This is a genomic window from Extibacter sp. GGCC_0201 (genome assembly GCF_017566055.1).
GTDB lineage: Bacteria > Bacillota > Clostridia > Lachnospirales > Lachnospiraceae > Extibacter.
This window is the reverse complement of record NZ_JABFCH010000002.1, coordinates 115,344-228,567: the sequence shown is the minus strand read 5'-3', so window position 1 is coordinate 228,567 and position 113,224 is coordinate 115,344. Positions and strand designations below refer to the sequence as shown.

Here is a 113,224-nt window from a genome sequence, read left to right as displayed (position 1 = left end):
GGCCTGATAGACTCCGGTCAGATGCTTCGCCTCACCTTTACGGTATTTGCCCTTCTTCGTCTGGTGGATCTTGCCTTCTTCCTCCAGCGACTTCAGCACCTCTTTTAATTCTTTCCTCTGTTCTTTCGGAACCTGCAGCAGCATGGCAAGCTCCTTGAACTTCATCGGGACATATAATTCATCACATAATAAATCATATACCACCTTTTTCCTCTTTTCAAACGCTTTATCCATCGTGCACGCTCCTTTCGGCAAATGACTGTAACAGGAATAAAAAGACACTCTTTTACAAGAGTGTCCCATCAATTCCATAAAAAATACTTCTCTTAAGCAAATACTTTTAAATTCAACACTGCCGCCAATACAATGAACAGAATCGCAAGAAACTTGGTCGACTTGACGAGCGCCCCTTCCATAGAACGTCCCTTGTTCTGGCCCCAGTACGTATCGGCCATGCCGCCAATCGTTCCAAGCCCGGCAGACTTTCCTTCCTGCAGCAGCACGATAGCTGCCAGTGCGATACAGTCTATTGCAAATATAATCAATAATATCGTCTTTAAAATCTCCACTTCAAACACCTCCTGCGGATAAACCATGTTTATTCTAGCACAACGGGATGAATATGGCAAGTTAAATTTCGATTGTTACTGTATACAAGCGTTTAAAAAATATCGTCCGGCAGATTAATTATCAGATTTAAAGGGATTCTCATATTTGGCCGTATCCCCAAGCCTCTCCTCGATACGGAGGAGCTGGTTATACTTCGCAACACGTTCCGACCTGCACGGCGCACCCGTCTTAATCTGTCCTGCATTGAACGCGACAGCGATGTCCGCAATGATTGCGTCCTCTGTCTCTCCTGACCGATGCGATATGATTGTCCTGTATCCGGCACTCTTCGCCATCTCTATCGCGTCAAACGCTTCTGTCAGCGTCCCAATCTGGTTGACTTTGATCAGAATGGCATTGGCGACTTCTGTTTCGATGCCTTTGCCAAGACGCTTCGTGTTCGTCACAAAGAGGTCGTCCCCTACGAGCTGCATGTTGAGGCCGAGCCTAGTCGTGAGCAGTTCCCAACCTTCCCAGTCTTCCTCATCCAGCGGGTCTTCGATGGACACGATAGGAAATTCTTCTGCAAGGTCTTCATAGTAGTCGATCAGCTCCTCCACAGAGCGGATAACCTTGTAACCGTGCATCCTGCCTTCCCCTTCAAAGACGTATTTCTTGAAATTGCGGTCATAGAGCTCCGTTGCCGCGACATCAAGCGCAATCACGACCTCTTCTCCGGGACTGTAGCCTGCCATACGGATAGCGTCCGTGATAAAGCGTAGCGCTTCCCGCGCATCCGGAAGATCGGGGGCGAAGCCTCCTTCATCTCCTACTGCCGTGCTGTACCCTTCTTTCTTCAAGTTCTTCTTAAGCGTGTGGTATATCTCAGAACATATCCGTAAGCCTTCCCGGAAGCAGCATGCACCGGACGGCATAATCATGAACTCTTGTATATCGATTGTGTTGTCCGCATGCTTTCCGCCGTTCATGATATTCATCATCGGAACCGGCATCTCTTTGGCATTGGCACCGCCAAGGTAAGCATACAGCGGCAGTCCAAGCGCTTCGGCGGCAGCCCTGGCAGCCGCCATCGACACGCCCAGCAGGGCATTCGCACCCAGATTCTTCTTGTTCTCTGTACCGTCAAGATGAATGAGCGCGTCGTCAATCTCTGCCTGCCCAAAGACATTCATCCCGATAATCACCGGAGCGATGATCGTATTGACATGATTCACCGCCCGTTCCGTACCGAGGCCGCCGTAACGGTCGCCTCCGTCTCTTAATTCTACTGCTTCGTACTGTCCGGTCGACGCGCCGGAAGGCACGCTGGCGCGCCCGATATGCCCTTCACCTGCCAGTACCTCTACTTCTATCGTAGGATTCCCGCGGGAATCTAATATTTCTCTTGCGTATACATCTGTAATCGGTAGACAATTATACATATTTCAATCCTCCTTATGGAGCATATTATGTGCCGATTCAAATGTTATGATTCCAGTTTGCCTAATATAGCTGGCTGTAGATTTCTGCCATCTGTTCCCAGGAAAATTTTACATAGCTCTGGTTCAGCAGACGCTGCTGGCTCTCCTCCACATTTTTTGCAAAGCTTTCTATCTCTTCTGTCTTCATCCCATATTCCCGCAGCGGCTTTCTCTTTATAATCTTATCCAGCAGATTTTTAAGTGCGGTGTATACTTCTTCCTGCCCGCAGTCCAGCAAGTCTGACAGGAATGCATTCAGTTCCTTCAGCCTGCCCTCTGGCCTGAATCTCTGATATGCGCTGAAAACAGCCGTGAGGAACTGGTAGTTTGCTTCGCCGTGCGTCACATGGTACACGCCGCTTAAAGGATAGGACATCGCATGCACTGCACCCGTGCCTGCATTGCCAAAAGCGATTCCGGCCAGGTTGCTTGCCGTCAGGAATTCCTCCATAAGCCTTTCCCGTGCATCCGGTCCGTCCGCCGCCACTTGCCGGAAACCGGCGATAATCATTTCCATCGCCTTCTTGCTGAACATCTCGGTATACAAGTTTGCCTTTGGTGACACGAAGGACTCTATGGCATGGATGAATGCATCTATCGCGCTTGTGGCCCAGAAAGAATACGGAAGCTCGCTCAGAAGCTGAGGGATAAGCACCGCGTCATCCGGAAACAGTTCATCCGCAGCCAGCCCAAGCTTGCTGTGCAGATCCGTCATCTCGGTGATAGTTACATTCGATACTTCTGACCCCGCACCGCACGTCGTTGGTACTGCGATAAGCGGATATTTCTTATTGAGGGCCGCCTTTTTCTGGAAGATATCCTTTATCGAAGCTTCCCCGTCCAGGACGAGCAGCTTCGCCATATCTATGACAGCTCCTCCGCCGATTGCCGTAATCCTCGTACATCCGGAAGAACGGAAGTCGGCAGCCAGGGCAGCCATCATACTATCTGTCGGTTCGCCCTTTCCGTAGCTGTCCTTATACCTCACGTACGCTTCCAGTCCAAGCGGTTTGAAATACTTGTCGTAGATGGTCCTGCTTGCAAGTATAAAATCACTATTTCCAATGCCGTATTCTCTTACAAAGGCTTCTGCGGAATCAAGCTTTTCGATTCTGGATTTCTGCTGGAACATTTTCATTGTCAAAGACCTCTTTTCTAACGTAATTTATATCACATTTAGCCGCATATCCCTGCCGGCCGCACATAATGTAAATATATCATTATTCCGTTGACTTTTCCATATGCCGGCGTTACAATCTTCATGAATTCAAAACAAATATGCATTGGGGAATGTACAGATGAAATCAAAAGCAAAAAGCTTTGCCCTGCTTACGGGCAGCACTCTCATCATGGCCGTAGGCATCTACTTTTTTAAGTTTGCCAACAACTTTACTTTCGGAGGTATTACCGGACTGGCTGTGCTCGTCGCCAAATCAGGCATAATTTCCGCCAGCGACTTTACCTTTATCGCCAATATGATACTACTCGTCATCGGATTTGTCATTCTTGGGAAGAAATTTGCGGCAAAGACGGCATACTGCAGCATACTGCTCTCTGTCTGCCTCTCCTTGCTGGAGCGTATCTATCCTTTGACCCATCCGCTGACAGACCAGCCTGTACTGGAACTGGCATTCGCAATCGCGCTGCCTTCCCTTGGTTCTGCAGTTCTGTTTAATATCGGCTCCTCCAGCGGAGGTACTGATATCATTGCCATGATCATGAAAAAATACACAAGCGCGGATATAGGCAAGGCGCTTCTGGCAACCGATTTTGTGATTACGCTAGCAGGCTGCTTCGTGTTCGATATAGAGACAGGACTCTATTCCTTCCTCGGGCTTGCCGTGCGTTCCTTTATGATAGACGGTTTTATGGAAAGCCTGAACCTGTCCAAATACTTTAACGTCGTATGCAATAATCCAGAGCCAATCTGCGACTTTATCAATGACACTCTAAAGAGGAGCGCCACTATCGTGCTTGCTCAAGGTGCGTTTTCGGGCGAGGACAAGTATATCATCTTCACTGCCCTGAACAGGATGGAGGCTGTCAAGCTGAGGAACTTCATCAAAGAACATGACCCGGAGGCATTCATGCTCATTTCGAATACGAGCGAGATCATCGGCAAGGGGTTCCATTCCATATAGCCTCCATTGCAAAAGACATGGGCTGCATTATCCAGGCTATATAGCGTCAGTTATAAAAATTTGACGCCGACCATGGCCAGGCCGAGTACAGTGAGCACGGCTCCGGTCGCCCGGTTCAGCGTCTTGGCCGGTGCCTTGTTGGCAAAGCGCGCCGCCAGCTGTGCCCCGGCAAAGGTGAACAGGACGCATAGCACAAGCGCGGGGATATCGGGCAGGTTTCCACTGATAGAAAAATGAGAAGCAGCGCCTGTGAATGCGGTAAAAGCCATGACAAATACACTTGTTCCCACAGCGGTCTTCAGCTCATATCCTAGAATGCCGGTGAGCATAAGAAGCATCATCATACCGCCTCCGGCGCCGATAAAGCCGCATATGAAACCTATCACCATGCCACACAGGACGGACTGGATGATTCTCGTCCTTCTGCTTTTTTCTTCCTGCTTATTTGTGGTCGTCATTACGGGCCTGACAATAAATTTTATCCCGAGCAGCAATGTCATGAATACGGAAAAGCTGCCCATAGTCGTATTCGGAAGCAGGGAGGCGATATAGCTTCCCACCATCGTAAATGCAAGAACAGCACACAGCATTACGATACCATTTCTTATATCCAGATTCTTATGTTTCCCGTATGTATATGCCGACACTGCCGATGCCAGCACATCCGATGCCAGCGCGATTCCCACGGCCTCATACGCGCCAAAGCCGAGAAAGGTGATGAGCATCGGCGATATCACCGCAGCGGCTGACAGTCCCGCCAGCCCTGTGCCGATTCCTGCCCCCATCCCCGCTGCCAGGCAGACTACGATCTTCGCTATCATAATGCATCCCCCAATTCTTCTTTTATATTACTGCACATCTGTCTGAGAACCTTTTCAAATACCTTCAGATCCGATTCTTCAATCCCTCTGCGCACTGCATCGGTTACGGCTTTCTGTGCTGCTTTTCCTTCCCCTATTACGCCGGATGCCCCAGGCAGAAGCCTCAGACGAATCACCCTCCGGTCTTTGCCGTCCTCTTCGGCAGCGAGACATTCCTTCTGTATGAGCAGCTCGACAGCCTTTGATACGTATGACTTGGCAATATGGCGGATCTCCACGATATCCCGGGCGGTATCATATCCGGGATTGTTATAGAGAAAGAGAAGCACATCTGCTTCTGCTTTGGTCATCCCGTATCTCTGAGCCACTTCCGTAATCTTCCGGCTGTAGAAGATATCAAACCGGTGCGTTACAGCCAATAGTTCCCCTGTGTCCATAATTTTTCCTTCTCCTTTCGGCTTATTCCGGTGCTGTTTATAGTTCTTTTTAGAACCGTTCTCTAATGAACTATTTTAATCTTCTTTTTTATTTCTGTCAAGCATCTGTTCAGCTGCCTTACCGCAAAAGGCAGACAGCCCGGGCGGCGGTGCCGGCCATGATGCCGGCTCTCTGCCATCCCGGGCTGTCTGCCCTGTGTCCGTATTCCTTTGTATTAACCTGTTACGAGCCCTTGCTGCTCCATCACATCGATGACCGCATTGACATGTTTTTCGCACAGCTCATCCGTTGAAGCTTCCACCATAACGCGAATGACCGGCTCTGTGCCGCTTTCTCTGACAAGGATACGCCCATCATCGCCAAGCGCCTCTGCAACTGCCTCGACCGCTTTGACGACCTCAGGATTCTCTCTTGCGGTCTTCTTATCTGACACGCGCACGTTCTTAAGTAGCTGCGGATATATCTTCACTTCCTCTGCCAGCTTGGACAGGCTCATCTTCTTTTCCAGTATGACTTCCATGACCATGAGGGAGGTCAGGATGCCGTCTCCCGTTGTCGCGTGCTTGCTGAAGATGATATGCCCGGACTGCTCTCCTCCGAGGGAGAAGTTGTTCTGTACCATATTTTCATACACATACTTGTCGCCGACTGCTGTCTTCTCGTATCTGAGCCCTGCCTTGTCACATGCTTTGTAGAGTCCCAGGTTAGACATGATGGTCGTAACAATCGTATCGCCGTTGAGCCGACCATTTTCCTTGAGATACTTCCCGCATATGTAGAGGATAAGGTCTCCATCCACTACGCTGCCGTTCTCGTCAACAGCGATACACCGGTCTGCATCACCGTCATAGGCGAACGCCACATCCAGCTTCTTTTCTTTCACATACTCCTGCAGCACTTCGATATGGGTAGATCCGCAGTTCGTGTTGATATTGGTCCCGTCCGGTTCGTTATTGATGACGTAAGTCTTCGCCCCAAGCGCGTCATACACGCTTTTTGCTATGGCAAATGCACTTCCGTTAGAACAGTCAAGCCCGACGCGCATGTCTTCGAAGGAACGGGTGGCCAGAGAGATGAGATATCCGATATAGCGGTTCCTTCCTGCAGCGTAATCTACCGTACGGCCAATCTTCTCCTGCTTGGCAAGTGGAATCTCTCCCGTCTCGCCGTCAATATATTTCTCTATCTTTTCTTCTACTTCTGCCTCCAGCTTATGGCCTTTTCCGTTGATGACCTTGATACCGTTGTCATAGAACGGATTATGGCTTGCGGATATCATGATCCCGCAGTCAAAATTATCTGTCCTCGTCACATAAGATACACTTGGAGTCGTTGTTACATGCAGAAGATATGCGTCAGCCCCTGACGCTGTCAGGCCTGCTACAAGAGCATATTCAAACATGTAGCTGCTTCTTCTTGTATCTTTTCCGATGACAACCTTTGCCTTATGGTCCTGTCCGTAATACCATCCGAGAAATCTGCCCACCTTAAAAGCATGCTCCACCGTCAATACTTCATTGGCTTCTCCGCGGAATCCGTCTGTTCCAAAATATTTACCCATAATAAAAGTCTCCTTCATGTCATTTGACATATTTACCGTTTTTTTTGCACAATCAGCAATTGCGCCTTTACTATTATATAAGTTTTTTTCTCAATATACAACCCATTCAGACAAAAAAGCAGGAGGTGCCTCGCGCAGCACCTCCCTTTGAAAATCTTATCCTTCCGTATCCAATATGCTTCTTGCCACGTGCAGCCCGTTCGCCGACGCCTGCTGCAGCCCTCTCGTAATCGAGGCCCCGTCGCCCATGGCGCGCAGCCCGCGTATGCTCGTCTCGAATGCATCATTTACGACGACTTTGTTGGAGTAGAACTTAACTTCTACTCCATATAAAAGCGTCTCGTCCGAAGCGATGCCCGGCGTAACCTTGTCAAGCGCCTGTATCATCTCATCTATGGCTACCATAATCCTGTGCGGGAATACGAGAGACAGATCTCCCGGTACCGCGTCTTTGAGTGTCGGCACGATGTTGTTCCGGTTCAGCCTCTCTTCCGTCGTCCTTCTTCCCCTTCGGAAGTCTCCGTACCTCTGCAGCAGTATCTTCCCGTCACACAGCATATTCCCGAGCTGTGCGATATGCTTGCCATATTCGATTGGGGATTTGAACGGCTCTGTAAAGTTCTTCGACACGAGCAGTGCAAAGTTCGTATTGTTTGTCTTCCTGTCCTTAGACTTGTATGCATGGCCGTTGACGACTGCCAGGCCCTCATCGTAATATTCTGTCGCCACTTCCCCGGACGGATTGGTGCAGAATACACGTACCTTATCATCAAACGTCGGCGTATAATAGACGAGCTTGGCTTCGTACAGCTTCTCGTTCAGCTCTTTCATAATCTCGTCGCGCACCTCTACCCTGACACCTACATCGACGGTGCCGTTCCTCGTCTCGATTCCATGCTCTCTGCAGATATGGGAGAACCATTCGGAGCCCTCCCTGCCGATTCCTGCTACAATCTCCGGCGCATAGAATTCTTCTCCGTCCTCTGTCACGACCCCTCTGGCGGCGCCGTCCCTGACGATAATGTTCTTTACCATCGTCTTGAACCGTATCTCCACGCCCTGCTTTATCAAGTGGTCCTGGAGCCGTGTGTATATCTTATATCCTTCTTCCGTCCCAAGATGACGGATCGGGCATTCGATGAGCTTCAGATTCGCTCGTATCGCTTTTGCCCTGATATTTTCAATGGCCTCATGGTCCTCGATGCCATACACCTTCTCGTCCGCCCCGAACTTCAGATATATGCCGTCCGCCTCGTGTATCAGCTCCTCCGCCTTCTCATACCCGAGTATATCCGGTAGCGTCCCACCTACATCCGGCGAGAGGGACAGCTTTCCGTCGGAAAAGGCTCCCGCACCTGCAAATCCTGTCGTTATAGAACATGGCTGGCACCCGACACACACTTTCGTCTTCCGCTTCGGACATTGCCTCTGTTCGATAGATCTGCCTTTTTCAACAACGAGCACCTTCATGCCAGGCCTCTTTTCCATAAGCTCATATGCGCAGAATATCCCGGATGGACCTGCCCCTATTATAATCACATCATACTCGTTCATGCTGTCACACCACTTTCTATCCAAATATTGTCTTCTCCTGTATGCATGGGCTTTCCGCCCTGATAATCATAACATTTTCAATGTAAAATATCAATTACCTGCCGTCTGCTTTTGCCCTGACAAAATCTAATGCCGCCTCCATGCTGCGGCAAAAAAATATCCGGCCGCTGCAGCTTTGTACTGCAACGGCCGGACTACCTGCCTCCGTCACCTGCTCTAGTGGTGGAACAGCCTGATCCCTGTAAAGGCCATGACCATATCATATTTGTTGCATGTATCGATAACATTGTCATCTCTTACGGAGCCTCCCGGCTGAGCAATGTATGTTACGCCGCTTCTGTGAGCTCTCTCGATGTTGTCTCCGAACGGAAAGAACGCATCGGAGCCGAGGGACACGCCCGTCATCTTGTCCAGCCATGCCCGTTTTGCTTCGGCCGTGAACACGTCCGGCTTTACTTTAAAGATGTTCGGCCATGCATCATCAGAGAGGACATCCATGTAGTCTTCGCCGATGTATAGATCGATAGCATTATCTCTGTCTGCACGCCTGATTGTATCAACGAATGGCAGATCCAGCACCTGAGGCGACTGCCGCAGCCACCAGTTGTCCGCCTTCGTGCCGGCAAGCCTCGTGCAGTGTATCCTGGACTGCTGCCCTGCGCCGATGCCAATCGCCTGGCCGTCTTTTACATAACATACGGAATTAGACTGGGTATACTTCAGCGTAATCATAGAGATTGCCAGATCCATCTTAGCCTGATCCGTAAGCTCTTTGTTATCTGTCACGATATTGGAAAAGAAACCATCCTCGATCTTCAGTTCATTTCTCCCCTGTTCAAACGTGATACCGAATACTTCCTTGTGTTCCAGCTGTGCCGGTACATAATCCGGATCAATCTGTATGACATTATAACTGCCGTTTTTCTTCTGCTTCAATATGTCCAGCGCCTCGGCATCATATCCAGGCGCGATGACGCCGTCAGATACTTCCCTCTTGATGAGCCGAGCAGTGTCCGCGTCACAGACATCGGACAGAGATATAAAGTCACCGAAGGATGACATACGGTCGGCACCCCTCGCCCTTGCGTACGCGCAGGCAAGCGGAGACAGTTCACCCAGATTATCTACCCAGTATATCTTAGCAAGCGTATCGCTCAGAGGAAGCCCTACCGCAGCTCCTGCCGGGGATACGTGCTTGAACGATGTGGCTGCGGGAAGGCCCGTCGCCTTCTTAAGCTCGCTGACGAGCTGCCATCCATTGAACGCGTCCATAAAATTAATGTATCCAGGTCTTCCGTTCAATACCTGTATCGGCAGTTCGCTGCCGTCCGCCACATAGATTCTGGATGGTTTCTGGTTCGGGTTACATCCGTATTTCAACTCTAACTCTTTCATTCGTCTCCTGCTCCTTACTGATTCTTATTTCTGATATTCGTTTCATACGTGCCTGCCGCTATGTCAATATAACGGACAAACAACGATACTTTGTTGTCCTCATTCAAGCTGTCCCATAACATATCTGTAAATGCATTCATATCGTCGGGGATGGCGATGAGCTTCGGCTCACCTTCAAAACTTGGCAACGGATTACCGTCATGCATATACGTATGGATAAAATGGCCTTCTCCGGGAGCTGCATTCTCATATGCAAAGGTGAACCTGTTGCATGATTCAGGGCTTCCATTGTTGCTTTTCAATATGGACATCGCATAGCTATAGCCGCCATTTTCCACATGCATGATACCTGAGATACGAGGTGTATAGTTCGGACCGTCCGGCTCAAACTCACGGCTTCTCAGTGACTGCTCAAATGTCATCTGCCTGTCCATCCCCTCATAAATCGTATCTGTCTGATCGCCATTCGTCACTATCGTTTTATTGCCAAGCACCCGGACCGGCGCGTAGATGATCAGGCTTGGATCCGTCAGCTTTGAATCATCAAATGCCTGTGTACGTATCCCCTCGCCGTCCTCTACAAAGACACGGTTCCTGCTGTTAACGCTTCTGCCCATGATAAAATAAGCGGCCACTGCCTTCGTACCGTCTGCGCTTCTCCCAATAATGATGCCGCGTCCCGGATAAGAATTTTCCTGCAGTTCCTTTTCAATTGATAGCATCTCCATGAATACATCTCCTTTTTCATTGGTTTTATCGTGTTTCTTCATTATACCTATTAAATACCGTCAGTTCAACAAGTATATAAAAATATCAATGTATTTCCAATATATTTTCAGCTTTTCACTCTGCTTCTTCTGATGCCTGAGGTATTGAAGACAGCACACGGCAATGTTACAATAGAACTATTATAATGAGGAGGGCTGTTAATATGAAGAAAAAACTACTTTCGGTGCTGCTGGTCATAAGCATGGCGGCATCTGTACTGCTTGCAGGCTGTGGAGGACAATCTGCCGACGAATACCTGGGCGAGCAGATAACCGCCATGAAAAAAGACAAAACGGACCGGTTTTCAACCCTTTTGGATGACCAGCTGGCAGAACTATTGGACGTAAATATGTATGCGCTCACTTTTCCAGATGAGCTGAAAGAACCTTATCTAAAGTTTCTCCAGACAGCATTTAATACGGTAGAATTTGAAGTGGCATCTGCGGATAAGAAAGATAATGGCAATTACAAAGTCCAGGTAACTTTCACGCCGATAGATATCGCCAAGACAACCAAAGAGACGAATGACGCTTATACCGAAGCCATGCAGGGGACCAATCTCGCAGAGGAGTGTAGCGCTCTGCTTGAAAAAGCATCCGACGCTGTCAAAAAGAATCCAGAATATGACGTGAAGACAACAACTGAATTGGAAGTCAAAAAGAAAGGAGACTCCTACTCTGCCTCCGATAATGAGTATGAAAAACTAATCTCCGCTTCCCTGATAAACTGCATGGCTCCTTATGACGCCGTATGCAATATCCTGAATGCCCGCGATCTGCTGCAAGCCTATCTCGATGCATCTTTCAAGGGCGAGTTTACGCAGTATATGAAACATACCGGGAAGACAGAAGAAGAGGCACAGGCCTGGTATGAGGCCGACGGGGCTTTCGATCCGCCGTCAGACCTTTCAGCCCAGTATCAGGAACGCTGTTCCGCCGCTTACAAAAACATATTGAAGCAATGCAACTATTCTGTCGGAATCCCGCATAAGATTGACAATCTGTTCAATTATACGGTAGACGTAACCGTCACGCCGAATAACAGCATCAAACAGGCATATGAAGAATTCTCTGCCCGTTCGTTTTACAGTATAGAGGAAGCAAGTGCCGCATACGTGGAGATATTTGAAAAATACGCCGCATCGCCTGCCTACGGCGAAGAGACTACTATGACAGTAGAACTCAGCCTCTCCTCCATACTGGCCTCACAGGAAACAGGGAGCGATCTCTATAAGCTGGGCGAGGCAATCTGCCCGGTACCGCAGTAATTGGGGGGGGCGTAAAGTGGACGCCGTCAGGGAGGAATGGAGCAGATGCTCCGATGCGTCCGGGCGCTGCGACTATCACACAAATCCCTAAGCCTGAGGAATGTGCGCCGATAGCGGCTTTCATTCCGCAGGCCAAAGGCTCTGGTGAGGATTCTCCGCCCCTCCCGCTTACACCTTCGCCTCTGCTCCATTCCTCCCAGACGGCTATCTACTTTACTGGCAAGTGCGAAAGCGGCTGTGTAAGGTTACTGGCCAGCGGATTGCCGTCTGCTGCGCAGGGCAACTCCGGCCGCTATCATGACTGCTCCGGCTATGAGCAGATATATCTTTTCTTCGTAGCTTCCTTTTGCCATAGAGAAGGGATAGAGCATCTTCAGATATCTGTCTCCGCTGCCCATAGCCACGATGTAGTAAAATATGGGTACCATATACCCGATGATAAGGTTGTCAAACAGACCGTAGCACAAGATACCGAGACCACCAAGGAAGAGCATCTCCGCCATGGTTCCGCCGTAATATTTAAGCAGGTCCATCTGGCAGTTGTTGTTATCAAGCATCCACACGTAAATCGCGAGGAATACTCCCATAGCCAGGACAGCCTCCAGGATGCGCACGAGGTATATCGATGATGCCTTCACGTATTTGGAGTACACCAGATCCCGCAGGTCCTTATTCTGCTCCGGGAGAAATACCGGAGTCAGAAGTATGATGCCTGTCAGCGCCACATACATCTCCAGCACCTTGGCCGTATCCGGCGCCTCAAGGTTAGAGACGCCGAGCACGAGCGGGGACAGGCAGAGGATGGCAGCGGTCACAAGCAGATGCGGCAGTATGTTATGCTTTAGATTTACTTTTCCGATTTGCAGATATCTTTCCATGTATATCCATCTTCCCCCTTCTTTTCTTTGCATAGATCCATATGGTGACAGCGACAAGTGTTATGGATATCACCGCATACAGAGTACGGTTTGCCGCAAACTGCCCGAAGTTGTCATGAAAGCCGCTGTAGTTGCCCACCGTATTATGCCTCGGGACCAGGTTCCATCCATACATTCCGCCGCCCATGCCTGACATGCTGCTGAAGATGGATATGAACCACCAGATTCCCTGCACGAGCACCCCGAGCGCCGTATCTGTCAGTACGGTCAGGACGAGCCCGACTGCCGACGCTGTCATGATGGAAGGAAGCAGCCACCCAAAGCTATATTTGGCAAACGCAAGATAGTCGATGGATATCCCCGCCTCTGAAGCATATCGGATGCCTTCAGCCAGCGGGAAGCATGACAGTACAAGCACTGGAACCATAATCATAACCACCATCGCCAGATAGCGGCTTACGATAATGGCTGCCGAAGAAGCTTTCCTCACGGCTATCAGTTCCTGCATCTTGGCCCGTCGGTCCCTCAAGCCTCGTGTCACCGCCAGGAAGACCGGAAGTATGGACAGCATGATGCCCATATAATCACAGAAGAGCCGGGCATAGCCACCTGTCAGCCGGTCCTTTTCAACCAGCGTATCATATTCCTCCATGGCGTCCTCATACGTCATCGCGACCATGGCATTGGATTTCAGCATATCTTTGGCGTAGCTGGAGCCTCCGCCCAGTATGTCATCCACTTCCTGCATCAGCTTCTGAAAATGCTCATAAGACAGCCCCTTGGCGGGTTGGACAGGCATGCCGGTCATGATGACGCCGCCTGTATTATAGTGCTCTGCCATCAAGTCCTCGATTACCTTCATATCCTTGATTCCTGTTGTCTCTTCTAATATTTCCCCGATTCTTCTGTTGTCTTCCTCATTGGGCTTTACAGACTTGTGGAATCCGATTGGATACGTACTGTATGTTTCTCTGTAATACTCTTCTGCCAGCCTGCCTAGCGTATTTTCCATAATTATCTGTTCGTCATCGCTGTATTTGACCCCATAATCCTCCTGCCCCTTTACAGGCTTGCCCGTAATCTGGATATCTCCAAGCTGGGAGAAAAAGAATAATGACAGAATGATGACCGTAAGCCAGTAGATCAGGCTTCTTACCGTCTGGCGGCACTCTTTGGCAAATAATGTCCAGAACATCATTCCTCCCCCCTCTCGCCGCGCATCAGATACATATATGCATCTTCCACTCCTGCCTCGACACGGTGGGCGGATGTAAACGGAGTCCTGTCCGCCAGAAAACGGACCATAACGTTATTGCCACGTGTCAGCATGCTTGTAACGATATACTTTTTCTTAAGTTCAGACAGTTCTTTTCTGCTGATTTCGGCAGAATATACCTTCCCTTCCGCCATGGCCGTCAGTTCAGCCACAGACCCATGGTATAGAATCTCTCCTTCATTCAGCACCGCGATCTGCTCGCACGTGGCCTCGATATCACCTACGATATGTGTTGACAGAATGACGATCCTCTCCTCCGCAATCTCACAGAGCAGATTTCGGAAGCGTACCCTTTCTTCCGGATCCAGCCCTGCTGTCGGCTCATCTACGATCAGGACTTGCGGATTGTGGAGAATCGCCTGGGCGATTCCAAGACGCCGCTTCATTCCGCCCGACAGTGCCTTCACCTTTTTCTTCCGGTCGTCCAGCAGGTTCACCTTGTCAAGCAGCCCTGGTATCCTGTTTTTGCGTTCCCCCTTGCTCAATCCTGAGAGGACCCCGAGGTAATCCATCGCTTCATATACTGTCATATTCGGATACATGGAGAATTCCTGGGGGAGATACCCTGTCATGCTGCGGATTCTGGCCGCGCTCTCTACCGGCACCCCGCAGATGCTTATCTTTCCCTCCGACTTTGGAAGCAGCGTTGCCAGCACCTTCATGAGCGTAGTCTTCCCGGCGCCGTTTCTGCCAAGGAGCCCGAACATCCCCCTTCCAATCGTCAGATTGACGTCTTTTAACGCCTGCTTCTGACCGTAAAACTGGTTCAGATGGCGTATCTTAATCTCTGTATTCATATAGCGCACCCTTTCTCTGTCTTTGATGCTCTTATCATAAACAGGAAATCTCTACATTTTCCCTATAAAGAATTAAGATTCTCTATATACATTATAAAGACAATTAAAAGAAGCCGTGACTACGGCCCCGCCGGAGATGCTGTTTGCGATGCTCAAGGTTCCGCTGTGCTTCTCACACAGCAGCGTGCAGATATGAAGCCCTATTCCAAAATGCTCCTCGTCCTTACCGTGTGCTCTGTAGTAAGGCAGCAGCGCCTTCTTAAGGTCCTCCTCCGAGAAACCAGGCCCGTCATCCGACACGGTCAGCAGAAGCTCCCCATCCGCGCCGGTATATTCCATTGACACGTTAATCTTATGTAACGCATACCGTATCGCGTTGGACAGCAGATTTTCAAATACTTCTGCCACTATATTCTTATCTGCATATATCTTTCTTACGGCTTGTGCCCCTTCCTCACACTCGAAGCTGATCTCAATATCTTTTATCTGATTCAATGCAAAAATAATCTCGCCAATCTCTGCACATATATACGCGACACTTGTCTCCTCGATGTTTACGGGCCGTTCTTCCATGCTTCGTATACCCTTCATCGTCCTGCTGAACTGCTCCAGCCTGTCCAGATGGGAAGTCATGAGTTCCAGCGTATCCAGCATCTTCTGTTCGCTCACTTTCCCTTCCGGTATATATCTTGCAAGGAAACCCGAATATCCCTTCAGCACCGTAAGCGGCGTCCTCAGATCATGGGCAAACGCAGCATTGAGCTTCTTCTGGCTCTCAATCATCTGCCAGAGCTCTTCTTTGTTATGGACAAGCACCTCCCGCATGCCGTCAAAAGAACGGCAGAGCTGCCCCATCTCATCCTCGCTGTCATAGTGTATATGGATGTCCAGATTATTCTGACGTATGGCCTCGGCCCCATCGTTTAATATGGCGAATGGCCGCCTCAGACGGTTCCGGTAGAAGAGGAATACGGCCGCCACCGTACCTGCGAATCCATATATAAGCGGACACCAGACACGCAGGGTGTCCAGCAGCTGCATGAGCAGCCTGTCATGATCTTGGAAACCGTCGAAGCTGTCCGCCCATGCGTGCCATCCGGCCGCTATGGACCAGTCCGGCCACAGTGGTCCGTCATTCATGCTCTCTTCCTGCATCATCTGTGCATACTCGTTCCATATCATGCTTTCAAAACGGTAGCAGACCGTCATCGTGGCAAAAGACAGTACGGCCGCAGCAAGCGCCGCCGCCGTAATATAGGCAAGCATCGCTTTTCTGAACGAAAGATTGCGTATCCATGTCTTGAGCTTGTCTGCCTTTTCCTCTATCCAATCCATTTATATCCCACTCCCCACACGGTCTCAATATATGGCTGCTCCGTATACTCCGCCAGTTTTGAGCGGATACGCCGGATATGTTCCGTGACTATGCTGCTGTCGCCGGTTCCGTCATAGCCCCTCGTCTTCTCATACAGCTGGTCCTTGCTGAATACCTGTCCCGGATTCATAGACATAATCTCTACGATATCAAACTCCATCTTCGTAAAGCTGATTGGAATGCTGTCATAATAGACGCTGCGTTCGCTATAATGTACTGCCAGCCTGTCGGCCAGCAGAACGGATCCATTGACACGCTTGCGCTCTTCTCTTCTAAGATGTGCCTCCACCCTGGCACCGAGCTCCTCGATGGCGAAAGGCTTCATAATATAGTCGTCTCCGCCAAGCCTTAAGCCATTGATTCTGTCTTGCTCCTCCACTTTTGCGGTCAAAAAAAGAATAGGGCATGATACATGTGCACGTATCCTTCTGCACACTTCAAAGCCGTCGATTCCCGGCATGCTGACATCCAGCAGTATGATATCCGGCCTGCGTGACAGCTTTTCCATAACCTCTACTCCGTTCCTTGCTTCTATTACTTCATAGCCCTGTATTTCAAAATAATCTTTCAACAGCTGTATGATGCCTGGCTCATCATCAGCAATCAGTATCTTGTATCCCATAATCCCTGCCGCCTTTTCCATAGTCAAATACCCGGAACCATTTTTTAAAACATCCGGCTCCGGGTAATTATAACACAGAAATCACTATAAATTCTCTACACGTTTCTCAGAATACGCATTTCTTCCACTGGTATCTCTCCATGTCCACCCTGCCTCCGGCAATCCCAACGCCTTCCTTTTCAAGCAGTTCGACCTGCCGGTTGACGCCGCCTGACAAGAATGCGTCCGATACACGGCCATCCTTCGTCACGACCCGGTGGCACGGCAGGCCTGCCGAGTCCGGGACGATATGCAGTGCGTATCCGACCACCCTTGCCCACCGACGGTTCCCTGCAAGCTCTGCTATCTGTCCGTAAGAAGCTACGGTCCCTTCCGGTATCTGGGCGACCACATCGTAGATCTTCTCAAAAATGTTCTTTTCTTTCAATTTATCTCACTTCCGTATGCTATAGATATTTTTTCAGCTCTTCCAGATTATGCTCTTCCATCTTCTGAAGCTCTTTCATAAGAGATATGATATCCTTCTCCGCTTCCCCTTCATATTGATGAAGCTGTTTCGTCGCCTCCACGATGCCCATGTTGCTTCCCTTGATGAGCATATCTGCAATATGAGATGACGATTTGTCTATCAGCGTCTTCATGTTGATCATCAGGTAGGAAGTAAATTTCTCCATGCCCGGAATGCCTTTCTCGTCATAACCGTTCTCATTCAGCATCTTCTTAGCCTTTGTGTTGATGTCCTGATAGCCGCTAAGCTGCTTCTCCAGGCATTTTCTGAAGCCTTCATTCTCCACGATCTCAAGCAGCTGCTTTAAAGATTCGATCCCCATCTGCGTATTCTGGTAAACATAATTTAACATTTCTGCATTTCCATTCATCTGCGTACATCCGCCTTTCCACTTTTTAACAGTAGTATGGGCAGACGGCGTGACTCTTATACGCTTTGCGGAGGCTGCCGCTAATAAAATACTATACCACTTTTCTCTTTCTGCCAAGCCTTTTACGACAATATTCCTATCATCAGAATGTACAGATCTTCGTGGCAATCTTTTCCCTGAATGCCTCATCGTGCTCTACAAATACCATCGCCGGTCCGGCTTCCAGGATAAGCTCTTCCACCTGTATACGGGACAGCACATCGATATAATTAAGCGGTTCATCCCATATATACAGGTGCGCCTGTTCGCAGAGGCTCTTCGCGAGCAGCACCTTCTTCTTCTGTCCGGCGCTGTAGTCGGATACATCCTTTTCAAACTGGATTCTCTCAAGATCCAGCTTACGCAGCATCGCTTTAAACAGGCTCTCGTCTATTCCATACTCACAGGCCAGCTCATCAAGGCTTCCTGTGAGGAAAGAAGCATCCTGGGGTACATAGGATATCTTAAGGCTGCTGCCCACCTGTACATCCCCATCATAAGCGATATCTTCACCGAGCAGAAGCTTTAAGATGCTGGACTTGCCGCAGCCGTTCCTCCCGGACAGGCAGATCCTGTCCCCACGGCGTATTTCAAAGGAAACGCCGCCGCACACTTCTTTCTCCCCATAGCGGACTGATACCTCTCTAAGTTCCGCCAGCCGGTCTGTATGGTACCGGAGCGGATATAGCTTCAGCCTCTCCGCCGAATCGATGTTCTTCAGGAGCTTCGACTTCTCTTCCAGCGCCGAATGCTGTCTCTTCTCCAGCACCTTGGACCGCTTCATCATCTTTGCCGCTTTATGGCCGATGGCGCCGCGGTCGGGGCGAAGTCCGGCCACACGCTGCCCCCTTTTGGACTTCTCTACCTTGCCGGACCAGCTCTCGGTCTGCTTTGCGGCTTTTGAAAGCCGCTTTATCTCTGCCTTCAGCTTCTCGTTCTGCTCTGCCTCCATCCGGTCTCTCGCTTCTTTGCCTGCATACCATGTGCTGAAATTGCCTTTCTGCACCTCGATATTCATCTTGTTAATCGATAATATATGGTCGGTACAGGCATCGAGAAAGTGCCGGTCGTGGGACACGAGTATATAGCCTCTTTTGCGGTTCAGGTATCTGGCCACCGCTTCTCTCGCTCTGTTGTCAAGATGATTGGTCGGCTCGTCTATGAGCAGAAACCGATTGTCCCCGAGAAACAGTGCGGCCAGCAGCACCTTCGTCCGTTCACCATGGCTGAGCGTTTTAAACTCCCGATACAGCACATCGTCCGCCACCTCCATCAGATTCAGCTCCCTCATAATCTCCCAGAGCTGTATGTGGGGATTCCTCTCCTGTACGATATCAATCGTCAGGCGCTCCGGGTCCTCTACTTCGTAAGGAAAATATTCAAATTCCACGCTGGCTGATATCGTTCCTTCATATTCATATTTTCCAAGCAGAAGATGCAAAAACGTCGTCTTGCCGCGGCCGTTCCGCCCGACAAATCCAAGTTTCCAGTCCGTGTCTATCTGGAAAGACACATGTTCAAATATACTGTCATAGCTGCTTTCATAAGCAAAGCTTAAGTCTGTCACGTTAATCATCGACATATACATACCTCCTCTTAAAAGGCCTGATCAATCCAATTGCGTCTAATAGAAAAAGCTGCAGGAAAGTACATTCCCACAGCCTTCTATACGCAGCTCAATCCCCCGGCCATCAAGCCGGAAGATACCAGTATATTATATAGACGGATGGATGCTTCCACTTTCCTGCTCTGCGCATAACAAAGAGAAACGATATACGTATATCGTCTGACAGCCTTTCCTATGCAAATACATCATTAGCAGTAAGTTGAATGCATCCTTTCATCTCCCATCTGTCACAATCTTTTATGATTATAGCAGATACATCGTGCCAAGTCAATCCGTCGTGGACAGTGACTGTGCATTCGTATCCCTCTTTGCTATCTTCTCTGCCACGATTGACAGTATCATCGTTATCGCCATACAAGGCAGCGTATTTCCTACCGGCATGTCGATGTTCATAAGTATGCGGTAAGCGATAAATCCGGCCAGCCAGACGACCAGGCTGACAATATCTGCCTGTCTCTTGCTGCTGTCCCTCTTCAGCAGGAAGAAATCTGCTATCTGAATCGCTATCATCGGTGCAAATACAGACCCTATGAGGTAAAGGAAGTCCGTAATATTATCCATGGGAAACAGGATGGCCGCCGCGGTTCCGATGACCGTTACAACAGCGGCTATATGCTTTCCGTTCAGCTTGGGCATGATAGACTCGCTGGATACTCCTGCAGAGTAGGCATCCAGGAACGTCGTCGTTACCGTGGAGAAGATGACAATCAGAAGCGCGGCGATGCCAAGGCCTGCCTTCAGCATGATCTGGGCGATGTCATACTCGCCTGTGTACAAGGCCGCGCCCATGCCAATCACGTACATCCAGCAGCTGATAATACCGTAGACTACAGCACTTACGGCAGTCGCCTTCACCGGCGTTTTGGCCTCTCTCGTATAATCGCTGATCAGCGGCAGCCAGGACAGCGGCATGGCTACGGACAGCTCCACGGCCGCGCCGAACGTCATCCCTTCACCTGAGATGATTCCCGCATGTGCCCCACCGAAGAATATGACCTTGCTCAGGATAAGCGTCAGCACGAACAGCGCCGCCATGGCTACCGTATTGATCTTCCCGAGATTCGTAATGCCGATGGCAATCCACAGCAGAATAAGGGCACCAATGACGAGGCACCATATCCACGCGCCCGTATTCAGCACCCCGTCTGCCGCCAGTGCTCCGTCATATATCATGATAGCGGTCCAGCCGGTAAGCTGCAGTACATTCAATACGGAGAACAGCAGGCTGCCCTTCTGTCCGAAGCTCATCTTAACCGTCTCCATGGCGCTCTTCCTCGTCTTTGCACCGATAAGCCCGGCAAAAAAGAGCATCGTGCATCCGATGATATGGCCAAGGATAATGGCCGCCAGACCTTTCCTGAACCCGAGGGGCGCCAGATAGGTGCCCGTAAGGATCTCCGCAATGGAAACGCCCGCGCCAAACCAGATCAAACCGTTTTCAAAGATAGAAGTACGTCTCTTTTCCATTACAGCCATACCCCCTTGTCCTCATCTGTGCCCCCGATGAACTCGCTCTCCAGGTCAAACGCATGGTTCATCGGCCCGCTTCCTTTCCCAAGGTCCAGCATGGCGGACAACGCTCCTGAGATATACGCCTTCGCCCGCTCCACAGCAGCCTCCATGCCATATCCCTTCGCGAGGTTCGAGGCGATGGCGCTTGAAAGCGTGCAGCCGGTCCCATGGGTGTTCGGATTGTCAATGTGCCTCCCCCGGAACCAGAGGCATTCACCGTCCCGGTACAGCAGGTCGTTGGCATCATTGAGCTGATGCCCTCCTTTACAGAGCACGGCACAGTGGTAGGTTCTGCCGATGTACTCTGCGGCAGACGCCATATCCTCTTCTGTCCTTACACGCATTCCCGACAGGACCTCCACCTCCGGAATATTCGGCGTCAGCACTTCCGCCAGCGGAAGAAGCGATACCTTGAGCACTTCGATGGCATCGTCGCTGATGAGCCTGGAACCGCTCGTCGCCACCATGACCGGATCCACTACCACATGCTTTGCCTCATACTTCTTCAGCACAGAGGCAATCACTTTAATAAGCGGGCCCGCCGATACCATACCTATCTTTACCGCATCTGGACGGATATCGGTAAATATGTCATCGAGCTGTTCTTCTAAAAATTGCGGAGTTACTTCCATAATCCCTGTCACGCCGGTCGTGTTCTGTGCAGTAAGTGCGGTTATCGCGCTCATGGCGTATACGCCATTTGCGGTCATCGTCTTAATGTCTGCCTGGATGCCGGCGCCTCCGCTGGAATCACTTCCAGCGATTGTTAATGCTGTTCTCATTTTTTCTTCCTCTTTTCTTCGTAATATCTCCTCGCGTCAGCTGAGGGTGTGTTACTAGCATTAATTTTATATAGCGGCGGAAGGTGGTGCCCCCAATCAGCCGCTTCAAATCAACATGCTGATGCTGATTTCCAAAATGTATCGAAATCACCGAATGCCTTCAGGTACAGCTGCGCCCTACGGCAGATTTCTTCCTGCTGTCCTTCGCTTGAGGCGTCGTATATCCCAACAGTTATAAAGCCTGATGCCACGGATGTTTCAATCGCATGCAATGCATCTTCAAATACGAGCGTCTCTTCCGGCTTCGTGCCCATGCAGGAAGCCGCCTTTAGGTATATTGTCGGCTTATCTTTTCCTGCCCCTGCTTCGGAGCAGGTGAATACTTCATCAAAGTATCTGTCAATCCCGAGACGGACGAAGGCCGCCTCCACAAGATACCGGTCGCTGGATGTGGCCGCCGTAAGCCGTACGGACTTTTCCGCAAGCCTGTCAAGATACTCTTCCGCCCCGGTCTTAATCTCTGCCTCATACAGGTAGAACTCCTCAATCTGCCGATTGATTCCGTCCACAATACCGGCGGTGCTGTCCGAAATCCGGTATGTCTCCTTCAGGTATCGTGCTCCTTCCTCCATCGTCATGGAGAACATCTTCTCTCCAAGCCCGTACTCTGCGGCAAGGCCTATGGACTTCAGATAACGCTCCCCCGCTTCGTCCCACACAGGCATCGAATCGAGAAGCGTCCCGTCTATATCAAATATGGCTCCCTTGATCATGCTCCCACCATTTTCCCGGCCGCAGCTTTCAGCTCCCTGGCCGCCTCTTCGATATCCCCTGCGCCGAATATCGCGCTGATGACCGCGACGCCGCAGATTCCGCTGCCTGCAAGACTGCCTATATTATCCTGATTGATTCCGCCTATGGCGATGACCGGAATCTTTACCGCTCTGCAGATATCCTTGAGCGTGTCCTGGCTCACCTCCACGGCATCTGCTTTGGAACCGGTAGAAAACACGGCTCCCACGCCAAGGTAATCTGCCCCCCGCGCCTCGGCAAGCAGCGCCTGTTCTACCGTCTGAGCAGATACACCGATAATCTTATCCGGTCCGAGCCTGTCCCGGACATCCCCTGCCTCCATATCGCTCTGCCCCACATGCACACCATCTGCACCTATCGCGGCTGCTATCTCCACATTGTCGTTGATGACGAACGGAACGCCGTATCTCCTGCAAAGCTGCTGCAGTTCCTTTGCCTCCCGGAGGAACCGGCCCTCATCCAGATTCTTTTCCCTCAGCTGGACGAACGTCACGCCGCCTTTGATCGCCTCTTCTACCTGTCCGGACAGCGTGTCCGCTCCGAGCCACCTTCTGTCCGTCACTGCGTATAGCAGCAGGCTCTTTTTATCGCACTTCATACTTCGCTCCTTGCTCCAGCGTCTTTCCGTCCATGTTGTACACCGCGTCGATGATTCGATTCCGGTACGTGGCATTCCCTTCGCCTTCCTGCATATAGTTCCACCCGATCTCTCCGGCGAGGCCCATGGCGCACACGGCAGCTGCGGCAGCCTTAAGCTCCTGCCCTTTATTGGCGGCGACAAATGCAGTCATCATGCCGGACAGCTGGCATCCAGTCCCTGTAATCCTTCCCATCTCGGGACGGCCGTTCCGTATCACGTAGCAGTCTGAGCCGTCGCTCACAAGGTCAATGGCTCCCGTGACGGCTGCAATGCATCCCGCTTTCGCTGCAAATGCCTTTACAAAGGCAACGGCCTCATCAAGGTTCTCCTCTGTCACCGCTTCGGCCACATCTGCATCCACGCCTTTCGTACTGCCGCTTCCGTACGCTAACGTCTTAATCTCCGATATATTGCCCCGGATGACGTCAAAGCTTATCTCTTCCATCAGCTTTAGTGCAGTCTCTGTACGCAGCCGGCTCGCACCGGCGCCTACCGGGTCGAGCAGCACGGCGTGCCCAAGTCCTTTTGCCTTCTTTCCCGCAAGGAGCATCGCTTCTATCGTCCGACGGTTTAGCGTGCCGATATTGATATTCAGCCCATTGCAGATAGAAGTGATATCTTCCACGTCTTTCTCCTCATCCGACATAATCGGGCTCCCCCCGCAGGCAAGGAGCATGTTCGCCACATCGTTGACCGTTACATAGTTCGTGATGTTATGTACAAGCGTGCCTTGCCTTCTCACTTCGTCCAAACAGATTCCCAGCATTTTTATTTCCTCCTTTGATATAAATATTGAAAAAACGGATATGCCAAAGTCTGACATATCCGTTAATATTACTCACGCTATATCCCTACGTTGGCATTATCCAAATCAGGTTACGGGTCAAAGCAATGACAGCTTACTCTCAGCCCGCTTTCCGCGAGCCCCCCTTGTTGCTATGTTGTTTTCACAATCTTCATTATACTACGTTTTCCAGAATTTGCAACGGTAGAATGGGACATGCAGACGAAAAATCAGAACTTGCGTATCTTATCACCACTCTCATCCGTTGATTTATCAATAGACCTGACAACGATGTAGTATCCATCTTCCCCACTTGTCTTCACTCTGATCCGGTCTCCCACTTTGTGTCCCAGTATCGCCTTCCCCAGTGGCGACTCTATGCTGATACGTCCCTCCAGAGAATTGCCGCGTACGCTTGTGACGAGCCGGTACGTCTCCGTCTCATCATCTTCTTCAAAGTACAGCTCCACCGTATTGTTAATTCCGACCTCATCCTCCCCGGACGTATCCGAGACGATCTTCGCTGTCTTCAGCATCCTCTCCAGATACCTGATGCGGCTTTCGTTCCGGTTCTTGTCCTGCTTTGCCGCCTTGTACTCGAAGTTCTCGCTCAGATCCCCCTGGGCTCTGGCTTCTTTCACGGCCTCCAGCTCTTTTTTGCGCACGACAAGCTTGCGGTATTCTATCTCTTCTTTAATTTTGCGCACGTCACCTTCTGTCAACTGTTCTCTCAAAAGAATCTCCTGCCTTTCTCACTGTTCATCTTAACCATTGTATCGCCGAAGATTCAAAGTTGTCCAGTATTTTTGTTCAATCAGGCATACTTATTGAACTGCTAATGTTCAATAAGGTGTCAAATATATGCTATCGCCCGCACAGGCGCACCGTCTGCACATTCATACTTCAGTGGTAGGGCGATGAAGTCTACAAGAGCGTCCCCAAGTTTCCCCAGGTTGCAGAGATTCTCTATGATTACCATCTGGTTCGTCCCAAGAAGCACCTTATGCGCGGGAAGCTCCCTGGCGTCCGCCGTATCGATGCTCATCGTATCTATACCTACTCCTTTTTTACCTGCCCTGGCAATATACTTTGCCGTATCGGCCTCCAGTCCCGGAGAATGTCTCATGTACTTCTCCTGTCCCCAGAACTCTTCCCATCCTGTCCTGAACAGCAGAAAATCAGCTGCATCCGCCAGCTCTCTCACCGGTTCTATGTATTTACATGTGATATACTCGCCCTCTTTGATTCCGGTGCAGTCTATGACCGCTGCTTTGCCAAGGAACTGGGCTGTCGGAAAATGTTCCAGCGTCTTTCCCTTTGCGAACAGATGGGCCGGTGCATCCATATGGGTGCCCGTGTGTGAGGTAAGCGTCAGGGCCGTCTCCCTGAAGCCGTCGCTTCCGTAGCCGCATAAGCTGCCGAGCCTTGGCTTCGGCGTCCCTGGCCACACTGGAGTATCTTTGTCTAACGTATAGGTAAGATCGATAATTTCCACAGATTATCCCTTCCTTTCTGCATGACATATGCCTGTTGGGCAACAACAATCCAACAGGTATATTTTACCAGCTTATTATTAAGATTGCGGGACTTAAATCTTAAAGATTTATTATTTTTCATCCCTTTCATATTCCAATATGTCGCCGGGCTGGCAGTCCAGCACATCACAGATGGCCTCAAGCGTAGAGAACCGTATCGCCTTTACCTTTCCCGTCTTAAGGTTCGACAGGTTCACATTAGATATGCCGACCTTTACTGACAGTTCGTTCAATGACATCTTGCGGTCTGCCATCATCCGGTCAAGCCGTAATATTATCGCCATTCCTCTACCTCCTGCTATATAAGCGTATCGATTTCTTTCTGGTATCTAAGACCATATTTCATAATCTGGCTGACGAGAATCAGCACAATACCACCTATAAACGGCCACCCGTCCACAAATATACCCTTGGTAGAAAACAGAAGAAAATTAGGCATTGCATAGTTTGGAAAAAATGGGAACAAAACTGCACCTGCCACGAATAATATTCCTATCATCATAAAGCATCTGATCATCCTGTCTGAAAATGGCTTCTTGCTTTTTTTTATCTTCATAAGCATAAAGAAGAATAAAGATAACGATAACCAAAATACGAACTGCCAGTAGAATCCATTATAGGCTCCTTCCTCAAGCTTTATTCCTCCTTTACCCATTAAAGCTTCCAAAAACATGGGAATTATCAATATTCCCATTAGTGTCGACATTCCTGTTAAAACAAGAGCCGTATATAGTAAAATACGAAATTTGAGAGAAAAATATTGCTCTTCGTTTTCTACATCATCCATCTTCGTTTTCTTTTCTTCCATCTGATTAACCCCCTTCTTTTTCACTAATAATAACATATGAATTAATATATATCAACCATTATTTAATGATATTCATTAAATTTTTATTTATAATTATTACCTTGCTTTACGGAAATTTAAAACTTTCGGATTTTGTAACAAATGTTACGGAAATCATTTTTGTTTTTATGTATTCTATTACCAGAAAGAACATAAACTAAATGAAATAAAATGAAGGAGGTTTTTTACATGGGAAATTTTTACAAAGACCAGAACTCTCACAATATATTTTTAGAACTTGTCGCGATTGGGGATCAGAATAAAGCGCCGCAAATCGAGGAACTTACTGCGAACACGACGGACGCGGCACAGGAAAAGCACGTACCTGTCGTAAACGTCAACGGAAACAGTGTCGAGGTATCCATAGGCTCTGTCTCACATCCGATGCTGGAGGAGCATTCCATCACCGTCATCTTTATCGAGACGAAGATGGGCGGTCAGTACCGCAGGCTCATGCCAGGTGAAGAGCCAAAAGCAGTCTTCACGCTGGAGGACGGAGACGAATTTGTCGCTGCATATGAATACTGCAATCTGCACGGATTGTGGAAAGCCGGGGCATAAGCCCTCTTTATACAACAATGATAAGAAAGATAATATGGAGGTAATAGAAATGAAAAAGTATTTATGTGAACCATGTGGATATGTATATGATCCGGAGGTTGGTGATCCGGACGGCGGCATCGCGCCGGGAACTGCATTTGAAGATATCCCGGACGACTGGGTATGCCCGGTCTGCGGACTTGGAAAGGATGTATTCATCGTAGAAGAGTAGCTTTACATCCCTTCCAGTTCGTCCTGAAGCAGATTGAAATCTAAGATTTGGACGTGATTTCTTCCAGTAATTTTAAGGATTCCTCTATCCTGCATCCACGATAATTCTCTTGACAGGGAAGGCCTTGTAGTGTTTAGATATGCTGCAAGGTCTTCTCTGTTCATGGGAAGCCTCATCTTCTCCCGCCCTGCACTTAAGTCTGTCATGTAATATGCTATCCGCTGTCTCAGCGTCCCGCACGTAAGCAGATGTATCTTCTTCGTATTCTTCTCTGCCTCCTGGGCAAACAGCCGCATCATGTTGAAGATAATCTTGCTGTGGTGGGCACAGTTCTTCTCACACGTACTGTAGAAGAAGTGTCTCGATACCGCCAGCACTTCCGTCTCTCTTCTAGCCGCCGCAAAATACGCATAGCTCTCATGTTCCAGGAAGAGATCCACTTCGCCGAACCCCTGCCCTTCCCTTACGAAATCCACATAGTTCTGCTTTCCAAGCGCATTTACCTGCCCTAGCTCCACTTCCCCCGACAGGATAAAATACAGGTGTTCCGGCGTATCCTCCTGCCGGAACACATATTCATCTTTTCCATACGTCTTTACATATGCTTTGGAGCAGATGAGACTTCGCTTTATCTCATCCTCCGTCAGATTCTGAAACAGACTGAGCTTTTCTACTTTCATCGTCTAATCCCTCTTTTTTATACATATATGATTTCCACACCGCCAAAGCTCACTTTTCCCGTCAGCTTTACGACCGGTCCGCCTGAGGAATGGTTATTGTTCTTCTCATCGATGCCTCCAAAAGCCGCACTTACTTTGTTGACGACGGTCCAGTTCCTCGGAACATATAGTTCCACACCTGCAAATGATACATCCAGATGAAGCACTGCCTCTTCGTTCTGTATGACAGCATTGTCAAAGTACACCTTAAGCGAGCCAAACGCGCAGTGAAGATCAGCGCTCTGGAAATCATCAGAATTAACATATTTGATGCTCCCGGAAAATGTCGTGGAGAACTCCATCTGTGCACAATCCACTGTCTCTACAGATTCCTCGCCGCTTATGTGGTGATGATAATAGCTCCGCCTCGGATGATATAAGAAGCTGCATCCGATGCTTCCAAGGAGTGCCGCTCCAAGTACCGGCCATGGAGTTATGGACTCTATGCCCAGCGGACCCGCATAAATGATGCAGAGGAACGCAACGGAAAACAATACTCCTGTTATGCTTCTGTGGACTACGCTTTTTATGAGGCAAGCCGCAAAAAATACAGTGAGCAGAAGGCTGAACACTCCGATATCTCCGAGCACGCCCATACGGCTTACAATCAGGAAAATACCACTTACGATAAAAAATAATCCCCAGAATATTCGTTCTTTTTTCATAATATGTCTACCTCTTTTCTTCTAATCGGTCTTTTAGTGGCTTGTAGTAATACCTGGAAACATATGCCTGCTTATGTGTTCCCTGAAATTCTACCGTGCACGAAGCCGGGAGCGACTTAGTCATGGAATAGATCTTCCTCGTGTTCAGGATGGTAGATTTGGACACTCTCATGAAATAACCGGGCAGCATCTCTTCTAGCTCATACAGCCTGTATTTCGTCCGGTATATTTCTTTCCTTGTGTGAGCATGTACTTCGCTCTCCTCTGTCTCAAAGAACAGCACATCTTCAAGCGGCAGATAATAGGAAGTATCCCCTTTATAGAACACAAGCCTCTGCTCCATGGATACGATATCCGCCACTGCCCTCTGAATCTTCTGAACTTCCTCATCCAGCACGCTGCTCCTGATAATGATCTCTGCTTCTTTTAAATTGTCTTCAATCTCAATCCGTATCTTCATCTGTCCCTCTCCCTGGTCCTATATAACCATAATGAGGTCTGAAAGTAAACCTTAATCGGGCAAGTGGTAATAATCTGCAAGTAAGTGGTAGAAAAGTCCATCTGTCATATCACAGCCTGATGGATACGAACGTTCCGTCCTTATAATTATTTTCATCCGGCTGCCCTCTACTTATCCACGTATATTCTTACTCTCGTACCGTCCGTGGCCTCCACACTGATAAAGTCGCCTTCTATCTCGCTGTCCAGGCATTCCGATATGGCATCCATCATCTCTTCCAGATTCACGCCCTGCAGGTCTTTCTCCGGGATAGGAAGCCGCCCTGTAACTTTAAGTATCTTCTTGACAGCTCCTACCGGAAACTGTATGTTCACCTTTTCTCCGCTGCCATCCACGACGATGCGGAACATCTTTTTGTCATAATTCTTTCTGGCCGGAGTCTGTTTCGTATCCTCCACTCCCATTGCATTCATAAGCTCCGCAGCCTCTTCTGCTGTAATCGTACCGTCCGCTACCATCTTTAATATCCTTAATTTTTCATCCATATTGATGCTCCTTTTCTATGATTCCATTCTTATTCTTATTTCAGCTGCCGTATCGCCTCTTCTGCCGTTATCTGCCCTTGTTCCAGTGCTTTCAGCACAGCCTCGCGCTTCTGCATCTCTTCATCCTGCCCCGCGCCCTCTTCATATCCCAGCTTCTTAATGACACCATCGAGCTTAGCCCGGACAGTCGGATAGGAGATGCCCAGTTCCTTTTCCACTTCTTTAATATTACCTCTGCACCGGATAAACGTCTCGGTAAAATATAGCTCCTCACCGGAGAGGTAATCAAATTTGCTTAATGTAAAATCATTTTCTATCACCGTATCACACCCCGCACATTTCAGACGGGCCACTTTCAGCTCTCCGCCGCAGACCGGACACTGACTGATTACTTTTTTCATGCGTCCACTTCCTTTCTCATATTACTAATATAATCTGTATAATTAAAAATGTCAATATTTAAATTAATTATTTTAATTTTAATATTGACATTTTTAATATTATTATTTAATTTTGTTGTATTTTTCTTTGCAGTCCAGCTTGCGCAGGAACGAGATAGCCAGCGGCGCAGATATAAGAAACGCCAGGACATCAGCCACCGTCTGCGCCGTCTGCACGCCTCTCAGGCCAAATGCCGCAGGCAGCACCAGGATGAGCGGGATAAAGCAGATGCCGCTGCGAAGTGCAGACAGGAACGAAGCCTTCCCGCTCTCTCCTACACTCTGAAACATCATATTCGCACATACCGAAGCTGGCTGGAAAAAGCAAGCGATACACTGGCACCGCAAGGCAAATACGCCTATCCGGATAACTTCCGGGTCATCACGGAATACTCCTATCACCTGAGAAGACACAAGCAGACATACAGCCGCGAGACTGCCGATGACAACCTCTCCTGCTGCTGCGGTGAACCAGAATCCCTTCTTGACCCTGTCATATTGTTCCGCTCCATAGTTAAATGCAGCAACCGGCTGGAACCCCTGGCCAAGGCCGAGGCCGACAGAGAAGATAAGCATGCAGATTCGGTTGACTATGCTCATAGCCGCCACCGCCGCATCTCCGTATACTGCGGCCTGGTGATTCAGCAGCAAGGTAGATATGCTCCCCATGCCCTGACGTATAAGGCTTGGAAATCCAGTCGCGACGATACGTGCCACGTCATGGATATCCTTTGTTATGAGCCGCACCGAAAGCTTGCTGTCTGTCTTCCCTGTCAAAAACATAGCCAGAAGAATCAGGAAGCTGATCATCTGCGAGATCGCCGTAGAGAGCCCCGCACCGGCCACCCCCATGTTCAGCCCGAACATAAGGACCGGGTCGCCTGCCATGTTGAGGATGCCTCCGGTGGTAAGGCCGACCATGGCATAGGCCGCCCTCCCCTCATACCTGAGAATATTATTCAGCACACAGCTCCCTGTCATGAACGGCCCTGCCAGCAATATGTAGAACCCGTACTGTCTGGCGTACGGCAGTATCGTCTCTGTACTTCCGAGCAGACGCATGAACGGTGTCAGAAATACGATACCGCAGACCCCGATGACAGCGCCCGCCGCTATGGATAAAAAGAAGCTCGTGGAAGCAAATCTGCTGGCACTCTCTGTATCTTTCTTGCCAAGCTTCCTAGATATGATGCTGCCGGCCCCGTGCCCGAACATAAAGCCAAATGCCTGCAGCACGGCCATCAGGCTGAACACGACACCTACCGCGCCGCTTGCACTCGTGCCAAGCCTGCTGACAAAATACGTATCTGCCGTATTGTAGATGCTCGTAATGAGCATGCTAACCACCGTCGGTATACCAAGCCTTATAATCAGGTTCGGTACCGGAGTCTTTGTCATCTTATCGTACTGGGCGGTCTTTTGACCTTCTCCCATATCAATTCCCCCTTTGTCCGGCACAATCGGATAGAAAAAACTTCTTCCTGCGCAGCAAGGCTGCACAGGAAGAAGCATTATACAATTATCGGCTCCGCCGTCTCCACCAATCTATATTTAGTTATATTATACACCAGTTTCCTCTGGTATGCACTATCAGAATTGCTTCTTTTTCATTATCCTGAGAGATACATTATACGATATCACTGCTATCACACAGCAGGCGATTACTAATGTGCCAATGATTTCTCCGGTACTTGCCGCCCCAATCCTCATCAGTGCGGCATCGATATCAATACCAATCTTGCCAGCAATTTTCGTCCCGGCATATATGGACAGAAATATGATTCCCATCGCCCCCAGCATAGCTATCCTGCCCTTTTCCGCCCCAAATTTAAACTGTATCGGAAGGATGATAAGAAGGAATACCACAAATAGCGCCAGGTATATGCAGGCAGTAACAAGCCATGACTTCCAGTCTATCTCCTGCTTTTTCCACGTCATGTATGCCGATACGACAGCCGTAGTTACTGTCCATGCCGTCCCTCCAAGCAGCAGGCCGAACACATACTTTTCCCTTACGTACTTTTTCCGGCTGATGGGAAGGCTGAACAGAAAAGCAAGTCCATTGTCATATTCATCATAGCTGATGGAACTCAGTGTAAACATGGAGAATACAAAGGTCATGTAGCTGATTACAAAGGATGGTTCTCCACTCGTAAACAGCAGCATAGTACCGACCAGACAGATGATAAGGAAAAATTGCTTCTGGTTCTTTAATAACCTGATATCTTTAATTAATAAACCTTTCATTATGCCTCACCTCGAATCATTATTGTAATTGCTTTATCAATGCTCCCTTTTTCAATCACTATCCCCGGATAGTTCTCCATATAGAACTGCTTCTGGGCCGTCAGGCAGCTCACCCCGAAGCCTTCCCTCTTGCAGGCCAGTATATGTTCCTTATCCAGCTTTTCATACTGTTCATCTGTCAGCTTCAGAACACCGTATTCATCGAGCAGTACATCCGTCTCTTCATGGAGTATGATCTTCCCACCGTCAATCATGTACAGATCATCACACAGCCCTTCCAGGTCGCTGGAAATATGGGAACTGATAAGGATAGCCCTGTCTCCCGGCTCCATATAACCGCGGAGCAGATCCAGGAGTTCGTCTCTTGCAATCACATCCAGCCCTGCCGTCGGCTCATCCATGATGAGGAGGCGTGCACCATGGCACATGGCGCTGATTACCTGCAGCTTCGCTTTCATACCTGTAGAGAATTCCTTTATCTTCTTGTCAAGCGGGATATTGAACTTTTTGCACATGTTCACGAATGCCGTCCTGTCAAATCTGCGGTACAGATTGCTCAATACCGGTATGATATCTTTTACCGACAGGTAGCCGCTGAATCCAGAATCGGAAAGTACCACACCAATCTTCTCCCGGTCATCCTGGGTAAGCCTGTCATTTGACTTACCAAGCACGGCTATGCCACCTGCATCTACATCTATCAGATTCAGTATCGCTTTGAAGGCCGTACTCTTGCCTGCACCGTTGGGGCCTATCAGCCCTGTTACCCTTCCTTCTTCCACCTGCAGTGAACAGTCAAGTTCAAAGTCCTTATAATGTTTCTTCACATGTTCCATCTTCACCAGCATAGCTATTCCTCCAAGATAATTTGAAATAATTCTGTTATTTCTTTGTTATTCATCCCACAGCTCTTTCCCTTTCGGATTGCCGCTTCCAGATCAGCTTCTACCTCTCTGCGCTTTTCTTCCAGCATAAGCTCCTGGTTCGCGCATGTCACGAAACTTCCTTTCCCATGGACCGTAACAACAAATCCTTCCTGTTCAAGGGCATCGTATGCTTTTTTTACCGTAAGCGCGCTTACTCTAAGTTCCTTGGACAGTACGCGGACAGACGGCAGCATCTCATCTTCCTTTAATGTACCTTTCATGATCATTGCTCTGATCTGGGTGACAATCTGTTCATATATGGGCTGCATGGATGAATTATTTATAATCAACTTCATGTCATCCCTCCTTGTATAAACAGTATATAACAGTATGCAACTGTTGTCAACTGTTATATGCTGTTTATTATATATTTACAAGTATAGCAAAAGCCGCCTGTGCAGCGCGAAGCTGTACAGGCGGCTTTGCCATATGAAGAGATAGAGAACGAGGGGGCGGTTCTTATTCGCTGCTGTTCTTAGAGATAACGGAATCAATCAAACCATACTCTAAGGCCTCCGCTGCACTCATAAAATTATCTCTTTCGGTATCCCGCTTGATTTCCTCTATTGTACGTCCGGTATTTTCTGCCAGTATATGATTTAATCTCTGCTTATTCTTCTGTATATGTTCAGACATTATTTTTATATCGCTGGCCTGTCCTTGAATTCCATTGCCATGTACGGCAGGCTGGTGAATCATAATTTCCGAATTGGTTAATGCCATGCGTTTGCCATGTGTACCGCCTGCCAGCAAGAAAGCGCCAAAACTTGCTGCAAGTCCTACACATATTGTTGAAACGTCACATCTGATATACTGCATGGTGTCATAAATTGCAAATCCTGCTGATACAGAGCCGCCCGGACTGTTGATATACAGCTGAATATCCTTATCAGGGTCTTGCGCTTCCAGAAAAAGCATCTGCGCTACAGCCAGGCTGGCGGAAGTGTCGCTGACTTCTTCTCCTAAAAAGATAATCCTATCTGATAATAGCCGGGAAAAGATATCATAGCTCCTTTCTCCACGACTCGTCCGTTCAATTACATAAGGTATTGTACTCATGCCGCAATCTCCCTTATTCTTGTAGTGTTTCTGTAATAGTTGAAGATAAAGGCATAGCTTATGGATATTTGCTTCTGTACTGGCAGGAAAACTCCCATATCCCTGTAAACTTTAGGTGGATATAGGTATACCTGCTTAAAAGCGTACGAGAAGGATTGCTGCGTATCATATCCCGCATCATAGGCAATCTCTATTATTGGCTTATCTGTTTTGACCAATCTTTCCGCAGCTACCGTCAGCCTGCGGTTTTGCAGATACTTATGAATCGTGATACCTGTATATTCTGTAAAAATCCGGTTTAGATAGAATTTCGAATAGCCTGCTTTTTCGGCTATATGGTCTAAGTCAAGTTCTTCCTCCAAATTCGTTTCTATATAATCTATGACTTTTTGTACAACATCTTTATGCTTTTCCATTATATCGCCTCCCTATGCCTTTTCCTATTATAACAAGTTCCGGGAAGCGTGTCTTAATAAAAAATGCCATTCGCGTGACAGAGCCTTTTTACGTTTATTCTGTTTGTTTATATACACTTGTCCCCGATACTACGAAGAGCACAGGAATCAGGAGCGAATAGACCATTGACAGCATCTCTTTCGTGTCTGCACCTCCCGCAATATCTACGATAACACTTACAATACTGAGCACAAGCGATATCCAGCCAAGCACAAGCGCTGCCTTTAATTTGCCTTTAGATCCGTTGGAGCCCTTCAGGCCGAACAGGCCGCAGACAAGGCTGAAGATGCCTCCCAGCAGCACGATGACGCCGAGAATCATGAGCATGCCCGTCGTCAGGACGCCTGCCGACTGGGCAAGGCCGGACGCATTGCTGCTGGCGGCCCCGAGCAGGCCTCCCCCGACGATAGACAGGACGGCAAGGATGATGCTCAGTATACCGCCGATTATCTGTAAGACCGATGTGACTTTTAATATAGTTCTCATTTTTTTCCTCCTTCATAATTTACAATGGTTTCCAATACTTAACCTTTTATATGTACAGCCTGCGGAATGAATATATCAGCTCTGTATAATTATCGTACGTGCCAGGCACCGTCACTTTTCTTTTAAATGTAGATCCATCCTCTTTTGACAGAACACACGTTATCCTGCAGGAAGTCTTCCATTCTCTAAGCCCCTCTATCCGGATAATCCTTCTCCCATATGGATATACATGCCCGGATGCCATGATTCTTTCTATCAACCACTCTTCATCTATAGCTTCTATCATCTTAGCCTCCTGATGCGCGTTATAAAAATACGCGGCTGTTCCTGCTACATTTGATGCCGTTCCCGTGCCTTATACATTTATCTGAAGATGGCGCTGAAATTCAGGCGCTGCATAATCGAACAGATACATATTGTTCTCACTGTCTCTGGCAAAGGTAAGAAACATTCCATAAGTCCGTCTTCCAATCATAAGAGCGCCGGCCATGAGGACACCCGCCAGCATCAGCACACTTATGAGGCTAACCATGCGCCGGGTATCTCCTGGAAGCCGGGTACTAGCCAAGACCAGAACTGACACTGTCACAATTGTGCCTGCCACCAAGCCTGCCAGGCAGAATATCCGGTATCTTCTGAACAATCTGCCCGATGACCCGCCTTTCCTGTATTTCCATATGTACGGGCCTGCTGCCGGAACATAGTTCCTCTCTTCCTCACGCTGCTGCATATCGGTAAAAGATTCCGTGGCCCTCTCACATTCACGTTCGGCAGCCGTAAAGTTCTGCGGCTCCTTTACGTCTGTGCGGGGACTTCGTATCAGCTTGATTCCCCACGCCAGAACACAGGCAGACAATACCCCCGCTGTCAATATAAATGTCAGGGCATTGCCGTTTGAACCAGTTCCCCATTCTATCCGCTCCATTATATCGTTCAGAACCATCAGCAACACGAGAATTACCCCTACTCCGCCGATGCGGCCAGCACTGCGCCGAATATCCTCTTCACTATGTACATGGTCATGACCTCTTTTCTGTCCGTCGCTATCTTCGCAGAATTATCAAGTCCTGCAGCCTTATCTGTTTCATTAATCACTGTAAGTATACCACAGTGATTAATTCAAAAAAACCCACAAACTTGATGTCTGTGGGTTTTCCATCTATTGCAAATATGCAACTGCTTATCGTTTTGAGAACTCCGAACGCTATAAATACGCTATTTTTAAGCTGTTTGTCAGTTACGTGTTCGTTACCCATATACGCTCATATGTGCGCATACTGTCTCCAAACCATATATTATGCTATCTTTTCCACCGCCATCGGTAATTCATACAGTGTATCCGGGTCAATATCCAAACATTTCGTATTATCTCGGTCCCCCCCGATATCCCATGCCAATGTATCATTCATCACTGTACAGGCCTCTTTAAAAACAGTGATATCTTTCAATGGACGAAATACCTCTTTCTCAATCATTTGAGTCATATCATAACATACGATTTTACCATCTTCAAAGTATACATATACCGAATAATTTTCCATTGGTATTACCTGCACAACCTTTGGAAACATAACATTCACCTCACTTTTAAACTAACGGATTGATTCGGTTCATCGGTTTTCCATCCTTTGATAATTCCCAATTCTGCATCAGTTCATCCTGATGTAAAACACACCATGCTAAAATCAATTTGAGTTGCCGGGATGGAAATGCACCTTTTATACACCTTGCTGCATCAATTTCAATAATCGCCTTATTCCCATTATATTCCGCATGGAAATGTGGAGGATTATGGTCATCATAATACATTGTAACTCTGATTCCGTAAAACAACGATATCTCTGGCATTATATTTACCTCCTCATTTCATTCTATAGCATATATAGTTGACTATATATACTTGACAATATAAGTTTACCACAGTTATCACTTAAAAAAAACCCACAAACACGATGTTTGTGGGTTTATCATACAATAAAATATGCAATTTCCTATCGTTTTGAGAACTGTGGCGCTCTACGTGCTGCTTTGAGACCGTATTTCTTACGTTCTTTCATACGCGGATCACGTGTCAGGTATCCGGATTTCTTAAGTACCGGCCTGTAATCTGCATCTGCCTGCAGAAGTGCTCTTGCGATACCGTGGCGGATTGCTCCTGCCTGTCCGGTGTAACCGCCGCCCTTTACATTGACGATGACATCGAACTTGCCGTCTGTCTCTGTTGCAACCAATGGCTGGCGTACGATAACCTTCAAAGTCTCAAGACCGAGGTATTCATCGATATTTCTTTTATTTATAGTAATGTTGCCTGTTCCAGGTACTAAATATACTCTTGCGATTGATTTTTTTCTTCTTCCTGTTCCATAGAATTTTGCGTTAGCCACTTTCTATATCCTCCTTTCAAACCTTCCCTTAAAATTTCAGCTCTTCCGGCTTCTGAGCCTGCTGCTCGTGCTCTGGTCCGGCGTATACATGAAGCTTTTTAATCATTGATCTTCCCAAAGGTCCTTTTGGAAGCATTCCCTTTACAGCAAGTTCAATCACTTTTTCCGGTTTCTTGTCCATCATAACTTCTAATGTAGTCTCCTTGAATCCGCCTACATAGTCAGAATGGTTATAATACATCTTCTGCTCCATCTTCCTGCCTGTCACTTTGATGTCTTTAGCATTTACTACGATTACATAATCACCTGTGTCGATGTGCGGAGTAAATTGCGGCTTGTTCTTTCCTCGTAAAACCTTAGCTACTTCTGATGCTAAACGTCCTAATGTATATCCCGCAGCGTCAACTACATACCATTTTCTTTCAATCTTGTCTGGATTGGCCATATAAGTCTTCATTGGTTAACCTCCTGTGATAATTAACATCCAATTAAAATTATTATATTCAGAAGTCAGTTTGCTCCGGGGCTTTGGTTCAAACTGATTCATCTCATGTCATACTGCTTTATTATATTATACGCACCCACGTGTGTCAACCTCTTTTTAACCTTTTTATGCCATAATCTGCCTGTTTCAGTAACTCTTCAAAGATTCTATCTCCAGATAATGTCAGCCTTTTTCCGGGGCGCGGTTCTTCTGTATGTAACAGCCGGATAGCCGAGCAGCATGCAGCAGGAGATTCGCTTGCCACCTGTCTGCAGCCACTCCTGAAGAACACGGCTGCTGCTGATTACCCGCATCATATACCCGCTGTACAGCGCGCCGAGCCCCTCCGCCACGGCCATGTTTTCAATGTTCGCCGCAGCCAGGCCTCCGTCCAGAGGATTGTCTGAAGCAATCACGAGAAAAGCGGGCGTGTTGAAGAAGAACGTGTCATCTTCCGGATTCCGTTTCCATTTCATATAGAAGAACTCGAATGTCCTTGCATATTCCGGCGCACTTTCCTTCAGGCTCTCCAATATAGACGGCATCTCCTTCCAGACAAGCTCCTTGAACTCATCCAGCCTGTCCTGGATAAATACATATGTACAGGCCTGTCGGTTTCTTGCCGTCGCGGTATAACGGCCTGCACTAAGTACACGTTCTGCCTTGTCCCTCTCTATTTTCTCCGGTCGGAAGCTGCGGATACTTCTGCGGAACTTTACTGCGCGCAGGTAACAGCATGCATCTAGGGTGAACTTTTCTTTCTCGTATTCCTCTACCTCTGCCATGTCATACTCCGGGATAGACACTGCATTTACAGGACAGACGGCGACACAGTGTCCGCAGTGCAGGCAGTCTTTATATACATCTGCCTTCCCTTCCATTATCCGAATTGCGTTTGCCGGGCAGTCTCGTCTGCATGCTCCGCAACCGGTGCATTTATTATTGTCAAACAGAATCATCTTCATCAACCTCCCTTGTGAAATTCAATTATATAATAACATAATTATACCTTATCCTCTATTTCTTAATGAATTTTCTTATATTCTACTTACTTTGTACTCAAATTCTATGTTATAATATCTTACCTTGGGGGTATTTGGAAATGAGAAAAAATGTTGATTTGTTACATGGACCCGTCCTGTCTTCGTTGACACGGCTGGCCCTGCCGATTATGGCAACCTCACTTGTACAGATGGCTTATAATCTTACAGATATGATATGGATCGGGCGTATCGGAAGCAACGCCGTAGCCGCAGTCGGCGCTGCTGGTATGTATATGTGGCTCTCTAACGGCCTGGCAACGCTGGCGAAGATGGGCGGTCAGGTGAATGTCGGACATGCACTTGGAGCCGGACAGAAGGCCGACGCTTCACGCTATGCGGCGAATGCGTTCCAGCTCACGGCATTTTGCGGCATCATATACGGGCTTCTCTGTGTTCTGCTGAACGGTCCTCTTATCGGATTCTTCCGGCTGAACAGCCCCGCCGTCATCGCCGATGCCAAGATATATCTGCAGATTACGTGCGGCTTTGTCATATTTTCCTTTTTAAACCAGACATTTACAGGCATACTTACCGCAGTGGGCAACAGCCGCTCATCTTTTCTGGCAACCTCGGCGGGCCTTGTCATCAATATCGTGCTCGACCCAGTCCTTATCTTCGGCCTCGGCCCTTTCCCTGAGATGGGAGTCATGGGGGCTGCCATCGCTACGGTAATCGCGCAGCTTATCGTTACGCTCATGTTCTTTTACTTTGCGTCAAAGGACACGCAGGTATTTCGCAATATGAAGGTCGCAGAAAAGCCGCGCAGGAAGTATATGATGCCGGTCATCAAGATTGGGCTGCCCACTTCCATACAGAGCATCATCTTCACCGGCATGTCCATGATTATCGCCCGTCTCGTGGCCGGATACGGGGATGCCGCTATCGCCGTCCAGAAGGTGGGTTCACAGATCGAATCCATCTCCTGGATGACCGCGGACGGCTTCGCTGCCGCCGTCAATTCCTTTGTGGCGCAGAACCATGGGGCCGGCAACCGTACCCGTATCAAGAAAGGATATACTTCCGCCATGGGCGTAGTCCTCGTATGGGGCGTCATCTGTACGCTGCTGCTCATCCTCTGCCCGGCGCCCATATTCCGTATCTTCATCTCAGAGCCGGACGTCCTGCCGATGGGCGTGGATTATCTCATGATACTCGGCGTATCACAGCTGTTCATGAGCGTGGAGATTACGACTGCAGGGGCATTCGCAGGCTTTGGACGTACGGTTCCGCCGTCCGTCGTCGGCATCGTGCTGACAGCTGCCCGGATTCCTTTTGCCATGCTACTCACCGAGACGGTGCTCGGACTGAACGGAATCTGGTGGAGCATAACCATCTCCAGCATATGCAAGGGAATCATCCTGCTTATCTGGTTCCTTGTTTTCTTAAAGCAAAAGGAACAAAAGGAGGAACAAAAGGGGCCAGACCCCTCTTAAACAGGGACAGACCTTCTGCGGGGTCTGGCCCCTTTTATTAAACATCATTTTATGGAGGAACGCTTCATGAACTTAGAAATCAGAGAATTAAGAAAAAAAGATTACAGAAAGGCCATTGCATTTGCCATTACGGGCATGCACTTCAACTGGTATATGGACAGCGAAATATTGCTGAAGCTATATGGGAGATATTTCTGGTATCTGGAATTGAACAGGGCTACGCAGGTGATTGCAGCATATGCGGAAGATGAACTTGCCGGAGTCCTGCTTGCGGACATGAAGGGAGAAGATAAAAAATATCGTACTTTTGGAACATCATTCTATGTTAAAGTATTTGATATACTGCAGCATCTCTTCGCCAAAGACGGAGTGAGCGTTTATGATGAGGCAAACAGGGAACTGTTTTTGCAGTATCGCAGTAGCAAAATCCCGGATGGTGAAATCATCTTTCTGGCCGCCGACCCTGAAAGCACCGCCAGAGGAACCGGCAGCCTGCTGCTCAGCGAATTTGAACGCAGGGAAAAGGGGAAAGAAGTTTTTCTATATACCGATAATGCCTGTACGTATCAGTTTTATGAACACAGGGGATTCGTGCGTGCAGGCGAAAGGAATATCATACTAGAAATCGGTTCTAAGAAAGTGGAACTTCAATGTCTTTTATACAGCAAGCTGACAGATTAATGCAATCCATACTCATCTCTTCGCTTTATAATAATATACCATCACTTCGGAGTCGCAGCCATTGTGGTATTGTGGACATGTAATGCACTTTGTCTCGAAAGGTGCATCTTCCATTGGAACTACCGTAAAGCCGAACTTCCTGTAGAACCCCGGCACTTTGGCGGTGAGCCAGATTCTGTCTGCCTGCCGCTTTTCTGCCTCATCCATAACCGCACGGACAAGCCTCTTGCCGTATCCTTTGCCCCTGTATTCTTCCTCGACCGCCACGCATCGGAGAATGTATGCCCCTTTGTCATATACGAGGCCCGCAGCGCCGATTCTTGCGCCCGTCTCCTCCTCCAGCAGTTCAAAGCAAGTAAGCAGCCCTTCCGGCGCAGGATCTTCCGGGCGGATTTCCAGCCCCGCTCTTACAAAGAGTTCTACTAGTGAAGCATAATCCATCGTACAAATCATCTTCTCAGACATTTCTATATTCCTTTCCTTTCATTACTCCCTCATACAACGAAGTATCTACCACCAAATATAGTACAGACTTTGTGCTTTTACAATACTTTTGCCTCCTTTTTCCCAGCCCCTTTCTATGTTATACTTATTATGGCGTCCGTAACATGCTGCATGTATTGTTCAGACTGGCGCCTTGTACATATTTTAAAGAAAGCAGGTATTATTTATGTGGGCTTACAACAGTGTGTTCTATCAAATCTACCCAATCGGCTTCTGCGGGGCTCCGGTATCTAACGACGGAATCTGCGTGCCGCGTATCCTTAAGCTGAAAGAATGGGCCGGTTATCTCGAGGATCTCGGAGTGGACTCAATTATATTGAATCCGATATTCGAGTCTGACAACCACGGATATGACACGAGAGATTATACTAAAATAGACTGCCGTCTCGGTACGAATGACGACTTCAAAGAAGTGTGCGCCTCCCTCCATGCACACGGGATAAAAGTTGTACTGGACGGGGTATTCAACCATGTGGGACGCGGATTCTGGGCATTCAAAGATGTTCAGGATAAGAAGTGGGAGTCACCTTATAAGGACTGGTTCCATATCAGTTTTGATGGAAACAGCGGATATGATGACGGTTTCTGGTACGAGGGATGGGAAGGCCATTTTGAACTCGTCAAGCTGAATCTTCAGAATCCGGCTGTCACGGACTATCTGCTTGGCTGCATACGTGGATGGATAGATGAATTCGGCATCGACGGGCTGCGTCTGGATGTGGCGTACAGCCTGGACCATAATTTTATGAAAAGGCTGCGGACATATACCAGTGAAATCAAACCGGGATTTACCCTTATCGGGGAAGTATTGTTCGGGGATTACAATCTCATCGTCAATGACGAGATGCTTCACAGCTGTACGAATTATGAATGTTATAAAGGTATATTTTCCAGCTTCAATTCCATGAACATGTTTGAGATAGCACATTCTCTCAACAGGCAGTACGGCTCTGAACAGTGGTGCCTATACAGGGGAAAGCATCTCATCACATTTGTAGACAATCACGATGTGGCGAGGATTGCAAGCATCCTCACGAACAAGAGCCATATTCCTCTGGCGTATGGCCTGCTTCTTGGCATGCCGGGGATTCCATGCATCTATTATGGAAGCGAATGGGGGGAGCCGGGTGAAAAACAGCCCGATAATGACTATGCCCTGCGGCCATGTTTCGAACAGCCAAAGCCAAACGAACTGACAGCGTACATCAAAAAGCTGATTCGTATCCGCCAGAAGAGCGGAGCACTGTGCAGCGGAGATTATAAAAATCTTGTTATCCAGAATCATCAGCTCGTCTTCGAACGCTGCTCTGAATCCGAACGGATGATAGTTGCCATAAATGCGGCAGACCAGCCATATATGGCTGCCCACGGCAGTTTTGAAGGCGATGCCGTGGAATTGCTGTCCGGTCAAGAGGTAAAGTTAGAAGGACAGGTAAGTCTGCCGCCCTACAGCGTACAATATATTGAAATGGGGACGTAACCTTTTTAAGTTTTGTTACGTCCCAAATTGGACTTTGTGGTGTACCTGAATAAGATATACCCTGTACCTATTTTGTCGGTATGGTGAATTCTTCACCATACTGGCGGTAGGTGGCCGCTTCTTTTCCTTCGTCTTTCTGCAGGAAGTAGACGGACAATGCCATGTTTTCTGCGCCTTCTGCCCTCACTTCGTTGACCTGGTACAATTTGAATCTTCCGCAGCCGTCTTCAAATGCTCCGTAGTCTCTGAACCAAACGATTTCACCCTGGTCATTTTTGCCGCGCAGTTCCAATGTGAGGCCTTTTGTATCTCCTTTATAGTAGAGATATGTTCCTATTTCGTTATGCTTGTATTCTGTAATAGTTATCTTCTTACCATCCGGCAGGCTTACTTCCTGATCCAGGATAACGCTCGTCGTATCTGCCATGAGTTCTTGCCCGTCCGCTTTGAATTCATAAAACCATTTTCCGTCGGTGATTCCAGCCGCATCCTGAAGTTCTATCCTTGTGTCTATCTCCTTGCTCATGTCAAGCTTTCCACATTCCAGTTCACATTCATAGACCACTCTGACTTTACCGTCTTCTGCCTCAACTGGATGAATCAGCTCTATGCCGCTCACCTTTTCATCATTCAGATAAATCTCTGCCGCAAGCATCGGAAGTTTTATTTTCTTCAGCTCTTCTTTATCCATTGTATTCTTCAGTTCTTTGCGCATATCATCAAAGGTTCGATTCTTATTTATATAGATAGCATACCCGTTATTTACGTTGTTTCTTATGCTTTCCAGCTCTTCTTTTGCCTGTTTAGTAATTTTACCCGGATATTTCTGGGTCAGGGTTATCATAAGCTGACGGTCATCTAAAATTACGGATTCTAACTTCACTTCTATACCGTCACTCACTATCTTCGTATTGACCACAGTCTCATATGGAGATACGTCTTTTTCCCAGTTGCCGGAGGAAAGCCATCTGCTGATACTCTCAGAAGCAGATTTCATGGCAGCATTTACCTGTCCTCTGAACGGGCCTGCGGCTAGCCCCGTAAGGCAGAGGATTACACAGGCCGCACAGGCTGCATAGATCAGCCTTTTCGGACCGCGTATCTGCCTGCGTACCTTTTTCTGCCATCTTTTTGATTCCAATTGTGTAAATGTCTCCGGCGTATATGGGCCGGTATCAGTCTTGATATCATTTATATAATCGTATATATTTCTCATCTGCTACACCTCCCTGCTTTCATACATGGAACGGATACGTTTCTTTCCCCTGGACAACCGGTTATAGATGACCTCTTTTTTAAGTCCGGTCTCCGCACTCACCTCATCCAGATTCTTTTCTTCCATATAGAGCTTGAGGAAAATCGCCCTGTCCGTCTCATTCAGGCAATCGAGCATCTGCTCCAGCTCCTCGGATATCTCCTGCTCGGCAATCCGTTCCAGCTCCTCGTCGACCTTTGGAATCTCTATATCATCGATATTTTCAAACGTAATCTCCCGGTAATATCTTCGAAGGAAATCCAATGCCTTATACCTGGCGATTCCCGCGCACCAGTTTCTGAAGCTGCTTTTATCCATGTCAAAGCTGCCGATATTCTTCCAGATTCCAAGAAATACATCGTTGAGGCACTCCTCCTGATAGTCTTTCAAAAGCCTGAGACGGGTACATACTATAGCATTCAGCATCCCGCCATATTCACTTATCACATACATGAGCGCCTTCTCATCGTGCTTTTTCAGCTGCTCTACATAATTGCTTTCCGTTATCTTCATAGTTTCTACCCCGCGCAGGTGTATCGTTCCTACACTTATTACTTCGTTAAAAATCAGAGAAACCTATCAAAAAAGGATGTTGATTTGAATATTACACTCAAATCAGCATCCTTTTTTCCTACTTTATTAAGACTTTTGTAATTTCCGCAATATACATCGTATGATAGTCCGCCTCAGGATACCATTTTGTATCACATTCCGTCTCGATAAAGCATTCGGGATACATTTCCTGCGCATACAGCTTTTTACATACGAATATCATCTCTGCCTCTTCCACTGCCGCGGAATCTTCTATATAGTATGGATGAAGGCCGGCTTCCTTCCACTTGTCCTCTACATCCCGTCCAGATACGGCGCCGCATACGTTCAATGCCTTGCGCTGTCCGTCTGACAGGAAAGATATGGTAAATGTATCGTTCATATCCACAAATTCCTTCGTATATCTCTGAGGACGGATATACGCAGTCACTACCGGCTTTCCCCACATGATTCCGACACCGCCCCAGCTTGCGGTCATCGTGTTGGATTTCAGTTCATCCCCCGCAGTGATGAGCATCCACTGCTTTGATATCTTCTCGAAAGGGTTGAAGCTCAGTTCGTCGATTGCTATTTCTTTAAAAGCCATCTCACACTCCTCCTTCTATCGGCCATCTGCCGTTAAGACTATTGTAACACAACTTTGCGGAAATTCTTCTTGCCTTTTTTTAATATCATGCCTTCTCCTGTAAATGCATCTGAAGTAAATACTTTCTGTATGTCCGTAACCTTCTCTCCGTCCACGGCGACGCCGCCCTGCTGCACCGCGCGTCTGGCCTCTGACTTGGACGGCACGAGGCCGCTCTTTAACAGAAGCGTAAGGATATCGATGCCTCCGTCTGCCAAATCATCGGCTGTAATCTCTGCCGTAGGCATCTGTGCCGCAGCTCCCTGGCTAAATAGCGCTCTTGCAGACTCCTGTGCTTTTTCGGCCTCTTCTTCCCCGTGCACGAGCTTTGTCAATTCGTAGGCAAGAATCTCTTTGGCAGTGTTCAGCTGTGCACCTTCCCAGGAATCCATCTTGTCTATCTCTTCCAACGGCAGGAAAGTCAGCATGCGGATACATTTCAGCACATCCGTGTCCCCGATATTTCTCCAATACTGGTAGAAATCAAACGGAGATGTCTTCTCCGGGTCAAGCCATACCGCACCGTTCTGCGTCTTGCCCATCTTCTTGCCCTCTGAGTTCAGAAGCAGAGTAATGGTCATTGCACATGCATTCTTGCCAAGTTTCCGGCGGATAAGCTCCGTACCACCAAGCATGTTGGCCCACTGGTCATCACCGCCAAACTGCATGTTGCAACCGTAATTCTGGTACAGCATGTAGAAGTCAAAGCTCTGCATAATCATGTAGTTGAACTCAAGGAACGTAAGCCCCTTCTCCATCCTCTGCTTGTAGCACTCCGCAGCCAGCATCCGGTTGACTGAAAAGTGCGGGCCGATCTCACGGAGCATATCGATATAGTTCAGATCCAGCAGCCAGTCGGCATTGTTTACCATGAGCGCCTTGCCCTCTGAGAAATCAATAAACTTGCTCATCTGCTTTTTGAAACAGTCACAGTTGTGCTGAATCGTCTCCGGCGTCATCATGGAACGCATGTCCGTCCTCCCGGACGGGTCCCCGATATAGCCAGTCCCGCCGCCGAGAAGGGCAATCGGCTTATTGCCGGCATCCTGCAGCCGCTTCATCAGGCAGAGCGCCATAAAGTGCCCCACATGAAGACTGTCCGCCGTCGGGTCGAACCCAATATAAAACGTCGCCTTCCCATTGTTAATCAGCTCCCTGATCTCATCCTCATCCGTAACCTGGGCGATAAGACCTCTCGCCTGCAATTCTTCATAAATTCCCATAACTTATCTCTCCTTATACATTTAAATTGTCAGATAATATCGTGAATTAGCAAAGGGGTCAGACCCCTATGGCCATAGGGGTCTGACCCCTTTGCTAATTCCGACAAAAAACCTCGTCCCTATAGAAAGGACGAGGTCTGATTCCCGTGATACCACCTTGTTTCACCTGCAGCTTACGCTGCCGGTCTCTGAAAGCTGCTAATGTACAGCTTATGCACGTTAACGCATGCCCCGCGGCACAGCCTACTTTCCTTCCGGATAATCAGGTTTCGGTGTGCGGCTCCAAGATGTATTCACTGTCTGCTCTTTCATGCGCCTCTCATCTGCCGGCTGCTTTCTGTATGGGTGTGCGGACCGCTACTTCTTCTTTTCAAAGCCTTTGTTCTTTATCTTGTCTTGCTTGTCTGAAATGGTAACGTATTTCTGTTTTTTTGTCAAGAAGTAATTTCAAATTGTGCTATTTCTAAGCGGATGGGTGATACGGGCAGTGCTGTCTCAGGCACTGTTTATTTTCCATGAAAAATCCGCATTCAATCTTTTCCGGCAGAATCATTTCTATGTCAAATGTCTCTTTTACTTCCGCAGCCGCTTCTTTTACGGCGGTAAAGCAGTCCCGCTTGCAGCAGCGCGGCCCGCCAAGCGCTGCGATTGCCCCCAGCGCCCTTGCCGTCATCCGGTTGGACAGCTGCCAGGATCTGCCCGTCAGAGGTGTCGCCTTTGTGACGATGCTCATGAAGATTCCGGTGCTGACGGCGGCACCGCAGCAACCCCACATGCCGCACGCCCCGCCGGGCACCTCGCTCCCCCTGGCACGCATCTCCTCAAGTGCTTCCGAGAGGTCGATATCTCCGCCACAGTTATGATAAGCCGCCAGAAGTGCCGCACCTGCCAGCACATGATGTTCCGGCCCGTGCATGTATATGAACGGGTCTTCCATCACCTCCTGCATGATGGCAACCGGATTACGTGAACCCGTCCGGCTGCATGTATCCATTATCACTTCCATCCCTTTTTCGGCGTGGCAGCGGTCGCAGACATAGTGACCGTCCGTACAGGCGGCACGGCTTTCAAAGCTCTGCCCGCACAGGGCGCACTGCAGCTTCATTGCTTTGTCATAGTATTCAAGATCCCTGCCGCATACGAGGCAGGCGCCTTCTCTTCTGTGCATTTCTCCTATATCCTTTTCCCGTCTTTGATGACAGCCTTCAGATTCAGCTCCTTGTCAAGCAGCACCACATCCCCCTTCTTGCCAGGTGTAAGGGAGCCGTACTTATCGTACTCGCCAAGGCTTTTAGCGGGGTTCATCGTGGCACACGCAACAGCGGTCTCGAGGGGAATCCCCATCTCTTTTACCACCGTGCGCAGACAGTCCATGAGATTCGTAACCGAACCTGCAAGAGCACCGTCTGACACCAGTGTCGCCCGGTTTCCTGTCACATGGACCGCAAGGCCGCCGAGCGTGTATTCCCCGTCCGGCATGCCCGTTGCACGCATGCTGTCACTGATTAAGATAATACGATCGGCGCCGAGCATCTTGAACGTGGCACGCACGACAGACGGATGAATGTGCACGCCGTCACAGATTAGCTCCGCCATGACATGCCCGCTGTCTGACACGGCACCGATGACACCCGGAGCCCGATGGGTCAATGGCGGCATGGCATTGTAGAGGTGTACCGCATGGCACGCGCCTATATCATAGGCTGCCTTGGCATCGTCATATCCTGCGTTCGTATGTGCCAGAGATACATTCACCTCATCCTTCACCTGCTCTACGAATTCCAGCGCCCCCTCTTCCTCCGGAGCCACGCCGATGTACTTGACAAGCCCCCGCGCTGCAGTCTGAAAACGGTGGAAGATATCCTTGCTGCAAGGAATGATATATGTGGCGTCCTGGGCTCCCTTTTTCGCCTTGCTGATAAACGGCCCTTCCATATTCACGCCGATGAGGTCGGCACCGTCTCCGGCCTCCTTTTTGTATGCGGCGGCAGTAGAGAGGATATCCTCAAGGGTCTCCACCGGAAGTGTCATCGTAGCCGGCGAGATGGCCGTCACACCGATTGAGGCTTCATACTTTGCAATCTCATGAATCGCTTCCTCCGTGCCATCGCAGAAATCATAACCTTTGCAACCGTGAAAATGAATGTCAATCAGACCGGGGATGGCATAGCAGCCTTCTCCGTCTATGACTTCTCCCGCATCCTCTTTCCCTTCGGAAATGAGGCCGTCCCTGATAACAATCTCACCATCTTCAAATGTCTTTTCTTCTGTAAATACTTTTACATTCTTGATTAACATACCGTTTCTCCTCTCAATGTGAATGTTCAAATCATTTATATATATTTCTCAGGCTTCTCCCGCTGCAGCGCCCGCAGCGTATTGTCATGCAGCGTCTCTTTCTCGTACTTGTCCTGCTCCAGATAATAAGAATAGATGATGTCCAGCATCACGAGAATCGGAAACTGAGGCGAGATGGCATTACCGTGGTTCAGGTGCTTGAGGGAAGGAATCAGCAGCACCTCGTCACAGAACTTGTCGAACGCCTCATTGTTCCTGGCCGTCACCAGCACGGTCTTCGCGCCTCTTTCGTGTGCCTCTTTGAGCAGGTACAGCACTTCTTCCTTCTCACCGCTTATGCTGATGCCGAACACGAGACAGGTCTCATTCTGAAATACGGCCTGCATACGCATCAGGTCGCTGTCCTGTATGGAATCGATGTCAACGCCGATACGCATAAACCTGAGCTTCATCTCTCTCGCGGCAAGCCCGGAACTCCCCATGCCACAGACGAACACCCTGGCTGCCCGGTTCAGGTATCGGCTGATTCTGGCTAACTGTACCTCATCCACAAGGCTGTACGTCTTATTCAGCAGCTCCTGGTACACGTTCAGTACCATCCTCGTATTACCGGTAATCGATTCCTTCTTCTCTACAAATGTCTCTTCATACTGATAGACGAATTCTCGATAGCCCCGGTAGCCGCACTTCTTGGCGAACCTGGAAAGGGACGCCTCGGATACGAAGAGCAGCTCGGCGACCGCCCGGGCGGAAAAGTCCATCTTCTTCCTGTTCTGGATAAAGAAGTCTGCAATGTTCTTTTCCACGGTCGTAAAATTATCATAATTAGATTCAATCAACGGTACTACAGACTTCACATAATATTCCATGACCCACCAGCCTTATCTCTAACTTATCTCTACCTTATCTCACCTGATTTCCCACTTCCGGTACCTTTTCGGACTGCTTCTTTCTGAAGTGGTAAAAAGCTCCAAGCATCCCTGCTTCGTTTCTGTGCTTCGCAAAGCATATCGTCGTATGGCCCGCCACACTCGGGATGAGATACCGGTCAGCAGCAGCCTCTATCTTCACTTTCAGATATTCCTCCTGCGCCATGATGCCTCCTCCGAGCACTACGGTCTGGGGATTCAGCACATAACAGATATTGGCGATTCCCATGCCAAGGACATCCGTCATCTCGTCGATGGCCCGGATACAGACTTCGTCCCCCTTATCCGCACACTCGAATATGCGGTAGCCGTTCCAGTGCTCTACAGGTTCCCCTTTTCTGTCCGCCACCTTCTTCGTCAGTATGCTGGCTGCGCCGAGCGTCTGGAAATCGCTGCCGCACATGTGCATGTACCCGACTTCACAGGCGCTGTTGCTAAAGCCGCGATATACTTCGCCGTCCAATATGATACAGCCCCCGATTCCGGTCCCGATTGTAAGCATCAGCGTGCTCTTGCTGCCCATGGCAGCGCCGGACACGGACTCTGCAAGGCCCGCGCAGTTCACATCGTTCTCCACTTCACATGGAATCTTGAACCGTTCTTCCAGAACTGCTTTGAACCGCGTCCCCGCATAATCCGGAATGAGCGGGGCGGCATGGAAGATCTCTCCCTTCTTTGTATCCACCATTCCTGCAGTAGATATGCATATGCCGCTTATTTCCTCCCGATTCACACATTCCCCTACGATATCTGACACTTTGCCCAATATAGAAGGGCCGCCTTTAAAAGCCTCCGTCTTCTTCTCCCGCTTCGTGAGTATATGGCCGCTTTCATCGATGACCCCATACTTGATGGCTGTGCCGCCAATATCTATACTTACATATTTTTTCATATATTCTCCTCAGCCTCTTTGCCACTGTTACCATTATAATATAAGACAATATTTTCTGCAATCTGCTGTCCCCGGCATATCAGGTGCCCTCTTGCTCCCTCGGACTTCTCCTCCATGTCCGAAGGGGCCAGGCCCCTGCTGCCACAGAAGCCTGACCCTCATCCTCTTTAATGGATCCGTACTTTAAATATCGCCTTTTTAATCGCTGCCGGCTCCCCTGCCTTAACCGCCGTACGGTGTGCGTCATGTGGATAGCAGATCAGAAAATCTCCGTCTTCCAGCACTACATGACCGTTCTTGTCCCCATCCATAGGAAGGAAATCATCTGCGGGCACGTATTCTTTCTGCTCCATATTATCGATAAAGTTCACATCTATCTGTTCCGGTCCAGCCAGCATGACGTGTATGTCCAGATACTCCCTGTGCGCTTCCCAGAACCGGTTATCGGCCTCTGTCGTCGTATACTCTGCGATATTGACGAACAGCCTGTCTCCGTCTATCTCGTGGCTCCCCTTTTCATATGCCTTCAAATCATGTTCCCTGGCATAGTCAAAACACTCTTTTACCTGGCTCTCCAGGAACGTATATTCTTCTATATTACGGATATTTCCAAAAACCATGTCTGCGGATCCTCCCTTTCTATCACTAATTTTTAAATACGGTCGTGTCCGGTGCAGGAACGCTGTCATCGCCCTTTACCTTTCTCCAGATAAGGCTTGCCGGGATGCCCACCACGAGGGATACGGCGATGGAGATAAGCGAGTAGGACCAGATCGATACGCTTCCTGCCGGCGCAAAATACTTGATACCGACCATGACGGCTGACGCTGCTATAAACGCTGCAACCGCGCCAAATGTGTTGGCTTTCTTCGTAAATGCACCAAGGATGAATGTCCCCACGAGGATACCGAGCACAAGTCCCATGAACCCGTTGAACCATTCATACGCAGACTTCACGCCTCCGTTTGCCAGCACCATGGCAACTGCGATGGCAAAGATGCCGACGATAAGCGATACGTACTGTCCTATCTTCGTCTGCCGCTCGAAGCTTAATTCCTTCTTCGTGAGTCTTGCCTGGATGTCCAAAGTCCAGCTCGATGCCACGGAGTTGAGTCCCGTAGACAGCGTGGACTGTGACGCCGCATAGATGGCTGCCAGCAGAAGTCCTGTGATACCTACCGGAAGCTCGAACGCGATATAGGACGCAAATATCTGGTCCTGTGCCGCTGCCGGCGGAAGCGCGTTCTGCTGATAGAACACGTACAGTCCTGTACCGATAAGGTAGAATACGGTTGCGATGAAGATGGAAAGCGCTCCGTTCGTAAGCATCATCTTGTTCAGCTTCTTCGTATCCGTCGTTGTCGTAAAGCGCTGCACGATGTCCTGGCTCGATACGTAAGAGCCCATCGTGTTGAGCCCTGCCCCTACAATCATGATGAATACGCTGTCTTTTAATATATTTATGTCAAATATCGGCTGATCCACTGCAAGGAACTTATGCTCTGCCGTGAAGGAATGGAAGATGGCTCCGATTCCGCCGTCTATGTTGGCGAGCAGGAATATCAGGGCAAATGTAACACCTATCAGGAGGACGGACCCCTGGATAAAGTCTGTCCAGAGCACAGATTTAAGCCCTCCTGTATATGAGTAGATGATGGCTATGACCCCCATGATGATGATGAGCACGTTCACACTGATTCCCGTCAGGCTTCCAAGTACCATGCAAGGCAGGTACATGATGATGGACATACGCCCGACCTGATAGATGATGAACATGACGGCTCCGAGCACGCGCAGCCCCTTGCTTCCAAACCGTAGTTCCAGATAATGGTACGCCGTATCGATATCCAGCTTGCTGTATATCGGAAGGAAATACCTGATCGTAAGCGGGATTGCCAGCAGCATGCCGAGCTGCGCAAACCACATAATCCATGTTCCGGCATAAGAATTTCCCGCAAGTGACAGGAAGGATATGGGACTTAACAAAGTAGCAAAGATGGATACGGACGTCACCCACCACGGTACGGTTCCATCTCCTTTAAAATATTCTTTCCCCTTCATCTCTCTTTTGGCAAAATGAAGGCCGGCGAATAGTACCGCTGCCAAATACACAATCAGAATAACCAAATCAATGACTGTAAAACCCTGCATCTTCTCTTCCTCCTAAAGTATCAACCTATAAATATTTCGCTTTCGCATCTGTAATCATCTGAGCCGCCTCTTTTACGACAGCCATGTCCGCCTCCACAAGAGAAGGCAGCGGCTTACGCACTCCGCCGAGCATAAGGCCTTCATTTAACTTAAGGATTTCTTTGATGACGCCGTACATGTTGCCGTGCGCCGCGCACATTTTGTAGATGATGGAATTGATGTCATACTGCAGTTGTCTCGCCTCTTCCATCTTGCCTGCCCGCACCAGTTCATCCAGCTTAAGGAACAGCTCCGGCATCGCACCGTAGGTTCCGCCGATTGCTCCTTCCGCCCCGATGACACGGCCGCTCATGAACTGTTCGTCCGGCCCGTTGAAGATGATATAATCCTCTCCCGCAGCAGCTTTGAACATCTGGATATCCTGTACCGGCATAGATGAATTCTTCACGCCGATGACTCTTGGATTCTTTCTCATCTCAGCAAACAGGTCCATCGTAAGCGCAACGCCTGCGAGCTGAGGTATATTATAGATGACAAAATCCGTATTCGGGGCAGCAGCGCTGATATCATTCCAGTAATTTGCAATGGCATGCTCCGGCAGACGGAAATAAATCGGAGGTATCGCGGCTATGGCATCTACGCCGAGACGTTCCGCATGGGCAGCCAGCACCTTGCTGTCCTCCGTATTGTTACAGGCGACGTGTGCAATAACCGTAAGCTTCCCCTGTGCGGCTTCCATTACATTTTCCAGGACAATCTTCTTGTCTTCTACGCTCTGGTAGATGCATTCTCCTGATGAGCCATTCACGTATACGCCTTTTACGCCCTTCTTCACAAAATAACGCGTCAGTGCCTGTACACCTTCCGGGCTGATATTGCCGACCTCATCATAACAGGCATAAAATGCTGGTATAACTCCTTTGTACTTGTCCAGATTTCTCATGATACACTTCTCCTTTTACTTAAATATCTCAATTATATTGTTACCTGTTTATTCCAATACATCCGCAAATGATTTTGTAATCAGCTGCGGCCTTGTAATGATGGAGCCGACGACTACGGCAAATGCGCCGAGTTCAATTACTCTCTTTGCCTTTTCAGGGGTGTTGATATTGCCTTCCGCGATAACCGGGTGTTTTACTTTTGCCACGATTTCTCTCAGAACCTCAAAATCATTTTCATCTATTTTCAGATGTCTGCTCTGCTTTGTATAGCCGACCATCGTCGTCCCTATGAAATCAAATCCAAGCTCATCCGCGTGGACGGCCTCTTCTACGGTGGAGCAGTCCGCCATGAGCAGCTGGTCCGGATAGCGCTCCTTAACCTGCGCAAAGAATTCATCCAGCGTTACGCCGCCCGGCCTCACGTCCTTTGTCGCATCCATGGCAATAATCTCTGGCTTAACTTCCATCAGCTCTTCGATTTCTTTCATTGTCGGTGTGATATATACTCCGCAGCCCTCGTAATCCCTCTTCACGATTCCGATGACCGGAAGCTCTACCTGCGACTTTATCTCAGCGATATCTTCTTTTGTATTCGCACGAATGCCGGAAGCCCCTCCTTCTCTGGCAGCCAGTGCCATTCTTCCCATGATAAATGATGAATGCAGCGGTTCATGCGGAAGCGCCTGGCAGGATACTATCAATTTCCCCTCTAACTGTTTCACTTGATCGTCCATGTTTCTCTTCCTCCTTGCTCTATCTGATATAAAGTATAGGCCTTCATGTTTTTATTTTCAATACATTGCAAATGTTCTGAAAGTTCTTTCACTCTTTTCCTTTTAACATGTCTCCATGGGTGATATTTTATGCATTCTTTTGTTAAAATTGCACAATGGCACGTACCTTCTTTCGATTCCATATTTATTTGTTGAAATCTGCTGACTTGTTGATATACTAATTAGTAGAGGAATAGCTCCTTGCAGCTGGCCGTTTCAGGCTGTACTTATATCAAAAAAGAAAGGAAATGGAGAAAACTATGAAAATTTACAGAGCAAAAGACTATGAGGACTTAAGCCGCAAAGCCGCCAATATCATCTCTTCCGAGGTTATATTGAAGCCGGACTGCGTGCTTGGTCTTGCAACAGGATCTACGCCAATCGGTACGTACAAGAACCTGATTAAATCTTATGAAAACGGGGATCTGGATTTCTCTGCCGTTACAAGCGTCAACCTGGATGAATACAAGGGGCTCGGTCCTGACCACGACCAAAGCTACCGTTACTTTATGAACCATAACCTGTTTGACCATATCAACATCGACAAAGCACGCACTTTCGTGCCCGACGGGCTGGAAGCAAATTCCGACAGGGCGTGCCAGGCATACAATGATATTATCGCAGGCTGCGGCGGCATCGACCTACAGCTGCTCGGCCTCGGTCATAACGGACATATCGGTTTTAACGAACCGGCCGACGAATTTGAAAAAGAGACGCACTGTGTGGACCTGACAGAAAGCACGATAGAAGCAAACAAACGCTTCTTCGCCACAGAGGCCGATGTGCCAAGGCAGGCATACACGATGGGAATCAAAACAATCATGCAGGCACGGAAGGTCCTCGTAGTCGTAAGCGGCGATGACAAGGCCGATATTCTTGCCAAAGTTGTAAACGGCCCCGTGACACCGGCCGTTCCGGCGTCCATCCTCCAGATGCACAACGATGTAATCATCGTAGCCGACGAAGCAGCACTGAGTAAAATGTAGTCATTAAACATTCATTTGGGACGTAGCCTTTTTGAAAATGGTTACGTCCCAAATTGGATTCTGCATAAAAAAGCAGAATACTGCTTCGATACGACACCTGGAAGAATGATTTACTTTTATTTTAATCCGGAGCGGTTCTGGAAATATATCTGGCCTGTACGGAAATGTTAACTTTGTAATATGGAACTGCATGTGATACAATCAAGCTGTCGACAGGAAACAATATTCTTAATAATCTGGGAGGTGTACGGTTGAAAGATCTCTACGAAAAGTTTGCCTATGACTACGATGAATTTGGAAGCATTGAGAATTACCTTGGGAGTGAAAGGTCATTTTTCCAGCAGTTATTTACCGAATACAATGTTGAAACAGTATTAGACTGCGCCTGCGGTACCGGGCAGCATCTGTATATGTTATCGGAGCTGGGATACCGTGTTCATGGATCCGACTTTTCCGCTTCTATGCTTAGTGTCGCATCGAAAAATCTGGAGAAATGCGGGAAGAATATTCCATTACGGCAATGTGATTTCAGGTATCTGGGACAGGCATTCGCAGAACAGTTTGACGCTGTCATCTGCCTCACGACATCACTGCCCCATCTGCATACCGACGAAGATCTGGTCACGGCACTCCAGTCCATGAAGGACCGGCTAAGGACGAATGGCCTGCTCGTGTTGACCCAGGGTACGACACCTTATACGTTATCACTTCCACCCATAGAAGTCGTTGTGAACAGAGAGGATTTTTCCCGGATATTTGTGAAGGAACATGACAATCAGTTCCAGACGATACACGTTCTCGATCTGTATCATTCAAAAGTACGGCTGGAAAGCAGCCAATATGATATCGTCTATAAGATTATACTGGATGATGATTACAGGCGGCTTCTCTCAGAAGCCGGATTTGGCAATATACAGATATATGGCGACTATGACCGAAGCCCTTATTGTGAAGAAAGCTGTCGGCTCATCGTTGTCGCACAGGGACAAAAGAAGTAATGTGATTTCTATAAGCAAAGATTAGGAGGCAAAAATATGTCATACATTTTTTCAAAACACGCGGACACCCGGCGATTACGTCAAATGCTGAACCATCCGCAGAAATAATCACTGAATTTATAAACAGTTAAGGCTATTACGATTTGTATAAGTAATTACGATTACTAAAAAGGTACAGGGCAGCTTATTCCGCTGCCCTGTACCTTTTATCATCTTATAACAATCCGCCTATTGACAAGAACAGTGGCGCAAATACAAGTGACACGATTGTCATCAGCTTAATCAGTATATTGATGGACGGGCCTGACGTATCCTTAAACGGATCGCCGACCGTATCGCCGACAACTGCCGCTTTATGGGCCTCGCTGCCCTTTCCACCGTGATTGCCGTCTTCGATATATTTCTTTGCATTATCCCATGCACCTCCGGCATTGGACATGAAGATTGCCATAAGCACACCGGTCACAAGAGCGCCGGTAAGCAGACCGCCAAGCGCTGCAGGCCCGAGTACGATTCCGATGATAAGCGGAGCCGCCACTGCCATGATGCCAGGAACGAGCATTTCCTTAAGCGCTGCGGTCGTCGATATGGCAACGCATGATTTGTAGTCTGGCTTTGTCGTCCCTTCCATAATACCGGGCATGGATTTGAACTGGCGTCTTACTTCCTCGATCATCTGATATGCCGCCTTGGAGACAGACTGCATCGTCATAGAAGAGAACAGGAATGGAAGCATACCTCCGATAAACAGTCCGATGATTACCCGGTTGTCGAGTATGTCTATCGTCTTAAGATCCACTGCCTCTGCATAGGACACGAACAATGCCAGCGCCGTAAGAGCCGCTGAACCGATGGCAAAGCCTTTGCCTATCGCTGCCGTCGTATTGCCGACCGCATCCAGCTTATCCGTAATCTTACGCACTTCCGGATCCAGACCGGACATCTCTGCGATGCCGCCTGCATTGTCAGCTATCGGACCGTATGCATCCACGGCAACTGTAATCGCTGTAGTAGAGAGCATCCCAACCGCTGCAAGCGCGATGCCGTAGAGGCCGCACACCTGATAAGCCACAAAGATGCCGACACAGATGAACAGAATCGGGACTGCCGTTGATTTCATACCGACCGCAAGACCGCTTATGATCGTCGTAGCCGCTCCGGTCTCGGACTGCTCGCTTATCTCTTTTACCGATTTGTAATCACCGGAAGTGTATACTTCGGTGATGATGCCGATGAGCAGGCCTACGACAAGTCCTGCCACGATAGCGATGGCAGCTTTAAAATCACCGAAAAAGTAATTGCTGAATATAAACGCGACCACGACGACGATTACACTTGTGGCGTATGTTCCCATCTTCAATGCTTTATGTGGATTCGACTTTTCATCTCCCCTGACAAAAAATGTGCCCAGAATCGATCCCACAAGGCCAAGTCCGGCTATGATGAGCGGGAATATAGCTCCCGGTGCCTTAAAATAGACGATTCCAAGGGTAAGTGCCGATATCAGTGCTCCGACATAGGACTCGAACAGGTCGGCACCCATGCCTGCCACATCACCCACATTATCACCGACATTATCAGCAATAACAGCGGGGTTACGCGGGTCGTCTTCCGGAATTCCGGCTTCCACTTTACCCACGAGATCAGCTCCTACATCAGCCGCCTTCGTATAGATTCCTCCTCCCACACGTGCAAAAAGCGCGATAGAAGAAGCACCCAGGCTGAATCCGGACAGCACTTCCACATTGCCGGTTATCAGGTATATCACGCTGACTCCGAGCACTCCAAGCCCGGCTACGCACATTCCCATGACCGCCCCGCCGGAAAACGCGATGGAAAGCGCTTTGTTCATCCCGCTTGTCTTAGCCGCATTGGCTGTCCTTACATTCGCTTTCGTCGCCACCTGCATTCCGAAATACCCGGCCAGCGTGGAGAATACGGCTCCTACCACGAAACATATTGCCGTTATCCAGTTGCCGATTCCAACACCAATCAGCACAAACAGGATTGCCACGAAGAATACAAGTATCTTGTATTCTGCCGTCAGAAACGCTTTGGCACCGTCACTGATGGCGCCCGCTATCTCTTTCATCTTGTCGGTCCCTTCATCCTGTCTGCCTACTTTTGCTGCGAGATATGCGGCAAAAAGCAGAGCAAGAACCCCAAAAACAGGGACCAGCTTCAACAACATTTCCATAATTTTCAATCCTCCCACAGATTTGATAAGTAATTATATATTATCACAAATACACTTCTTGTATAGCCTTTTTTCGGATTTAAGCGGTTTTCCTCAAAATAATTTTGCCGTTTTGAAGAAATTATTGCATTTTATACAATGAAAAAGAAGTCAATTATCTTGACTTCTCTTCTGCCAAAAATGCTGCTCCGAGCGCTCCGGCATATCTGCCATATTCTGTCGGCTCCACCGTCTGTCCGACCTTATCGGAAAGAATCTTTGTAAAGTAGCTGCTGCCGCTTAATCCCCCTGTCAGTATGACCTTTGGCGGCAGGTCCTTCTTCCTGCACAGCTGGGCCACTTTAGCCGCTACCGAATCCACGACTCCTGCCGCTATGTCTTCCCGTTTCCGGCCTTCACCGATATAGTTGATGACCTCGGACTCTGCAAATACGGTACAGAGGGAGCTTATGGAAAGAACTTCTCCGGTCTTTGCCAGATCAAATAATTCCTGCAAAGTGATGCCGAGCCTGTTGGCCATAATTTCGAGAAACTTCCCCGTCCCGGCCGAACATTTATCGTTCATTAGGAAGTCCTGTACCATTCCGTTCTGGACAATAATCACCTTCGTATCCTGTCCGCCCACGTCGATGACGGCACAGTCATTTCCTGCAATCTCACGGCCGCCCCTTGCATGGCATGTTATCTCCGTGATGACGTAATCTGCAAATTCTACAGCCACGCGCCCGTAACCGGTAGCTACTACCTTCGTCTCCTCCGACAGGACATCGATTCCGTCTTCTTTCAGCTTATCTTTAATTGTCAGCGAGGTCTCCTTGCTGCTCCACCCGGTCGGGAGGACAAAGCTTTTATCCGTGCCGCCTCTCACAACCACCTTGGAGGCAGTTGAACCGATATCAATACCTACATAATCCATAATCCAAACTCCATAATCCGAATTCCATTTAACAATATTTGTCCCTGTTGGGATTTATATCCCTTTCAATCTCCACGATATCCAGTATGTCTATATCGTGTACCGCGATACAGCTTTTCACCGTTTCTATATCGTCCTTTTCAATCAGAAGGGAGATGCCGCAGCATTTGCTCGCGGACCTGGGAGTCGGGGCAATGACTGCCCTGACCCCCTCGGCCTTAAGCTCCTTATGTAACCGCATGCCATTGTCGTGATTCGGAAACAATACGTAATGCTGTGTCTTATCCATCAAACCACTTGCCTCTCTCATCTGCCTAAGCGTTGTTCAGCATTTCAATAAATGCACTCACCCTCGTTCGGAGCTGCTGTGCATCGCTGTCCGTATAATCCGTCTCTATGCCGAGGACAGGGATGCCCGCTTCCTTCATAGCCCGTTCGACGAAATATCCTTCTGTGTCATACAGGTTGCAGAACTTCAGGTTTACATCGATGATACCATCAACGTTGTACTCTTTTGCGAGGCGGAGTATATCTTCTATGCGGCCTTCGTTCGGCGTGAAGCAGGCACAGTTGATGTTCATGTACCGTTCTGCCAATGCCTGGATCTGGCCTTCCACCGTCGTCTGCGACTCGTCCACCAGGTTTTCAAAATAGCGCGTACCCGTGCACATCTCTTCACAGACAACGGCGCCGCCGCTTGTCTCTACGATATTATGCAGCTTCCAGTTTGGTATTGCCAGCGGCGTGCCGGTCAGCATAATCCTCTTTGTCCCGTCTGCCACCACGCTGACTCCGTCCTCCACACGCTTGTCAAGTTCATCGCAGAGCTTGTTCGTCATTTCTGCAAAACGGGTCGGATCATCATAGAATGCTATCTGAGAGATGAGCAGCGCGTCACATCCGCTGACAGGAAGCTTTTCATTCTTCCTCAGGTCATACAGGCGCTGCAGCGCTTTCCTCTTCCCATTGATCAGACGGATGCTGGCGGCAAGCTTGTCTGCTGTCACCTTATTGCCGGTGAACGCTTCCACCTTATCTTTGAACTCCCCAATCTCTTCCGCCCAGGCCTTCACATCCTTGGCACGTTTCATCTGCGGAAGGTTCATGACATGTACCGGGACATCCTCGGACAGAATCTCCCATGCCTTTTTCTTGCCGTCACATGTCGTCTCGCCCACATACATGTCCGCAATCCTGAAAAACGGACAGGTGCGGTCAAGCCTTGCGCCCACGGATGCTTTGATTAACGGACAGGTGTTGGTCGGAAGCACCTTCTCCCCGCCCGGAACCCAGAACTGCGAACCTCCGCACAGCCCCGTCGCGATGGCATCCGCAGCAAACACGATCTCATCCGGAACATACACGCAGAACGTTCCAAAAACTTTTCCGCCCTTTTTCTGGTGCTCAATCAGCTCCGCCGGACGGACGCCGTGAATCTCGGCTACGACAAAATTAAAATAATCCATCCCTTCCGGCCTGTTCTCCTGTGACAGATATACGTCACCAAATGCCTGCGGCAGTACCTCACACAGCTGGTCATGCGTCTCTACATCCATCCCCAGATCTTTCCACATTTCATGATAATCAGCCATAATTTCCTCCTTTTTTGAAAGGGGTCAGACCCCTATGGTGCATAGGGGTCTGACCCCTTTGACAATTTAACATAACCGTAACACTTTCCCTATGTTACGGCAATATAATCTGAAATTATGGCTTATTGCTTTTTTTAATATGACAATTCAGTTATTTGACTTATCTATATTGATATTAATTCTCTAAATGCAGTGATACAGCTTTCTATTTCTTCTATTTTATTGTCTGCGCTGAATGCAAATCTTACGGTTCCCTGTGGATACGTGTGCAGAGACTTGTGTGCCATCGGGGCGCAGTGCAGCCCTACCCTTGTCATTATGCCGTACTCCTGTTCCAGACGAAAGGCAACCACTGCATTATCCTGTCCCGGAAAATCCAGAGAAACTACAGCCACTCGGTTCTCTATGCCCTGCTTCCCTGCAATTTTCACTCCCGGAAGCTGTTTCACCTGTTCCAGAAAACAGGCTGTGAGCTCCATCTTTTTCTTGTGAATCTTTTGAATCCCTTCTTTTTCTATGTAGGCCAGCGCCGCATGCAGACCTATGATTCCGGGAAGGTTCATCGTGCCGCTTTCATATTTATCCGGAAGGCACTTCGGCATTTCAAGCAGATCTGACTGGCTGCCCGTACCGCCCGCTATGAATGGAATCATGTTTTGATCCAATTCTTCCGATATGAGGAACCCTCCGATTCCCTGAGGCCCAAGCAGACCCTTATGTCCTGTAAATGCGAGAAAATCTATGTTCATCTGCTGCATATCTACTTCAATCGTCCCTGCGCTCTGCGCAGTATCCACCGCAAGATAAAGGCGATGCCTCTTGCATACCTCACCGATATCCCGAATTGGAACAATCGTTCCGCACACGTTGGAGGCATGCAGCATGATGACTGCACGTGTGTTATGCTTAACCTCCCGCTCCACATCCTCGGGCTGTACATTTCCTTCTTCATCCGTATGTACCACGGTATAGGCAACGCCCTTCTCTTCCATCTGCCTCAGGGGACGCATGACCGCATTATGCTCCATTCCGCTCACAAGTACATGGTCGCCGGATTTTAAAAATCCTTTTATAAAATAATTCAGAGAATACGTAATCCCCGGTGTGAACACTACCTGTCTGGAATGCTCCGCATGAAAGAGCGCTGCCAGCATCTCTCTCGTATCCAGAACCTTATCCGCAACTTCATATGCCTCTTCGTAGCTGCCTCTGTTGATATTGAATGCACCGTCTTCCAAAAGACCGGCCACCGCCTGTGAAACCCCCGGCGCTTTTGGAAATGATGTGCTTCCATTGTCAAAATAAATCTTATTCTCCATAGTCAATTCCCACCAATACGAGGCCATTCGGCGGCGCTGTCACCCCGGCCTCGGTCCTCTCTCTTGCCTCCAGTATCTCTTTGACCCTTTCAGGTTCGTAAAACCCCCGGCCCACTCGTATCAATGTCCCCGCAATGATACGGACCATATTGTAGAGAAATCCATTTCCCGTAATCCGTATGACAATCTCAGGTCCGTCACTGCTAATCTGCAAGTCCGTAACCGTGCGTACTGTATCCTCTACATTAGTGCGCACGTTGCAGAAGCTGGCAAAATCATGCTCTCCCAAGAGATACTCTGCACCTTCACGCATCTTATCCACATCAAGTGAAAAGGAGATAAAGGTGCTCGTCCTGCGTCTCAGCGGATTCTGCACCGGAGCATTGTATATATGATATTCATAAGTTTTGATTACCACATCCCTATACCGCGGGTGCCAGTCCAAAGGAACCTCCTCCGACCGTATGACAACAATGTCTTCCGGAAGCTTCTGGTTGAGGGCGTACGACATCCGTTCCGGTGGAATGGATGTCGTTGTATCAAAAACAGCTACATTGCCGAGCGCATGCACACCCGAATCTGTCCTGCTGGCACCGATAACATGGATATCCTCCCCTGTCAACCTCTTAAGCGCCTTGTTCAGTACCTCCTCAACCGTAATCCCATTAGGCTGAATCTGCCAGCCGCAATAATCTGTCCCGTCATAAGCGATGACCAGCCTGATACGCTTAATCTTGCAGGCCGGTTCGATGGGGACGGGGGATTTTCGAATTTCCTCCGTCCCCAATTGAATTTGCCCTGTCCCTTTTTCCATTCTTGCCACATCCTTTATCCACATTTTCCACAGTCATTGGCGAGTTATCCACAAAATTCCATTGGGGACACCCTTATTTTAATTGGGGACGGGGTTTTTCTAAAAAACCTCCGTCCCCAATTAAAATATCCACACGTGCAGTGGCACGTATCTTCCTATCACGAACACAGCCACAACGTAGATGACAACCAACGCGTATGCGATATAATCTCTGCTTTTGTAGTGAAGCGGCTTCATCTTCGTCCTGCCTTCGCCCCCGCGATAGCATCTTGCTTCCATGGCCATGGCGAGGTCATTTGCCCGGCGGAATGCTGATACGAACAGGGGGACAAGTATCGGTATCATGTTCTTCGCCCGCTGTATGATGTTACCGTTCTCAAGATCCGCCCCTCTTGCAATCTGAGCTTTCATTATCTTGTCCGTCTCTTCCAGCAGTATCGGTATGAACCGGAGAGCTATCGACATCATCATCGCCACCTCATGCACAGGTACCCGTATTTTGTTCAGCGGGTGAAGCAGGCTTTCGATTCCATCTGTCAGCTCATTCGGCGTCGTGGTAAATGTCATGAGCGAAGATCCGATAATCAGGTAGATAAGCCGGATGGCCATATATACCGCGGTCCGAAGCCCCCCTTCAGTTATGGTAAAAATCCACGCATGAAAGAGTACATCCCCGTCTCTCGTAAGAAACAGGTTGAACAACACTGTTATAAGCAGAAGCATTATAATAGGCTTTAGCCCTTTTACAATGAAGGATATCGGAACCTTGGACATCTGAATCACTGTTATGAGAAATACTGTGGCAACAATATATCCGGGTATGCTCTTAAACAAGAATAATGAAATAAGGTACAGCAAAGTAGACACCAGTTTGACCCGCGGATCCAGCCGGTGCAGTATGCTTTTTGCAGGATAATATTGTCCTATCGTAATGTCTCGAATCATCGTCTGCTCTCCAATGCCTTCATAATTTCATCCGTGGCCTCCGCCACCGTCGTCACATCTGCTCTCACGTCGAACCCTTTCTTCTGAAGGTCATGCATGATATAGGTCACCTGGGGGGCCGCCAGACCTACCTTCTCAAGTTCGAGATAATGTGAAAATACTTTCCTCGGCTCATCATTATACATCACAGCCCCCTTATTCATCACGATGATGCGGTCCGCATATCTCGCGATATCCTCCATGCTGTGGGAGACAAGGATGACGGTCATATCCGTCTGCCTGTGCAGATAAGCAATCTGATCCAGGATATCGTCCCTGCCCTTGGGATCAAGCCCCGCTGTCGGCTCATCCAATACGAGCACCTTCGGTCTCATGGCGAGGACTCCTGCGATTGCAACACGTCTCTTCTGTCCGCCGGACAGCTCAAAAGGAGAAGATTTGTAATACTTTTCTTTCAGCCCTGTAAGTTTTAACGCTTCCAGTGCCCTCTTCTTACATTCCTCCGGCAGAAGCCCCTGGTTCTTAGGACCAAAGCAGACGTCTGTCATAACGTCTACCTCGAAAAGCTGATGTTCTGGATACTGGAACACAAGTCCCACCTGGCTTCGAAGAGCGCGCATATCATACCCTTCTGCATATATATCTTCATCATTATAATATAAAGCCCCGCTTGTCGCTTTAATCAGGCCATTCAAGTGTTGTATAAGTGTGGACTTGCCGGAGCCGGTATGGCCGATGATACCTACAAACTCCCCGTCGGCGATTTCAAGGCAGATATCCTTAAGCGCCTGCTTCTCATAAGCAGTACCCGGACTGTATACATAATTCAAGTGTTCTAACCTAATTGACATAACGCCTCCACCAATTCTTCCTTCCTCAAGATGCCACCGGGAAGCGGAACTCCCCGTTTCTTCAGTTCATCGGCTAATATCGCCGCCTGCGGCACATCAAGACGGTATTGCTTCAGTTCGTCCACCCGGGTAAATATTTTTCTCGGGGTTCCTTCCATCACGACACGGCCGTGGTCCATCACAAATATCTTGTCCGCATCCACAACTTCATCCATATAGTGGGTAATCAGGATAACCGTGACATGCTTCTTCCGCCTCAGCTCCTGCACTGTCCTCAATACTTCTTTTCTTCCAACCGGGTCTAGCATAGCCGTCGGTTCATCCAACACGATACATCTCGGCTCCATGGCGACCACGCCCGCTATGGCAACGCGCTGCTTCTGCCCCCCTGACAGCTTGTTCGGCGAATGGCTACGGTACTCAATCATTCCGACAGCCTTCAGGCTCTCTTCTACCCGTTTCCATATCTCCGGTGTGGGCACACCGAGATTCTCAGGTCCAAAGCCGACATCCTCCTCGACGACAGTCCCGATAATCTGATTGTCCGGATTTTGAAAAACCATACCCGCCGACTGGCGTACGTCCCATAGCTTGCCCGGATCCTTCGTATCCTTTCCATCTACCCACATGGTTCCTTCCGTCGGAACCAGTATGGCATTGATGTGCTTGGCAAATGTAGACTTGCCGGAACCGTTGTGTCCTAAGATCGCAATAAATTGTCCTTCTTCCACATCTATGTCCACTTCATCTATCGCCCGGGATTTTCCGATAACGTTGCCTTCCTCATCCTGTTTTTCATATTCAAATACTAATTTTTCGGTCTGAATCATATCCATAAGGCACAGGCCCTCCATCTTGTATACACAATTACTGTTCTTAATTGTACGTCAAGAGGTGGCTTTTTGCAAGGTACAGTTTCATCCAAATGTATCATGCCACTAGAAAAAATTCAAAAAAACAGGCTCCTTAAGAAACCTGCTTCTTTTCCTTACTATTGGGAAGTGCCATTCCATTTACAATTAATATGCCTATACTGACACATACAAGCGCTGCAAGGTTTTTCAGAGAGGCAATCTTCTCGCCCAGGATAACCGCCGACAGAAATACCCCGAATATCGGAATGCTGAATCCGAATATTGCTACCTTGCCTACGGTATTATATTTCAACAAAATAGTCCAGACGCTGAACGCTACAGCCGAAAGCATAGCCATGTATATAAGAAGGGCAGCCGATTTTAATTCAAATCCCTCGATATGACCGCCCGCCACAAATCCTGCCGCCATGATGATGAAGCCGCCGAACAATAGCTGATAGGCCGTGATAGTCATTGCGCTTTCCATATGCGATATTTTTTTCATGATAACGGTGCTGATTCCATAGATGACCGTACAAATCAATACCATGCCCTCCCCTTTGAACGAAAATCCATTTCCCCAGGCTCCGGGCTCCATATTGATAATTATCACTCCAAGAAAACCGATGATACATCCCATGCCCTGTTTCCACGACAGCTTTTCTCCCTTAATCAGAAGCGGAGCCGCCAAAATGGAGACAAACGCGTTGGCTGCATTTATGACAGAACCTTTCGTCCCTGTCGTATAGGCCATACCAATATAGAAGAACACATATTGTAATGTCGTCTGCGTCAGCCCCTGCCTAAGTATATAAGGCACCGAAGACTTTTTCATGACAAGGAAACGTCTCTCCATGATACAGCCCATGATAAAGGTAAGAACCCCTGCCAGAAAAAAGCGATATCCTGCAAACAGTATCTGGCTCCCCGTCGTCTCAATGTGCAGCCATTCATAGCCTGTCTTAACACAGGGGAATGCGCTTCCCCATAAAGCACAGCAAAGCAGCGCGAGGAACCCCCGCACTGCCGGCTTTTGCAACGTCCGTTCCATCTTATGCCTTTCTATGCCTTCTCCGGTTCCGGATAATCAACACCGTCCGTTTCAACAGTGACTTTTTTCATCTTCTGTTCTTCAAGCGGCCTATCGCTGTAGTCCGTATCCGTGGCTGCAATCTTGTTCACCACATCCATGCCCTCGATAATCTTTCCGAAAGCAGCATAAGCACCATCAAGATGCGGAGAATTCTTGTGCATGATGAAGAACTGGGAACCTGCAGAGTCAGGGTGCATCGCTCTTGCCATAGAGAGGACTCCTTCCCCATGTTTCAAATCGTTCGTAAAGCCATTCTGGCTAAACTCTCCCTTGATGTTGTATCCCGGTCCGCCTGTGCCAGTCCCGTCAGGGCAGCCGCCCTGAATCATAAATCCACTGATAACACGGTGAAAGATAAGACCGTCATAGTATCCCTTTCTTACAAGTGAGATAAAGTTATTTACAGTATTCGGCGCAATATCCGGGTATAATTCCGCTTTCATCACGTCGCCGTTGTCCATTTCAAAAGTAACGATTGGGTTTGCCATATTCATATCTCTCCTTTTCCTAAACTTACCAGCCCATTGTATCACAGGGACAGACCAGATTCAATTGGGGACGGAGGTTTTTTCAATTTCCCCCGTCCCCAATTCGTTTTGCCCTGTCCCCAATTGCATTTGGGGTGTCCCTTTTTATTTGTATATGATTAATCCGCCTTTTTCCTCATGACCGGTGTCCCACAGTTCCCGGAGGGATATCCGCGTCGCCTCTCCGTATGTCGCTGTCACAATCTCAAGGTCATCTTCCTTTTCTTCATAGCCGACTACGAGGAACCAGTGCCAGATAAAGTCTTTGAACTTCTGGTTCTTGTGTTTCAGCATAAGGTATGGCACCGGATACCCGGCATCTATCTGGTGTCTGATTGCGTGCGCCGCCTCTTTGAAAGGGCTGCTTCCGGGAAGAACGTCCATCCCAAGCTTTATATCGCACCCTTTTTCTATATTTACATCGTGTACATAGCGGCTGAGCCCGTCTACATACCACTCCGGTTTTTTCACCCCGCCGGCCCTCGGCCTGATATAGGGCTTCATTATCTGGCTGAACTTCCGGTAGTCTCCAATTGTCAGCCTGTCATGGTCAAATGGATATAATTCTCTCATACCGGGACTGCTGGCAAAATAGATACAGCTGTCACAGGCCGTAGCAGCCCCGCACCCGCCGATATACATCACCACGTTGGTAAACCATTCCTGATTGCCGCCAAAGGCACCTTCTATCGTAAAATAATCCAGTTCTCTTTTCATGTCCTCACCTTTTCTCCCATAATGCCGGTTTCCCGTATATACCTGCGTGGAATAGAATAACATATCCAGTTATAAATCCGCAATGTGCTGTAGTTATTATATGCAATATATTGCAAAATGTCACATCGATAACTCTTTTTCCGGAAAACAGCTGCAGAAGCAATTCTATGATACAAAAGATGTGGTTTCAATAAAAAAGGAGGTGCTCTTTCTGATAAAAGCATCTCCCTCTTCCTATTGCCTGTTCGTTAAAATGCAACCGCTCCAGTATCAACGCCATTAATAACATAATACACAGCGCCTTCTTCCGGCTTTATGTAAAGCTCCATGGTCTTGATGTCCCCGACTTTCCTGCCTGATTTCGTCCATGCTTTCTTAACTGCTGCAACCATATCTTTTTCTTCCACCTGCTTGCCGTAATATTCCACAACAGTGTTAACCTTAATCTCTCTTTTCACTGCAGGCTTCTTTGCCGTGGTCTTCTTAGCTGCGGTCTTCCTGGCTGTCGTTTTCTTTTCCGGCGCTGCCTTTGCTGTCTCGGCCTTTTTTACAGGCTCTGCTTTCACAGGCTCTGCCTTCTTTACTGTCTCCGCTTCAACAGCCTCTGCTTTTGCATTCACAGGTTCTGTCTTGGCCGCGGTTTCCTGTTTCTTAGTTACTGTTTTTGTAGCCATATTTATTCCTCCTATATTTCATTAAGCCTCATCCTCTTCAGTTGTGAATATTATATCACACCTTATGAGAATTGCAATTCTTTATCTTCGACGTATGACGACTAATTATGCGTGTCCTACTCTTCTCCTTCGTATTCCTCTGCCATTGATTTGGAATCTCCACTCTCGATAACTTCCTGCGTATCCTTGTTGATAAACTGTACTGTCGTATTAATCTCCTCCTCCGGGACAAGGTTCATGCCCTGGTACATGTTACCTGCCGCATACATCACAAGCGCGCCAAAAGACTGCAGTCCGCCGTAGGAGGCTGGATCCACCATGATCTTAAACTCCGTCACATCATCATTGTAAGTAATCTCTGTAAAAGAGGAATAATTCTCTTTGTCCTCCAACAGCTCCTCGATAGATTCATCAATCCCCTTCTTCATCTCCTTCAGAAGCTTTTCATGCGTGGACTCGTCCATCTTGTACGTTACAGACCCGTCATCGTTGACAGTCACTTCCTTGACGCCTTCCGCCTTTGCCTCTTCATTGATTTCCGCCATACCCTCTTCATCAAAAAATGATGCCGGCAGCGTAAGTTCGATATCTTTCTCCTCTTTCTTGACCGTCTCCTCTTTTTTGTCTTCCTTCTTTTCTTCCTTCTTGCTGTTTCCGCCGCATGCGGTCAGTGAAAATACCATCAATGCAGCCATACAGATTAATAAGACTTTCCTTTTCATAATCTTCCTCCTCATACTTTACTCTCTTTCACCGCCGGAATTTTGTCCGGCGTACAGATACCAGTTTTGCAGATGACAGCTGAATTGTCAACTCCTAACCTTATAGTCAACTTCTAATCTTGCGGTTGCCTTATTCCCCGATAATCTTTATGAGAACCCGTTTGTCTCGCTTACCGTCAAACTCAAAGTAGAATATCTGCTCCCATGTCCCGAAGTCAAGCCTTCCTTCCGTGACGGCGACAACCGTCTCCCGTCCCATGATGGTACGCTTCAGATGTGCGTCCGCATTGTCCTCATAGCCATTATGCCTGTACTGGCTGTAAGGCTTTTCCGGCGCAAGCCCTTCCAGCCACTTCTCATAGTCCTGATGAAGCCCGCTCTCATCATCATTGATAAACACGCTCGCCGTGATATTCATCGCATTGACGAGCACCATCCCTTCTTTGATTCCGCTCTCATTGACTGCATCCTGTACATCGCGCGTAATATTCACGAGCCCCCTTCTTGACGGAAGGTGAAAATGCAGCTCTTTCCTGTATGATTTCATATGACATCCTCCTGTTATCATTCTACTGTTCCATCATATAAATTCTGCGTTGAATTGTCAAATACGCAAAAAACGTAATAAAAGGAGTAATTTCGACAGAAAGTTTGAATTAGAGAACCAAACCTGTTATGATATACGCATATTCTAATACTTACAGGAGGTACTAAAGATGAGCGAAGAGATAAAATCCGAAGAACTCACCGGGAAAGAGACAGCTGAAAAAATCGAAAGTGCCGTAGATATAGCTGCAGACAATACCGGCAGCAATGAGGAGAGTTTTAAGGAAAGCACGGAAGACAGTACCGGCAGCTCTGAAAAAATGAACACCGCAGACGACACCGGCAGTGCTGAAAAACCGAACATCACAGAGGGCACCGGCAACGCTTCTGAGAAACCGGATACAGAGACCGGCAAACCGACTATGGAATATGAAGAAGCCTATCAGAGCATATACAAAGATATCCTGGAGCATCTGCGCAGCTTCTCCCCTTCTGACGAAATCGCATACCGTATCACAGAAGAACATATCACAGAATATCTGGAGGGCAGCCGTGAAGAGAAGCATCAGGAATATAAAGAACGCCGTGACAAGCGCCTGCTGTCGGCTCTGAAACTGATAGCAATCCTCGTCTGCATCATCATGATCGTATGGTTCCTCAAGGACAGCCAGGCGATACTCGTCAATATCCTCTATATCATCGGCGGACTGATTGCACTGTGGATCTGGAAATACCCGCACAACAAGGATGAATAGGCAGGTTTACCTTAAAAATAACAGGAGAAGCACATGCCGGTGAAGGCATATGCTTCTCCTGTTTTCTCTTGACAGTTAGTACCATCAGCCAGCGCGGGCGCAGTCTTCCGACAGATGCCTGCTGGCTGCAAAAGCCTTTACCGAAAGAAGCCGGCCAATTCAAGCACGATGCCTGAAAGAATGCCTACTACCGTCAGCACGGCCAATATCTTCATATTCTCTCTTCTGTGCCGGTTCACCTTGAACAGGACTACGAGACCTACTCCTGCTCCGGTACACAGTCCCGCGATTACCGAAGCAAATGATATGGCACCGTTCAGATACAGCTGCGTGAGTATGACCGATGCCGCACAGTTTGGAATCAGACCGATGACAGCTGCAATGACCGGCTGGAAAATCGTATTGCCAAGCAGTATCTTTGAAAGTTCATCTATCCCAAACACTTCTATGCAGAAATTCAGAAGTCCGGTAAAGATAAACAGGTATATAAATATCTTCACCGTATGGTTCAGCGCCGGTCTTAGGATACCGCCTTCTTCTTCGCATCCGCAGCGGCCGCACAGCTCCCCGCTTTTTTTCTGCACTGCGATGCGCCGTGATAGAAATGCGTCCGTCACATAGCCTGCAATCACGGCGATTATCACCTTCGTGAGAAGTAGAAACAATACATCTTTCCCCCTCCCGGGATTACCAAGGATAATGAGAACTGCTTCATCTGACGTTGCGATGAAGACAGACAGCAGCGTTCCGACTGAGATTATCCCGCCTGCATAGAGGTTCGATGCGAGGACAGAAAATCCACACTGAGGGACGCAGCCGGCTGCCGCTCCGACTACCGGACCTGCTTTTCCCACCCCAGCAAGGAGCTTGGCTGTAAAATCGCTGGAATAATACTCCAGCGCCTCTATCAGGATAAAGGCGGCGAACAAAAAGGGCAGCATCTTCAGGCAGTCCAAGGCCGTATCTAATAATACATCTTTTAATAACATCATCTTATATTCCACTCCCGCATCCAAGTTAAGTATTCATTTTATATTCTTTCCAACTATTTTGCAAGGGCAGAAATTCGACTTTCTGTCAACAGTTGCCCGTATATACATAATCCAAGTGCTTAGAAGCCGCCTCCGCAAGCCTGTATACCGTATGTACATCGGTGGGACTGTCGTCCGCCATACGGAAGGCAGGAAAGAACCGGGTCACATGCAGAGGTATCTTCCGGTCTATGCCTGCCACCCACCGTGCCAGCCGTCCCATCTCCCCGGCAGAATCATTTTGACCGGGTACGATGAGGGTCGTAAGCTCTACGTGGCATCCCCCCACGGCATGTCGTATGAAACGCTTTACTGTCTCAAGGTCACCCCCGATCATCAGATAATACCCTTCTGTAAATCCCTTCAAGTCTATATTCATCGCATCGACAAAAGGAAGCACTTCCATGAGCACTTCCTCCTTGACAGACCCGTTCGTCACCACCACATTCTTCAAACCGGCTTTTCTCACAAGAGCAGCAGTATCCCGGATGTATTCATAACCTACCAGCGGTTCGTTATACGTATAAGCGATGCCGATATTACCTTCCGTCTCAAGTTCCTGCGCCCTGCCTGCTAATTCTTCCGGCGAAATAAAAACCTTCCGTTTTGTTCCGGCATCCGCCATGGAAATATCATGGTTCTGGCAGAAAGGGCAGTTCAGGTTGCAGCCGAAGCTCCCCACAGACAATATCTTCGTCCCCGGGCAGAACCTCCTGAGCGGCTTCTTCTCTACCGGATCCAGTGCAAGCGCCGTAACCTGTCCATAGTTCGCACATACGATCGTCCCGCCTTTATTGGCTCTGGCCCTGCACCGCCCCGTCTGTCCTTCTTCCAGAGCGCAGTGGTGCATGCATACGCGGCATTCCTTTTTCATAATCATCCTCCGTGTCTGACCACCTCAAACCGTTCCAGCTTCACACGTTCACTGCCGCCTATACCTGCTTTTTGCCTGGCGATATCTATCTGCTCTTCCACCGCGTCAATCCCTTCCAGATTCGGAAGCAGCAGTCCGCGCCTCCAGCCATTGCTCACGATGACGCCATAACGCTTTACATCCAGCATTTCAGGCCCCGCGACCTCTTCTGCCTTCCCCAGTACGTCCACGCTGTATGTAAGGTCCGTCAGCTCTTCCTCTGTTACCGGTTGAAAGCGTGGGTCACGGACACCTGCACTTATAGCATTCTCAATAACCTCTTCCGCCAGGGAAGGCTGCACTCCCTGTATCGTTCCGATGCACCCCCGCAGCACGCCTCTCTTTTTGAGCGATACGAATACACCGGCCTTCTGGTCCGTCATCTCATCCGGGAGTCCGGCGGGCACCTCTATCTTCTCTCCGGTGCGGATATATGTCTCAAGGGCATGCTTCGCAAGAGACACATAGGCATCCTGCCTGCCGGTCACATGATACGTGCACACGCCGTATCCGACACCGAAAGGCCCCTCATAAGACAGCCGGGAGGCTTCCACCGCATCTCCTTCCAGAGCGCCGGCCATCACTGTAAATGAGCGGTGTCCGCATTCCCCTGCCTTCCAAAGCAGCTCTTCCGGCATCTCCAGAAGCCGGCCAAAGTCAGCCCTGCCCATAATATCCATTATCTTCCTGTCATACTCCGGCCCCTCTTTCCGGTAGCCATACGGCCCTTCCTCCCTGAGGTAGTGAGACAAGTCGCCGCTCGCTATGAATACGATCGTTCTGCCAAGCCGTTCTGCCACCTGCCGTATGTATGCACCGAGCCTGTAATGGTCTGCAAGCGGCAGCCCGGACAAGCCGATGCGGACAAGTCGGTAGCCGCCGTATCGTTCATTTACAAAATACAGCGGTACCATCGTCCCATGGTCCAGCTCCCTCTGCCGCTCTCCTTCCGTCCCCGCCGGGAATCCTTCCCTCCCGGCCAGCTCTGCCAGCTCGTCTGTGAACTCCGTGTCATACGGCACCTCAATTTTCACCTGTGCCGCACCAAACTGTCCGAAGTCTCCCGCCGCCTCTGTTCCCGGCGATATGTGGAAATAGTCCTGGTACATTACTGCATGGGGGGACGCCACGACTATCGTATCCGGGCGGATGGATGCAATCTCTTCCGCCACCTTGCGGTAAGCCGCGGCCGTACCGGCTATGCCCTGCTCTTGTCCCCGTCCCACCTCCGGTACGATGAGCGGCGGATGGGGCACCATATACGCTGCTGCTACAGACATATTGCCACCTCCTGTCATTTTCTCCGCAGTTTTCCACTGCGTCGGTACCTCTACTCTTCTACCATTATCTTGATAATCTCTTCGTTCGTCTCCCGCATGCCTTCTTTTCCGAGACGGCCGACATTCTTTATCGTAGCCTCCACGCCTTTGGTCACTATGCCGTCCCCGCCATAGAACTGCTGCCCGTTCGTATACATATAGTATCCGAGTATGCCGGCATCCACAGAAGAGGCAATCTTAGCCGCACACGATGCCTTGGCTCCGTCACAGACGATGCCGGACACGATTGCAAGTGCATTCACCACCGTGTGAATCACTTCCTCATAACCACCGCTGCACAGATAGGCAATCCCGGCCCCCGCGGCGGCTCCGGCGCTGACAGCCCCACAATAGGCGGACAGGCGCCCGATTCCGGTCTTCTGATGGATGGCAACAAGGTTGGAAAGGGCAAGCGCACGGTACATCTTGTCTTCCCCCGCCTCCAGTTCCTTCGCATATTCAACGACAGGGATGGAGCAAGTGATTCCCTGGTTGCCGCTGCCCGAGTTGATTACGACCGGAAGCTCACATCCGTTCATACGGGCATCCGAACCGGCCGCGGCCTTCGCCTTCGCCCTCGTCTTGATGTCGCTGCCGTACGTGCTCAGAAGCACGCTGCCTATGTTGGCACCGTAATCCCCTTTCAGACCTTCTTCCGATATAGCGGTATTATATGTTATCTGCTGGTCCAGCACTTCCCGGACATCTTCTATGTCAAGCGACTGGATAAAGTCCCAGATGTCCTCCATGTTCAGTATGCTCCTGTCCGTCAGCCCTTCCTCTTTTTCACCTTCCACAGGGATATCCAGAAGCTTCTCCCCGTTCTTTTCGATGAGAACTATATTCGTGTGGTAGTTCGCGATACGGACTTTGGCATAGTCATTCCCTCTGTAGACCGTAATGATGATGTCGAAGGTAATTCCATTGTCCACATGGACTACCTTCACCTCCGTACTCTCCAGGAAGGTGCGCATCATGCGAATCTCTTCCTCCGACACTTCAGATATGACTTCCAGCTCCCTTTCCGCCTTGCCGCCTATAATCCCTGCCGCCGCTGCCGCAGGAATCCCTTTCAGGTGGTTCGTATTCGGCACTATCACACTCTTTACATTCTTGATTATGCTCCCGCTCGCCTCGACAAGCACTTTGTCCGGCACTTCCCCAAGTACCTCTCTCGCCCTGGCTGCGGCGTATGCAAGCGCAATCGGTTCCGTGCACCCCATAGCCGGAACAAGCTCCTCCTTCAATATCTGTACATACGATTCGTAGATCTTATCCTCTCTTTTCATACCTCATCCTCCGTTTCTGTATCAGTATCCTGCTGCCACTACATCTCTCCGTTTTTAAACCTCATGATCATCTCGTTCGTCAGACTCAATCCGGTGGCTGTCACGGGGATGTCCTCCCGCTCGAACCACTCTGCCAAAGCCAGCTCATCCTTATCGAGCGTTATGGCCTCATCCCCATCCAGCTCAGCGTAAAAACCCAAAAGAAGCGTGTCCGAAAAAGACCACGGCTGGCTTTTATAATATGTAATGTTCTTCACCTTAAGCCCCACTTCCTCCATGACCTCACGCCGCACCGTGTCTTCTATCGTCTCCCCTATCTCGGCAAAGCCGGCCAGCAGCGCATATTTCTTGAACTCCCGGTTCGCATACTTAGACATCAGCAGCCGGTTCCCGTGCATCAGGCCGATGATAACCGCCGGCATGATCTTCGGATATTCCATATTGCCGCATGACGGGCACTTTAGCATACGCTCCTTTCCATCGTGTTCTGTTCTGCTGCCGCATCTCCCGCAGAACCTGTGATTACTGTACCAACGGTACAACTGGGCTCCGGTAATCCCCGCAAATGCAAAATGCCGCGGTATCGCGGTGCGGAATATCTCCGTATCCTCCATCGTAAGATTCCCTGATTCGTAGAAGCCGATTCCTTCCCCCAGGTAAAAGCGCTGCCCATCTATCGAAAACAGGTACGTATAGTCCTCATACAGCCCTTCCGTATAAGGTTCCATCTCCTGGAAGGTGGGGAAGGCTATCTCGCCTTGACCGTCCTTCCTTACAAGCACTTTCCTTCCACTGTAGCACAATAGATAGCTCGCCCCATCCGGCGCCTCTGGCTTGTACGCATTGGAGAACCGGCACGGCTCAATGTCCTGTATCATAATCCTTGCTCTCCTTCTAAATAATATTTCCTAATCCATTATACCTTAACCTCCATGGAATGTTCAATACGTATCTCCTGTATCACAAAAGGGGCCAGACCCCCATGCACAGGAATCCGGCCCTCCGTGTATTCATTTAAGCTATCCGATGCCTTCAAACAGAGCGACAAGCATATCGACCGCCTTGCCAAGCCCAAGACGGCTCACATTTAGGACAAGCTGATAGGAAGACGCTTTCCCCCAGTCCTCACCCGTGTTCGTCTCGTAATAGTATTTTCTCTCCCGGTCTATCTTCTTAATCTTTTCTGCCGCCTTGCGCTCCGGTATCTCCTGCAGCTGTGACACTCTATTGACCCGGTCTTCCTTATCCGCACAGATAAACACGCTGATACAGTTCGGACAGTCCTGAAGGACATAGTCCGCGCACCGGCCTACGATTACGCAGGGGCTTCTCTTTGCCAGCCTGCGGATGATTTCGGACTGCGCCTTATAAACCCGCTCGCTGAGCGGCCGCATATAGTCTTCAGCGTTCATATAAGCCACATAATCCCCAGGCCCCGTGATATAAGATGCCAGAAAGCTGCTGAGCGCAGTCTCATCTACCTCCCTTGCGGCCTCCTCGCTGATATCCAGTTCCTTAGCCGCCATCTCCACCAGATTATGGTCATAAAGCGGTATATCCAGCCTCTTGGCCAGACGCATGCCTATCTCACGTCCCCCGCTTCCACATTGACGCCCGATTGTAATGATAACATTATCCGTCATACTGCCCACTCCTTCCCTTCCGCCTATAACAATACATATCCGTCCAGTTCTCTTATCTATATTATACCTCTTCGGGGAAAGATTTCCAATAGCGGATTACTGCTCAAGCACCCTTATCCTGTCGATGATAAACTGCTCCACGTCCTCCTTCTTCATCCGGAGGGCGACTGCCAGTTCCCCATACAGGTTGTCTTCCGCCAGGTGCAGGAAGCGCTCGTCACCCGCTGTAACTTTTTTCCCCTGCGCAATCCGGGTCTGCCTGCGGTGATAAATCGTCTTGATAATCTTTACCCATTCGCGGCAATCATACGTATAGAGCGCCTCCTTAAAGGAAAGCTCTCTCTTCTTTTCATCCTGAATCCACAGTGCGTCGATATCCTTTATATCGTCTACCAGTTCCTTGGCATGCTCTCTCGATATGACAGGACGCATGATGATCTTGTCATTATCCACAGGCACATAGGTCCTGCTGTTGCTGTCATATACAGGCACGAGCGTATAATAAAGCCTCTTTTTTACAGCACCGCTGATATCAATCGGCCCTACAGCCTCCACAGTGCACACGCCATATTTTCCACAGATGATGTGGTCTCCTATCTGGAACATCCTATCACTCCAATCACTCAGATAACACCAGGCTTACAAAAATGCCAGAAGAACATGCAGCTTCTTCTGGCATTTCCTTTTCATTGTTCACTTTTATTTTACTACCTTGCGCCCGAATTTTCTAACTATTTTTTCCAGGTATTCTTTTTTTCAGTAAAATACACAATTTGCAGGCCTTCGCCTTTTGTTACATTTCACCAAACTGTCACATCACGAGCAGCGCAGCCCGGGACACGAGAAAGCAGAACAGCATCCCGGTCACCGTCGGGATAAGAAAAGCTGCCGCCATCCATTTGACTCCCCCCGTCTCTTTCCGAATCGTAAGAAGGGTTGTAGAACATGGCCAGTGCATGAGGGAAAAGAGCATCGTGCAGACAGCCGTGACCCACGTCCAGCCATTGTCTACAAAGAGCTGGTGCATCTGCGTCAGGCTATCCAGCTCCAGAATGCTTCCCTGGGCCGTATACGCCATGATGATAATTGGTATTACAATCTCATTAGCCGGAAATCCAAGTATGAATGCCATAAGGATTACCCCATCGAGTCCGAGAAGCCTGGCAAATGGATCGAGAAAGCCACAGCAGTGTGTCAGCAGGCTCACACCGCCTGCATCCACATTAGCCAGCACCCATATGACGAGCCCGGCCGGCGCCGCCACGACAACCGCCCGGCCAAGGACGAACAGCGTCCTGTCGAAGATAGAGCGGACGATTACCTTCCCGATCTGCGGACGTCTGTACGGAGGCAGCTCTAATGTAAAGGAGGACGGGACTCCTTTCAGCATCGTCTTGGATAAAACTCCCGAGACAAGAAAGGTCATCAACACGCCAAGCACGATTACGGCAGTCAGCATAAGCGCCGCCAGAAGCGTTGCCCCCGGCCCTCCTCCTGTCCCGATGAAGAACATCGTTATCAGTGCTATCAATGTCGGAAACCTTCCGTTGCACGGCACGAAATTGTTCGTGAGCATCGCAATCAGCCGTTCCCTTGGCGAGTCGATGATGCGGCAGCCGACGATGCCCGCCGCATTGCATCCGAATCCCATGCACATGGTCAGAGCCTGCTTGCCGCAGGCACGGCATCTTTTAAACGGTTTGTCAAGATTGTATGCCACCCTCGGCAGATATCCTGCATCCTCCAGCAAAGTGAACAGAGGAAAAAAGATGGCCATCGGCGGCAGCATGACTGAAACGACCCACGCCAGAACCCGGTACACGCCTTGTATGAGCATTCCGGTTATCCATCCTGGAACCTGCATATGTACACACAGCTCCATCAGCCTATCCTGTATCCAGAACAGCCCCTGGGAAAGAAGCTGCGAAGGATAATTGGCGCCGGTTATGGTCAGCCAGAGGACGAATGCCAGAAGTGCAATCATGACAGGATATCCTGTTCTCCGGCTGGTCAGGATGGTATCCAGCTTTTTGTCCATGCCACGGTAGCCTCTTCCCCCGCATTGTACCGCCGCCTTGCCGATAGCCTCTGCCTGCCTGACGATAGCCGATACGATCTTATCTTTCAGCACGTTCCTGTCAATCCCCTTCTCGTTCAGCAGGGCATATGCTTCCTTCAGGGCTGCATCTGTAGCGTCATCTTTCATGATATCTGTTCCGAACGCCTCCTCCAGCTCTTTCAGAAGCGATTCGTCACCTTCCAGCAGCTTCAGGGCCAGCCACTTTGCCGATGGGCCTTTCCGCCCGCAGCTTTTTATCATGTCTGCGGCGGCCGGCATGAGGAGAGCCGCCGCCTGCTCTACCTCCTCCGGATAGCTGATTACGACCGGAGTGCGGTTCCCGCCTTTCCCGTCTGCCACATCATCCATCACGGCAAGAAGGGAATCCAGGCTCCTCCTCTCCCGCGCCACCGCTCCCACGACCGGGACGCCCAGCCTGTTTTCCAGTTCCTCAAGATCGACCCGGATGTGCTTTCTTTTTGCTTCATCCAGAAGATTGACACAGACGATGACTTGATCGCATATCTCGATTGTCTGCAGCACAAGGTTCAGGTTCCGCTCCAGACATGTGGCATCACAGACGACGACCACTTCATCGGCGCCCCCGAAGCAGATGAAGTTCCGTGCGACCTCTTCTTCCGCCGAATGGGCCATGAGCGAATATGTGCCGGGAATATCCACCAGTACATAAGAATGCCGGCTCGTACTGCATATGCCCTGGGCATTGGCCACCGTCTTGCCCGGCCAGTTTCCGGTATGCTGGTTCAGGCCCGTAAGACCGTTGAACACCGTACTCTTCCCCACATTCGGATTACCGGCCAGGGCAACCACCTTTGCGTCCTGGGACGGCTTTCTGATAATCAGCTCTTTGTCCGCCGCCCCTTTCCCTGTCGAATTAACCGTAAGTCCCATCTATGTCATCACCTCTGTTCATGGATTCTTATACGAGTGCTGTCTTCCGATCGGATAGCTATCACCGCTCCCCGTATCAGATAAGCGGACGGATCCCCTCCCGGACTGCGTCCGACACATTCTACGAGGGTCCCTTCCACCAGTCCGATGTCCAGAAGGCGCCTCCGGATACTTCCATCTGACAGGAGCTCTTTTACAACTGCGGTCTGACCTGGTTCTATTTCATTCAGACATGCTTCCCTGTTCATAAAATTCACCACCATCTCATACAATTTAGTCTAAGGAAACTTTCTTTCCTACTACCAGAATATCGAAAAACTTATATTTGGTTACAAATTTTATGATTGGGGATGTAAGATGGAAGATAATTTCTATACGCAGAAAGGGTATGAGCTGAACTGCCATGAAGACTTGACGGCATCCATGGAAGATTATCTGGAGATGATATGCCGGATGCTGCTGGAAAAGGATGTCGTCCGGATACAGGAGCTCTCCTCTTGGCTGCACGTAAAGCCGTCCTCCGCCTCCAAGATGGTCGGGACGCTGAAGGAGAAAGGATACATCCAGTTTGAGAAATATGGATATCTGACCGCTACCGCCAAAGGCCGGGAGGCCGGCAATTATCTGCTTTACCGCCACGAAGTGCTGCACCGCTTCCTCTGCCTTTTGAACGGCACGGAAAATGAACTGGAGCAGGTAGAGAAAATTGAGCATTATATCGATAAAAAGACGATAGAAAATCTGGCACAGCTTATCGAACGTCTTACACAATTCTAAAAGTCCCGAAACCAGTTTCACGAATAACCGGTCCCGGGACTTTCTGCACTTTTAACCGTCCGATCTGAGGGACGCTTTTACGTCAGCACTTCCTGCCACTCCTGCTCTTTAAAGCCGGCGGCGACAAAGTCCTCGCCGATGAGCAGCGGACGCTTTACGAGCATCCCGTCTGTAGACAGGATTTCATACTGTTCTTTCTCGCTCATCTCAGGAAGCCTGTCTTTTAATCCGAGCTCTTTATATTTCATCCCGCTCGTGTTGAAAAGACGCTTCAGCGGAAGCTTGCTTCTTTTGTGCCATTCTTCCAGCTCCGCAGCAGTAGGATGTTCCTCGATGATATGCCTCGCTTCAAATGCTATGCCATTGTCCTCCAGCCATTTCCTGGCCCGTTTACACGTCGTTCACTTCGGATATTCTAAAAATAGTACGCTCATAGTCTTATCTCCTTTATCGTCTTGTCTTTTCATTGAAACAGCGGCGTGGAAAAGTAGCGCTCTGCCGTATCGGCCAGCACGGTCACCACGGTCTTCCCTCTCCCAAGCTTCTTTGCCATGCGGACAGCCGCAGCCACGTTCGTCCCACTGCTGATCCCGCACATGAGCCCTTCTTTCCTGGCCAGTTCCTTCGCAGCAGCGAGGGCTTCCTCATCGGTCACTATGACGATGTCATCATAGATTTTCTGATTAAGGATTTTTGGGATAACGCCGTCGCCGATGCCCATCTGAAGATGGGTCCCTACCTCTCTTCCAGACAGTATCGCCGCATGTTCCGGCTCTATGGCCCATATCTCTATGTCAGGATTCACTGCCTTGAGTGCTTCACCGATGCCGGTAATCGTACCACCGGTGCCTATTCCCGAGCAGAAGCCGTGAATCGGCTTTCCGGCCTGCCTCAGGATCTCCTGCCCCGTCTGTTCCCTGTGGGCCGTGCTGTTGGCCTCATTTTCAAACTGCTGCGGGACATACACGTTGGGATCTTCCTCGGCCATCTGCAGCGCCGTCCGCAGACATTCGTCGATGCAGTCTCCTATGTTGCCCGCGTCATGGACCAGCCTGACTTCCGCACCGTAATTGCGCACCAGCTTCCTTCTCTCCTCGCTGACGGAATCAGGCATGATGATAACCGTCCGATATCCCTTGACAGCCCCGATCAGCGCCAGTCCGATTCCCTGGTTCCCGCTTGTAGGCTCGACGATAATCGTATCCTTATGGATCAGTCCCCTTTTTTCCGCTGTCTCAATCATATTAAGCGCAGTCCTCGTCTTGACGGAACCACCTATATTCACTGCCTCAAATTTTACGAGAATCTCCGCATCTTCCGGGCCGGTCATCCGATTCAGCCGGATGAGCGGAGTATTGCCGACTGCCTCTAACACGTTGTCATATATCATCTCTTTTGTCCTCTCTTCGTATACTTCTTATATATACACTATAGACTAAAACAGATTATGTTACAAGAGGAAGCCTTTCCGGCCAGCGCATGCACTCTGACATGACGCAGATTCCGGCGGCACCCGCGGCGCGCATCTTCTCAATACATGCTAAGTTGCCCTGCATCCCTCCGATGGCATATACCGGTATATCCACCGCAGCACATACTTCCCTGAGAAAGCCGATGCCCCGGGGTACGGCTCCCGGCTTGCAGGCCGTGGCAAAGATATGGCCTGCCGTCACATAGGACGCTCCAAGGCGTTCTGCCTCAACCGCCTCCGGGACCGAATGGACAGACACGCCCATATAGCGGAACTGCCCTGCAATATCCCGGCCGCTCCTCAGCACCGGAAGGGGCAGATGGATAGCAGCAGATTTCTGAACGGATGCCACGCCGGCGAATGTATGCGGGATACAGAAGACATGGTGGGCGTCACAGATTTCCCTCACTTGTGAAAGCAGCTGTGCATATTCTTCTTCCGTCAGGTCTTTCTCACGCAGAAGCACGGCCCGTGGACGTCTCGAGCAGATCAGCTCTATCTGCTCGAGGAACGGACGACCGCACAGATGCCGGTCTGTCACGGCTATCACCCGGCTGTAGATATCCTCCGTATTATCAGTCATAGCTTTCGCCTCCTCTACACATAGATATGATCACTCATCACAGGCTGCAGCCCCAGGCCGAGAAGATCCTCATACACTTCTCTCACAGAACGCCCGTCGGATATCTCGAACTGGCCGTCCCCTTTCTCTTCTATATCGTCTACATGCTCCCCGATTGCCGTACTCACTCCTGCAGATATCTTCGTAGCCGCGATATTGACAAGGTTATCTCTTACCCGGGCACATTCCCTCGTAGACACGGTGATACCGGCAAAAGGCAGGAACAGCCGGTAGGCCGCCACGACCTGAAGAAGCTGAGGCTCGTGGACGTCCATCGGATTGATCTTCTCGTTATGGATGATCGGACGAAGGCGGGGGCAGGAGAATGCAATCTCGGCATGCGGATATTTCCTCTGAAGCAGATACGCGTGCATCCCCGTGGCGAACGCATCCCTGCGGAAGTCATCCAGCCCGAGAAGTGCGGCGAACCCTACTCCTCTCATCCCCCCTTTCAGCGCGCGCTCCTGCGCATTCAGCCGGTAGGGGAAGATACGCTTATGTCCGGCCAGATGAAGGCTCTCATACTTATCGGAGTTATACGTCTCCTGAAAGACCGTGACATAATCGGCCCCGCATCTGTGAAGATATGCATATTCATCCGAATTCATCGGATACACTTCCAGTCCTATTACTTTGAAATATTTTCCCGCAATCTCACATGCCCGCCCGATATATTCCACATCCGACCGGCTCCGGCTCTCGCCGGTGAGGATCAGCACTTCCTGGAGCCCTGTCCCGGCAACTGCCCTCATCTCTTTTTCAATCTCTTCCTCGCTTAGCATGGCACGCTTAATCTTATTATGGCAGTTGAAGCCGCAGTAGATACAGAAGTTCTCACAATAATTCGCGATATAGACCGGAGTGAACATCTGGACGCCGTTGCCAAAATATCTTCTCGTCTCTGCCCTCGCACACTGCGCCATCTCTTCCAGATGCGGAAGTGCCGCTGGCGATAAAAGCGCGGCAAAATCTGCAGGCGTACGGCTCTCATGTGCCAGCGCGTAGGATACGTCCTTGCTCGTATATGCAGTGTAGTCGTAAGACTCCATGGACCGTATCACCTGCGCCTGCACTTCAGATTCCAGCGCTTCCATGCCCGGAAGATATGCCATGTGGTCTGTCCTGTTCTTCTTCTGCCATTCCTTGATATCGTCGCTTAAAATACTTTCATTGATACAAGTCTTGTCATCCACCATGTATGCCTCCTTCTAATCCTTCAGGAATCCGGTAAGCGGTGAGGAGGCGCTGGCCCCCTTGTCCATGACCCGGCCCATCCCTGCCACATATGCCGTCCGGCCCGCCTCGATCGCGCTGCGAAATGCTCCCGCCATGGCAGGAATGTCCCCGGCGGTGGCGATGGCCGTATTCGCCATGACAGCCGCCGCTCCCATCTCCATCGCCTCGCACGCCTGGGATGGCTTTCCGATGCCAGCGTCTATGATGATCGGCAGATCCATCTCGTCGATGAGGATGCGGATGAACTCTTTTGTGCAGATCCCCTTGTTGGAGCCGATCGGTGCTCCAAGCGGCATGATGCACGCGGCGCCTGCATTGGCCATATCCCGCGCCGCATTTAAGTCCGGGTACATATATGGCATGACGACAAACCCTTCCCTGGCCAGCATCTCCGTTGCCTTCACCGTCTCATAATTGTCCGGCAGCAGATATTTGGAATCATGGATCACTTCCACCTTCACAAAATCCCCACAACCCAGCTCTCTTGACAGACGAGCGATACGCACGGCCTCTTCTGCGTTCCTGGCACCGGAAGTATTCGGAAGCAATGTGACATGCTCCGGTATGTAATCCAGAATATTAGCCATGCCGCCCTCATTGGCCCGCCGCACCGCCAGCGTTATAATCTGTGCGCCAGCATGTTTCACCGCGGCCTTGATAAGGTCAAGGGAATATTTGCCCGAGCCGAGGATAAATCGGGACGTAAATTCATGTCCACCCAGTGTAAATGTATCTTGCGCTTTCTGTTCCATAATAATTTCCTCCTAATCTGTATGTCCGTCTATGATATATTGCGTGATGAGATTCGCCTGATGGGCCGCACACAAGGCGACCCGCGGCGCCATCAGCCCGCTCCCGTGTTCCGGTTCGCTCACGCTGTCCCCGCACACGTAGAAATGCCCTGCCACCCTGCGCGTACGTATCGTGTCGTTCCTTCCATATCCCGCCATGCCGGAGGCCGCCACGAGCAGCTTATCCGGATAGTGCTCCCGTATGCCGTTGACGAGCATGGCCTTCGCCTCCGGATGGTCGAACGCCTCGCACACGATGTCATCGTGCCCGAACAGTCCGGCCACGTTCCCCTCTGTCACCTTGACGCATTCTGCCGTGATATGCAGATATGGGTTGATCTCCCGCAGCTCTTCCGTAAGGGCGTCGGTCTTGTACATGCCGATATGGCGGATAAAATACTGCTGCCGGTTCAGATTGGTAATGTCCACCTTGTCATAATCCAGAAGATGCAGATGCCCCACCCCTGTCCTGGCCAGGGCAACGGCTACATTAGAACCGAGGCCGCCCAGCCCTGCTATCGCGACACGGGCGCCTGCAAGCTTCTCCTGGACCCCGGCAGTATGGCGCTCGATGAGCGCCCGCTGTATCATTGCTTCCGTAATCATTGCTAACCTCCTCCTACGAAGCTTACGACTTCTATCGTATCCTTGTCTTCAAGTACGGTATCCGTATACTCCCTGCGCGGGACGATATGGCCGTTTTTCTCTACCGCTACCCGGGATTCCTCATATGTAAGCTCCCGAAGCAGAAGCGCCACTGTCATATGGGGAACATATTCCACGTCTTTTCCGTTTACCTTCAGCATCCTGCCACCTCCTTCCTGATATAGCAAAAAAGAGTTCATGAAAGAAATACACCCGCGGTGGTGCACCCCTTCATGAACTCTCGTCCACTCTCGATGGTTTGAAATGGAAAACGGGAAATGCCTGAGCATTTCCCGTAATAATCTTACGATACGTTCCTACGTTGGCATTATCCAAATCAGGTCTATGGGTCGAAGTCCTCAACTTCCTCTCAGCCTATCCAATAAGCTCCCCTATTCAATTCACACTTCATAATATAATGCATAACGGGCCGCCTGTCAATCCCCTGCCGCCTCGCCGATACGCTCTCCCATCTTCACTCGCGTCTCAAATCCCTTTACCGTATTGGAGATAAGCGTTGCATCCGGCTTGACCGCCCCCTTCTGGAACAGCAGTATGACCGTGGAACCTCCGAACTCGAACCGTCCTTTTTCCTGCCCCCTTCTTACCTCGCAGGCATCCTCATAATTCGTGATACGGCCTACCATAAGAGCGCCTACTTCCATCATGAGGACCGTCTTAAAATGGCGGCTTTTCAGAAGGGAGTACTCCCTCGTATTCTCCTTATATATAGGCAGGACATCATTCGCCGCAGGGTTGACCGTGTGAAAGACGCCGGGAATCCTGACGTTTCCCGACTTCGTTCCGTCATCTATGTAACAATATCTGTGATAATCATCCACCGTAAGCCGGAAGATACATGCATATCCTCCCTCGTAACGCTTCGCGAGCTTTTCCGAACGCAGGAGGGATTCCACCGTATACAGCGTATCCTTGATACGGAACCGGGTCCTCCCGTCATCTCCCTCAAGGATTGGATAGATGCTCAGCTTGCCGTCGCAAGGGCTGACAAGGGTCCGCCCATCCCCCTCCATGGGGCGGCATTCCGGCTTGAGCTGTCTTGTGAAAAAATCATTGTAGGAGGAGAACTTCTGCTTCCGGCAGCAAGACATATCGATATCGTTATGCCTGACGAACGGCGGGATCAGGCATCTCGACCAGCTTCTGTCCAGCAGCCAGCCTCCGGCCCTTGAGACATATGGCCGTATGAGCAGCCTTATCAGGCCTCTTCCTATCGGATGCGTGTACATCCACCGCAGCAGCCTGTCCTGGCCGGAATCTTCTGTTGTCGCTTTCCCATCTCTGTCTATGTATTTCATAACCCTGACTCTACCACCTTCTGCAGAACCATGGCCAGCCTGCGTGGAAATTGATACGGTAATTCGTGAAGATAATCATAATCAGCACCGCAGCCCCTACCACAGCCACAAGAACCGCAAGGGTAGCATTACTTGGCTTCTTAAGCTTAAACTTTCCTACAAACAGTATGCCGACGATCAGCAGCGCAAGGTGAAGGCAGACCCGGAATGCCCAGTCGGGTACGAAAAACTGAATCATGAACACGAGCGGCAGCACGATGGCCATGGATGTAATCGGAAGGCCCTGGTAAAACTTTTCCCCGCTCTCTGTCATCTGGGCATTCTTGGCCTCCATGACATTGAAATATGCCAGACGGATAACTGAATTCACACAATACAGGATGATAACAGCAATGCCGAGCGGCCCTCTCACACCGAGCAGATAACAGATCAACGCGGGAAAAGCGCCAAAACAGACGACATCGCAGAGCGAATCGATCTGTATGCCGAACGCCTTCTCATCATCCGTACGGTCTTTCTTCGTACGGGCAATCTTCCCGTCAAACATATCGCACAACCCTGAGATGGCAAGACATAAGATAGCGGTCTTGAACCTTCCGTGGATTGCCTGTGTCATTCCGAATACGGAAGATGCAAGACTGACATAAGTCAGCACCACCGTATAGTTATAGTATCCAATCATTTTACTCTCTCTTTCCTTTACTTATAATTTATCTGTCGCTTTCTGCCCGATGGTCAGATGTGTAAACAAGGTCATCCCCGCACTGAACAGAAGCTGTACATAATATGCGATTCCTCTGCTCAGCACCATGCCCGGCAGAAGCAGCCCCGCCGTAAAGATGCTCTTGAATATCACGAGGAACAGATTCTCGCTGATACCCATCCCGCCCGGCAGCGGCAGCATATCGACAGATACCGACACGACTGCCTGAAGCATCACTACGTCATAGATATGCGCGCCGTGCAGGCCGAATGCCTTATAGACGAACCATGTCACGAAGAACAGGGCAAAACGCTGTAAAAATGTGATAATCAGTACATTTACAATGACCTTTCCGTGGGTGCGCAGATACAGTGCCGTGGCATTGTACTGGTCCATGGAGGAGGCGAGCCTGCGCGTCCGCTCCGGCTTATGCTTCAGAATGTGAATCCGTTCCAGTATCTTCAGGCACTTCATCATGATCCACTTTGCCAGCGCGGGATGGAATGCCAGGATGGACATCGCAATGCAGCAGAATACATTTAAGGAGACGCCCAGGTAAAATACCGGCACGATTCCACCAAGGTAACGGTGCACGAACCCTCTCTGAAAAATCGCCACGAACAGACCGATTACTACAAGAACCGACTTATAAGTTATTGTAACAATCATGAGCACCAATGTCGAGACCGGAATGGGAATATTCTTCTTCCTCATGTAATATATCTGCATCGGCTGCCCTCCGCTTGCAGACGGAGTGATGGCACTGAAGAAAAATCCCACGCAGGAATACTGGAAGCACGTCCATTTCTTCGTGCGGATCTTAAGCGTTCCGAACATATAATATATGATGATCGACTCTCCCCAGATGAAGATGACGACACCTGCGATTCCAGGGAGCAGATACCATGGATTGACACGGATAATCGCTCTCATGACAGCATGCAGATCTTCTCCTTTAAACACGCTGTAGAGCGTCAGCGCAAATACGACGATCAGAAATATCATATTTGCAATCTTCTTATTCTTGCTTCCCACAGCTACCCCTCTCTCTCCCTAATCTCTTCTGTCTGTAAAAGCACTTCCCATACAGCCAGTCAAATACCTTCTTCGGATACAGGTATATCTGCGTATGGAATGCAATCCAGTATGTAGCCTCCGCCACCACGATTCCGCTTACCGCATCGGCGATATAATGCTGTTTCGTCACCTGTGTGGATATACAGACGAGGACAGCAAAAAGGCAGGAGAAAATCTGATATGCTTTCGGAATATTCTTCTGTCCCCTGATGCCCACAAAACAGAACCAGCTGACGAGGCAGTGGAAAGATGGCAGGAGCCTCGTGGGCTGGTCCACTTCGTATATCATCTGAAGCAGCGTTATCCATAATCCGTCACCTGTCAGCACCGGACGCACGTTTGTCGTCGGAAGCACGATAAATATTACCGCACAGACGATTCGTGACATCATATCCGCTGTCACGAACCGGAAGCAATGCTCTTCGCCTTGCCTTACAATCATTATATAGTTAACAATCCAGAACAGATAGCATCCAAGATACACTGCTACAAACCACGGTATGACCGGCACAGCCCTGTCTATCGGAAGTGTCAGGTCATAATGCTTCCATGACCTTGTCAGTACCTCCGTCCCGTTGTATGCCAGGAAATTAACCGTCAGGCAGGCAAGCAGAGGAAATATGGCGTATTTCGGTAATATGGGCGGTTTGGCCCTGCTTCTGTCTCTCATGATGACTTCTCCTTTGTCACAGCCTACAGAATATTATAGCAGACTTATGAAAAAATGCACCCTTTATTAGTAGTTCTTTAGGAATTCCTAATATTTCCTTTCATATTTCTTTTGAAACAGCTTTGATTTCTTATATCCATAAAACACTTTCCAATTTCAGTTAATCCTCGCACGTTGGTATATGCAGAATCCCTAACTGACGGACATTCCTTAAGATATAAACTTATATAATCGTTTACCCTTAAAAGAGTTCTCATAATCTTTTACAATCAACTTACCGCGAGGGGTACAACCTTGCTTGTGCAGTCTATGGTGTCTATTCTGATAAATTTCAATCCACGTTCCCGCGAGGGGAACGACGACTTCTTTCATGGTCTCCTTCTCATTTCGTCTATATTTCAATCCACGTTCCTGCGAGGGGAACGACAAAATTTATCTCCGAATTTAAAGTCATCGGTTCTATTTCAATCCACGTTCCCGCGAGGGGAACGCCCCAGCGAGGACGCTAAAACAGTGGGAATATGGCGATTTCAATCCACGTTCCCGCGAGGGGAACGACTGCTTCTTACTCTGCTTTTGTTGATGCTTTCGATATTTCAATCCACGTTCCCGCGAGGGGAACGACGGACTACGGTCATTGAGGACGCATTGAAGGAGACATTTCAATCCACGTTCCCGCGAGGGGAACGACAGCAATCATATACAAATTCCAGCTGATACATAATATGGATACCAACTATTTTTCACAACAGTTTATATTATTCCTTTTTTTCAATACATAGCCTATAACAAACTGGCATTTTTGTGCACTATTTCTGGTGCGAGTCTCCCAGACATTCTGTGTGCAACTTCTATTCGCACTACAGAATCAGAGTCTGATCCACGGCTAACCCTCTGTCCACTCCGATATGTTCAACTTTAGTCTTATAATTGTTTCCCAGATAGTAGAACCTCAGGCTGTCTACCTCTTCATCAATAATGTCTGTCAAGATAGATTTAAGCAGCACGCTCTGCGCATTATCCAGAATACACTCGAATACCGAATTTTGTACTCTTGTTCCATAATTCACGCACTGCTTTGCAACCTTCCGGAGTCTGCTTCTCCCAGCTGCTGTTTCAGTATTTACATCATAAGTTATTAAAACAAGCATTTCAGATCACCTCACTTCCACAGAAATGGAGGATAAGCATCTAAGTCGCCTCTTAAATACCTTGACAATAGCATTGCCTGTACATATGGCACCATTCCCCATTCGACCTTTTCTTTTAGAAATGGGTGTGTCAGGGTTTCCCTCTTTTTATTTTGCCATTCTGTAAGTATCCTTTTCCGAGCTTCACCTTTCATAAGGACAGCATTGTTTTCTTTCGTCACGAAATCTTTTCCATTATCTGTCTTCTTATTAATCAGAGAAAGTACAAACCGGTCTGACAATACAAATCTGAGCTCGAACGCTCGCCGGTATCTGGAAGTCCTGCGTGATGCCCTGCGATGCAGTATGCCAGTGCAGTATAGAATCCACCCTTCTCATGACATGCTTTTGCTCCTGCGGTTGCGTGGTCTACTCTTACTTCGCTGCCCCGTATTCTTTGCTGGAACTTCTGAGAATACTTTCCAATATCATGTAACTTTCCGCAGCAGTATCCCCAGTCTCCGAATCCGAAGGCATCTGAAAACTGTCGGGCCAGCTCTGCCGTACCTTCGAGATGCTCCATTACTGTCTGTATGTGCTCTTTGTCTTCACTGATGTGAGCGATATATTCCATGTGTTCACCTCGCTTATCTAAAATTGTTGTATTTTACTCAAACATATCATAATTTCTGCTTTGTTTCATCATATCGTACTTTATTAGTTTGAAAATTTCTGCCGATTGGCAATGAGGAGATGGCAAACAAAAAACGTATCGCCAGAAAGCTGGCGATACGTTTTTTAAATTGATCTTATTAATTATGCATTCTTTGCTGTGATTGCAGCCTGTGCAGCAGCAAGACGTGCAATCGGCACACGGAATGGTGAGCAGGATACATAGTTGAGACCTAACTTGTTGCAGAATTCTACAGAAGACGGGTCTCCGCCGTGCTCGCCGCAGATACCTACGTGGAGGTTGGCGTTGGCTGGCTTGCCTTTTGTGATAGCCATCTCCATGAGCTGTCCTACGCCTGTCTGGTCAAGCTTTGCAAACGGATCGTTCTCGAAAATCTTAGCATCATAGTAAGCATCGAGGAACTTGCCTGCATCATCACGTGAGAAGCCAAATGTCATCTGTGTCAGGTCGTTTGTACCGAAGCAGAAGAAGTCGGCTTCTTTCGCAATCTCATCTGCTGTGAGGCAAGCTCTAGGAATCTCGATCATCGTACCTACTTCGTACTTGATGTCGCTTCCTGCTGCCGCGATTTCAGCGTCTGCCGTCTCTACGACAATCTTCTTCACATATTTGAACTCTTTGATGTCACCAACAAGCGGAATCATGATTTCCGGGCATACGTTCCAGTCAGCGTGTGCTTTCTGTACGTTGATTGCAGCACGGATGACTGCTCTTGTCTGCATCTTCGCGATTTCAGGATAAGTTACAGCGAGGCGGCATCCACGGTGTCCCATCATCGGGTTGAACTCGTGAAGGGAATCGATGATCGTCTTAATCTGCTCTACTGTCTTGCCCTGTGCATCGGCAAGCTTCTTGATGTCGTCTTCATCTGTTGGAACGAACTCGTGAAGCGGTGGGTCGAGGAAACGGATGGTAACCGGGTTGCCTTCCAGCGCTTCATATAATTTCTCGAAGTCTCCCTGCTGTTCCGGAAGGATCTTCTCAAGTGCCGCTTCTCTTTCTTCTACCGTCTCAGAGCAGATCATCTCACGGAATGCATCGATTCTGTTTCCTTCAAAGAACATATGCTCTGTACGGCACAGGCCGATACCTTCCGCACCGAGCTCACGTGCTTTCTTAGCGTCTCCAGGAGTGTCTGCATTCGTACGAACCTTCATCGTCCTGTACTTGTCGGCCCATCCCATGATTCTGCCGAACGTACCTGCGATAGTAGCATCCACCGTAGGAATGAGTCCGTCATAGATGTTGCCGGTGGAACCGTCGAGTGAGATTGCATCTCCTTCGTGGAACTCTTTTCCGCCTAATGTGAACTTCTTATTTGCCTCGTCCATAACGATGTCGCCGCATCCGGATACACAGCATGTACCCATTCCACGTGCAACAACGGCAGCGTGTGATGTCATACCGCCACGTACTGTCAGGATACCCTGAGCAGCTTTCATGCCTTCGATGTCTTCCGGAGAAGTCTCAAGGCGGACAAGGATAACCTTCTCTCCTCTTGCAGCCCAGTTTTTCGCATCATCAGCTGTAAACACGGCCTTGCCGCATGCAGCTCCCGGTGATGCTCCGAGTGCTTTTCCGATTGGAGTCGCAGCTTTGATTGCGGCAGCATCAAACTGAGGATGAAGTAATGTATCTAAGTTTCTCGGGTCAATCATGGCAACGGCTTTTTCTTCTGTAATCATGCCCTCGTCAACAAGGTCGCATGCAATCTGAAGTGCAGCCTGGGCTGTCCGCTTACCGTTACGTGTCTGCAGCATGTAGAGCTTCTTGTCTTCGATGGTGAACTCCATATCCTGCATGTCTCTGTAGTGGTCTTCCAGCTTATCGCAGATTGCTACGAACTGGTCGTACACTTCCGGCATAACTTCATGTAGCTGGGAAATCTTCTGAGGTGTGCGGACACCTGCGACAACATCTTCACCCTGTGCGTTCATAAGGAACTCGCCCATGAGCTTCTTCTCACCTGTAGCCGGGTCACGTGTAAATGCAACACCTGTTCCTGATGTATCGCCCATGTTGCCGAATGCCATCATCTGTACGTTGACAGCTGTTCCCCATGAATATGGGATGTCATTGTCACGACGGTATACGTTGGCTCTTGGGTTGTCCCATGAACGGAATACAGCTTTGATAGCTCCCATCAGCTGCTCCTTCGGGTCTGTCGGGAAGTCCTGTCCGATCTTTTCTTTGTATTCAGCCTTGAACTGTCCGGCAAGGTCCTTGAGGTCTTCGGCTGTGAGATCCACATCTTCCGTAACGCCTTTTTCTTCTTTCATCTTGTCGATAAGCTCTTCAAAATACTTCTTACCAACTTCCATAACTACGTCAGAGTACATCTGGATGAATCTTCTGTAGCAGTCCCATGCCCAGCGCGGGTTTCCTGATTTATTAGCCAATACTTCAACGACTTCTTCGTTGAGGCCGAGGTTGAGGATCGTGTCCATCATGCCCGGCATAGAAGCTCTTGCTCCTGAACGTACGGATACGAGGAGCGGATTCTCTTTATCGCCAAATTTCTTTCCAGTAATCTCTTCCATCTTCGTGATGGATTCCATGATCTGTGCCATGATTTCATCGTTGATCTTTTTTCCGTCCTCATAGTACTGGGTACAAGCTTCTGTCGTAATCGTGAAGCCCTGTGGTACCGGAAGACCCAAATTTGTCATTTCAGCAAGGTTGGCACCTTTTCCACCCAGAAGGTTTCTCATGGTTGCGTTACCTTCTGTAAACATATAAACCCATTTTGCCATTTGTCATGACCTCCTAAACTAATTTTACTTTCTAAGTCGCACATAATATTGTACTGTTTTTGACAGTGTTCGTCAACCCCTTAACACCCAAGAAATCAAAAAACAAGGGCTTTCTGCGGCATTTTCATCATTTGCTGGAAACTGCCTTTCTCCCATTACTTTTTGTTGCAGCATGGCATGAAATTGTGTATAATAAAAAGGCATTTCTGCATAAAATGCATAAAGATTGCGGACAGGCCATGGCCTGAACTATTTATCCTAAGAATTGAGAGGAAGCAGACATGAATGTAGGAATATTAAAGGATATCAAAGCCGGTGAGAACCGTGTAATCGCCACTCCCGTTGAGGTTGCGGGCCTGATTGCCGACGGGCATCCTGTATATGTGCAGAAGAACGCCGGTCAGAAAGCAGGATTCCCTGATGAAGCATATGCGGCCGCTGGCGCCGTCATGGCAGATACCGCGGAAGAAATCTACAGCACTTGCGGATTTATTGCCAAAGTAAAAGAGTTCGAGCCGACTGAATATGACCTTCTTAAGGAGGACCAGATCGTGTTCACCTGTATACATCCGGCAGCGCACCCGGAAGAGGTGCAGGCTCTTCTGGACAAAAAAGTCATCGCCTTTACTGCTGAGGACTCGCACAGATACGGCTCACCGAACTGTGAAGCCGCAGGAAAGCAGGGTGCTCTTATGGGACTGGAATCCATGCTCACGATCAACGGAGGCAAAGGCAAGTTCGTCAGCGGACTCGGCGGCGCCCCAGGCATGAAAGTGCTTATCCTGGGCGGCGGAACGGTAGGGCAGGCGGCCCTCTCTGTGCTGCATGCGCTTGGTGCGTGGGTAACTGTAGCAGACATCAGCATCGGCACGCTGCGGAGCCTGCAGAATGAATACAGGCAGAGCATCGACACGATGATTTCAAGCCGGGAGAATGTCAAAGCTCTTCTGCCATCTGTAGATATGGTATTGAACTGTGTGAAATGGCCGAAAGGAAATACGGAATATCTCGTCACGCGCGAGATGGTACGCTCGATGGAGCCTGGCTCTGTCATCGTCGATATCAGCAACGACGAGCAGGGAGCACTCGAGACATTTCACGAGACGACACATGAAAATCCACGTTATGTCGAAGAAGGGGTCGTGCACTACTGCGTCAGCAATATTCCCGGTGCGATAGCAAATTCTACTTCTGTAGCCTATGCCGCATCTGTGCTGCCACATTTCCGCAGCATACTGAGCAACGGCGTGGCAGAGGCTTGTGCAAGGGACGGTTACCTCAGGAGAAGCCTGACGGCCTATAAAGGCCATCTGACCCATGAGGAGACAAGCGCGCTGCAGAACCGTCCGTGGGTACGCCCGGAAGATATACTGGGCATATCCGGCAGAGAGCTTGATCCGGCGCCTCCTGCGACAGTAAGCCGTTCACATAATTTTATCACGCTGTAAAAGATATCACGTTTTATTACTTATCAGATTTTGTTGGTTAACACGTTTTATTGGTTATAAGGTTTTATTGGTTATCAGAAAAGAAGGAACGAAAGAGAAGGGGGATTTTATTCTTTATGGAAACAATGGGATTTATATCAATCATACCGGCGATACTGGCCATCGTATTGTCGTTCGTAACGAGGAACACCGTCATATCGCTTGCAATCGCCTGCATCACAGGGACGCTGCTGGCGGGGCAGGGCGTGTTCGGCTTCCCGACGCTTTTAAAGGAAAGCCTCGGGACGACGAGCTTTTCATGGGTCATGCTTCTGAATACTTTCATAGGGATTCTTGTCGCTTATTTCCAGAAGACCGGGGCAATCCAGGGATTTTCCCAGAAAGTGCATGACCGTAACCTGAGCCGCAGAGGCGCGCAGCTTATGGCCTGGGTGCTCGGCATCTTCATTTACTTCAGCGACTCTTTCAGCCCGCTATTTGTCGGTTCTGTCATGCGGAGCATTACGGATAAGGCGAAAGTGTCCCGGGAAAAGCTGGCGTACATAGCAGATTCCACTTCCGCACCTGTCAGCGTACTCATGCCGATTACCGGATGGGCCGCTTATCTCATGGGCCTTGCAGTCGGTGTCGGGTGTATTGTTGATGAAAAAGACGCATCCTCGCTGTTTTTAAAAGCAATACCGTTTAATTTCTATCCTATCTTCGCAGTCCTTTTTGTCGGTGTAATCGCATCGGGAATCATCAAAGATTTCGGGCCGATGAAAAAGGCTGAGAAACGTGCGGTGGAGGAAGGGAAAGTGATACGCGACGGCGCAACGCCGCTCATCGGAAAAGAGCTGACGGAGATGCAGGCATATCCGGGGCTTAAGCCGAGGGTGTTCCTGAACTTCATCTTTCCTGTACTTATGATTATCAGCATCGCTATCGGTACCTATATCGCTTTCAGTTCTGCCAAGACGATGGAAGCGTTCTTGATGGTAGTCATCTTCATGACCGTCAGCATGATGATCCAGGGCATCCCGTTCAAAGAGGTGATGAGCACCCTCACGGATGGTATCAAAGGTGCGCTGCCCGCAGTTATGCTGCTGGCTCTCGCATATTCCGTCAATGCGCTCAGCTCACAGATGGGTACCGCCAACTATATCATATCCTTGACCGAGGAACTTCTGACGCCGCACATGCTGCCTGCCATCATCTTCCTTGTATCAGCAGTCATGGCTTTTGCGACTGGTTCCTCCTGGGGTACGTTCGCAATCTGTATGCCGATAGCACTGCCGCTGGCTTTCAGTTTTACAAATGATACGCTCACACTTCTCGTAATCGCCAGCTTTGCGGCTGTTGCAGGCGGTGGCGTGTTCGGCGACCACTGCTCGCCGCTGTCCGATACGACTGTACTATCGTCAACCGGCGCAGCTGCCGACCATATCGACCACGTCAAGACGCAGCTGCCTTACGCGCTCGTGTGCGGCGGGCTTGCACTCATCGCCTATCTCGTCGTCGGGTTCGTGTTTGTATAAGATGGATGGATGGGGACGTGATCTTTTTCAAAAAGGTTACGTCCCAAACTAAACTTTATGGTGTACCAATATGAATTATGTCCTGTACCTTTTTGTCAGGTTTTCAAATTATATACAAAAATGCCCAGGTTGCATCCTTCCAACCCGGGCATTTTTTACATTTCTTCTATGAATGCTTTATAACCTTTATAAGCTTCGTATACATCTGCCTTACTTGTAATCTCCCACGGTGCGTGCATGCACAGCACAGCAACACCGCTGTCTATCACTTCCATTCCGTAATTTGCCATTATATACGCAATCGTACCGCCGCCTCCGGCATCGACTTTTCCAAGCTCTGCAAACTGGTATGATACATTTTTGGTGTCCATAGTTCTGCGGATTTGAGCGAGATATTCCGCATTTGCATCATTAGAGCCGCTTTTTCCACGGCTTCCGGTAAATTTGTTGAATACAAGACCTTTTCCAAAGAATGCGGAACTTCTCTTTTCAAATGTTTCTGCAAACATTGGGTCATATGCGGCACTTACATCAGATGAAAGCATCTTCGAATTCTGAAGAGCACGCCTAACCCTCAAGTCTGAAGCGTCACCAGCAAGTGCCACAAGCTCAGCAAGAACATTTTCAAAAAATCTGGAATGCATGCCTGTTGCTCCTACACTTCCGATTTCTTCCTTATCTACAAGGATGCAGCAAGCTGTTTTTTCTACCTTTTCAACATCCAGCAGCGCAAACAAAGACGTAAACGCACATACTCTATCATCCTGTCCATAAGCCATTATCATGCTACGGTCTATGCCACAGTCTCTTGCATTTCCTGCAGGGACAATTTCCAGTTCCGCGGATACAAAGTCCTCCTCTGATATGCCATAGGATGCTTCCAGTATATGCAGCACATTTGCCTTAACCGCCTCTTTTTCTTCCTTGTCCAGGCTGTCGTCATTCTTGACAGGTCGGCTTGCAAAGAGAAGATCTAGTTTTTCACCCTCAATTACTGCATTAGCCTTTTTCTCCATTTGCTTGGAAGCAAGGTGCACTAGAAGATCTGTCACCGCAAATACAGGGTCTTCTTCTTTATCGCCTATATGAATTTCCACAAGAGAACCATCCTTCTTCGCCACAACACCATGAAGTGCCAGTGGAAGCGTCACCCATTGATACTTTTTGATTCCCCCATAATAATGGGTATCCAGATAGGATAATTCTTCATTTTCATATAATGGATTCTGCTTTACATCAATTCTTGGAGAATCGATATGGGCCCCCAGAATATTCATCCCGTGTTCTAGCGGCCTGCTTCCTATATGAAATGCTACCACGCTCTTCCCCATACAAACTGCATAGACTTTATCGCCTGCCTTTAAGGCAGCCCCCTCTTCTATCATGCTGTCCAGACTCTTATATCCCCGTTCCTCCAGCATACGGACTGTCACCTTAACACATTCCCGTTCAGTTTTACCTTCATCAAGACAAGTTTTATAGGAATTATTAATTTGTTCCACTGCCATTAGTTCATCCTGACTATATGTCTTCCACGTATTATTTCTTTCCATCATTATCACACTCCTTTACCTTACATAGTATAACACAAGTTAAAAGGGGACGTAACCATTTTCAAAAGCGTTACGTCCCAAATTGAACTTTGTGGTGTACCTAAATGGTATATACCCTGTACCTTTAAAACATTCTTAGAATTTGCATTATTCTAGATTATATACATTATTACATCTTATGTTCAATAAAGCGTCTCACTTGCATACAAATATTATGAACCTGCTTGTCGGATATGTTCAGGACTGCTTTCAACTGTTTAATATATTCTTTTCGTAACTCTTTCTGCTCCAAAACTTGTCCCAGCAGTTCTAAGTTATTTTTTTCAAATATACTCTTTAATATTAATAATGCGATTTCTATCCGCTGTTCTTGTTTTTCATCTGGTATATCACCGAATACTTCATATCTTCGATGCTGATGAAAATCTTTAAATTCAGAAACACTTGAAAACCTTTCTTTGTAAACAAAAAGTGCCTTTTCATGAATTACAACTGGTATATTACCACAATATTCATTCATGCTGCTGTAGATATAGCGCAAAGGAGTCTTAACCATATTAGCCTTTACCGGATTCATATGTATGTAACGGATACAATTCCAAAAATATGAATCTGCCTCAATACATTCACTTGTGAATCTATTTTGAAATACATGTCCGTTTCTTTGATGCTTATAGTTGTAATAGGATGCATATTCAGCTAGTATTCTAGCCATAAATAGAGATAATTCCTGAATTTCTGCCCGGATTATAAAATGGGCATGATTGGACATAATGCAAAATGCATATATTTCCACATGATACTTATTAAGATGTTTTATGATAATCTTTTTGAAATAACCTTTTTCACGACGTTGATTATAAATCCGTTCTTTATTTATTCCTCTGACTACAACGTGATAAAAACCGGTACTGCTTTCCTGTCTTTTCTTTGTAGGCAACGTACCCCTCCCTTCGTTAGGTACAGGGCATATTCCATTTAGGTACACCACAAAATTCAATTTGGGACGTAACCTTTTTCAAAAAGATCACGTCCCCATATTAAGCGTATTACTTTAATCCCATCTCGCTTCTTACTTCTTTGAAACATTTTACGATAAAGTCTATATCTTCTTTTGTATGGCTTGCGCATACTTGTGTACGGATTCTTGCTTTTCCCTTCGGTACTACCGGGAATGAGAATGCCACCACATAGACGCCCTTGTCCATCATACGCTTTGCAAATTCTGCCGCTGTCTTCTCATCATACAGCATTACAGGCACGCATGGATGTGTTCCTGGAATGATGTCAAAACCATTGTCTACCAGCTCTTTGCGGTAGTAGGACGTCACTTCTTCCAGATGGTCGCGGAGCTCTGTACTCTCATCAAGCATATCGAACAGTTCGATGCTGGCGCCTGCGATAGCCGGAGCCAGTGAGTTGGAGAACAGGTACGGGCGGCTTCTCTGGCGCAGCAGATCGATTATCTCTTTACGGCCTGACGTATATCCGCCGGAAGCTCCGCCGAGGGCTTTTCCAAGTGTTCCTGTAATGATGTCGACACGCCCCTGCACACCGCAATGTTCCGGAGTTCCACGGCCCGTCTTGCCTACGAATCCAACCGCGTGGCTGTCATCGACCATCACCAGTGCATTGTACTTGTCTGCCAGGTCACATACGCCCTTCAAGTTGCAGATGATGCCGTCCATAGAGAACACGCCGTCCGTTGCGATCAGCTTCACCCGCGCGCCGGCTTCATCCGCCTCTTTTAATCTGGCCTCCAGGTCCTCCATGTCATTGTTCTTGTAGCGGAAGCGCTTTGCCTTGCACAGGCGCACGCCATCGATGATCGAAGCATGGTTCAGCTCGTCGCTGATAACCGCATCGTCAGCCGTAAGCAGCGTCTCAAACAGGCCTCCGTTCGCGTCGAAGCAGGATGAATACAGTATCGTGTCATCCGTACCGAGGAAATCTGATATCTTCTTCTCCAGCTTCTTATGTATATCCTGCGTGCCACAGATGAAACGGACAGATGCAACTCCATATCCTTTATCGTCATATGTCTTCTTCGCCGCTTCTATGAGGCGCGGGCTGTTTCCCAGTCCGAGGTAGTTGTTCGCACACATGCAGAGAAGCTCTCTGCCGTCTTCCATCGTTACTCTCGATCCCTGCGGGGAGACAAAAGGCGCCTCTCCCTTAAAAAGTCCCGCCTCCTTTATTCCTTCTACTTCTTTTGTGTAGATGCTTAAAATGTCGTCTTTACGTGCCATTGGTATCAGTCCTTTCTTTATAAAAAAAATTTAATCATTCACATGTGCCCAGTCTAAGATTACCTTACCTGACTGTCCGGAAATCATCGCTTCAAATCCCTTTTCATAATCTTTGATATCAAAGTGATGCGTAATGATATCAGAGATATCCAGTCCTGCCTGAAGCATGGTAGACATCTTATACCATGTATCCCATACTTTTCTTCCGTAGATGCCACGGAGATTCAGGCCGTTGAATATGACCGTCTCAAGGTCTACGACAGCGTCTGTCCTCTGGAGCCCAAGCAGCGCAATCTTTCCACCGTGCTTCATGTTATGAATCATATCGGAAAGCCCCGGCTGGCTGCCTGACATTTCAAGCCCTACGTCAAATCCTTCTGTCATGCCGATTTCCTTCATTACATCCGCAAGCTTTTCCTCTTTCAAGTTGACAACCCTTGTCGCGCCAAGCTTCTTAGCAAGTTCCAGGCGGTATGGATTCAGATCAGTAACAACAACATGTCTTGCTCCTGAGAATTTGACGATCGCAGCTGCCATGATGCCGATCGGGCCTGCCCCTGTTATCAGGACATCTTCTCCGAGCACATCATAAGAAAGAGCCGTGTGGGTAGCATTTCCAAATGGATCGAATATTGCATACATCTCTTCCGGAATCGCCGGGTTGCACGGCCATACGTTGGATGACGGAATTACAAGATACTCTGCGAAAGCACCGTTCCGGTTGACTCCGACTCCTTTGGCATCTTTGCAGTTCTCCTTGTGGCCTTCCAGGCAGTTACGGCACTGTCCACATGTAATATGGCCTTCGCCCGATACCAGGTCCCCGATGTGGAAGCCCTGGACGCCGTCTCCTATCTCCACAACTTCTCCGACATATTCATGTCCTGCCGTAAGCCCTACAGGAATCGTGTGCTGTGCCCAGTCATTCCATTGGTAAATATGTACATCTGTTCCACAGATCGCTGTCTTGTGAATCTTAATCTTAACATCGTTTGGACCTACTTCCGGAACCGGAACCCTCTTCATCCACAGACCTTCCTCCGGCTTTTCTTTCACGAGCGCCCACATCATACCGTCATTTTTGATATCTCCCATGTTTCTATCCTCCCAATCTTATTACCGCCATCCCCAGGCGGTTATTTTCGAGTTAATTATATCATTCATTTTATCCATATACAATGATGTATTCCAAGTTTTTTTATACTATTTACTTCATTTTTTGCACAATTGGAAAATCAGCTATGTTATTATTTACAAATCGCTTTTGTTAAACTATAATTTATATAGCATTATTCACAACTTTGTGAGATAATAGTCTCACGTTGGGGAAAACGAAACTAAAAGAAAGAGAGGAAAGCAGATATATATTACCATACGTAATATGTCAATATCTGCGAAATGAGAAACATGAAAAACATTATCAACAAATGGAACAGTGTCAGTCTTGTACTCAGAATCATCTGCGGATTGATTCTCGGTATCATTCTCGGTCTGACGGTCCCTCAGGCTTCCGGAATATCTATTCTGGGCCAATTATTCGTAGGAGCGCTGAAAGGCGTTGCGCCAATCCTGGTATTCTTCCTCGTTATGAGTGCTTTATGCCGCATGGGAAAGGGCCAGAAGACAAACATGAAATTCATTGTCGTCCTGTACCTTCTCGGCAACCTTTTATCCGCGCTTGTAGCCGTACTGGCAAGCTACGTTGCTCCTATCACATTGACGCTTACCGAAGCGGCCGAAAGTGATGTCGCGCCACCAAGCGGTGTTATTGAAGTATTGACCAACCTGCTTATGAACGTTGTGGCAAACCCGGTAGACTCCATCGTTAACGCGAACTACATCGGCATTCTTGCATGGGCTGTCATCTTCGGTATCGCCCTCAAGAAAGCAAGCGAAGGTACAAAGACAGCGCTGGACAACATTTCCGAGGCTGTTGCACAGGCTGTTAAATGGATTATCAGCTGTGCGCCGTTTGGTATTATGGGCCTTATCTTTGCAACAATCTCCACAGAGGGATTGGGCGCCCTGCTTACATATGGAAGGCTGATCGTGGTACTGGTAGGTTCTATGGCATTTGTAGCATTGGTCATGAATCCAATAATCGTGTTCCTTTGCACAAAGACGAATCCGTTCCCACTCGTATTCAAATGCCTGTCAAGAAGCTTTATCACCGCGTTCTTTACAAGGAGCTCCGCCGCTAATATTCCTGTAAATATGGAACTTTGCGAAGATATGGGGCTGGATGAAGATACCTATTCTATCTCCATTCCACTTGGAGCAACCGTTAACATGGCCGGAGCCGCTATCACCATTTCAACAATGGCATTGGCTGCCGCACATACGATGGGAATCTCCGTTGACTTCCCGACCGCTTTCATCCTCTGCGTATTATCCGCACTGAGTGCTGCAGGTGCATCCGGTGTTGCGGGCGGTTCTCTTCTTCTGATTCCTATGGCATGTAGCTTATTTGGCATCTCCAATGATGTTGCAATGCAGGTCGTAGGTGTCGGTTTCATCGTAGGCGTTATCCAGGATTCCTGTGAGACAGGACTGAACTCTTCAACCGATGTGCTCTATACCGCATGTGCTGAGTTGAGAGACAGAAGAAAGCACCCGGAAAATTACACGACGGATGTCAATATCCACGCTAAAAAGAGAAAAGCAGAAGCATAAAAGCAGAATTACATAAGAATATTATCAAAAGCGACCGGCAAACATTCGTTGTATGCCGGTCGCTTTCTGTATTCCGCTCTTCTTTCTATTACCGCCCTTTAGCCGAGATATGCGATGGCTTCTTCTCTTGTCAGCCACACATGGATCCCTCCGCCTGAATCCACGAACCTGTCGGGATTAAAATTCTCGGCATACACCATCTTTCCCGTGCGGTATATGAAGTTCTCGTCCACATAGGAATGCGCTTCATCATAGGTTTCCTTATAGTCTGCACTTTTAATGGACAGCACTTTTGCCTTGTCACACTTCACTTCATTTGTCGTCCCGGATATCCTTCTGGCGTCCGCCGGTACAAGGAGCCTGACAATCCTTCGGCCATAGCATACCTTCCACGCGATGAACGGGTCTCTTTCGGGACAGTACAGATGGAAGAACTTCGTCTTTTCATCCGTCTTAAGCCCCGCCATATCTGCCCTCTCCAGGGCTGACGCAAACATGTCCGCCCCGCTTATGTCCGCGCCGGACAGATCACACCCGCGCAGATCCGCGGAGTGCAGATACGCGCCGGACAGATTCGTACCCCTAAGCGTAGAACCGCCGAAGAACGCATTGTCCGCCTTTATATAAGCCATATTTGCCCCGTCCAGGTTCACACCGCGGAAATCGCTCTTATTAAAGTTGATATTATGTAGATCCCAGCCCGATAAGTCGAGGCCGTCCAGCAATGACTCGTGCAGGTCAAGCTGCTCTCCCGGCCTGCGGTCCCTAATTATTACTTCAAGCTCGCCCTGTGTCATCTTCCGAAGCATTCTCTCACCCTCCGCCAATCATTGTCATTCAGGATACATAAAGCCCCCTTCCGCCTCATTCACTGCCGGCAAAAGGGGACTGATTTACAGCATCATCATCTCATCTCTACTATTCAGACATCTCTACCATTCAAACTTTTCCGCAAAATAAGCTTCCAGATCTTCAATCTTGACCCTCTCCTGCTCCATCGTATCCCTGTCGCGCACGGTGACCGCTCCGTCTTCCTCAGAATCAAAGTCATATGTCACGCAGAACGGAGTTCCGATCTCGTCCTGACGGCGGTAACGCTTGCCTATGTTCCCGCGGTCGTCAAACTCGCAGTTATACTTCTTGCTCAGCAGCGCGTACACTTTCTCCGCACCTTCATTTAACTTTTTAGACAGAGGAAGGATGCCGATCTTGACCGGGGCAAGTGCCGGATGGAAATGAAGCACCGTCCTCACATCTCCGCCTTCCAGCTCCTCCTCATCGTATGCGCTGCACAGGAACGCAAGCACCATACGGTCCGCGCCCAGCGAAGGCTCGATGACATACGGGATATATTTTTCCTTCTTCTCATCGTCAAAATAGCTCATGTCCTGCTTAGACACGTTCTGGTGCTGCGTGAGGTCATAGTTGGTACGGTCAGCCACGCCCCACAGTTCTCCCCATCCGAACGGGAAGAGGTATTCGATGTCCGTGGTCGCATTGCTGTAATGGCTCAGCTCTTCCGGCGAATGATCGCGGTAACGCACTTCATCGTCTTTCAGCCCCAGCGTCTCAAGCCAGTTCAGGCAGAACTTCTTCCAATAGTTGAACCACTCGAGGTCTGTACCCGGCTCGCAGAAGAACTCCAGCTCCATCTGCTCAAACTCCCGTGTACGGAAGGTAAAGTTGCCCGGCGTAATCTCATTACGGAATGATTTGCCGACCTGGCAGATGCCAAATGGAATCTTCTTTCTCGATGTACGCTGTACATTCTTAAAGTTTACAAAGATTCCCTGGGCGGTCTCCGGACGAAGATATACGACACTCTTGGCATCTTCCGTAACGCCCTGGAATGTCTTGAACATAAGGTTGAATTCCCGAATCTCCGTAAAATTGTGCTTTCCGCAGGTCGGACATGGAACCTCATGCTCCTTGATATAGGCTTCCATCTGCTCATGGCTCCAGCCGTCGATGCTGTCGCCGATGTCAAGTCCGTTGGCATGTGCGAAATCTTCTATCATCTTATCTGCACGGAAACGTTCGTGGCATTCCTTACAGTCCATCAGAGGATCGCTGAATCCCCCGAGATGTCCGCTGGCTACCCATGTCTGCGGATTCATCAGGATCGCACAGTCCACGCCTACATTGTATGGAGACTCCTGCACGAACTTCTGCCACCATGCCCTTTTTACATTATTCTTTAATTCTACACCGAGATTACCATAGTCCCATGTATTAGCAAGCCCGCCGTAAATCTCAGACCCCGGGTATACGAATCCTCTTGATTTCGCCAACGCTACAATCTTATCCATCGTTTTTTCTACCATATCCTCATCCTCGCCTTCTATAGTTTCATAATTGTTAATTATTATACAGTTATCAACCGGGGTTTTCAAGCCCTATCGTACAATTGTTTCCAGTATTTCCAGGGATTTGAAGCGTTTTTCCACATAAGTGTCCAAATATGCGCCCACAACCTTGCCGAGCTCCTCCAGCACATCCTCTTTTACCGCAAAAGTATATAGCTTTTCAATCGGAGAGCTGATGATATACTGCATCGCATACAAAGTAGACGCAAGCAGCCGGACCCCGTCCCCGGCCGTCCTCTGGCATTCGCTGCACACAAGGCCCCCTTTTGATACGCAAAACAGCGCGGGACGTTCTCTGTCCCCGCAGCGGACACATTCAAAAACCTGAGGCGCTTCCCCGTTGACCGCTATTGCCTTCAACTCAAATATGTACCGGATAAGGCGGTTGTCAAGATGCGGATTCGTCAGCGCACGCAGCGTCTGGTATAAGAGCTTCAGCAGCAGCGTCTCGTCATTGTATTCCCTGGCATAGTAGCCCGCAAAATCCAAAAAATAAAAGCCGTAGTAAGCGCCCTCTACATCCATCCTCAATTCCGAAAAATAATTGGAAACAGAGGCTGACACAAGCGTATATGATGTCCGCCCCTCGTACACCGTGAATTCGCCGAAGGTAAACGGGCTGGTCACGCCTACAAGCGCGCTGTGGGGCCTTCTCGCCCCACGTGCGAATGCAGATATCTTTCCCCGCTCCTTCGTCAGAATTACAACCCGCCTGTCGTATTCACCTATAGGAGATGCATGAAGCACCATGCCTGTCACCGTAATCTGATTCACTGATTCTTCCACCTGTCTGTCTTACATCGTGCGTGCCGTCTGCCGAAGCGGCGTCCGTTTCGCAGCGGTCCATCACCTGTCGGCAGATATCCATTCCTTTATAATATAGATAATCTGTCACTGTTCCTGTTCTGGTAAATCTGTCCCAGTACCTGTCTTCCATGGAATCACCTCATCTTCCGTTTTATAAGATTAGGTTCTCCCATGGCAGTACCTTTTTATTCGTTGTCCCTGTATCCAAAATTTTTCATCAGGAACTCACTGTCACGCCAGTCTTTTTTAACTTTTACCCAGAGCTTAAGGTTTACCTGGCATCCAAGCATTTTTTCTATCTCGAACCTGGCCGTGCTTCCAATCTTTTTCAACATATTTCCTTGCTTGCCAATAATTATCCCCTTGTGGGAATCACGTTCGCATATTATAGTGGCATCTATATGCATTACTTTCTTATTCTTTTTCATGCTGTCGACAGCCACCGCAATTCCGTGGGGTATCTCTTCATTCAGGCTGTGCAGCGCCTTCTCACGGATAAGCTCTGCCACGATCTGCCGTTCCGGCTGGTCGGTAACCGTGTCCTCGTCATAGAATTGTGGCCCGTAAGGCAGATACTTCATGACGACCGACATAAGCTCATCCGTATTATCACCGTTTCTGGCCGATACCGGGACGATTTCTGCAAAATCATAGATATCCTTATACGCTGTTATGGCCTCCGCAATCTCCTCCCTCTTCACCATATCCACCTTATTGATGACGAGAATGACAGGCGTGCTTACCTTCCCGAGCCGCTCCGCGATGTGCTTTTCCCCGGCGCCGATGAACGTGGACGGCTCGACGAGCCACAGCACGACATCCACCTCATTCAGCGTCTTCTCCGCTACATTTACCATATATTCGCCCAGCTTGTTCTTGGCCTTATGGATTCCCGGCGTATCTACGAATACGATCTGCCCATCATCCAGCGTCAATACGGTCTGTATTCGGTTCCGGGTCGTCTGCGGCTTATTGGAGGTGATGGCTATCTTCTGCCCGATAAGATAGTTCATAAGTGTCGACTTCCCTACATTCGGGCGGCCGATCAACGTGACGAACCCCGACTTAAAATCCTTTTTCATACGTTCTCCTTCTCAATCTGGTACGTAACCAAACTTAATTTTCTTACGTCCCCTGTTAAAAACTTGTCACAGTCCGGAACAGTTCTTTGTTCTCCTCTATCATCTCTTCGCTGCCGATGACGCAGAGCTGCCCTGCCTTGAGCACCGCCTCCACGACGCGGTACAGGCTCTGGATATCACCCTGCGTAGCATCCAATATCTGGCTGCGTTCTTCCCGTATCATGTCCGCGCTGACCTTGTTCATATACAGGCTCATGGAACGGTCGCCCTTTGCAGCCGGCGTCATGGGCTGGTCTATGTTGCTCATTGTCCCAATGATATACTTCGTCATATCCCGCTCGCTCACTGTAAAGTTCTTCAGATAATCCACGACCCCTTCATATACATCCAGCGTCCGTTTCAGGTTCGGATCACGGTACGATACGAAGTAGCCCTCCCCGATGCGGTTAAAATTGCTCATACAGCCATATGCGCCGCCCTTGACACGTATATTCTGCCAAAGGTATTCATAGCTTAAGATCACTTTCAATATCTGCAGGGCACCGGTATAAGACGCGCCATTGTCGATAAAATTGCCCGTGCGGGCCACATACTGTACTTTAGAAGCAGTCTTGAACCCTTCGTTTTTCTTTTCGCAGTGTATGACACACGGCGTCTCATCCGGCGTCACTTTAAAGAGCCTTGCCTTCAGGCCAGCCACCAGGCCGTCCAATCCTTCGAGCCCTTCTCTTGACGCAGTATAGCTGAGCATCATATTGTCCGGCCGGAACAGCTGCTTCACGAGATGCTGCAAATGCTGGACAAGCGCTTCTTTCTGCTCCTCAAAGTGCTCCTCGATGTCCGCGATCTTCTCATAAAAGGCGATGCCGTTCGTCATATCCTTGAACCTCGCCGACGGAGAGGAATATGACATCGCCCTGAGCGCCGCTGTCAGATGTCCGGCAGACTGGAACCGCATGAGCAGCCGGGATTTGGCCATCCCGAGAATCTCCTTCAGCCGCTTCGTGTCATCCAGCTTCGATGCGGTCAGGATCTCCCCCATCATGTCAAATGCAACCGGCAGCTTGTTGTACAGCGCTTTTGCTTTTATCTCCAGCGTAGCCCTGAACGCTTTGCTGCGCACGTCGGTGACGTCGGAATACAGCTCGAGCGTCGTACCGATGCCTCCCGTATGCATGTTGATCTCGTTGAACAGTTCGCCATACCCATAATTCTCCGTATCGATTATTCCGAGAGCAGTCTGCAGGATTCCGACATACGGCACCTCCTCTTCGGGGATTCCCGACAGATCAAACAAGATATCCACATATCCGATACCGTTCGTCTCTATGTCATGGAAGACGGCTGGAGCACCTGCAAAAGACATCTCTTCATTTAATATCGGCTCGATATCACGGGAAATGTCTTCCCGCTTCAGGACCGGGATACGGTTCAGATCTTCTTCGCTGTCCTCTTCCGACTGGTATGCCTCAAGCCCTCTCGTCCGCTCTACAAGCTCCTTCACTTCTTCCTCGCTCAAGCTGTCCTTATACTCCTGAAGCTTTCTCTCCAGCTCCTGATCCATCCTGGCCGTACGTCCCTTTTCAGGCTCTACGATAACGACAGCCCCGTGCGTGTTGTCAAGCAGATGCCTCTGGATCAGGTCTTCATAATATCTGGTTCCAACCTGGCTCTTAAGGAACTCAAATGTCTCCAGCGCCTCGATATGGAGAAAGGGCTTCTCTTCGTCATAGAGCCAGCTGTCCATCATCTGCAGCCCGTACATGAGCCCCTTCGGATAATTGCCGAAATCGGCCTCCCGGTAGCGGAACTCATGATAATTGATTCCCGCCTCAAGAGCCTTCTTATCCATGCCCTTCTCCACTATGCCGGCAAGTACGTCCTCAATCACGCCGATGAACGCCTCCTTCTGCTCTACATTGGCATTCTTCGCTATGACAGAAAAAATCGGCTGATAGATGCCGTTGTCATAGGAACCCATGATATCCTTGCCTATCCCCGCATCGGTCAGCTCCTTTTTAAGCGGCGCACCCGGCGCCGAGAGCAATGCGTAGTCCAGTATCTGGAATGCCAGATAGAGCTCCTTGTCAAGGCTCGTTCCTATCACTTTATTGTAGGACAGGTACGTATTGTCCTCTTCCGGCTCATCGCTCGCTATGGAATATGGAATCGTCACTTCCTTCATCTCTTCAAACGGCTGCTGCAGCTTGATCTCCGAGTCTACATCGTCTGCTTTAAAATCACTTAGGTATTCCTTATCCAGCCACTGGAGCTTCTCTTCCATATCCATATTTCCGTACAGATAGATGTAGCTGTTGGACGGATGGTAATACTTCCTGTGGAAATCAAGATACTGTTCATACGTAAGGTCCGGTATCGCCTCCGGATCACCACCCGATTCATTAGCATATGAAGTATCCGGGAACAGCGTGTTGAGCACGACTCTGTCCAGCACCCCTTCCGGTGACGAAAATGCCCCCTTCATCTCATTGTATACGACACCGTTATATTCCAGTTTTGCTTCTGCATCGTCCAGCTTATAGCTCCACCCTTCCTGCCGGAATATTTCTTCGTGTTCATATATATTCGGATATAGTACCGCGTCCATATAGACGTGCATCAGGTTCTGGAAATCCTTGTCATTGCAGCTTGCCACCGGGTATACGGTCTTATCCGGATAAGTCATCGCGTTGAGGAATGTATTCAGGGAACCTTTTACCAGTTCCACGAAGGGGTCTTTGGCCGGAAAGTTCTTAGAACCGCACAGTACGGAATGTTCCATGATATGTGGCACCCCGGTGCTGTCTGACGGCGGCGTGCGGAAACCGATGGAAAATACTTTGTTCTCATCCTCATTCTCCACGAGCAGAAGCCTCGCTCCGCTTTTCTTATGCTTCATCAGATAACCGTACGACTTGATCCCCTCTAGCTTCTCTTCCTGTATCAGATCATATGCATGTAAGTCTTTTACACTCATAACTTCCAATCTTCTCCTTTCTTCATTCAGGCTGTCCCTCCGCAGGCGGAGGCATATCATTAGTATAGACCAATATGCAGCCTGCTACACTGTGCATTATACCAGTTTTTCCCTGAACTTGAAAGGGGCTGTCGGCTAATACCGATTTGACAGCGTCTGTCTTCCCCCTGATTCCGGGCCTCCGCTTATATTATATGATGTACGGAGGCGTAAGCCGTGACACGGGCATGATAATCGGAGAGACCATAGTTCCTCTGGCTACCAGAATGGTTACAGTAAACGTATCGTCCGTGTAGTCGATTTTCATGTCCCCGCCATATTTCTCCACAATACGTTCTACGTTTTCAAGACCAATCCCGTGGAGGGAGGAATCATTTTTACTGGTCTTATAATGTCCGGATTCTTCTACGACGGCATTTACCTTGGAGTTTACAAGTTCATAACTAAAATAATTATTTTTGCACCGTGCCTTCAATGTGAGGAAACGCATAGAATAGTCCGGTATCTTACAGCAGGCTTCAATAGCATTATCCAGAGTGTTGGCTAATAGAGAGCACAAATCGATATTATCAATCGGAGGCGTTTCCTCAAGGCCGATCTGGAAGTCACAGTGTATACTGTTATCCATGGCAGTCTGTTCTTTGGCGCTTAACACGGCATTGACAGTACTGCTTTTACAGTATACTTTTGCAGAGGTTATGAATTCCCTGTCCAGCTCATTCAGATACTGGTCTGCATCTTCATAGTCTTTGTTCTGAAGAAATGTACAGATGATATTCAGGTGGTTCTTCATATCATGGCGGAGGCTTCGTATCGTCTGCTGGCTGGACTCTATTTCTTTATAATAGGCCTGCTGGTACTGATAGGTCTTAAGTTCCATCTCTGTACGCATTGTCTTTGCCAGATAGGTGCACAGATAAAAGCACCCCATATTCGTAATCAGGCTCGCGATACATGCGGGATATGCGGCGTGGGAAGTGGCATAGGTCGACTTATAAATGACAGTAATGATCCCGATAAACGAGGACAGGGATATAAGGTCAATCAATATCCACATCCGTCTGCTCAGGTCATGGACAGCATGGGGAACATATAACTTTATAAAATAGTAGACTGCATACCATACCGGGATGCGGAAAAACATGGTAACTGTATGGAGGATAGTCTGGGCAGCCTCGGTCATCTGGCGCTGGCAGATATGCAGCCAGATAAGGTAACCTACATCCTCCAGGATGTAGGAAATGGATGCTATGACCGGAAATACCAGGATAGTGGCGGAGAGTTTCAAAAAGAGGCTGCTTTTGTGGAAGACAAGCATCAGTATAAATAAAGCCAGGAAAGAACCCATCGTACCGGTGACTTCTCCGGGAAATATGGCAATGTTGGTAGTATATGCAATCAATACCACCTCGAGAAATTCCAGCACAAGACTCTTTCTGCGCAGCGGTAGAAATTTCTTAAGTATGAAAAAAAGCAAGGTCCCATAGGTAACAGAAATCCCCAGATTTATAATGTACACAATTGTATTCAGCATGATATGTTCTCCTAATGCAGCATGTATTTCGCAAAAGCAATGGAAAGATCAGGCTTGCAGGAACGGCTCACCGGAAGTGACTCCCCATCTACAAGGATACTGTTACCTTTTAACTCTGCAAGATATTTTAAATTAATCAGATAACGGCTGTGAATACGGATGAAGCTGTCAGGCAGCTGTGATTCCAGTTCACTTAGCTTTTCATAGAAGGAATAGCGCTTCTCTGAGGTGACTGCATGGATAATCCGCTTGTCACTGGTAAAGTATTTTACAGATGAAAGCGGGACACGGATACGTTTGCCCTGCTGCTCAATGACGTAATATTTCTCCATGGAGATATCCTGGGCTTCCAGTGCCATGTGCAGGACAGCTGTTATCTTCTCGCGTTCATACGGCTTCATAATATAATTTAAAGCGCGTACTTCATAGCCCTGGAAGACAAAGTCCGGATGTGAAGTGACGAATACAATCTCCCCGCAGCTCTTCCTTGAACGGAGCTGCTTTGCTGTGGAAATGCCGTCAAGGGCCTTCATCTCAATATCAAGAAATATAATCTGGTAATCTGCATTATCTAAGGAATCAAGCAGCTCTTCCCCACAGGTGAATTCAAAAATCTGATAATCCATTCCGCATAAATCCAGTTCTGTACTTA

Annotated in this window: 124 protein-coding genes, 1 pseudogene, 1 CRISPR repeat array, 2 riboswitches and 1 other annotated feature (2 of these 129 only partly in view); of the genes and pseudogenes, 14 read left to right on the top strand and 111 right to left on the bottom strand. The window is 48.8% G+C overall.

Annotation, left to right across the window (positions count from 1 at the left end; translation table 11 throughout):
* The 4 genes from rnr to HJV72_RS02435 form a co-directional block, all read right to left on the bottom strand.
* Positions 1-234, bottom strand: the beginning of a protein-coding gene (rnr, locus tag HJV72_RS02450; protein WP_208068360.1) for a ribonuclease R. 1,920 nt of this gene lie to the left of the window's left edge; the window shows 234 of its 2,154 coding nt (coding positions 1-234); its start codon is at positions 232-234; the stop codon falls past the left edge of the window.
* Between the two features lie 92 nt (positions 235-326).
* Positions 327-569 carry a preprotein translocase subunit SecG gene (secG, locus tag HJV72_RS02445; protein WP_040435760.1) on the bottom strand — a complete coding sequence of 81 codons (243 nt, stop codon included), beginning with the start codon at positions 567-569 and terminating at the stop codon, positions 327-329.
* 114 nt (positions 570-683) lie between these two features.
* Positions 684-1,991 carry a phosphopyruvate hydratase gene (gene eno, locus HJV72_RS02440; RefSeq protein ID WP_208068359.1) on the bottom strand — a complete coding sequence of 436 codons (1,308 nt, stop codon included), beginning with the start codon at positions 1,989-1,991 and terminating at the stop codon, positions 684-686.
* 61 nt (positions 1,992-2,052) lie between these two features.
* On the bottom strand, positions 2,053-3,168 hold the full coding sequence (locus HJV72_RS02435; protein WP_208068357.1) for a 4-hydroxybutyrate dehydrogenase: 1,116 nt from the start codon (positions 3,166-3,168) through the stop codon (positions 2,053-2,055).
* A gap of 160 nt (positions 3,169-3,328) precedes the next feature.
* Between HJV72_RS02435 and HJV72_RS02430 the strand changes: the two genes are divergently transcribed.
* Entirely contained in the window at positions 3,329-4,171 is an 843-nt protein-coding gene (locus HJV72_RS02430) for a YitT family protein (RefSeq protein ID WP_208068355.1), read from the top strand.
* Positions 4,172-4,221: 50 nt separating this feature from the next.
* Here the strand turns inward: HJV72_RS02430 and HJV72_RS02425 are convergent, their stop codons facing one another.
* The 6 genes from HJV72_RS02425 to HJV72_RS02400 all read right to left on the bottom strand — a co-directional run bounded on the left by HJV72_RS02425 (position 4,222) and on the right by HJV72_RS02400 (position 10,668).
* On the bottom strand, positions 4,222-4,992 hold the full coding sequence (locus HJV72_RS02425; protein ID WP_208068353.1) for a sulfite exporter TauE/SafE family protein: 771 nt from the start codon (positions 4,990-4,992) through the stop codon (positions 4,222-4,224).
* Positions 4,989-5,429: a MarR family winged helix-turn-helix transcriptional regulator gene (locus HJV72_RS02420; protein ID WP_208068351.1), complete on the bottom strand. Its 441-nt coding sequence runs from the start codon at positions 5,427-5,429 to the stop codon at positions 4,989-4,991. The genes HJV72_RS02425 and HJV72_RS02420 overlap by 4 nt, the downstream gene beginning before the upstream one ends.
* Before the next feature lie 215 nt (positions 5,430-5,644).
* Positions 5,645-6,991: a phosphoglucosamine mutase gene (gene glmM / locus HJV72_RS02415; RefSeq protein ID WP_208068349.1), complete on the bottom strand. Its 1,347-nt coding sequence runs from the start codon at positions 6,989-6,991 to the stop codon at positions 5,645-5,647.
* 156 nt (positions 6,992-7,147) lie between these two features.
* A complete protein-coding gene (locus HJV72_RS02410; RefSeq protein ID WP_208068392.1) occupies positions 7,148-8,545 on the bottom strand; it encodes an NAD(P)/FAD-dependent oxidoreductase in 1,398 nt (465 codons plus the stop codon).
* A gap of 216 nt (positions 8,546-8,761) precedes the next feature.
* Positions 8,762-9,940, bottom strand: a complete 1,179-nt coding sequence (locus tag HJV72_RS02405; protein ID WP_208068348.1) for a phosphoribosylaminoimidazolecarboxamide formyltransferase — start codon at positions 9,938-9,940, stop codon at positions 8,762-8,764.
* 14 nt (positions 9,941-9,954) lie between these two features.
* The gene (locus HJV72_RS02400) at positions 9,955-10,668 is read right to left on the bottom strand and encodes an IMP cyclohydrolase (RefSeq protein WP_208068346.1); all 714 of its coding nucleotides are present in this window, start codon (positions 10,666-10,668) and stop codon (positions 9,955-9,957) included.
* Between the two features lie 203 nt (positions 10,669-10,871).
* Here HJV72_RS02400 and HJV72_RS02395 point away from each other — a divergent pair, with 203 nt between their 5' ends.
* Complete coding sequence (locus HJV72_RS02395) at positions 10,872-11,975, top strand: hypothetical protein (protein ID WP_208068344.1); 1,104 nt, start codon at positions 10,872-10,874, stop codon at positions 11,973-11,975.
* A gap of 245 nt (positions 11,976-12,220) precedes the next feature.
* Here the strand turns inward: HJV72_RS02395 and HJV72_RS02390 are convergent, their stop codons facing one another.
* The 17 genes from HJV72_RS02390 to HJV72_RS02310 all read right to left on the bottom strand — a co-directional run bounded on the left by HJV72_RS02390 (position 12,221) and on the right by HJV72_RS02310 (position 26,341).
* A complete protein-coding gene (locus HJV72_RS02390; RefSeq protein WP_208068342.1) occupies positions 12,221-12,853 on the bottom strand; it encodes a hypothetical protein in 633 nt (210 codons plus the stop codon).
* Entirely contained in the window at positions 12,810-14,051 is a 1,242-nt protein-coding gene (locus HJV72_RS02385; protein WP_330618741.1) for a hypothetical protein, read from the bottom strand. Before HJV72_RS02385 ends, HJV72_RS02390 begins: the two co-directional genes overlap by 44 nt.
* Positions 14,048-14,926, bottom strand: a complete 879-nt coding sequence (locus tag HJV72_RS02380) for an ABC transporter ATP-binding protein (protein ID WP_208068341.1) — start codon at positions 14,924-14,926, stop codon at positions 14,048-14,050. The genes HJV72_RS02385 and HJV72_RS02380 overlap by 4 nt, the downstream gene beginning before the upstream one ends.
* 72 nt (positions 14,927-14,998) lie before the next feature.
* Positions 14,999-16,261 carry a sensor histidine kinase gene (locus HJV72_RS02375; RefSeq protein ID WP_208068340.1) on the bottom strand — a complete coding sequence of 421 codons (1,263 nt, stop codon included), beginning with the start codon at positions 16,259-16,261 and terminating at the stop codon, positions 14,999-15,001.
* Positions 16,249-16,923, bottom strand: a complete 675-nt coding sequence (locus HJV72_RS02370) for a response regulator transcription factor (RefSeq protein ID WP_208068338.1) — start codon at positions 16,921-16,923, stop codon at positions 16,249-16,251. The genes HJV72_RS02375 and HJV72_RS02370 overlap by 13 nt, the downstream gene beginning before the upstream one ends.
* A 106-nt stretch (positions 16,924-17,029) precedes the next feature.
* Complete coding sequence (locus tag HJV72_RS02365) at positions 17,030-17,350, bottom strand: MGMT family protein (RefSeq protein WP_208068337.1); 321 nt, start codon at positions 17,348-17,350, stop codon at positions 17,030-17,032.
* Between the two features lie 19 nt (positions 17,351-17,369).
* Positions 17,370-17,783, bottom strand: coding sequence for a hypothetical protein (locus HJV72_RS02360; protein WP_330618740.1), 414 nt, complete (start codon positions 17,781-17,783; stop codon positions 17,370-17,372).
* Between the two features lie 160 nt (positions 17,784-17,943).
* A complete protein-coding gene (gene abc-f / locus HJV72_RS02355; protein ID WP_208068335.1) occupies positions 17,944-19,422 on the bottom strand; it encodes a ribosomal protection-like ABC-F family protein in 1,479 nt (492 codons plus the stop codon).
* Positions 19,423-19,734: 312 nt separating this feature from the next.
* Entirely contained in the window at positions 19,735-20,934 is a 1,200-nt protein-coding gene (gene cytX / locus HJV72_RS02350; protein WP_208068334.1) for a putative hydroxymethylpyrimidine transporter CytX, read from the bottom strand.
* On the bottom strand, positions 20,934-21,761 hold the full coding sequence (gene thiD, locus HJV72_RS02345) for a bifunctional hydroxymethylpyrimidine kinase/phosphomethylpyrimidine kinase (RefSeq protein ID WP_208068333.1): 828 nt from the start codon (positions 21,759-21,761) through the stop codon (positions 20,934-20,936). The genes cytX and thiD overlap by 1 nt, the downstream gene beginning before the upstream one ends.
* 110 nt (positions 21,762-21,871) lie before the next feature.
* On the bottom strand, positions 21,872-22,534 hold the full coding sequence (locus HJV72_RS02340) for an HAD family hydrolase (protein WP_208068332.1): 663 nt from the start codon (positions 22,532-22,534) through the stop codon (positions 21,872-21,874).
* Positions 22,531-23,172 (bottom strand): thiamine phosphate synthase, encoded by a 642-nt coding sequence (gene thiE, locus HJV72_RS02335; protein ID WP_208068331.1) that lies wholly within the window; start codon positions 23,170-23,172, stop codon positions 22,531-22,533. Before thiE ends, HJV72_RS02340 begins: the two co-directional genes overlap by 4 nt.
* The gene (gene thiM, locus HJV72_RS02330; protein WP_208068330.1) at positions 23,159-23,980 is read right to left on the bottom strand and encodes a hydroxyethylthiazole kinase; all 822 of its coding nucleotides are present in this window, start codon (positions 23,978-23,980) and stop codon (positions 23,159-23,161) included. The genes thiE and thiM overlap by 14 nt, the downstream gene beginning before the upstream one ends.
* Positions 23,981-24,045: 65 nt before the next feature.
* A riboswitch (TPP riboswitch) is annotated at positions 24,046-24,155 on the bottom strand.
* Between the two features lie 73 nt (positions 24,156-24,228).
* Positions 24,229-24,732 carry a transcription elongation factor GreA gene (gene greA, locus HJV72_RS02325; RefSeq protein ID WP_208068328.1) on the bottom strand — a complete coding sequence of 168 codons (504 nt, stop codon included), beginning with the start codon at positions 24,730-24,732 and terminating at the stop codon, positions 24,229-24,231.
* 119 nt (positions 24,733-24,851) lie between these two features.
* Positions 24,852-25,493: a cyclase family protein gene (locus HJV72_RS02320; RefSeq protein ID WP_208068326.1), complete on the bottom strand. Its 642-nt coding sequence runs from the start codon at positions 25,491-25,493 to the stop codon at positions 24,852-24,854.
* Between the two features lie 111 nt (positions 25,494-25,604).
* A complete protein-coding gene (locus HJV72_RS02315) occupies positions 25,605-25,817 on the bottom strand; it encodes a helix-turn-helix domain-containing protein (RefSeq protein ID WP_066579421.1) in 213 nt (70 codons plus the stop codon).
* Between the two features lie 14 nt (positions 25,818-25,831).
* A complete protein-coding gene (locus HJV72_RS02310) occupies positions 25,832-26,341 on the bottom strand; it encodes a hypothetical protein (RefSeq protein WP_208068324.1) in 510 nt (169 codons plus the stop codon).
* A gap of 228 nt (positions 26,342-26,569) precedes the next feature.
* Here HJV72_RS02310 and HJV72_RS02305 point away from each other — a divergent pair, with 228 nt between their 5' ends.
* Positions 26,570-26,941, top strand: a complete 372-nt coding sequence (locus HJV72_RS02305) for a desulfoferrodoxin family protein (RefSeq protein ID WP_208068323.1) — start codon at positions 26,570-26,572, stop codon at positions 26,939-26,941.
* A 49-nt stretch (positions 26,942-26,990) separates the two neighbouring features.
* Positions 26,991-27,152 (top strand): rubredoxin, encoded by a 162-nt coding sequence (gene rd, locus HJV72_RS02300; RefSeq protein WP_040435774.1) that lies wholly within the window; start codon positions 26,991-26,993, stop codon positions 27,150-27,152.
* A 2-nt stretch (positions 27,153-27,154) separates the two neighbouring features.
* On the opposite strand, the gene HJV72_RS02295 is transcribed toward rd, so the two are convergent.
* From HJV72_RS02295 to HJV72_RS02205, 20 genes are all read right to left on the bottom strand, one after another.
* Complete coding sequence (locus tag HJV72_RS02295; RefSeq protein WP_208068322.1) at positions 27,155-27,832, bottom strand: Crp/Fnr family transcriptional regulator; 678 nt, start codon at positions 27,830-27,832, stop codon at positions 27,155-27,157.
* Positions 27,833-27,849: 17 nt separating this feature from the next.
* A complete protein-coding gene (locus HJV72_RS02290) occupies positions 27,850-28,536 on the bottom strand; it encodes a LiaF transmembrane domain-containing protein (RefSeq protein WP_208068321.1) in 687 nt (228 codons plus the stop codon).
* 7 nt (positions 28,537-28,543) lie between these two features.
* Positions 28,544-28,996, bottom strand: a complete 453-nt coding sequence (locus tag HJV72_RS02285) for a LytTR family DNA-binding domain-containing protein (protein ID WP_208068320.1) — start codon at positions 28,994-28,996, stop codon at positions 28,544-28,546.
* Between the two features lie 167 nt (positions 28,997-29,163).
* Positions 29,164-29,541: an SHOCT-like domain-containing protein gene (locus HJV72_RS02280; RefSeq protein WP_208068319.1), complete on the bottom strand. Its 378-nt coding sequence runs from the start codon at positions 29,539-29,541 to the stop codon at positions 29,164-29,166.
* 35 nt (positions 29,542-29,576) lie between these two features.
* Positions 29,577-29,942: a DUF2089 domain-containing protein gene (locus HJV72_RS02275; protein WP_066579442.1), complete on the bottom strand. Its 366-nt coding sequence runs from the start codon at positions 29,940-29,942 to the stop codon at positions 29,577-29,579.
* 102 nt (positions 29,943-30,044) lie between these two features.
* On the bottom strand, positions 30,045-31,415 hold the full coding sequence (locus HJV72_RS02270; RefSeq protein WP_208068318.1) for an MATE family efflux transporter: 1,371 nt from the start codon (positions 31,413-31,415) through the stop codon (positions 30,045-30,047).
* A gap of 156 nt (positions 31,416-31,571) precedes the next feature.
* Complete coding sequence (locus tag HJV72_RS02265; RefSeq protein WP_208068317.1) at positions 31,572-32,228, bottom strand: ABC-2 transporter permease; 657 nt, start codon at positions 32,226-32,228, stop codon at positions 31,572-31,574.
* Positions 32,228-33,073 carry an ABC transporter ATP-binding protein gene (locus HJV72_RS02260; RefSeq protein WP_208068388.1) on the bottom strand — a complete coding sequence of 282 codons (846 nt, stop codon included), beginning with the start codon at positions 33,071-33,073 and terminating at the stop codon, positions 32,228-32,230. Before HJV72_RS02260 ends, HJV72_RS02265 begins: the two co-directional genes overlap by 1 nt.
* A gap of 5 nt (positions 33,074-33,078) precedes the next feature.
* Positions 33,079-33,450 carry a GntR family transcriptional regulator gene (locus HJV72_RS02255; RefSeq protein ID WP_208068315.1) on the bottom strand — a complete coding sequence of 124 codons (372 nt, stop codon included), beginning with the start codon at positions 33,448-33,450 and terminating at the stop codon, positions 33,079-33,081.
* Between the two features lie 163 nt (positions 33,451-33,613).
* Positions 33,614-34,213, bottom strand: coding sequence for an ATP-dependent Clp endopeptidase proteolytic subunit ClpP (clpP, locus tag HJV72_RS02250; protein WP_208068313.1), 600 nt, complete (start codon positions 34,211-34,213; stop codon positions 33,614-33,616).
* Complete coding sequence (locus tag HJV72_RS02245) at positions 34,210-34,629, bottom strand: helix-turn-helix domain-containing protein (RefSeq protein WP_208068311.1); 420 nt, start codon at positions 34,627-34,629, stop codon at positions 34,210-34,212. The genes clpP and HJV72_RS02245 overlap by 4 nt, the downstream gene beginning before the upstream one ends.
* Positions 34,630-34,723: 94 nt before the next feature.
* Positions 34,724-35,155: a hypothetical protein gene (locus HJV72_RS02240; RefSeq protein WP_208068309.1), complete on the bottom strand. Its 432-nt coding sequence runs from the start codon at positions 35,153-35,155 to the stop codon at positions 34,724-34,726.
* Positions 35,156-35,201: 46 nt separating this feature from the next.
* Positions 35,202-35,441: a hypothetical protein gene (locus HJV72_RS02235; protein WP_208068307.1), complete on the bottom strand. Its 240-nt coding sequence runs from the start codon at positions 35,439-35,441 to the stop codon at positions 35,202-35,204.
* 69 nt (positions 35,442-35,510) lie between these two features.
* Positions 35,511-36,107, bottom strand: coding sequence for a hypothetical protein (locus HJV72_RS02230; RefSeq protein WP_208068305.1), 597 nt, complete (start codon positions 36,105-36,107; stop codon positions 35,511-35,513).
* Between the two features lie 11 nt (positions 36,108-36,118).
* Positions 36,119-36,250, bottom strand: a complete 132-nt coding sequence (locus tag HJV72_RS19960; protein ID WP_256435902.1) for a hypothetical protein — start codon at positions 36,248-36,250, stop codon at positions 36,119-36,121.
* 200 nt (positions 36,251-36,450) lie between these two features.
* A complete protein-coding gene (locus tag HJV72_RS02225; protein ID WP_208068302.1) occupies positions 36,451-36,726 on the bottom strand; it encodes a DUF2442 domain-containing protein in 276 nt (91 codons plus the stop codon).
* A gap of 16 nt (positions 36,727-36,742) precedes the next feature.
* The gene (locus tag HJV72_RS02220) at positions 36,743-37,003 is read right to left on the bottom strand and encodes a DUF4160 domain-containing protein (RefSeq protein WP_208068300.1); all 261 of its coding nucleotides are present in this window, start codon (positions 37,001-37,003) and stop codon (positions 36,743-36,745) included.
* A gap of 143 nt (positions 37,004-37,146) precedes the next feature.
* Positions 37,147-37,539 (bottom strand): 30S ribosomal protein S9, encoded by a 393-nt coding sequence (rpsI, locus tag HJV72_RS02215; protein WP_208068298.1) that lies wholly within the window; start codon positions 37,537-37,539, stop codon positions 37,147-37,149.
* 28 nt (positions 37,540-37,567) lie between these two features.
* Positions 37,568-37,996, bottom strand: a complete 429-nt coding sequence (gene rplM / locus HJV72_RS02210; protein WP_066579469.1) for a 50S ribosomal protein L13 — start codon at positions 37,994-37,996, stop codon at positions 37,568-37,570.
* 194 nt (positions 37,997-38,190) lie between these two features.
* Positions 38,191-38,982, bottom strand: a complete 792-nt coding sequence (locus HJV72_RS02205) for a nitroreductase family protein (protein WP_208068297.1) — start codon at positions 38,980-38,982, stop codon at positions 38,191-38,193.
* A 143-nt stretch (positions 38,983-39,125) separates the two neighbouring features.
* Here HJV72_RS02205 and HJV72_RS02200 point away from each other — a divergent pair, with 143 nt between their 5' ends.
* A complete protein-coding gene (locus HJV72_RS02200) occupies positions 39,126-40,499 on the top strand; it encodes an MATE family efflux transporter (RefSeq protein WP_208068296.1) in 1,374 nt (457 codons plus the stop codon).
* Positions 40,500-40,565: 66 nt separating this feature from the next.
* On the top strand, positions 40,566-41,180 hold the full coding sequence (locus tag HJV72_RS02195) for a GNAT family N-acetyltransferase (protein WP_208068295.1): 615 nt from the start codon (positions 40,566-40,568) through the stop codon (positions 41,178-41,180).
* A gap of 12 nt (positions 41,181-41,192) precedes the next feature.
* Here the strand turns inward: HJV72_RS02195 and HJV72_RS02190 are convergent, their stop codons facing one another.
* Positions 41,193-41,645 carry a GNAT family N-acetyltransferase gene (locus tag HJV72_RS02190; protein ID WP_208068294.1) on the bottom strand — a complete coding sequence of 151 codons (453 nt, stop codon included), beginning with the start codon at positions 41,643-41,645 and terminating at the stop codon, positions 41,193-41,195.
* A gap of 205 nt (positions 41,646-41,850) precedes the next feature.
* Between HJV72_RS02190 and HJV72_RS02185 the strand changes: the two genes are divergently transcribed.
* Positions 41,851-43,164 carry an alpha-amylase family glycosyl hydrolase gene (locus tag HJV72_RS02185; protein WP_208068293.1) on the top strand — a complete coding sequence of 438 codons (1,314 nt, stop codon included), beginning with the start codon at positions 41,851-41,853 and terminating at the stop codon, positions 43,162-43,164.
* 67 nt (positions 43,165-43,231) lie between these two features.
* On the opposite strand, the gene HJV72_RS02180 is transcribed toward HJV72_RS02185, so the two are convergent.
* The 12 genes from HJV72_RS02180 to HJV72_RS02125 form a co-directional block, all read right to left on the bottom strand.
* Positions 43,232-44,380, bottom strand: a complete 1,149-nt coding sequence (locus HJV72_RS02180; protein ID WP_208068292.1) for a DUF4179 domain-containing protein — start codon at positions 44,378-44,380, stop codon at positions 43,232-43,234.
* 3 nt (positions 44,381-44,383) lie between these two features.
* Positions 44,384-44,932 (bottom strand): sigma-70 family RNA polymerase sigma factor, encoded by a 549-nt coding sequence (locus tag HJV72_RS02175; RefSeq protein WP_208068290.1) that lies wholly within the window; start codon positions 44,930-44,932, stop codon positions 44,384-44,386.
* A 118-nt stretch (positions 44,933-45,050) separates the two neighbouring features.
* Complete coding sequence (locus tag HJV72_RS02170) at positions 45,051-45,557, bottom strand: flavin reductase family protein (protein WP_208068288.1); 507 nt, start codon at positions 45,555-45,557, stop codon at positions 45,051-45,053.
* 38 nt (positions 45,558-45,595) lie between these two features.
* Entirely contained in the window at positions 45,596-46,819 is a 1,224-nt protein-coding gene (gene tyrS / locus HJV72_RS02165; protein WP_208068286.1) for a tyrosine--tRNA ligase, read from the bottom strand.
* A gap of 123 nt (positions 46,820-46,942) precedes the next feature.
* Positions 46,943-47,202 (bottom strand) — a binding site (T-box leader).
* A gap of 80 nt (positions 47,203-47,282) precedes the next feature.
* Positions 47,283-47,987 carry a DUF5714 domain-containing protein gene (locus tag HJV72_RS02160; protein WP_208068285.1) on the bottom strand — a complete coding sequence of 235 codons (705 nt, stop codon included), beginning with the start codon at positions 47,985-47,987 and terminating at the stop codon, positions 47,283-47,285.
* Positions 47,988-47,992: 5 nt separating this feature from the next.
* The gene (gene nagA, locus HJV72_RS02155; RefSeq protein WP_208068283.1) at positions 47,993-49,117 is read right to left on the bottom strand and encodes an N-acetylglucosamine-6-phosphate deacetylase; all 1,125 of its coding nucleotides are present in this window, start codon (positions 49,115-49,117) and stop codon (positions 47,993-47,995) included.
* Between the two features lie 35 nt (positions 49,118-49,152).
* Positions 49,153-49,986 (bottom strand): MurR/RpiR family transcriptional regulator, encoded by an 834-nt coding sequence (locus HJV72_RS02150; protein ID WP_208068281.1) that lies wholly within the window; start codon positions 49,984-49,986, stop codon positions 49,153-49,155.
* Between the two features lie 34 nt (positions 49,987-50,020).
* Positions 50,021-50,938 (bottom strand): ROK family protein, encoded by a 918-nt coding sequence (locus HJV72_RS02145; RefSeq protein WP_208068279.1) that lies wholly within the window; start codon positions 50,936-50,938, stop codon positions 50,021-50,023.
* A gap of 167 nt (positions 50,939-51,105) precedes the next feature.
* A complete protein-coding gene (locus tag HJV72_RS02140) occupies positions 51,106-51,558 on the bottom strand; it encodes a YhcH/YjgK/YiaL family protein (protein WP_208068277.1) in 453 nt (150 codons plus the stop codon).
* Between the two features lie 25 nt (positions 51,559-51,583).
* Entirely contained in the window at positions 51,584-53,089 is a 1,506-nt protein-coding gene (locus HJV72_RS02135; protein WP_208068275.1) for a sodium:solute symporter, read from the bottom strand.
* A gap of 25 nt (positions 53,090-53,114) precedes the next feature.
* Positions 53,115-54,032: a dihydrodipicolinate synthase family protein gene (locus HJV72_RS02130; protein WP_208068273.1), complete on the bottom strand. Its 918-nt coding sequence runs from the start codon at positions 54,030-54,032 to the stop codon at positions 53,115-53,117.
* A 48-nt stretch (positions 54,033-54,080) separates the two neighbouring features.
* Entirely contained in the window at positions 54,081-54,767 is a 687-nt protein-coding gene (locus HJV72_RS02125) for an N-acetylmannosamine-6-phosphate 2-epimerase (protein WP_208068272.1), read from the bottom strand.
* 299 nt (positions 54,768-55,066) lie between these two features.
* Between HJV72_RS02125 and nagB the strand changes: the two genes are divergently transcribed.
* Positions 55,067-55,792, top strand: coding sequence for a glucosamine-6-phosphate deaminase (gene nagB / locus HJV72_RS02120; protein ID WP_208068270.1), 726 nt, complete (start codon positions 55,067-55,069; stop codon positions 55,790-55,792).
* 251 nt (positions 55,793-56,043) lie between these two features.
* Positions 56,044-56,790, top strand: a complete 747-nt coding sequence (locus tag HJV72_RS02115) for a class I SAM-dependent methyltransferase (protein ID WP_208068268.1) — start codon at positions 56,044-56,046, stop codon at positions 56,788-56,790.
* Between the two features lie 214 nt (positions 56,791-57,004).
* On the opposite strand, the gene HJV72_RS02110 is transcribed toward HJV72_RS02115, so the two are convergent.
* The 15 genes from HJV72_RS02110 to HJV72_RS02040 form a co-directional block, all read right to left on the bottom strand.
* Positions 57,005-58,987 (bottom strand): sodium-translocating pyrophosphatase, encoded by a 1,983-nt coding sequence (locus HJV72_RS02110; protein WP_208068266.1) that lies wholly within the window; start codon positions 58,985-58,987, stop codon positions 57,005-57,007.
* 154 nt (positions 58,988-59,141) lie between these two features.
* Entirely contained in the window at positions 59,142-59,903 is a 762-nt protein-coding gene (locus tag HJV72_RS02105; RefSeq protein ID WP_208068265.1) for an acyl-CoA dehydratase activase, read from the bottom strand.
* Positions 59,904-59,931: 28 nt separating this feature from the next.
* A complete protein-coding gene (locus HJV72_RS02100) occupies positions 59,932-60,192 on the bottom strand; it encodes a DUF3343 domain-containing protein (RefSeq protein WP_117770749.1) in 261 nt (86 codons plus the stop codon).
* Positions 60,193-60,217: 25 nt separating this feature from the next.
* A complete protein-coding gene (locus tag HJV72_RS02095; RefSeq protein ID WP_208068263.1) occupies positions 60,218-61,495 on the bottom strand; it encodes a double-cubane-cluster-containing anaerobic reductase in 1,278 nt (425 codons plus the stop codon).
* A gap of 164 nt (positions 61,496-61,659) precedes the next feature.
* Positions 61,660-62,814, bottom strand: a complete 1,155-nt coding sequence (locus HJV72_RS02090) for an aminotransferase class V-fold PLP-dependent enzyme (RefSeq protein ID WP_208068261.1) — start codon at positions 62,812-62,814, stop codon at positions 61,660-61,662.
* Positions 62,804-63,547 (bottom strand): tRNA pseudouridine(38-40) synthase TruA, encoded by a 744-nt coding sequence (truA, locus tag HJV72_RS02085; RefSeq protein WP_208068386.1) that lies wholly within the window; start codon positions 63,545-63,547, stop codon positions 62,804-62,806. The genes HJV72_RS02090 and truA overlap by 11 nt, the downstream gene beginning before the upstream one ends.
* 201 nt (positions 63,548-63,748) lie before the next feature.
* The gene (locus HJV72_RS02080) at positions 63,749-64,573 is read right to left on the bottom strand and encodes an energy-coupling factor transporter transmembrane component T family protein (RefSeq protein ID WP_208068259.1); all 825 of its coding nucleotides are present in this window, start codon (positions 64,571-64,573) and stop codon (positions 63,749-63,751) included.
* Entirely contained in the window at positions 64,570-65,424 is an 855-nt protein-coding gene (locus HJV72_RS02075) for an energy-coupling factor transporter ATPase (RefSeq protein ID WP_208068257.1), read from the bottom strand. The genes HJV72_RS02080 and HJV72_RS02075 overlap by 4 nt, the downstream gene beginning before the upstream one ends.
* Complete coding sequence (locus tag HJV72_RS02070) at positions 65,409-66,260, bottom strand: energy-coupling factor transporter ATPase (RefSeq protein WP_208068255.1); 852 nt, start codon at positions 66,258-66,260, stop codon at positions 65,409-65,411. Before HJV72_RS02070 ends, HJV72_RS02075 begins: the two co-directional genes overlap by 16 nt.
* A gap of 130 nt (positions 66,261-66,390) precedes the next feature.
* Positions 66,391-67,329 (bottom strand): DMT family transporter, encoded by a 939-nt coding sequence (locus tag HJV72_RS02065; protein ID WP_208068254.1) that lies wholly within the window; start codon positions 67,327-67,329, stop codon positions 66,391-66,393.
* An 11-nt stretch (positions 67,330-67,340) separates the two neighbouring features.
* Complete coding sequence (locus HJV72_RS02060; protein ID WP_208068252.1) at positions 67,341-67,859, bottom strand: peptidylprolyl isomerase; 519 nt, start codon at positions 67,857-67,859, stop codon at positions 67,341-67,343.
* 144 nt (positions 67,860-68,003) lie between these two features.
* Positions 68,004-68,615 (bottom strand): hypothetical protein, encoded by a 612-nt coding sequence (locus HJV72_RS02055; protein WP_208068250.1) that lies wholly within the window; start codon positions 68,613-68,615, stop codon positions 68,004-68,006.
* Positions 68,616-68,863: 248 nt separating this feature from the next.
* The gene (locus HJV72_RS02050) at positions 68,864-69,289 is read right to left on the bottom strand and encodes a DUF6465 family protein (protein WP_208068248.1); all 426 of its coding nucleotides are present in this window, start codon (positions 69,287-69,289) and stop codon (positions 68,864-68,866) included.
* Positions 69,290-69,405: 116 nt separating this feature from the next.
* Positions 69,406-70,011, bottom strand: a complete 606-nt coding sequence (locus HJV72_RS02045; protein ID WP_208068246.1) for a hypothetical protein — start codon at positions 70,009-70,011, stop codon at positions 69,406-69,408.
* Positions 70,012-70,141: 130 nt separating this feature from the next.
* Entirely contained in the window at positions 70,142-70,558 is a 417-nt protein-coding gene (locus tag HJV72_RS02040) for a secondary thiamine-phosphate synthase enzyme YjbQ (RefSeq protein WP_208068243.1), read from the bottom strand.
* 169 nt (positions 70,559-70,727) lie between these two features.
* Here HJV72_RS02040 and HJV72_RS02035 point away from each other — a divergent pair, with 169 nt between their 5' ends.
* Positions 70,728-71,312: a hypothetical protein gene (locus HJV72_RS02035; RefSeq protein ID WP_208068242.1), complete on the top strand. Its 585-nt coding sequence runs from the start codon at positions 70,728-70,730 to the stop codon at positions 71,310-71,312.
* Positions 71,313-71,449: 137 nt separating this feature from the next.
* Here the strand turns inward: HJV72_RS02035 and HJV72_RS02030 are convergent, their stop codons facing one another.
* From HJV72_RS02030 to HJV72_RS01990, 9 genes are all read right to left on the bottom strand, one after another.
* The gene (locus HJV72_RS02030) at positions 71,450-72,304 is read right to left on the bottom strand and encodes a putative manganese transporter (protein WP_208068241.1); all 855 of its coding nucleotides are present in this window, start codon (positions 72,302-72,304) and stop codon (positions 71,450-71,452) included.
* Between the two features lie 85 nt (positions 72,305-72,389).
* The gene (gene amrS, locus HJV72_RS02025; protein WP_208068240.1) at positions 72,390-73,217 is read right to left on the bottom strand and encodes an AmmeMemoRadiSam system radical SAM enzyme; all 828 of its coding nucleotides are present in this window, start codon (positions 73,215-73,217) and stop codon (positions 72,390-72,392) included.
* A gap of 2 nt (positions 73,218-73,219) precedes the next feature.
* Entirely contained in the window at positions 73,220-74,536 is a 1,317-nt protein-coding gene (amrA, locus tag HJV72_RS02020) for an AmmeMemoRadiSam system protein A (protein ID WP_208068238.1), read from the bottom strand.
* Positions 74,537-74,586: 50 nt separating this feature from the next.
* Positions 74,587-75,864: an L-cysteine desulfidase family protein gene (locus HJV72_RS02015; RefSeq protein WP_208068237.1), complete on the bottom strand. Its 1,278-nt coding sequence runs from the start codon at positions 75,862-75,864 to the stop codon at positions 74,587-74,589.
* Between the two features lie 38 nt (positions 75,865-75,902).
* Positions 75,903-76,742, bottom strand: coding sequence for an NAD(+) diphosphatase (nudC, locus tag HJV72_RS02010; protein WP_208068236.1), 840 nt, complete (start codon positions 76,740-76,742; stop codon positions 75,903-75,905).
* A gap of 141 nt (positions 76,743-76,883) precedes the next feature.
* Complete coding sequence (locus HJV72_RS02005; protein WP_208068235.1) at positions 76,884-77,507, bottom strand: cytidylate kinase-like family protein; 624 nt, start codon at positions 77,505-77,507, stop codon at positions 76,884-76,886.
* Between the two features lie 96 nt (positions 77,508-77,603).
* Entirely contained in the window at positions 77,604-78,113 is a 510-nt protein-coding gene (locus tag HJV72_RS02000; RefSeq protein ID WP_208068234.1) for a CarD family transcriptional regulator, read from the bottom strand.
* A gap of 205 nt (positions 78,114-78,318) precedes the next feature.
* Entirely contained in the window at positions 78,319-80,478 is a 2,160-nt protein-coding gene (gene feoB / locus HJV72_RS01995) for a ferrous iron transport protein B (RefSeq protein WP_208068233.1), read from the bottom strand.
* Positions 80,479-80,486: 8 nt separating this feature from the next.
* Complete coding sequence (locus HJV72_RS01990) at positions 80,487-80,726, bottom strand: FeoA family protein (protein ID WP_066581757.1); 240 nt, start codon at positions 80,724-80,726, stop codon at positions 80,487-80,489.
* A 109-nt stretch (positions 80,727-80,835) separates the two neighbouring features.
* On the opposite strand from HJV72_RS01990, the gene HJV72_RS01985 reads away from it, so the two are divergent.
* On the top strand, positions 80,836-81,255 hold the full coding sequence (locus tag HJV72_RS01985) for a metal-dependent transcriptional regulator (protein ID WP_066579608.1): 420 nt from the start codon (positions 80,836-80,838) through the stop codon (positions 81,253-81,255).
* 77 nt (positions 81,256-81,332) lie between these two features.
* Here HJV72_RS01985 and HJV72_RS01980 read toward each other — a convergent pair whose 3' ends face one another.
* The 15 genes and pseudogenes from HJV72_RS01980 to ppdK all read right to left on the bottom strand — a co-directional run bounded on the left by HJV72_RS01980 (position 81,333) and on the right by ppdK (position 94,366).
* Positions 81,333-81,689: an arsenate reductase family protein gene (locus HJV72_RS01980; RefSeq protein WP_117770735.1), complete on the bottom strand. Its 357-nt coding sequence runs from the start codon at positions 81,687-81,689 to the stop codon at positions 81,333-81,335.
* Between the two features lie 29 nt (positions 81,690-81,718).
* A complete protein-coding gene (gene cysK / locus HJV72_RS01975; protein ID WP_066579612.1) occupies positions 81,719-82,645 on the bottom strand; it encodes a cysteine synthase A in 927 nt (308 codons plus the stop codon).
* Positions 82,646-82,700: 55 nt separating this feature from the next.
* Complete coding sequence (locus tag HJV72_RS01970; RefSeq protein ID WP_066579618.1) at positions 82,701-83,309, bottom strand: thiamine phosphate synthase; 609 nt, start codon at positions 83,307-83,309, stop codon at positions 82,701-82,703.
* A gap of 14 nt (positions 83,310-83,323) precedes the next feature.
* The gene (thiH, locus tag HJV72_RS01965; protein ID WP_208068232.1) at positions 83,324-84,544 is read right to left on the bottom strand and encodes a 2-iminoacetate synthase ThiH; all 1,221 of its coding nucleotides are present in this window, start codon (positions 84,542-84,544) and stop codon (positions 83,324-83,326) included.
* 12 nt (positions 84,545-84,556) lie between these two features.
* Complete coding sequence (locus HJV72_RS01960; protein WP_208068230.1) at positions 84,557-85,336, bottom strand: thiazole synthase; 780 nt, start codon at positions 85,334-85,336, stop codon at positions 84,557-84,559.
* A 12-nt stretch (positions 85,337-85,348) separates the two neighbouring features.
* A complete protein-coding gene (gene thiF, locus HJV72_RS01955; RefSeq protein ID WP_066579631.1) occupies positions 85,349-85,981 on the bottom strand; it encodes a sulfur carrier protein ThiS adenylyltransferase ThiF in 633 nt (210 codons plus the stop codon).
* Positions 85,982-85,983: 2 nt separating this feature from the next.
* Entirely contained in the window at positions 85,984-86,181 is a 198-nt protein-coding gene (gene thiS / locus HJV72_RS01950) for a sulfur carrier protein ThiS (protein ID WP_066579637.1), read from the bottom strand.
* A 135-nt stretch (positions 86,182-86,316) separates the two neighbouring features.
* Positions 86,317-86,424: riboswitch (TPP riboswitch) on the bottom strand.
* A 33-nt stretch (positions 86,425-86,457) separates the two neighbouring features.
* Positions 86,458-87,339, bottom strand: a complete 882-nt coding sequence (locus tag HJV72_RS01945; protein WP_208068229.1) for a phosphatidylserine decarboxylase — start codon at positions 87,337-87,339, stop codon at positions 86,458-86,460.
* A 10-nt stretch (positions 87,340-87,349) separates the two neighbouring features.
* Positions 87,350-88,021, bottom strand: a complete 672-nt coding sequence (locus HJV72_RS01940) for a CDP-alcohol phosphatidyltransferase family protein (RefSeq protein WP_066579645.1) — start codon at positions 88,019-88,021, stop codon at positions 87,350-87,352.
* 21 nt (positions 88,022-88,042) lie between these two features.
* The gene (locus HJV72_RS01935) at positions 88,043-89,077 is read right to left on the bottom strand and encodes a lysylphosphatidylglycerol synthase transmembrane domain-containing protein (protein WP_066579650.1); all 1,035 of its coding nucleotides are present in this window, start codon (positions 89,075-89,077) and stop codon (positions 88,043-88,045) included.
* Entirely contained in the window at positions 89,061-89,789 is a 729-nt protein-coding gene (locus tag HJV72_RS01930) for a phosphatase PAP2 family protein (protein WP_117770731.1), read from the bottom strand. The genes HJV72_RS01935 and HJV72_RS01930 overlap by 17 nt, the downstream gene beginning before the upstream one ends.
* Positions 89,790-90,117: 328 nt before the next feature.
* A CRISPR array of direct repeats spans positions 90,118-90,480; the repeat unit is 32 nt; unit sequence ATTTCAATCCACGTTCCCGCGAGGGGAACGAC.
* Between the two features lie 169 nt (positions 90,481-90,649).
* Positions 90,650-90,940 carry a CRISPR-associated endonuclease Cas2 gene (gene cas2 / locus HJV72_RS01925; RefSeq protein ID WP_117770729.1) on the bottom strand — a complete coding sequence of 97 codons (291 nt, stop codon included), beginning with the start codon at positions 90,938-90,940 and terminating at the stop codon, positions 90,650-90,652.
* A gap of 11 nt (positions 90,941-90,951) precedes the next feature.
* Positions 90,952-91,236, bottom strand: a pseudogene (locus HJV72_RS01920) (CRISPR-associated endonuclease Cas1); the annotation flags it as partial.
* On the bottom strand, positions 91,194-91,502 hold the full coding sequence (locus tag HJV72_RS01915; protein ID WP_442899288.1) for a CRISPR-associated endonuclease Cas3'': 309 nt from the start codon (positions 91,500-91,502) through the stop codon (positions 91,194-91,196). The pseudogene HJV72_RS01920 and the gene HJV72_RS01915, both read right to left, overlap by 43 nt.
* Before the next feature lie 233 nt (positions 91,503-91,735).
* A complete protein-coding gene (gene ppdK, locus HJV72_RS01910; RefSeq protein WP_208068226.1) occupies positions 91,736-94,366 on the bottom strand; it encodes a pyruvate, phosphate dikinase in 2,631 nt (876 codons plus the stop codon).
* A gap of 281 nt (positions 94,367-94,647) precedes the next feature.
* On the opposite strand from ppdK, the gene HJV72_RS01905 reads away from it, so the two are divergent.
* Positions 94,648-95,814: an alanine dehydrogenase gene (locus HJV72_RS01905; protein ID WP_208068225.1), complete on the top strand. Its 1,167-nt coding sequence runs from the start codon at positions 94,648-94,650 to the stop codon at positions 95,812-95,814.
* 116 nt (positions 95,815-95,930) lie between these two features.
* The gene (locus HJV72_RS01900) at positions 95,931-97,331 is read left to right on the top strand and encodes a Na+/H+ antiporter NhaC family protein (protein ID WP_208068224.1); all 1,401 of its coding nucleotides are present in this window, start codon (positions 95,931-95,933) and stop codon (positions 97,329-97,331) included.
* Positions 97,332-97,486: 155 nt separating this feature from the next.
* Here the strand turns inward: HJV72_RS01900 and HJV72_RS01895 are convergent, their stop codons facing one another.
* The 4 genes from HJV72_RS01895 to tdh all read right to left on the bottom strand — a co-directional run bounded on the left by HJV72_RS01895 (position 97,487) and on the right by tdh (position 102,228).
* A complete protein-coding gene (locus HJV72_RS01895; protein WP_066581760.1) occupies positions 97,487-98,884 on the bottom strand; it encodes an aminopeptidase in 1,398 nt (465 codons plus the stop codon).
* A gap of 169 nt (positions 98,885-99,053) precedes the next feature.
* On the bottom strand, positions 99,054-99,824 hold the full coding sequence (locus tag HJV72_RS01890; protein WP_066579675.1) for a transposase: 771 nt from the start codon (positions 99,822-99,824) through the stop codon (positions 99,054-99,056).
* A 109-nt stretch (positions 99,825-99,933) separates the two neighbouring features.
* Positions 99,934-101,133, bottom strand: a complete 1,200-nt coding sequence (locus tag HJV72_RS01885; protein ID WP_066579678.1) for a glycine C-acetyltransferase — start codon at positions 101,131-101,133, stop codon at positions 99,934-99,936.
* Positions 101,134-101,163: 30 nt separating this feature from the next.
* Positions 101,164-102,228 (bottom strand): L-threonine 3-dehydrogenase, encoded by a 1,065-nt coding sequence (gene tdh / locus HJV72_RS01880; RefSeq protein WP_117770723.1) that lies wholly within the window; start codon positions 102,226-102,228, stop codon positions 101,164-101,166.
* A 312-nt stretch (positions 102,229-102,540) separates the two neighbouring features.
* Between tdh and sstT the strand changes: the two genes are divergently transcribed.
* On the top strand, positions 102,541-103,806 hold the full coding sequence (gene sstT, locus HJV72_RS01875) for a serine/threonine transporter SstT (protein ID WP_066579685.1): 1,266 nt from the start codon (positions 102,541-102,543) through the stop codon (positions 103,804-103,806).
* 98 nt (positions 103,807-103,904) lie between these two features.
* Here sstT and HJV72_RS01870 read toward each other — a convergent pair whose 3' ends face one another.
* The 8 genes from HJV72_RS01870 to HJV72_RS01835 form a co-directional block, all read right to left on the bottom strand.
* The gene (locus HJV72_RS01870; RefSeq protein WP_208068223.1) at positions 103,905-104,615 is read right to left on the bottom strand and encodes a pentapeptide repeat-containing protein; all 711 of its coding nucleotides are present in this window, start codon (positions 104,613-104,615) and stop codon (positions 103,905-103,907) included.
* Positions 104,616-104,738: 123 nt separating this feature from the next.
* Positions 104,739-106,130, bottom strand: coding sequence for a glycine--tRNA ligase (locus tag HJV72_RS01865; RefSeq protein ID WP_208068222.1), 1,392 nt, complete (start codon positions 106,128-106,130; stop codon positions 104,739-104,741).
* A gap of 72 nt (positions 106,131-106,202) precedes the next feature.
* A complete protein-coding gene (gene recO, locus HJV72_RS01860; protein ID WP_066579694.1) occupies positions 106,203-106,946 on the bottom strand; it encodes a DNA repair protein RecO in 744 nt (247 codons plus the stop codon).
* The gene (locus HJV72_RS01855; protein ID WP_066579700.1) at positions 106,894-107,109 is read right to left on the bottom strand and encodes a hypothetical protein; all 216 of its coding nucleotides are present in this window, start codon (positions 107,107-107,109) and stop codon (positions 106,894-106,896) included. The genes recO and HJV72_RS01855 overlap by 53 nt, the downstream gene beginning before the upstream one ends.
* 55 nt (positions 107,110-107,164) lie before the next feature.
* Positions 107,165-108,061 (bottom strand): GTPase Era, encoded by an 897-nt coding sequence (gene era / locus HJV72_RS01850; protein ID WP_208068221.1) that lies wholly within the window; start codon positions 108,059-108,061, stop codon positions 107,165-107,167.
* 55 nt (positions 108,062-108,116) lie between these two features.
* Complete coding sequence (locus HJV72_RS01845; RefSeq protein ID WP_208068220.1) at positions 108,117-111,038, bottom strand: insulinase family protein; 2,922 nt, start codon at positions 111,036-111,038, stop codon at positions 108,117-108,119.
* 190 nt (positions 111,039-111,228) lie between these two features.
* The gene (locus HJV72_RS01840; protein WP_117770718.1) at positions 111,229-112,572 is read right to left on the bottom strand and encodes a GHKL domain-containing protein; all 1,344 of its coding nucleotides are present in this window, start codon (positions 112,570-112,572) and stop codon (positions 111,229-111,231) included.
* Between the two features lie 11 nt (positions 112,573-112,583).
* On the bottom strand, positions 112,584-113,224 hold the 3' portion of the coding sequence (locus HJV72_RS01835; protein ID WP_066579707.1) for a LytR/AlgR family response regulator transcription factor. It continues 61 nt past the right edge of the window; the window shows 641 of its 702 coding nt (coding positions 62-702); its start codon lies beyond the right edge, outside the window — the gene reads right to left on this strand; it ends in the stop codon at positions 112,584-112,586.

What these genes read in the sequence shown, in the direction of transcription:
- nagA (WP_208068283.1), bottom strand. Translation starts at nt 49,117, where the DNA reads ATGTTAATCAAGAATGTAAAAGTATTTACAGAAGAAAAGACATTTGAA.
- HJV72_RS01885 (WP_066579678.1), bottom strand. Translation starts at nt 101,133, where the DNA reads ATGGCACGTAAAGACGACATTTTAAGCATCTACACAAAAGAAGTAGAA.
- HJV72_RS02220 (WP_208068300.1), bottom strand. Translation starts at nt 37,003, where the DNA reads ATGCCAGAGATATCGTTGTTTTACGGAATCAGAGTTACAATGTATTAT.
- HJV72_RS01865 (WP_208068222.1), bottom strand. Translation starts at nt 106,130, where the DNA reads ATGGTAGAAAAAACGATGGATAAGATTGTAGCGTTGGCGAAATCAAGA.
- HJV72_RS02145 (WP_208068279.1), bottom strand. Translation starts at nt 50,938, where the DNA reads ATGAAAAAATATGTAAGTATAGATATTGGCGGCACAGCCATCAAGTAT.
- HJV72_RS02370 (WP_208068338.1), bottom strand. Translation starts at nt 16,923, where the DNA reads ATGGGATACAAGATACTGATTGCTGATGATGAGCCAGGCATCATACAG.
- cas2 (WP_117770729.1), bottom strand. Translation starts at nt 90,940, where the DNA reads ATGCTTGTTTTAATAACTTATGATGTAAATACTGAAACAGCAGCTGGG.
- feoB (WP_208068233.1), bottom strand. Translation starts at nt 80,478, where the DNA reads ATGGGACTTACGGTTAATTCGACAGGGAAAGGGGCGGCGGACAAAGAG.
- HJV72_RS02045 (WP_208068246.1), bottom strand. Translation starts at nt 70,011, where the DNA reads ATGAAAAGGAAAGTCTTATTAATCTGTATGGCTGCATTGATGGTATTT.
- HJV72_RS02255 (WP_208068315.1), bottom strand. Translation starts at nt 33,450, where the DNA reads ATGAAGTTGATTATAAATAATTCATCCATGCAGCCCATATATGAACAG.
- HJV72_RS02090 (WP_208068261.1), bottom strand. Translation starts at nt 62,814, where the DNA reads ATGGAGAATAAGATTTATTTTGACAATGGAAGCACATCATTTCCAAAA.
- HJV72_RS02075 (WP_208068257.1), bottom strand. Translation starts at nt 65,424, where the DNA reads ATGTCAATTAGGTTAGAACACTTGAATTATGTATACAGTCCGGGTACT.
- HJV72_RS02140 (WP_208068277.1), bottom strand. Translation starts at nt 51,558, where the DNA reads ATGGTTTTTGGAAATATCCGTAATATAGAAGAATATACGTTCCTGGAG.
- HJV72_RS02205 (WP_208068297.1), bottom strand. Translation starts at nt 38,982, where the DNA reads ATGATTCTGTTTGACAATAATAAATGCACCGGTTGCGGAGCATGCAGA.
- HJV72_RS01915 (WP_442899288.1), bottom strand. Translation starts at nt 91,502, where the DNA reads ATGGAGCATCTCGAAGGTACGGCAGAGCTGGCCCGACAGTTTTCAGAT.
- HJV72_RS02200 (WP_208068296.1), top strand. Translation starts at nt 39,126, where the DNA reads ATGAGAAAAAATGTTGATTTGTTACATGGACCCGTCCTGTCTTCGTTG.
- HJV72_RS02400 (WP_208068346.1), bottom strand. Translation starts at nt 10,668, where the DNA reads ATGGAGATGCTATCAATTGAAAAGGAACTGCAGGAAAATTCTTATCCG.
- HJV72_RS01840 (WP_117770718.1), bottom strand. Translation starts at nt 112,572, where the DNA reads ATGCTGAATACAATTGTGTACATTATAAATCTGGGGATTTCTGTTACC.
- HJV72_RS02160 (WP_208068285.1), bottom strand. Translation starts at nt 47,987, where the DNA reads ATGCACAGAAGAGAAGGCGCCTGCCTCGTATGCGGCAGGGATCTTGAA.
- HJV72_RS02315 (WP_066579421.1), bottom strand. Translation starts at nt 25,817, where the DNA reads ATGGCGATAATATTACGGCTTGACCGGATGATGGCAGACCGCAAGATG.
- HJV72_RS02425 (WP_208068353.1), bottom strand. Translation starts at nt 4,992, where the DNA reads ATGATAGCGAAGATCGTAGTCTGCCTGGCAGCGGGGATGGGGGCAGGA.
- HJV72_RS01970 (WP_066579618.1), bottom strand. Translation starts at nt 83,309, where the DNA reads ATGACTGATAATACGGAGGATATCTACAGCCGGGTGATAGCCGTGACA.
- HJV72_RS02410 (WP_208068392.1), bottom strand. Translation starts at nt 8,545, where the DNA reads ATGAACGAGTATGATGTGATTATAATAGGGGCAGGTCCATCCGGGATA.
- HJV72_RS02100 (WP_117770749.1), bottom strand. Translation starts at nt 60,192, where the DNA reads ATGGATAAGACACAGCATTACGTATTGTTTCCGAATCACGACAATGGC.
- nudC (WP_208068236.1), bottom strand. Translation starts at nt 76,742, where the DNA reads ATGATACAGGACATTGAGCCGTGCCGGTTCTCCAATGCGTACAAGCCA.
- HJV72_RS02310 (WP_208068324.1), bottom strand. Translation starts at nt 26,341, where the DNA reads ATGGAAGAAAAGAAAACGAAGATGGATGATGTAGAAAACGAAGAGCAA.
- HJV72_RS02015 (WP_208068237.1), bottom strand. Translation starts at nt 75,864, where the DNA reads ATGAAAAGAGAGGATAAGATCTACGAATCGTATGTACAGATATTGAAG.
- HJV72_RS02295 (WP_208068322.1), bottom strand. Translation starts at nt 27,832, where the DNA reads ATGAAAGTAGAAAAGCTCAGTCTGTTTCAGAATCTGACGGAGGATGAG.
- HJV72_RS02405 (WP_208068348.1), bottom strand. Translation starts at nt 9,940, where the DNA reads ATGAAAGAGTTAGAGTTGAAATACGGATGTAACCCGAACCAGAAACCA.
- HJV72_RS02175 (WP_208068290.1), bottom strand. Translation starts at nt 44,932, where the DNA reads ATGAAGATAACGGAAAGCAATTATGTAGAGCAGCTGAAAAAGCACGAT.
- rd (WP_040435774.1), top strand. Translation starts at nt 26,991, where the DNA reads ATGAAAAAGTATTTATGTGAACCATGTGGATATGTATATGATCCGGAG.
- nagB (WP_208068270.1), top strand. Translation starts at nt 55,067, where the DNA reads ATGAAAATTTACAGAGCAAAAGACTATGAGGACTTAAGCCGCAAAGCC.
- HJV72_RS02360 (WP_330618740.1), bottom strand. Translation starts at nt 17,783, where the DNA reads ATGTTAAATTATGTTTACCAGAATACGCAGATGGGGATCGAATCTTTA.
- HJV72_RS02435 (WP_208068357.1), bottom strand. Translation starts at nt 3,168, where the DNA reads ATGAAAATGTTCCAGCAGAAATCCAGAATCGAAAAGCTTGATTCCGCA.
- HJV72_RS01900 (WP_208068224.1), top strand. Translation starts at nt 95,931, where the DNA reads ATGGAAACAATGGGATTTATATCAATCATACCGGCGATACTGGCCATC.
- cysK (WP_066579612.1), bottom strand. Translation starts at nt 82,645, where the DNA reads ATGATATATGACAACGTGTTAGAGGCAGTCGGCAATACTCCGCTCATC.
- HJV72_RS02340 (WP_208068332.1), bottom strand. Translation starts at nt 22,534, where the DNA reads ATGATCAAGGGAGCCATATTTGATATAGACGGGACGCTTCTCGATTCG.
- HJV72_RS02385 (WP_330618741.1), bottom strand. Translation starts at nt 14,051, where the DNA reads ATGATGTTCTGGACATTATTTGCCAAAGAGTGCCGCCAGACGGTAAGA.
- HJV72_RS02275 (WP_066579442.1), bottom strand. Translation starts at nt 29,942, where the DNA reads ATGAAAAAAGTAATCAGTCAGTGTCCGGTCTGCGGCGGAGAGCTGAAA.
- HJV72_RS01895 (WP_066581760.1), bottom strand. Translation starts at nt 98,884, where the DNA reads ATGGAAAGAAATAATACGTGGAAGACATATAGTCAGGATGAACTAATG.
- HJV72_RS02170 (WP_208068288.1), bottom strand. Translation starts at nt 45,557, where the DNA reads ATGGCTTTTAAAGAAATAGCAATCGACGAACTGAGCTTCAACCCTTTC.
- HJV72_RS02055 (WP_208068250.1), bottom strand. Translation starts at nt 68,615, where the DNA reads ATGAAAAGAGAACTGGATTATTTTACGATAGAAGGTGCCTTTGGCGGC.
- HJV72_RS02030 (WP_208068241.1), bottom strand. Translation starts at nt 72,304, where the DNA reads ATGATGTTATTAAAAGATGTATTATTAGATACGGCCTTGGACTGCCTG.
- HJV72_RS01905 (WP_208068225.1), top strand. Translation starts at nt 94,648, where the DNA reads ATGAATGTAGGAATATTAAAGGATATCAAAGCCGGTGAGAACCGTGTA.
- sstT (WP_066579685.1), top strand. Translation starts at nt 102,541, where the DNA reads ATGAAAAACATTATCAACAAATGGAACAGTGTCAGTCTTGTACTCAGA.
- HJV72_RS02135 (WP_208068275.1), bottom strand. Translation starts at nt 53,089, where the DNA reads ATGCAGGGTTTTACAGTCATTGATTTGGTTATTCTGATTGTGTATTTG.
- rplM (WP_066579469.1), bottom strand. Translation starts at nt 37,996, where the DNA reads ATGAAGACTTATATGGCCAATCCAGACAAGATTGAAAGAAAATGGTAT.
- HJV72_RS02105 (WP_208068265.1), bottom strand. Translation starts at nt 59,903, where the DNA reads ATGGATTATGTAGGTATTGATATCGGTTCAACTGCCTCCAAGGTGGTT.
- thiE (WP_208068331.1), bottom strand. Translation starts at nt 23,172, where the DNA reads ATGAAGTGCGATAAAAAGAGCCTGCTGCTATACGCAGTGACGGACAGA.
- HJV72_RS02150 (WP_208068281.1), bottom strand. Translation starts at nt 49,986, where the DNA reads ATGGAATATTATGTGAAGTCTGTAGTACCGTTGATTGAATCTAATTAT.
- HJV72_RS02130 (WP_208068273.1), bottom strand. Translation starts at nt 54,032, where the DNA reads ATGAGAAATCTGGACAAGTACAAAGGAGTTATACCAGCATTTTATGCC.
- HJV72_RS02240 (WP_208068309.1), bottom strand. Translation starts at nt 35,155, where the DNA reads ATGAGAACTATATTAAAAGTCACATCGGTCTTACAGATAATCGGCGGT.
- HJV72_RS02280 (WP_208068319.1), bottom strand. Translation starts at nt 29,541, where the DNA reads ATGGATGAAAAATTAAGGATATTAAAGATGGTAGCGGACGGTACGATT.
- HJV72_RS02190 (WP_208068294.1), bottom strand. Translation starts at nt 41,645, where the DNA reads ATGTCTGAGAAGATGATTTGTACGATGGATTATGCTTCACTAGTAGAA.
- HJV72_RS02375 (WP_208068340.1), bottom strand. Translation starts at nt 16,261, where the DNA reads ATGGATTGGATAGAGGAAAAGGCAGACAAGCTCAAGACATGGATACGC.
- tyrS (WP_208068286.1), bottom strand. Translation starts at nt 46,819, where the DNA reads ATGGGAATTTATGAAGAATTGCAGGCGAGAGGTCTTATCGCCCAGGTT.
- HJV72_RS02180 (WP_208068292.1), bottom strand. Translation starts at nt 44,380, where the DNA reads ATGAGAAATATATACGATTATATAAATGATATCAAGACTGATACCGGC.
- HJV72_RS02285 (WP_208068320.1), bottom strand. Translation starts at nt 28,996, where the DNA reads ATGAAGATACGGATTGAGATTGAAGACAATTTAAAAGAAGCAGAGATC.
- tdh (WP_117770723.1), bottom strand. Translation starts at nt 102,228, where the DNA reads ATGGGAGATATCAAAAATGACGGTATGATGTGGGCGCTCGTGAAAGAA.
- HJV72_RS02420 (WP_208068351.1), bottom strand. Translation starts at nt 5,429, where the DNA reads ATGGACACAGGGGAACTATTGGCTGTAACGCACCGGTTTGATATCTTC.
- HJV72_RS02050 (WP_208068248.1), bottom strand. Translation starts at nt 69,289, where the DNA reads ATGGCTACAAAAACAGTAACTAAGAAACAGGAAACCGCGGCCAAGACA.
- HJV72_RS02000 (WP_208068234.1), bottom strand. Translation starts at nt 78,113, where the DNA reads ATGTTCCAGATAGGAGACCACATCATCTGTGGAAAATATGGCGTGTGC.
- HJV72_RS01945 (WP_208068229.1), bottom strand. Translation starts at nt 87,339, where the DNA reads ATGAAATACATAGACAGAGATGGGAAAGCGACAACAGAAGATTCCGGC.
- HJV72_RS02095 (WP_208068263.1), bottom strand. Translation starts at nt 61,495, where the DNA reads ATGGCTGATTATCATGAAATGTGGAAAGATCTGGGGATGGATGTAGAG.
- abc-f (WP_208068335.1), bottom strand. Translation starts at nt 19,422, where the DNA reads ATGTCGATGATTAACGTGACAGACTTAAGCTTTGCTTATGAAAGCAGC.
- thiS (WP_066579637.1), bottom strand. Translation starts at nt 86,181, where the DNA reads ATGCTGAAGGTAAACGGAAAAGACGTGGAATATGTTCCCCATATGACA.
- HJV72_RS02270 (WP_208068318.1), bottom strand. Translation starts at nt 31,415, where the DNA reads ATGGGAGAAGGTCAAAAGACCGCCCAGTACGATAAGATGACAAAGACT.
- HJV72_RS02195 (WP_208068295.1), top strand. Translation starts at nt 40,566, where the DNA reads ATGAACTTAGAAATCAGAGAATTAAGAAAAAAAGATTACAGAAAGGCC.
- amrS (WP_208068240.1), bottom strand. Translation starts at nt 73,217, where the DNA reads ATGAAAAAGGAATGCCGCGTATGCATGCACCACTGCGCTCTGGAAGAA.
- thiF (WP_066579631.1), bottom strand. Translation starts at nt 85,981, where the DNA reads ATGATTACGGAAGCAATGATACAGCGGGCGCTCATCGAGCGCCATACT.
- HJV72_RS02040 (WP_208068243.1), bottom strand. Translation starts at nt 70,558, where the DNA reads ATGAAATCATACAGGAAAGAGCTGCATTTTCACCTTCCGTCAAGAAGG.
- HJV72_RS02060 (WP_208068252.1), bottom strand. Translation starts at nt 67,859, where the DNA reads ATGGCAAACCCAATCGTTACTTTTGAAATGGACAACGGCGACGTGATG.
- HJV72_RS01870 (WP_208068223.1), bottom strand. Translation starts at nt 104,615, where the DNA reads ATGCTTCGGAAGATGACACAGGGCGAGCTTGAAGTAATAATTAGGGAC.
- HJV72_RS01940 (WP_066579645.1), bottom strand. Translation starts at nt 88,021, where the DNA reads ATGATTGGATACTATAACTATACGGTGGTGCTGACTTATGTCAGTCTT.
- HJV72_RS02080 (WP_208068259.1), bottom strand. Translation starts at nt 64,573, where the DNA reads ATGATTCGAGACATTACGATAGGACAATATTATCCTGCAAAAAGCATA.
- HJV72_RS02395 (WP_208068344.1), top strand. Translation starts at nt 10,872, where the DNA reads ATGAAGAAAAAACTACTTTCGGTGCTGCTGGTCATAAGCATGGCGGCA.
- HJV72_RS01960 (WP_208068230.1), bottom strand. Translation starts at nt 85,336, where the DNA reads ATGGAACAGAAAGCGCAAGATACATTTACACTGGGTGGACATGAATTT.
- cytX (WP_208068334.1), bottom strand. Translation starts at nt 20,934, where the DNA reads ATGGAAAAGAGACGTACTTCTATCTTTGAAAACGGTTTGATCTGGTTT.
- era (WP_208068221.1), bottom strand. Translation starts at nt 108,061, where the DNA reads ATGAAAAAGGATTTTAAGTCGGGGTTCGTCACGTTGATCGGCCGCCCG.
- amrA (WP_208068238.1), bottom strand. Translation starts at nt 74,536, where the DNA reads ATGTCTGTAGCAGCAGCGTATATGGTGCCCCATCCGCCGCTCATCGTA.
- HJV72_RS02390 (WP_208068342.1), bottom strand. Translation starts at nt 12,853, where the DNA reads ATGGAAAGATATCTGCAAATCGGAAAAGTAAATCTAAAGCATAACATA.
- HJV72_RS02430 (WP_208068355.1), top strand. Translation starts at nt 3,329, where the DNA reads ATGAAATCAAAAGCAAAAAGCTTTGCCCTGCTTACGGGCAGCACTCTC.
- HJV72_RS01930 (WP_117770731.1), bottom strand. Translation starts at nt 89,789, where the DNA reads ATGAGAGACAGAAGCAGGGCCAAACCGCCCATATTACCGAAATACGCC.
- HJV72_RS01985 (WP_066579608.1), top strand. Translation starts at nt 80,836, where the DNA reads ATGGAAGATAATTTCTATACGCAGAAAGGGTATGAGCTGAACTGCCAT.
- HJV72_RS02185 (WP_208068293.1), top strand. Translation starts at nt 41,851, where the DNA reads ATGTGGGCTTACAACAGTGTGTTCTATCAAATCTACCCAATCGGCTTC.
- HJV72_RS01855 (WP_066579700.1), bottom strand. Translation starts at nt 107,109, where the DNA reads ATGGAAGACAGGTACTGGGACAGATTTACCAGAACAGGAACAGTGACA.
- HJV72_RS02065 (WP_208068254.1), bottom strand. Translation starts at nt 67,329, where the DNA reads ATGGAACGGACGTTGCAAAAGCCGGCAGTGCGGGGGTTCCTCGCGCTG.
- HJV72_RS02290 (WP_208068321.1), bottom strand. Translation starts at nt 28,536, where the DNA reads ATGAAAAAAGAACGAATATTCTGGGGATTATTTTTTATCGTAAGTGGT.
- HJV72_RS02125 (WP_208068272.1), bottom strand. Translation starts at nt 54,767, where the DNA reads ATGGACGATCAAGTGAAACAGTTAGAGGGGAAATTGATAGTATCCTGC.
- HJV72_RS01845 (WP_208068220.1), bottom strand. Translation starts at nt 111,038, where the DNA reads ATGAGTGTAAAAGACTTACATGCATATGATCTGATACAGGAAGAGAAG.
- HJV72_RS02110 (WP_208068266.1), bottom strand. Translation starts at nt 58,987, where the DNA reads ATGGAAATGTTGTTGAAGCTGGTCCCTGTTTTTGGGGTTCTTGCTCTG.
- eno (WP_208068359.1), bottom strand. Translation starts at nt 1,991, where the DNA reads ATGTATAATTGTCTACCGATTACAGATGTATACGCAAGAGAAATATTA.
- thiM (WP_208068330.1), bottom strand. Translation starts at nt 23,980, where the DNA reads ATGCTGGGAATCTGTTTGGACGAAGTGAGAAGGCAAGGCACGCTTGTA.
- HJV72_RS01990 (WP_066581757.1), bottom strand. Translation starts at nt 80,726, where the DNA reads ATGAACAGGGAAGCATGTCTGAATGAAATAGAACCAGGTCAGACCGCA.
- HJV72_RS02305 (WP_208068323.1), top strand. Translation starts at nt 26,570, where the DNA reads ATGGGAAATTTTTACAAAGACCAGAACTCTCACAATATATTTTTAGAA.
- HJV72_RS02235 (WP_208068307.1), bottom strand. Translation starts at nt 35,441, where the DNA reads ATGATAGAAGCTATAGATGAAGAGTGGTTGATAGAAAGAATCATGGCA.
- HJV72_RS02035 (WP_208068242.1), top strand. Translation starts at nt 70,728, where the DNA reads ATGAGCGAAGAGATAAAATCCGAAGAACTCACCGGGAAAGAGACAGCT.
- HJV72_RS02265 (WP_208068317.1), bottom strand. Translation starts at nt 32,228, where the DNA reads ATGAAAGGTTTATTAATTAAAGATATCAGGTTATTAAAGAACCAGAAG.
- HJV72_RS02070 (WP_208068255.1), bottom strand. Translation starts at nt 66,260, where the DNA reads ATGGATATGATTCAGACCGAAAAATTAGTATTTGAATATGAAAAACAG.
- HJV72_RS02380 (WP_208068341.1), bottom strand. Translation starts at nt 14,926, where the DNA reads ATGAATACAGAGATTAAGATACGCCATCTGAACCAGTTTTACGGTCAG.
- glmM (WP_208068349.1), bottom strand. Translation starts at nt 6,991, where the DNA reads ATGGGTAAATATTTTGGAACAGACGGATTCCGCGGAGAAGCCAATGAA.
- ppdK (WP_208068226.1), bottom strand. Translation starts at nt 94,366, where the DNA reads ATGGCAAAATGGGTTTATATGTTTACAGAAGGTAACGCAACCATGAGA.
- HJV72_RS02245 (WP_208068311.1), bottom strand. Translation starts at nt 34,629, where the DNA reads ATGGAAAAGCATAAAGATGTTGTACAAAAAGTCATAGATTATATAGAA.
- clpP (WP_208068313.1), bottom strand. Translation starts at nt 34,213, where the DNA reads ATGAGTACAATACCTTATGTAATTGAACGGACGAGTCGTGGAGAAAGG.
- HJV72_RS02005 (WP_208068235.1), bottom strand. Translation starts at nt 77,507, where the DNA reads ATGACGGATAATGTTATCATTACAATCGGGCGTCAATGTGGAAGCGGG.
- thiH (WP_208068232.1), bottom strand. Translation starts at nt 84,544, where the DNA reads ATGGTGGATGACAAGACTTGTATCAATGAAAGTATTTTAAGCGACGAT.
- HJV72_RS02225 (WP_208068302.1), bottom strand. Translation starts at nt 36,726, where the DNA reads ATGTTTCCAAAGGTTGTGCAGGTAATACCAATGGAAAATTATTCGGTA.
- thiD (WP_208068333.1), bottom strand. Translation starts at nt 21,761, where the DNA reads ATGAGAACAGCATTAACAATCGCTGGAAGTGATTCCAGCGGAGGCGCC.